The 115,343-nt window shown below is 63.7% G+C and carries 96 protein-coding genes and 1 tRNA gene (1 of these 97 cut by a window edge); 40 read left to right on the top strand and 57 right to left on the bottom strand.

The window, feature by feature from the left end; all coding sequences use genetic code 11:
• Nucleotides 1–272: 272 nt before the first annotated feature.
• The 4 genes from DW352_RS02310 to DW352_RS02295 all read right to left on the bottom strand — a co-directional run bounded on the left by DW352_RS02310 (nt 273) and on the right by DW352_RS02295 (nt 2,657).
• Complete coding sequence (locus DW352_RS02310) at nt 273–719, bottom strand: cupin domain-containing protein (RefSeq protein ID WP_115688156.1); 447 nt, start codon at nt 717–719, stop codon at nt 273–275.
• An 83-nt stretch (nt 720–802) separates the two neighbouring features.
• Nucleotides 803–1,318 carry a xanthine phosphoribosyltransferase gene (gpt, locus tag DW352_RS02305; RefSeq protein WP_115688154.1) on the bottom strand — a complete coding sequence of 172 codons (516 nt, stop codon included), beginning with the start codon at nt 1,316–1,318 and terminating at the stop codon, nt 803–805.
• Nucleotides 1,319–1,342: 24 nt separating this feature from the next.
• On the bottom strand, nt 1,343–2,098 hold the full coding sequence (locus tag DW352_RS02300; RefSeq protein WP_115688152.1) for a competence/damage-inducible protein A: 756 nt from the start codon (nt 2,096–2,098) through the stop codon (nt 1,343–1,345).
• A 124-nt stretch (nt 2,099–2,222) separates the two neighbouring features.
• Nucleotides 2,223–2,657, bottom strand: coding sequence for an avidin/streptavidin family protein (locus DW352_RS02295; RefSeq protein WP_245434443.1), 435 nt, complete (start codon nt 2,655–2,657; stop codon nt 2,223–2,225).
• 262 nt (nt 2,658–2,919) lie between these two features.
• Between DW352_RS02295 and DW352_RS02290 the strand changes: the two genes are divergently transcribed.
• The 5 genes from DW352_RS02290 (at nt 2,920) to DW352_RS02270 (ending at nt 9,665) form a co-directional block, all read left to right on the top strand.
• Nucleotides 2,920–4,338, top strand: coding sequence for a circularly permuted type 2 ATP-grasp protein (locus DW352_RS02290; RefSeq protein ID WP_115688148.1), 1,419 nt, complete (start codon nt 2,920–2,922; stop codon nt 4,336–4,338).
• A gap of 196 nt (nt 4,339–4,534) precedes the next feature.
• On the top strand, nt 4,535–5,476 hold the full coding sequence (locus DW352_RS02285) for an alpha-E domain-containing protein (RefSeq protein ID WP_115688146.1): 942 nt from the start codon (nt 4,535–4,537) through the stop codon (nt 5,474–5,476).
• Between the two features lie 61 nt (nt 5,477–5,537).
• Nucleotides 5,538–6,362: a transglutaminase family protein gene (locus tag DW352_RS02280; protein ID WP_115688144.1), complete on the top strand. Its 825-nt coding sequence runs from the start codon at nt 5,538–5,540 to the stop codon at nt 6,360–6,362.
• A 63-nt stretch (nt 6,363–6,425) separates the two neighbouring features.
• Nucleotides 6,426–7,172: a proteasome-type protease gene (locus DW352_RS02275; protein WP_115688142.1), complete on the top strand. Its 747-nt coding sequence runs from the start codon at nt 6,426–6,428 to the stop codon at nt 7,170–7,172.
• Nucleotides 7,173–7,400: 228 nt separating this feature from the next.
• Entirely contained in the window at nt 7,401–9,665 is a 2,265-nt protein-coding gene (locus DW352_RS02270; protein WP_115688140.1) for a putative bifunctional diguanylate cyclase/phosphodiesterase, read from the top strand.
• A gap of 6 nt (nt 9,666–9,671) precedes the next feature.
• Here the strand turns inward: DW352_RS02270 and DW352_RS02265 are convergent, their stop codons facing one another.
• Complete coding sequence (locus DW352_RS02265) at nt 9,672–10,127, bottom strand: hypothetical protein (protein ID WP_115688138.1); 456 nt, start codon at nt 10,125–10,127, stop codon at nt 9,672–9,674.
• A 131-nt stretch (nt 10,128–10,258) separates the two neighbouring features.
• Here DW352_RS02265 and DW352_RS02260 point away from each other — a divergent pair, with 131 nt between their 5' ends.
• Nucleotides 10,259–11,017, top strand: coding sequence for an SDR family oxidoreductase (locus DW352_RS02260; protein WP_115688136.1), 759 nt, complete (start codon nt 10,259–10,261; stop codon nt 11,015–11,017).
• Between the two features lie 9 nt (nt 11,018–11,026).
• Here DW352_RS02260 and DW352_RS02255 read toward each other — a convergent pair whose 3' ends face one another.
• The 5 genes from DW352_RS02255 to DW352_RS02235 all read right to left on the bottom strand — a co-directional run bounded on the left by DW352_RS02255 (nt 11,027) and on the right by DW352_RS02235 (nt 15,705).
• Complete coding sequence (locus tag DW352_RS02255; protein WP_115688134.1) at nt 11,027–11,779, bottom strand: ABC transporter ATP-binding protein; 753 nt, start codon at nt 11,777–11,779, stop codon at nt 11,027–11,029.
• Nucleotides 11,767–12,519 (bottom strand): ABC transporter permease, encoded by a 753-nt coding sequence (locus DW352_RS02250; RefSeq protein ID WP_115688132.1) that lies wholly within the window; start codon nt 12,517–12,519, stop codon nt 11,767–11,769. The genes DW352_RS02255 and DW352_RS02250 overlap by 13 nt, the downstream gene beginning before the upstream one ends.
• A 24-nt stretch (nt 12,520–12,543) precedes the next feature.
• On the bottom strand, nt 12,544–13,554 hold the full coding sequence (locus tag DW352_RS02245; protein WP_115688130.1) for an ABC transporter substrate-binding protein: 1,011 nt from the start codon (nt 13,552–13,554) through the stop codon (nt 12,544–12,546).
• A gap of 200 nt (nt 13,555–13,754) precedes the next feature.
• Nucleotides 13,755–15,377 (bottom strand): helicase HerA-like domain-containing protein, encoded by a 1,623-nt coding sequence (locus tag DW352_RS02240; RefSeq protein ID WP_115688128.1) that lies wholly within the window; start codon nt 15,375–15,377, stop codon nt 13,755–13,757.
• Nucleotides 15,378–15,468: 91 nt separating this feature from the next.
• Nucleotides 15,469–15,705, bottom strand: coding sequence for a hypothetical protein (locus tag DW352_RS02235; RefSeq protein ID WP_115688126.1), 237 nt, complete (start codon nt 15,703–15,705; stop codon nt 15,469–15,471).
• 294 nt (nt 15,706–15,999) lie between these two features.
• On the opposite strand from DW352_RS02235, the gene DW352_RS02230 reads away from it, so the two are divergent.
• From DW352_RS02230 to DW352_RS02215, 5 genes are all read left to right on the top strand, one after another.
• On the top strand, nt 16,000–17,250 hold the full coding sequence (locus tag DW352_RS02230) for a NupC/NupG family nucleoside CNT transporter (protein WP_115688124.1): 1,251 nt from the start codon (nt 16,000–16,002) through the stop codon (nt 17,248–17,250).
• A 75-nt stretch (nt 17,251–17,325) separates the two neighbouring features.
• Nucleotides 17,326–18,306, top strand: coding sequence for a Bug family tripartite tricarboxylate transporter substrate binding protein (locus tag DW352_RS02225; protein ID WP_162826728.1), 981 nt, complete (start codon nt 17,326–17,328; stop codon nt 18,304–18,306).
• A 93-nt stretch (nt 18,307–18,399) separates the two neighbouring features.
• The gene (locus tag DW352_RS26615) at nt 18,400–19,539 is read left to right on the top strand and encodes a WD40/YVTN/BNR-like repeat-containing protein (RefSeq protein WP_162826727.1); all 1,140 of its coding nucleotides are present in this window, start codon (nt 18,400–18,402) and stop codon (nt 19,537–19,539) included.
• A gap of 115 nt (nt 19,540–19,654) precedes the next feature.
• On the top strand, nt 19,655–20,863 hold the full coding sequence (locus DW352_RS02220) for an MFS transporter (RefSeq protein WP_162826726.1): 1,209 nt from the start codon (nt 19,655–19,657) through the stop codon (nt 20,861–20,863).
• Nucleotides 20,864–20,985: 122 nt separating this feature from the next.
• Nucleotides 20,986–21,059: transfer RNA gene (locus DW352_RS02215), tRNA-Gln, on the top strand.
• 382 nt (nt 21,060–21,441) lie between these two features.
• Here the strand turns inward: DW352_RS02215 and DW352_RS02210 are convergent.
• From DW352_RS02210 to DW352_RS02190, 5 genes are all read right to left on the bottom strand, one after another.
• The gene (locus DW352_RS02210) at nt 21,442–22,554 is read right to left on the bottom strand and encodes a M24 family metallopeptidase (RefSeq protein ID WP_210209916.1); all 1,113 of its coding nucleotides are present in this window, start codon (nt 22,552–22,554) and stop codon (nt 21,442–21,444) included.
• 126 nt (nt 22,555–22,680) lie between these two features.
• Nucleotides 22,681–23,622, bottom strand: coding sequence for an ABC transporter substrate-binding protein (locus tag DW352_RS02205; RefSeq protein ID WP_115688115.1), 942 nt, complete (start codon nt 23,620–23,622; stop codon nt 22,681–22,683).
• Nucleotides 23,623–23,630: 8 nt separating this feature from the next.
• The gene (locus DW352_RS02200; protein WP_115688113.1) at nt 23,631–24,845 is read right to left on the bottom strand and encodes an MFS transporter; all 1,215 of its coding nucleotides are present in this window, start codon (nt 24,843–24,845) and stop codon (nt 23,631–23,633) included.
• Between the two features lie 31 nt (nt 24,846–24,876).
• Complete coding sequence (locus DW352_RS02195; RefSeq protein WP_115688111.1) at nt 24,877–25,752, bottom strand: polysaccharide deacetylase family protein; 876 nt, start codon at nt 25,750–25,752, stop codon at nt 24,877–24,879.
• Complete coding sequence (locus tag DW352_RS02190; RefSeq protein ID WP_115688109.1) at nt 25,753–26,454, bottom strand: fumarylacetoacetate hydrolase family protein; 702 nt, start codon at nt 26,452–26,454, stop codon at nt 25,753–25,755.
• 161 nt (nt 26,455–26,615) lie between these two features.
• Here DW352_RS02190 and DW352_RS02185 point away from each other — a divergent pair, with 161 nt between their 5' ends.
• Nucleotides 26,616–27,305 (top strand): GntR family transcriptional regulator, encoded by a 690-nt coding sequence (locus DW352_RS02185; RefSeq protein WP_162826724.1) that lies wholly within the window; start codon nt 26,616–26,618, stop codon nt 27,303–27,305.
• Nucleotides 27,306–27,942: 637 nt separating this feature from the next.
• On the opposite strand, the gene DW352_RS02180 is transcribed toward DW352_RS02185, so the two are convergent.
• The 7 genes from DW352_RS02180 to cyoA are packed head-to-tail and all read right to left on the bottom strand — an operon-like array spanning nt 27,943 to nt 34,822.
• Nucleotides 27,943–28,476: a response regulator transcription factor gene (locus DW352_RS02180; protein ID WP_115688105.1), complete on the bottom strand. Its 534-nt coding sequence runs from the start codon at nt 28,474–28,476 to the stop codon at nt 27,943–27,945.
• Nucleotides 28,466–29,848 carry an ATP-binding protein gene (locus DW352_RS02175; RefSeq protein ID WP_115688103.1) on the bottom strand — a complete coding sequence of 461 codons (1,383 nt, stop codon included), beginning with the start codon at nt 29,846–29,848 and terminating at the stop codon, nt 28,466–28,468. The genes DW352_RS02180 and DW352_RS02175 overlap by 11 nt, the downstream gene beginning before the upstream one ends.
• The gene (locus DW352_RS02170) at nt 29,842–30,651 is read right to left on the bottom strand and encodes an SURF1 family protein (RefSeq protein ID WP_115688101.1); all 810 of its coding nucleotides are present in this window, start codon (nt 30,649–30,651) and stop codon (nt 29,842–29,844) included. Before DW352_RS02170 ends, DW352_RS02175 begins: the two co-directional genes overlap by 7 nt.
• Nucleotides 30,648–31,019 (bottom strand): cytochrome o ubiquinol oxidase subunit IV, encoded by a 372-nt coding sequence (gene cyoD / locus DW352_RS02165; protein ID WP_115688099.1) that lies wholly within the window; start codon nt 31,017–31,019, stop codon nt 30,648–30,650. Before cyoD ends, DW352_RS02170 begins: the two co-directional genes overlap by 4 nt.
• Entirely contained in the window at nt 31,016–31,645 is a 630-nt protein-coding gene (gene cyoC / locus DW352_RS02160; RefSeq protein ID WP_115688097.1) for a cytochrome o ubiquinol oxidase subunit III, read from the bottom strand. The genes cyoD and cyoC overlap by 4 nt, the downstream gene beginning before the upstream one ends.
• Nucleotides 31,646–31,650: 5 nt before the next feature.
• Complete coding sequence (gene cyoB / locus DW352_RS02155) at nt 31,651–33,654, bottom strand: cytochrome o ubiquinol oxidase subunit I (protein WP_115688095.1); 2,004 nt, start codon at nt 33,652–33,654, stop codon at nt 31,651–31,653.
• 7 nt (nt 33,655–33,661) lie between these two features.
• Nucleotides 33,662–34,822, bottom strand: a complete 1,161-nt coding sequence (cyoA, locus tag DW352_RS02150) for a ubiquinol oxidase subunit II (RefSeq protein ID WP_115688093.1) — start codon at nt 34,820–34,822, stop codon at nt 33,662–33,664.
• Between the two features lie 160 nt (nt 34,823–34,982).
• Between cyoA and DW352_RS02145 the strand changes: the two genes are divergently transcribed.
• Entirely contained in the window at nt 34,983–36,311 is a 1,329-nt protein-coding gene (locus DW352_RS02145; RefSeq protein ID WP_115688091.1) for an MFS transporter, read from the top strand.
• 194 nt (nt 36,312–36,505) lie between these two features.
• On the opposite strand, the gene DW352_RS02140 is transcribed toward DW352_RS02145, so the two are convergent.
• Entirely contained in the window at nt 36,506–37,024 is a 519-nt protein-coding gene (locus DW352_RS02140) for a helix-turn-helix domain-containing protein (RefSeq protein WP_245434295.1), read from the bottom strand.
• Between the two features lie 289 nt (nt 37,025–37,313).
• Complete coding sequence (locus tag DW352_RS02135) at nt 37,314–38,300, bottom strand: ABC transporter substrate-binding protein (RefSeq protein WP_162826723.1); 987 nt, start codon at nt 38,298–38,300, stop codon at nt 37,314–37,316.
• 324 nt (nt 38,301–38,624) lie between these two features.
• Between DW352_RS02135 and DW352_RS02130 the strand changes: the two genes are divergently transcribed.
• The 6 genes from DW352_RS02130 to DW352_RS02105 are packed head-to-tail and all read left to right on the top strand — an operon-like array spanning nt 38,625 to nt 43,872.
• A complete protein-coding gene (locus DW352_RS02130) occupies nt 38,625–39,545 on the top strand; it encodes a polysaccharide deacetylase family protein (RefSeq protein ID WP_210209915.1) in 921 nt (306 codons plus the stop codon).
• A gap of 19 nt (nt 39,546–39,564) precedes the next feature.
• A complete protein-coding gene (locus DW352_RS02125) occupies nt 39,565–40,548 on the top strand; it encodes an acetamidase/formamidase family protein (protein WP_115688085.1) in 984 nt (327 codons plus the stop codon).
• A gap of 14 nt (nt 40,549–40,562) precedes the next feature.
• A complete protein-coding gene (locus tag DW352_RS02120; RefSeq protein WP_115688083.1) occupies nt 40,563–41,354 on the top strand; it encodes an ABC transporter ATP-binding protein in 792 nt (263 codons plus the stop codon).
• The gene (locus tag DW352_RS02115; RefSeq protein ID WP_115688081.1) at nt 41,351–42,175 is read left to right on the top strand and encodes an ABC transporter permease; all 825 of its coding nucleotides are present in this window, start codon (nt 41,351–41,353) and stop codon (nt 42,173–42,175) included. The genes DW352_RS02120 and DW352_RS02115 overlap by 4 nt, the downstream gene beginning before the upstream one ends.
• A gap of 17 nt (nt 42,176–42,192) precedes the next feature.
• Nucleotides 42,193–42,603, top strand: coding sequence for a cupin domain-containing protein (locus DW352_RS02110; protein ID WP_162826722.1), 411 nt, complete (start codon nt 42,193–42,195; stop codon nt 42,601–42,603).
• 27 nt (nt 42,604–42,630) lie between these two features.
• Nucleotides 42,631–43,872: an alpha/beta hydrolase family protein gene (locus tag DW352_RS02105; protein ID WP_115688077.1), complete on the top strand. Its 1,242-nt coding sequence runs from the start codon at nt 42,631–42,633 to the stop codon at nt 43,870–43,872.
• Between the two features lie 67 nt (nt 43,873–43,939).
• On the opposite strand, the gene DW352_RS02100 is transcribed toward DW352_RS02105, so the two are convergent.
• The 4 genes from DW352_RS02100 to DW352_RS02085 are packed head-to-tail and all read right to left on the bottom strand — an operon-like array spanning nt 43,940 to nt 47,727.
• Nucleotides 43,940–44,740 (bottom strand): ABC transporter permease, encoded by an 801-nt coding sequence (locus tag DW352_RS02100; protein ID WP_115688075.1) that lies wholly within the window; start codon nt 44,738–44,740, stop codon nt 43,940–43,942.
• Complete coding sequence (locus DW352_RS02095) at nt 44,737–45,591, bottom strand: ABC transporter permease (RefSeq protein WP_115688073.1); 855 nt, start codon at nt 45,589–45,591, stop codon at nt 44,737–44,739. The genes DW352_RS02100 and DW352_RS02095 overlap by 4 nt, the downstream gene beginning before the upstream one ends.
• Before the next feature lies 1 nt (nt 45,592).
• Entirely contained in the window at nt 45,593–46,714 is a 1,122-nt protein-coding gene (locus DW352_RS02090) for an ABC transporter ATP-binding protein (protein ID WP_115688071.1), read from the bottom strand.
• Nucleotides 46,678–47,727 (bottom strand): extracellular solute-binding protein, encoded by a 1,050-nt coding sequence (locus DW352_RS02085; protein ID WP_162826721.1) that lies wholly within the window; start codon nt 47,725–47,727, stop codon nt 46,678–46,680. The genes DW352_RS02090 and DW352_RS02085 overlap by 37 nt, the downstream gene beginning before the upstream one ends.
• A gap of 439 nt (nt 47,728–48,166) precedes the next feature.
• On the opposite strand from DW352_RS02085, the gene DW352_RS02080 reads away from it, so the two are divergent.
• Nucleotides 48,167–49,117 carry an isopenicillin N synthase family dioxygenase gene (locus DW352_RS02080; RefSeq protein ID WP_115688067.1) on the top strand — a complete coding sequence of 317 codons (951 nt, stop codon included), beginning with the start codon at nt 48,167–48,169 and terminating at the stop codon, nt 49,115–49,117.
• A gap of 17 nt (nt 49,118–49,134) precedes the next feature.
• On the opposite strand, the gene DW352_RS02075 is transcribed toward DW352_RS02080, so the two are convergent.
• The gene (locus DW352_RS02075; protein ID WP_115688065.1) at nt 49,135–50,076 is read right to left on the bottom strand and encodes a LysR family transcriptional regulator; all 942 of its coding nucleotides are present in this window, start codon (nt 50,074–50,076) and stop codon (nt 49,135–49,137) included.
• Nucleotides 50,077–50,252: 176 nt separating this feature from the next.
• On the opposite strand from DW352_RS02075, the gene DW352_RS02070 reads away from it, so the two are divergent.
• The 3 genes from DW352_RS02070 to DW352_RS02060 are packed head-to-tail and all read left to right on the top strand — an operon-like array spanning nt 50,253 to nt 53,489.
• The gene (locus DW352_RS02070) at nt 50,253–51,395 is read left to right on the top strand and encodes an FAD-dependent oxidoreductase (RefSeq protein WP_115688063.1); all 1,143 of its coding nucleotides are present in this window, start codon (nt 50,253–50,255) and stop codon (nt 51,393–51,395) included.
• Nucleotides 51,392–52,315, top strand: a complete 924-nt coding sequence (locus DW352_RS02065; protein WP_245434294.1) for a polysaccharide deacetylase family protein — start codon at nt 51,392–51,394, stop codon at nt 52,313–52,315. Before DW352_RS02070 ends, DW352_RS02065 begins: the two co-directional genes overlap by 4 nt.
• Before the next feature lie 13 nt (nt 52,316–52,328).
• Nucleotides 52,329–53,489 (top strand): M20 aminoacylase family protein, encoded by a 1,161-nt coding sequence (locus DW352_RS02060; protein ID WP_115688061.1) that lies wholly within the window; start codon nt 52,329–52,331, stop codon nt 53,487–53,489.
• Between the two features lie 377 nt (nt 53,490–53,866).
• Here the strand turns inward: DW352_RS02060 and DW352_RS02050 are convergent, their stop codons facing one another.
• The 4 genes from DW352_RS02050 to DW352_RS02035 form a co-directional block, all read right to left on the bottom strand.
• Nucleotides 53,867–54,184 (bottom strand): hypothetical protein, encoded by a 318-nt coding sequence (locus tag DW352_RS02050; RefSeq protein WP_245434293.1) that lies wholly within the window; start codon nt 54,182–54,184, stop codon nt 53,867–53,869.
• Nucleotides 54,185–54,372: 188 nt separating this feature from the next.
• Nucleotides 54,373–55,062: a hypothetical protein gene (locus tag DW352_RS02045; protein WP_162826720.1), complete on the bottom strand. Its 690-nt coding sequence runs from the start codon at nt 55,060–55,062 to the stop codon at nt 54,373–54,375.
• Nucleotides 55,063–55,101: 39 nt separating this feature from the next.
• Nucleotides 55,102–56,772, bottom strand: a complete 1,671-nt coding sequence (locus tag DW352_RS02040) for a ShlB/FhaC/HecB family hemolysin secretion/activation protein (RefSeq protein WP_245434292.1) — start codon at nt 56,770–56,772, stop codon at nt 55,102–55,104.
• Nucleotides 56,773–56,795: 23 nt separating this feature from the next.
• Nucleotides 56,796–75,872, bottom strand: a complete 19,077-nt coding sequence (locus tag DW352_RS02035) for a leukotoxin LktA family filamentous adhesin (RefSeq protein ID WP_115688051.1) — start codon at nt 75,870–75,872, stop codon at nt 56,796–56,798.
• 188 nt (nt 75,873–76,060) lie between these two features.
• Here DW352_RS02035 and DW352_RS02030 point away from each other — a divergent pair, with 188 nt between their 5' ends.
• Nucleotides 76,061–77,752, top strand: a complete 1,692-nt coding sequence (locus tag DW352_RS02030) for a winged helix-turn-helix domain-containing tetratricopeptide repeat protein (protein ID WP_115688049.1) — start codon at nt 76,061–76,063, stop codon at nt 77,750–77,752.
• Between the two features lie 85 nt (nt 77,753–77,837).
• Here the strand turns inward: DW352_RS02030 and DW352_RS02025 are convergent, their stop codons facing one another.
• Both DW352_RS02025 and DW352_RS02020 read right to left on the bottom strand, forming a co-directional pair.
• Nucleotides 77,838–78,110: a hypothetical protein gene (locus DW352_RS02025; protein WP_115694199.1), complete on the bottom strand. Its 273-nt coding sequence runs from the start codon at nt 78,108–78,110 to the stop codon at nt 77,838–77,840.
• A gap of 307 nt (nt 78,111–78,417) precedes the next feature.
• Nucleotides 78,418–78,609 carry a hypothetical protein gene (locus tag DW352_RS02020; RefSeq protein ID WP_115688047.1) on the bottom strand — a complete coding sequence of 64 codons (192 nt, stop codon included), beginning with the start codon at nt 78,607–78,609 and terminating at the stop codon, nt 78,418–78,420.
• 60 nt (nt 78,610–78,669) lie between these two features.
• On the opposite strand from DW352_RS02020, the gene DW352_RS26610 reads away from it, so the two are divergent.
• Both DW352_RS26610 and DW352_RS02015 read left to right on the top strand, forming a co-directional pair.
• Nucleotides 78,670–78,861 carry a hypothetical protein gene (locus DW352_RS26610; protein ID WP_162826719.1) on the top strand — a complete coding sequence of 64 codons (192 nt, stop codon included), beginning with the start codon at nt 78,670–78,672 and terminating at the stop codon, nt 78,859–78,861.
• A 25-nt stretch (nt 78,862–78,886) separates the two neighbouring features.
• Nucleotides 78,887–79,801 (top strand): 3'-5' exonuclease, encoded by a 915-nt coding sequence (locus DW352_RS02015; protein WP_342634890.1) that lies wholly within the window; start codon nt 78,887–78,889, stop codon nt 79,799–79,801.
• Here the strand turns inward: DW352_RS02015 and DW352_RS02010 are convergent.
• The 9 genes from DW352_RS02010 to DW352_RS01970 all read right to left on the bottom strand — a co-directional run bounded on the left by DW352_RS02010 (nt 79,767) and on the right by DW352_RS01970 (nt 87,697).
• Nucleotides 79,767–80,450 (bottom strand): NAD(P)H-dependent oxidoreductase, encoded by a 684-nt coding sequence (locus DW352_RS02010; protein WP_115688043.1) that lies wholly within the window; start codon nt 80,448–80,450, stop codon nt 79,767–79,769. The genes DW352_RS02015 and DW352_RS02010 overlap by 35 nt on opposite strands.
• Before the next feature lie 9 nt (nt 80,451–80,459).
• Entirely contained in the window at nt 80,460–81,347 is an 888-nt protein-coding gene (locus tag DW352_RS02005; RefSeq protein WP_115688041.1) for a branched-chain amino acid ABC transporter permease, read from the bottom strand.
• The gene (locus DW352_RS02000) at nt 81,340–82,113 is read right to left on the bottom strand and encodes an ABC transporter ATP-binding protein (RefSeq protein ID WP_115688039.1); all 774 of its coding nucleotides are present in this window, start codon (nt 82,111–82,113) and stop codon (nt 81,340–81,342) included. The genes DW352_RS02005 and DW352_RS02000 overlap by 8 nt, the downstream gene beginning before the upstream one ends.
• A 3-nt stretch (nt 82,114–82,116) precedes the next feature.
• Nucleotides 82,117–83,049, bottom strand: coding sequence for a branched-chain amino acid ABC transporter permease (locus DW352_RS01995; RefSeq protein ID WP_162826718.1), 933 nt, complete (start codon nt 83,047–83,049; stop codon nt 82,117–82,119).
• 22 nt (nt 83,050–83,071) lie between these two features.
• Nucleotides 83,072–83,800: an ABC transporter ATP-binding protein gene (locus tag DW352_RS01990; protein WP_245434291.1), complete on the bottom strand. Its 729-nt coding sequence runs from the start codon at nt 83,798–83,800 to the stop codon at nt 83,072–83,074.
• Entirely contained in the window at nt 83,797–84,948 is a 1,152-nt protein-coding gene (locus DW352_RS01985; RefSeq protein ID WP_115688033.1) for an ABC transporter substrate-binding protein, read from the bottom strand. Before DW352_RS01985 ends, DW352_RS01990 begins: the two co-directional genes overlap by 4 nt.
• Nucleotides 84,949–84,999: 51 nt before the next feature.
• Nucleotides 85,000–85,770, bottom strand: coding sequence for an HpcH/HpaI aldolase family protein (locus tag DW352_RS01980; protein WP_115688031.1), 771 nt, complete (start codon nt 85,768–85,770; stop codon nt 85,000–85,002).
• An 18-nt stretch (nt 85,771–85,788) separates the two neighbouring features.
• Nucleotides 85,789–86,700: a cupin domain-containing protein gene (locus DW352_RS01975; protein WP_115688029.1), complete on the bottom strand. Its 912-nt coding sequence runs from the start codon at nt 86,698–86,700 to the stop codon at nt 85,789–85,791.
• A gap of 61 nt (nt 86,701–86,761) precedes the next feature.
• On the bottom strand, nt 86,762–87,697 hold the full coding sequence (locus DW352_RS01970; protein ID WP_115688027.1) for a DUF6282 family protein: 936 nt from the start codon (nt 87,695–87,697) through the stop codon (nt 86,762–86,764).
• Nucleotides 87,698–87,930: 233 nt separating this feature from the next.
• Here DW352_RS01970 and DW352_RS01965 point away from each other — a divergent pair, with 233 nt between their 5' ends.
• From DW352_RS01965 to DW352_RS01955, 3 genes are read left to right on the top strand one after another with little or no spacing between them, the layout of a single operon-like run.
• Nucleotides 87,931–88,743 (top strand): IclR family transcriptional regulator, encoded by an 813-nt coding sequence (locus DW352_RS01965; RefSeq protein ID WP_115688025.1) that lies wholly within the window; start codon nt 87,931–87,933, stop codon nt 88,741–88,743.
• A gap of 38 nt (nt 88,744–88,781) precedes the next feature.
• Entirely contained in the window at nt 88,782–89,822 is a 1,041-nt protein-coding gene (locus tag DW352_RS01960) for a beta/alpha barrel domain-containing protein (RefSeq protein ID WP_115688023.1), read from the top strand.
• A 39-nt stretch (nt 89,823–89,861) separates the two neighbouring features.
• Complete coding sequence (locus DW352_RS01955; protein ID WP_115688021.1) at nt 89,862–90,851, top strand: Bug family tripartite tricarboxylate transporter substrate binding protein; 990 nt, start codon at nt 89,862–89,864, stop codon at nt 90,849–90,851.
• 83 nt (nt 90,852–90,934) lie between these two features.
• Here DW352_RS01955 and DW352_RS01950 read toward each other — a convergent pair whose 3' ends face one another.
• From DW352_RS01950 to DW352_RS01925, 6 genes are all read right to left on the bottom strand, one after another.
• Complete coding sequence (locus tag DW352_RS01950; protein ID WP_245434290.1) at nt 90,935–91,456, bottom strand: ureidoglycolate lyase; 522 nt, start codon at nt 91,454–91,456, stop codon at nt 90,935–90,937.
• 20 nt (nt 91,457–91,476) lie between these two features.
• Nucleotides 91,477–92,919, bottom strand: coding sequence for a flavin-containing monooxygenase (locus tag DW352_RS01945; protein WP_115688019.1), 1,443 nt, complete (start codon nt 92,917–92,919; stop codon nt 91,477–91,479).
• Between the two features lie 57 nt (nt 92,920–92,976).
• Nucleotides 92,977–93,753 (bottom strand): transporter substrate-binding domain-containing protein, encoded by a 777-nt coding sequence (locus DW352_RS01940; protein WP_115688017.1) that lies wholly within the window; start codon nt 93,751–93,753, stop codon nt 92,977–92,979.
• Nucleotides 93,754–93,840: 87 nt separating this feature from the next.
• A complete protein-coding gene (locus tag DW352_RS01935; RefSeq protein WP_115688015.1) occupies nt 93,841–94,653 on the bottom strand; it encodes an amino acid ABC transporter ATP-binding protein in 813 nt (270 codons plus the stop codon).
• Nucleotides 94,650–95,996, bottom strand: coding sequence for an amidohydrolase family protein (locus DW352_RS01930; protein ID WP_115688013.1), 1,347 nt, complete (start codon nt 95,994–95,996; stop codon nt 94,650–94,652). Before DW352_RS01930 ends, DW352_RS01935 begins: the two co-directional genes overlap by 4 nt.
• Entirely contained in the window at nt 95,993–96,646 is a 654-nt protein-coding gene (locus tag DW352_RS01925) for an amino acid ABC transporter permease (RefSeq protein ID WP_115688011.1), read from the bottom strand. Before DW352_RS01925 ends, DW352_RS01930 begins: the two co-directional genes overlap by 4 nt.
• 265 nt (nt 96,647–96,911) lie before the next feature.
• Between DW352_RS01925 and DW352_RS01920 the strand changes: the two genes are divergently transcribed.
• The 5 genes from DW352_RS01920 to DW352_RS01900 all read left to right on the top strand — a co-directional run bounded on the left by DW352_RS01920 (nt 96,912) and on the right by DW352_RS01900 (nt 103,303).
• On the top strand, nt 96,912–98,417 hold the full coding sequence (locus DW352_RS01920; RefSeq protein ID WP_162826717.1) for an aminotransferase-like domain-containing protein: 1,506 nt from the start codon (nt 96,912–96,914) through the stop codon (nt 98,415–98,417).
• Between the two features lie 2 nt (nt 98,418–98,419).
• Nucleotides 98,420–99,889, top strand: a complete 1,470-nt coding sequence (locus tag DW352_RS01915; RefSeq protein ID WP_115688007.1) for an amidohydrolase family protein — start codon at nt 98,420–98,422, stop codon at nt 99,887–99,889.
• Complete coding sequence (locus DW352_RS01910) at nt 99,886–101,238, top strand: dihydroorotase (RefSeq protein WP_115688005.1); 1,353 nt, start codon at nt 99,886–99,888, stop codon at nt 101,236–101,238. The genes DW352_RS01915 and DW352_RS01910 overlap by 4 nt, the downstream gene beginning before the upstream one ends.
• An 88-nt stretch (nt 101,239–101,326) precedes the next feature.
• Nucleotides 101,327–102,340, top strand: coding sequence for an ABC transporter substrate-binding protein (locus DW352_RS01905; protein WP_115688003.1), 1,014 nt, complete (start codon nt 101,327–101,329; stop codon nt 102,338–102,340).
• A gap of 309 nt (nt 102,341–102,649) precedes the next feature.
• Nucleotides 102,650–103,303: a phosphoribosyltransferase gene (locus DW352_RS01900; protein ID WP_115688001.1), complete on the top strand. Its 654-nt coding sequence runs from the start codon at nt 102,650–102,652 to the stop codon at nt 103,301–103,303.
• A 12-nt stretch (nt 103,304–103,315) separates the two neighbouring features.
• Here the strand turns inward: DW352_RS01900 and polX are convergent, their stop codons facing one another.
• Complete coding sequence (polX, locus tag DW352_RS01895; protein ID WP_115687999.1) at nt 103,316–105,022, bottom strand: DNA polymerase/3'-5' exonuclease PolX; 1,707 nt, start codon at nt 105,020–105,022, stop codon at nt 103,316–103,318.
• Between the two features lie 160 nt (nt 105,023–105,182).
• On the opposite strand from polX, the gene DW352_RS01890 reads away from it, so the two are divergent.
• Together DW352_RS01890 and ppk2 are read left to right on the top strand one after the other, a co-directional pair.
• Nucleotides 105,183–105,575 (top strand): SET domain-containing protein, encoded by a 393-nt coding sequence (locus tag DW352_RS01890; protein ID WP_245434289.1) that lies wholly within the window; start codon nt 105,183–105,185, stop codon nt 105,573–105,575.
• Between the two features lie 96 nt (nt 105,576–105,671).
• Nucleotides 105,672–106,604 (top strand): polyphosphate kinase 2, encoded by a 933-nt coding sequence (gene ppk2 / locus DW352_RS01885; RefSeq protein WP_115687997.1) that lies wholly within the window; start codon nt 105,672–105,674, stop codon nt 106,602–106,604.
• Nucleotides 106,605–106,673: 69 nt separating this feature from the next.
• Here the strand turns inward: ppk2 and DW352_RS01880 are convergent, their stop codons facing one another.
• From DW352_RS01880 to DW352_RS01870, 3 genes are all read right to left on the bottom strand, one after another.
• Nucleotides 106,674–107,159 (bottom strand): DUF992 domain-containing protein, encoded by a 486-nt coding sequence (locus DW352_RS01880; RefSeq protein WP_115687995.1) that lies wholly within the window; start codon nt 107,157–107,159, stop codon nt 106,674–106,676.
• Nucleotides 107,160–107,297: 138 nt separating this feature from the next.
• Nucleotides 107,298–107,627, bottom strand: coding sequence for a hypothetical protein (locus DW352_RS26605; RefSeq protein WP_162826716.1), 330 nt, complete (start codon nt 107,625–107,627; stop codon nt 107,298–107,300).
• Nucleotides 107,628–107,741: 114 nt separating this feature from the next.
• Nucleotides 107,742–108,809, bottom strand: coding sequence for an HWE histidine kinase domain-containing protein (locus DW352_RS01870; protein ID WP_115687991.1), 1,068 nt, complete (start codon nt 108,807–108,809; stop codon nt 107,742–107,744).
• Between the two features lie 355 nt (nt 108,810–109,164).
• Between DW352_RS01870 and DW352_RS01865 the strand changes: the two genes are divergently transcribed.
• Together DW352_RS01865 and DW352_RS01860 are read left to right on the top strand one after the other, a co-directional pair.
• Nucleotides 109,165–109,515 (top strand): hypothetical protein, encoded by a 351-nt coding sequence (locus DW352_RS01865; protein WP_115687989.1) that lies wholly within the window; start codon nt 109,165–109,167, stop codon nt 109,513–109,515.
• A gap of 4 nt (nt 109,516–109,519) precedes the next feature.
• A complete protein-coding gene (locus DW352_RS01860) occupies nt 109,520–109,867 on the top strand; it encodes a hypothetical protein (protein WP_115687987.1) in 348 nt (115 codons plus the stop codon).
• Nucleotides 109,868–109,907: 40 nt separating this feature from the next.
• Here DW352_RS01860 and DW352_RS01855 read toward each other — a convergent pair whose 3' ends face one another.
• Entirely contained in the window at nt 109,908–110,711 is an 804-nt protein-coding gene (locus DW352_RS01855; protein ID WP_115687985.1) for a response regulator, read from the bottom strand.
• Between the two features lie 196 nt (nt 110,712–110,907).
• On the opposite strand from DW352_RS01855, the gene DW352_RS01850 reads away from it, so the two are divergent.
• Entirely contained in the window at nt 110,908–111,132 is a 225-nt protein-coding gene (locus DW352_RS01850; RefSeq protein WP_425374630.1) for a NepR family anti-sigma factor, read from the top strand.
• A 5-nt stretch (nt 111,133–111,137) separates the two neighbouring features.
• Nucleotides 111,138–111,680 carry a sigma-70 family RNA polymerase sigma factor gene (locus DW352_RS01845; protein WP_425374647.1) on the top strand — a complete coding sequence of 181 codons (543 nt, stop codon included), beginning with the start codon at nt 111,138–111,140 and terminating at the stop codon, nt 111,678–111,680.
• A gap of 259 nt (nt 111,681–111,939) precedes the next feature.
• On the opposite strand, the gene mdoH is transcribed toward DW352_RS01845, so the two are convergent.
• A complete protein-coding gene (gene mdoH / locus DW352_RS01840) occupies nt 111,940–114,099 on the bottom strand; it encodes a glucans biosynthesis glucosyltransferase MdoH (protein ID WP_115687983.1) in 2,160 nt (719 codons plus the stop codon).
• Nucleotides 114,087–115,343, bottom strand: partial view of an OpgD/OpgG family glucan biosynthesis protein gene (locus DW352_RS01835; RefSeq protein ID WP_342634889.1) — the 3' portion only. It continues 249 nt past the right edge of the window; the window shows 1,257 of its 1,506 coding nt (coding positions 250–1,506); its start codon lies off the right edge, out of view; it ends in the stop codon at nt 114,087–114,089. The genes mdoH and DW352_RS01835 overlap by 13 nt, the downstream gene beginning before the upstream one ends.

Genomic DNA, 115,343 nt, shown 5'->3' with positions numbered 1-115,343 from the left:
TCTGGACTATCCCTTCACCGTAGCCACCGGCCTTAGGTGCTGCCCGTCTAGTCTCTACACCTTCCCGTTTCCGGGCTTGGCTCGGGATTACCAGCGAAGGCTTCCCCGACTTTGAGCAGTTCTGCACCCCGCGTTTCCCCGGGGGCACTCAATCGCTTAAGTCCGTTGCGTCTACCATTTCGCCACGCCCGCGACGGCGCAATCTATAACCTCGGCGGACCTAACCGCCAAGCGACCATCTTCCCGCCCGCGCGGGGTAGAGCCGCGCCAATCTATTTCGATAACAGGTGCCCCCAGGTCGATTCCCAGTCCTTGCCGCTGGGATCGGTCACCTGGCCATCCTTACCGAAGAACTTGTTCGGCACCTGGAAGATCGCGATCATCGTGCCGCCGTTCGGGCACCAGGCCGAATGCCGGCTGCCGGCCGGACGCCAGACGAACTCGCCGGCCTTCACCTCGAGCCCGGCGTCGGGGCCGTCCTTATCGACGAGCGAACCCTCGAGCACGTAGGTCTGCTCGAGCAGCGCGTGCTCGTGGTCCGGCAAGGTTGCGCCCGGCTCCATCTTGAACAGCAAGGTCGCCAGCCCCGTCTTCGGATCGAAATAGAGCGGCTTGATCTCGCAACCGGGGAACTGAAGCTTCTGCCACGGCAGTTCGTCCGGCTTGACGTGATGCGAGAGAAGCTCCTCGGCGCGCTGGTCGCGTGCGGCGGCGGTCATTGTCGTTCTCCCTGGCGGTTCTTCTTGGCGGCTCTTTCAAGCTTACACGAACGGCGCCGTTCGAACACCAGGCCCGGACGCGATCAGTCGCCGCCGGCCTTGATCGGCGGCACGAAGGCGAGCCCAGTGTCCCAGGGGAAATAGATCCAGGTGTCCTGCGACACCTCTGTGATGAAGGTATCGACCATGGGCCGTCCCATCGGCTTGGCATAGACGGTGGCGAAATGGGCGGCCGGCAGGAGGTCGCGCACGACGCGTGCCGTCTTGCCCGTGTCGACGAGGTCATCGACGATCAGCACGCCCTTGCCCTGCCCGCGCATCGACGTGATCTCGGCCGCGACCCCTTTCATCACTTTCAATTCGCCCTGGTTCTTATAGTCGTGATAGCTGGCGATGCAGATGGTCTCGATGATGCGCACGTTGAGCTCGCGCGCGACCACCGCGGCCGGCACCAGGCCGCCGCGCGTGATGCAGACGATGGCGTCGAACGGGCCGGCCTCGTGCAGCCGCCAGGCGAGCGCACGCGCGTCACGGTGAAACTGATCCCAGGACACCGGAAATATCTTCTCCGGACGGGGAGCGTGCTCAGGCTGAGGCATGCGAGAATTCTCCGACTGCGGCGCTCAGGCCGCACCTAACTGCGCTCTGACTTTCACCAGCATCGCCTCGATCGCGGCCTTGGCGGCGGCGAGCTTCTCGGCGTCGCGCGAGCGCACCACGATGTTGGTGTTGGGCGCCATCGTCTCGTCGAGGAACGGATAGCTGCCGATGATCGTATCGGGATGCTCCTTGGCGACGACGCCGAGCTCGGTGCCGACATCGCCTTCCTTGGCGTCGGCGCGGATGCTCTCCGACATCAGCTTGGCGCCTGTTTTGAGCTTGGGCGCCACCTCGTCGAGCATCGCCTGCATCACGGCCGGAATGCCGGCCATGGTGATGACGTTGCCGATCCAGAAACCGGGCGCCCCGGATACCTTGTTCGCCACCAGCGCGGCGCCGCGCGGAATACGCGTCATGCGCATGCGCGCCTCATTGAGCTCGCCGCCGGACTTGGCGAGGCGCTCTTTCATGATGGCGATCGCCTCGGGGTGGAAATCGAGCGGCACGCCGAAGGCCTTGGCGACGCAATCGGCGGTGATGTCGTCGTGCGTCGGGCCGATGCCGCCGGTGGTGAAGACGTAGGTGTATTTGGCACGCAGCGCGTTGACGGCATCGACAATCGCCGCCTCGTCGTCCGATACGACACGCACTTCCTTCAAATCGACGCCGATCGCCGTGCAGTAGTCGGCGATGTAACCGATGTTCTTGTCTTTGGTGCGGCCTGAGAGAATCTCGTCGCCGATCACCAGCACGGCCGCGGTGACGATCTCGACGGTCATGAAGGCTCCTCTACGCCGCCGGCTTTTTCCGCCGTGGCGCCGAGTCCGTATAAAGCATGAACTCGCGACTACCGGAAGCGCCGTGCCGGGTGACGGGCAGAGCCGTGTGGACGACTCCGCCCCGTCATTTTTTTGATGGCTGCATCACGAATGTGTGCGCCCCGGCGACGATGCCGTTCCACGCCGGCGCCGAAGCGATCGCGAGATGCCAGAGCGCCCGGAAACTGCCCGTGGCGTTGCTGTACTGCGCGGACCATGTGGTCACCGAGTTGCAGCCCTCCCAGTTCACCGAAAAGGTCAGCGCACCGCCGGCGCCGGCGCCGAAATACCAACCCGTGAGCGCCTGGGGCTTCTTGGCGCCGCAGCCCGCTTGTGTCGTCACCGAACCCGTCAGGAGCCCATTCGGCGCCACGGCGGTGATGGTCAGTACGGTGCCATCCTCGTTCACCCAGGAAAGGCCGGCCGCAAATTTGGTTTCGGCCTGAGCCTGGCCTTGACCAAGCGCCGCGCCTGCCATGAAGACCCAGCAGAGAAATGCCCGCGCAATTTTTGCCGGCATGATCACCCTCCTCGTTTTCGATGCCTGAAGCCGAGCGTGCGAGAAGGTAGCAAGTCATCCGCCAATCCACAATCTATGGTAGTATTTAGGTAGAGACCGCCTACCTTCACTAGCAACGCGCCTTCCTGCTAATCATTTCGCTCAAAAGGTAGGCAACCCGGAACCGCGGAGGGAGTTGTTTGCCGGTTTAAAGGGTTGGCGCGAACTTTGCTCCATCAACGGGCAGGCTCGAGCGTCCGGGCCGAAGCTGGGGGAAGTTGGAATGGGGTTGGCCTTCGATGAGATGAAAGGCCATGGCGGGGACATCCGCCCCGCTTACAACGAATTGGCGCGCTGGCTCGCCGAAGTGCCACCCGACGTGCTGGACTACCGGCGGCGCGAAGCCGAACTGATCTTCCGCCGCATCGGCATCACTTTCGCCGTCTACGGCGAAGCCGACGCGCAAGAGCGGCTGATCCCCTTCGACGTCATTCCGCGCATCATGGCCGCGACCGAGTGGCAGTTGTTGGAGAAGGGCCTAACCCAGCGCGTGAAGGCGCTCAACGCCTTCATCGGTGACGTCTACAACGAACGCGAGATCCTGCGCGCCGGCCTGGTGCCCGAGGATCTCGTTTTCCGCAATCCAGCCTTCCGCCCGGAAATGAACGGCCAGCGCGTACCGCACGACATCTACGTGCAGATCGCCGGCATCGACATCGTGCGTGTCGACGCCGACACCTTCTACGTGCTCGAGGACAACGCCCGCACGCCCTCCGGCGTCTCCTACATGCTCGAGAACCGCGAGATCATGATGCGGCTCTTTCCCGAGCTGTTCTCGCGCCACCGCATCGCACCCGTGGAGAACTATCCGGACGAACTGCTGGCGACGCTCAAGTCGGTCGCGCCTGCGCGCACGACGCGCGAGCCCAATGTCGTTCTGCTCACGCCCGGCGTGTTCAATTCGGCCTATTACGAACACTCGTTTCTCGCCGACAAGCTCGGCGTCGAGTTGGTCGAAGGCCGCGACCTCTTCGTCAAGGACGAGGTCGTCTACATGCGCACGACGCAAGGCCCGCAGCGCGTCGACGTCATCTACCGGCGCATCGACGACGACTTCCTAGACCCCCTCACCTTCCGCCCCGACTCCGCACTCGGCGTGCCGGGACTGATGGCGGCCTATCAGGCCGGCAACGTCACGCTCGCCAATGCGGTCGGCACCGGCATCGCCGACGACAAGGCCGTTTATTCGTTCATGCCGGAGATCGTGAAGTTCTATCTCGGCGAGGAGCCGATCCTGAAGAACGTGCCGACATGGCGCTGCCGCGAGGAAGAGCACCTCGCTTACGTGCTCGACAATCTGCAGGATCTGGTGGTCAAGGAAGTGCACGGCTCCGGCGGTTACGGCATGCTCATCGGGCCGACCGCGAGCAAGGTCGCCATCGAGCAATTCCGCGCCAAGCTCAAGACGGCGCCGAAGAACTTCATCGCCCAGCCGACGCTCGCCCTTTCGACGTCCCCGACATGTGTCGAGCAAGGGGTGGCACCGCGCCATGTCGACCTCAGGCCCTTCGTGCTGTCGGGGCGCAACGGCGTGCGCATCGTGCCGGGCGGCCTGACGCGCGTCGCGCTCAAGGAAGGCTCGCTGGTGGTGAACTCCAGCCAAGGCGGCGGGACGAAAGACACGTGGGTGTTGGATCGATGAGCGTGGCCGGATCACATGTCGCCCCCGCAAGCAGACATCGGGCATACCCAATGTCTGCCGTTTATAATGTGCAAGTCGGCGATAGCCGACTTGCGCTGGCGGGGACCCATACGCCGAAACCTATCGATAAGCTGCGGAGTATGGGTCCCGGGTCTCCCTCGCTCCGCTCGGTCGCCCGGGACGACAGAGAATAAACATGCTCTCCCGTACCGCCGACAATCTTTACTGGCTCTCGCGCTATGTCGAGCGCGCCGAGTATCTCGCGCGCATCCTGGACGCGACGCAGCGCCTCTCGGCCCTGCCGCTCGCTTATGTCGGCACCAGCAATGAGTGGGAGTCCGCCGTTCTCACCGCCGGCTGCGCCACCGCTTTCTTCAAGCATTACGAAGAAGCGAATGAAGAGAACGTCACCCACTTCCTCGCTTTCTCGACCGACAACTCCTCCTCCATCCGCTCCTGCTTCGAGATGGCGCGGCACAACGCGCGCGCGGTGCGCACGGCGCTGACCATGGAGATGTGGGACGCGATCAACGGCACCTGGCTCGAGCTCAAGCGCTTCGGCAACGGCCCCGCTTCGCGCGAGGAATTCTCGCGCTTCCTCCGCTGGGTACAGGAATCCTCGCTGCGCTTCGACGGATCGGCCTACCGCACCATGCTGCGCAACGACGCCTACTGGTTCTCGCGCCTCGGCGTCTATCTCGAGCGCGCCGACAACACCGCCCGCATCCTCGACGTGAAGTATCACCTGCTGCTGCCGGAAAACGAGCGCGTCGGCGGCCCGCTCGATTACTTCCAGTGGGCGGCGATCCTGCGTTCGGTCTCGGCGTTGACCTCCTATCACTGGGTCTATCGCGAGAGCCTCAAGCCGTGGCTGATCGCCGATCTGTTGATCCTGCGCGATGAAATGCCGCGCTCCCTCGCCGCCTGCTACGAAGAGATCGTGCGCAACCTCGACTCCGTCGCCAACGCCTATGGCCGCCAGGGCCCGGCGCAGCGGCAAGCGCGCGGCATCCGCAACCGCTTGCAGAACAGCCGTATGGACGGCGTCTTCCAGCGGGGCCTGCACGAATTCATCGGCGAGTTCATCACCGAGAACAACCGCCTGGGATCGGCCATCACCGAGCAATTCCTGGTGTAAGGCCGGGGCGCGACAGCACGCCACGCTGTGCTACAAAGAGGCCCAACCCCGAGTTGCCCGCATGCGGATCCGTATCGTTCACGCGACGACCTACCAGTACACCGCGCCGCCGACCGGCGTGACGCAGATACTGCGGCTCACCCCGCGCGACCATGACGGCCAGCACGTCGTGAACTGGCACATCGATCTGTCGGAAGACTGCCTGCTGCACCAGCACGAGGACGCATTCGGCAACATCACCCACGCCTTCACAGCCGAGGGTCCATTCGACACCTTGACCGTGACCGTGGAAGGCGAGGTCGACACACAGGACACCCACGGCATCATCACCGGCACGGTCGAGCGTTTTCCACCGAGCCTGTATTTGCGCGAAACGTCGCTCACCGAGGCGGATAGCGCCATCGTCGATTTCGCGCGTGCGGCCAGCGGCAGCAGCGACGACACCTTGAGCGCGCTGCACGCCCTGCTCTCCGGGCTCCATTCCGAGATGACGTTCGACCCCGAACCGACGCAAACCGGCACGACCGCGGCCGAGGCGTTCAAGCTGCGGCGCGGCGTCTGCCAGGACATCACGCACGTTTTCATCGCCGCGGCGCGTCATCTCGGCATTCCGGCGCGCTATGTCGGCGGCCACTTTTGCCGCGCCGACGGCGTGGTTGCGCAGGACGCCGGCCATGCCTGGGCGGAGGCCCATGTCGATAAACTCGGCTGGGTCGGCTTCGACCCGACCAACGGCATATCCACCACCGACGCGCATGTGCGTGTCGCGGTCGGCCTTGATTATCTCGGCGCGGCGCCGGTGCGCGGTACGCGCTACGGCGGCGGCGGCGAAACCTTGAAAGTAGCCGTGCAGGTGCAACAGGCCCGGTCGCAAAGCCAGAGCTGAGTTGCCGGAGCCGCCAGGCTGCCGCTATAACGCGACCGCCCCTCTCGTCGAAGTTTGCCGATCATGACCTATTGCTGCGGAATTCTCGTACGTGACGGCTTGGTGATGATCGCGGACACGCGCACCAATGCCGGCGTCGACAACATCTCGACCTTTCGCAAGCTGCACCTCTACACGACCCCGGGCGAACGCATCATGGCGCTCGCCTCATCCGGGAATCTGTCGCTGAGCCAGTCGGTCCGCTCGACTTTGATCGAAGGCATGGAGAACCCGGAGACCGGCGAAGTCGAGACGCTGATGAACGCGCCGACCATGTTCAAGGCGGCGCAGCGCATCGGCCGCGCCATCCGCAACGTACAGAACGTCGAAGGCAAGGCACTCGAGGCCGCGTCGGTCGATCACGAGATCGCTTTCCTGTTCGGCGGCCAGATCAAGGGCGGCCCCTTGCGCCTGTTCATGATCTACTCGGCCGGCAATTTCATCGAATGCACGACCGACACGCCCTATCTGCAGATCGGCGAGCACAAATACGGCAAGCCCGTGCTCGACCGCGCCATCGGCTTCGACACCGATCTCTATGACGGGCTCAAGATCGGCCTGATCTCGATGGATTCGACGATGCGATCCAATCTCGGGGTTGGATTGCCGATCGATCTCCTGGTCGTGCGGCGCGACGCCTGCGAACCAGAATTGAGCTATCGGATCGAGCCGGGCGAACCCTATTTCCAGGACCTGCGCGAGCGCTGGTCTGCGGCCCTCCGGGCGGCGCACATGGATATCCCGCGACCGCCGTACCGGACGGAAATCTGAGCAAAACGCGCTTCGGAACGCCAAATCAGCGCGCTGCAGCGGCCGAACGGTCGAATGCGCTCTTGGCGCTTTACCTCCGATTAACGGAACCACGCGATTCACCATTTTTGCGTGTAGAGAGTTGCGCCGCGGCGGCCGTTTAGAGCGAATTGGCAAGCATTCCCCATTACCGTGGACCCGGAAAAGTTGAGTAGCTGGGACGCGTTGAGGGGACTGCACTTGCCGCCTATGGCTCGTTCGCACACCACTGCGGAGCGGCAGAGCACGAACTGGGACCGGGCGCGGTTGAGCGTCGTGGTGCCCATCGGCGTTATCGTTGCCGTGGCTATCGTGTGCATCGTTGTTGCCGTTCTGTCGTCCGCCCAGCGCGCCGATGAAATGGCCGTCGATCATGAACGGCAATTGCTGTCGCGCGCGATCGGCAGCTATGGCGAGCGCGTTCTGCGCGAAGTCGAGAGCGTCGCCACCTCGGACGCCGCGATTCAGAACCTTCGCCTCGGTTTCGATCCCAACTGGGCCAGGCAGCGCGTCGGCCTTTGGCTCGAGACCTTCTTCAACCACGATTACATCTTCGTCTTCGACGGCCAGGACAAGCCGATCTATTCCCTGAACGGTCGGCGCGGTTTCGAGCCCGAATGGTTCGAGGCCGCGCACAACGACCTTGCCGCGGTGCTCGAGTTCATGCGCGGCCGCGATCCGACGCTCGACGGCGCCATTCGCCTGAATGAGACCGGGGTGAGCGCCGGCGGAGCCCATCCGCAAGCCGCGGTGATCCGCCTCTTGCTCGGCCGCCCCGCCATCATCGCAGCCGTCGCCGTCGGCCCCATCGCCGATATTCCCCCGTCTTTCGACACGCTGGCGCCCATCGTGATGTCGGTGAAGTTCATCGACAGCGACGTACTTTCGAACATCGCCAGCCAGCTCCGGATGACCAATCTGCGCAAGGTCGATCCCGGTCCGGTCGCCAAGGACGACTTCGTCTACGAACTGGTCGGGCCGAACGGCACGCAGATCGCGCGCTTCGCCTGGACGCCGAAGCAGCCAGGCGCCGAGATCGTCAACAGCGTCGTGCCATTCATCGCCGTCGCGCTCGCCGGCTTCGCCCTGCTCGCCGCCTTCGTGCTGCGCTACATGCGACGCACCGCGGCGGCCATCGCCACTGGTGAAACGCGGTTGCGGCATCTGGCCATGCACGATCCGCTCTGCGGCCTGCCCAACCGCATCTTCTTTGGCGAACGGCTGGAAGCCGTGATCGAAGAGGTGCGCGGCGGCGGCGGCACGGCGGCGGCGCTCTACATCGACCTCGACCACTTCAAGGAAGTGAACGACACGCTCGGACACCACATCGGCGACGAGCTCATCCGCAACGTCACGCTACGCCTGTCGCACACGCTACGCGGCGGCGATCTGGTCGCGCGGCTCGGCGGCGACGAATTCGCCGTGATCTCGCATGTCGGCCCCGACCACTCCAAGATGATGGCTCTCGCGCAGCGCATCATCTCGGCCATCTGCGCCCCCTACTCCATCAGCGGCCAGAACATCGTGATCGGTGCATCGGTCGGCATCGCGGTGATCGACAGGAATTGCGGCACCGCGACCGACATCATGCGCTATGCCGATATGGCGCTTTATCGCGCCAAGAACGAAGGCCGCAATCGCGCGTGCATCTACGACGAGGCGATGGACGCCGACCTCTCCAACCGCAAGCTGTTGGAAAGCGATCTGCGCGACGCGCTCGACAACGACGCGCTCCGCGTCGTCTATCAGCCGATCGTCGACAAGAGCGGCGAGAAAGTGCTCGGCGTGGAAGCGCTGTGCCGCTGGACGCATCCGACGCGCGGCGAGATTCCGCCGAGCGAATTCATCCCGGTCGCCGAACACAGCGGCCTCATCATCCAACTCGGCAACTGGGTGCTGCGCCGCGCCTGCCTCGAGGGCCTGGCGTGGCCGGACCTGACGGTGGCGGTCAACGTCTCACCGCTGCAGTTCCGCCGCAGCGACTTCGTCGATGTCGTCGAACGGATCCTCGCCGAAACGCAGTTCGATCCGACGCGGCTCGAGCTCGAACTGACCGAAAGCGTGCTTCTCGGCAATGGCGACAGCACGGAAGCCGCCATGGTCCGTTTGAAGGCGTTGGGCGTGCGCCTCGCGCTCGACGATTTCGGCACCGGCTATTCGAGCCTGCTCTATCTGCGTCGTTATCCGTTCGACAAACTCAAGATCGACCGCAGCTTCGTGCGCTTCATCGAGAAGGCGGCGGATGCCGCCGCTATCGTGCATGCGGTGGTCAGCCTCGGCCGCGGTCTGGGCATGAAGGTCACCGCCGAAGGCGTGGAGACGGGCGATCAGCATCTCTTCCTGCGCGCCGCGGGCGTACACTCGATGCAAGGCTACCGTTTCGGCCGCCCCTGCTCGGCCGCGGAGATCACCGCTCGTCTGGAGGCTCCGGCGGCGTTCAAACCTGTTGACGTGCCGGAAGCTTTGGCAAGCTGACGCGCGTCAGCGGCGACCTTTCCGATAATCGAGGCAGTTGCGCACGATCGGTGCGCATACGGCATCGCGCCCGCCCCAAAGATCGGTCGCCCCGGCAAACGACACTTCGGTGACCTTGCCACCCACGAGCTTGAGCTGCGTGCGGCAATAACCGCCATCCGGCTGACCGATTTGGGCGCCGACCACCGGTATCACCGGCGTTATCGTCAAACCGCCCGACGATGCCGCGCCATGCTCGTACATCCAGATCACGCCGCCTGGCACTTTGTCTTCATTGGCCGGATGACCGGCGCACATGCGTAGATCGTTGTCGCTGAGCCCAATCAGCTCGGAGCGCGCACGCCCGGCGATTTCAGCATCGCGCGCCGCACACGCGCACACAAAAATACACAGCGCGGAAGTGAAAAAGAGGCGAGGCGTGGGATGCGAAATGGAAGAGAAATCCGGGATGCGGCGCGCCATGACGAATCCCAACTTACGGAACCGGCTTTCGGCCAACTCGACCGTTGCCGCATCGTTCCAGCCGGGATGCCGACGGCGGCACTTTGTGGTATGGCGGACACACATAAAGCTGCACGGGGAAGGACACGAACATGACGGCGAAGATTGCGTTGGTGACCGGCGCGGGGACGGGCGTCGGTCGCGCGGTGGCGATTGCCTTGGCGAAGGCGGGTTACAGTCTGGTGCTGGCGGGCCGCCGTCCCGAGCCGCTCGAACAGGTGGCCGGTGAGATCAACGCCATTGGCGCGCAAGCGCTCACCGTGCCGACCGACGTGTCGCAGCGCGAGTCGATCATCAAACTGTTCGGAGTCACCAAAGCGAGCTTCGGCCGCCTCGACGTCCTGTTCAACAATGCGGGCATTGGCGCGCCGCCGGTGCCGCTCGAAGACCTGCCGTTCGAAACCTGGCAACAGGTGGTCGCGACCAATCTGACCGGCATGTTCCTGTGCACGCAGGAAGCCATCAAGATCATGAAAGCGCAAAGCCCGCGCGGCGGCCGCATCATCAACAACGGTTCGATTTCCGCGCACGCGCCACGGCCGTTTTCGGTCGCTTATACCGCGACCAAGCATGCCGTGACGGGACTGACGAAATCGACCTCGCTCGATTGCCGTCAATACGACATCTGCTGCGGCCAGGTCGATATCGGCAACGCCGCGACGCCGTTGACCGACCGCATGGTGCAAGGCGACGGCGTGTTGCAACCCAACGGCACGAAGATGATCGAGCCGCGCATGAATGCCGACGACGTCGGCAATGCAGTCGTCTATATGGCCGGCCTGCCGCTCAACACCAATGTGCTGTTCATGACGGTGATGGCGAATACCATGCCGTTCGTGGGACGCGGCTGACGCCGGCCGTCAGAATACCGGCGTGCTGAACAGTTCGGCGCGGATGCGCGAGACGACATCGGGGAAATCGCCCAAGCCGCGTTGGCGCGGGCGCGCCAGCGGCACCGCAACATTTGCGACCAGACCCGCGGGCTTGCCGTCGAGAACGACGATGTCATCGGCGAGGTAAACCGCCTCGTCGATGGAATGCGTGACGAAGACGACGGTCTTGCCGGTCTCGACGTGAATGCGGGCGAGTTCGTCCTGCAACGACTCCCGGGTCATGGCGTCGAGCGCCGCGAACGGCTCATCCATCAGGAGGATGTCGGGGTCGACGGCGAGCGCACGGGCGAGCGCGACGCGCTGGCGCTGGCCGCCCGACAGCTCGTGCGGATAGCGCTCGCCAAAGCCGGCGAGCCCCACCAGTTCCAGTGCCGCCGCAATCTTCTCTCGGCGCACCGCGCGCGAGACCTGGCCGTGCTCGAGACCGAAGCCGGCATTGTCGGCAACGCTGCGCCACGGCAAAAGCCGCGCGTCCTGAAACACCATCGCCACCGGAAGCGGCCCGCCTTTGCGGCAGTTCAACGTCACGCGGCCGCTGCTCGGCGGCAGCAGGCCGGCGATGACGCGCAACAAGGTCGATTTGCCGACGCCCGAGGGACCGAGCACCGCGACGAAGTGGCCGGCCGGGATCGAGAGATCGAGGCCACGCAGCACTTCCGTGCTGCGCCCGTCCCGCTGGAACGCCAGGCCGATCTGCTCGAGTTTGATTATCGCTTCCATCGCAGCAACCAGGATTGGAGGGCGACGAAGCCCGCATCGATGAGGCCGTAGGCCGCCGCCATGGTGGCCATATAGACGACGACGATATCGCTCGCGAGCAGATTGGAAGCCTGCATCATGCGCTGGCCGAGACCTGGCACGCCGAAAATTTCGGCGGCGACCACCGCCATCCAGGCCTGACCGAGCGCCGTCCGCACGCCTGTCAGTATGCCCGGCGCTGCCGCCGGCAGGATGACCTTGACGAGCTTGCGATCGGCGCGCCGGAAGCCGAAGGCATCGGCGAGCTCGAGCAGTTCGCGATCGACCGAGCGAACCGCGCCGAGCGCGGCGAAATACGAGATCCAGAACACGCCGGTCGAGATGATGAAGATTGCCGCGGCCGGATCGATACCGAACCAGAGAATGGCGAACGGCACCCAGGCGAGGCCCGGGATGGGGCGCAGGGCGCGCACCACCCAGGCCAGGGTCGCCTCCATCGCCGGCCACAGGCCCGTGAGGATGCCGAGGCCGACGCCGAGCAGACAGCCGATCGCAAGACCGGCGACATAATTGCGGAGGCTGGTGAGCAGCGACGAAAACCAGATGCCGGACGTCAGCTCCCGCCAGAATGCCTCCGGCAGGGCGCTCGGCGGCGGCAGGATGGACGGCGGTACGAGGCCAAGCCACGGCACCAGCTCCCAGATGCCGAGGAAGGCCGCAAATCCGAAGGCGGAAAGCGCCGCTGTTCTTAACCGAGTCACCGGCGCTTCGCCCTATCGATCAGTTCACTTGCCCGAGGCTGCGCGGTCATAAACCGCAAGATCGAACAGACCGTCAAGCGACTCGGCCTTTTTCAACGCACCGAACTTCACCTGATAGTCCTGGAGCTTCGCCGTCGGCTCGATGATGCGGCGCGGATCCGACGTGAACTGCGTCTGCGGCGATTTCAGCGAGGCGAGCAGCGCGTCCTCCGGGATCAGACCTTTGCCGAAAGCGGCACCGACGTGCTTGACCGCCTGCTCGGGCTTGTCCTTGAGCAGCGCGGTCGCGCGGATGACGTTGCGCACGAGGCTCTCGACCGCCTTCGGATTCTTATCGGCGAAGGAGCCAAGCACGGCGACGACGACGCCCGGGAAATTCGGGAACATGTCCTTGCCGGTCGCGATCAGCTTCACTTTCGGATTCTGCTTCTGCACGATGGTCCAGGCCGGCTCGCGGATCGAACCGCCTTCGACGGCGCCGGTCGTGATCGCGCGCTGCGTGGCGTCGATGCCCATTTCGACGACCTCGGCATCATCCTTGCTGACCTTGGCGACGTCCCACAGCCAGACCTGGAGTGTGGTGTTCGGGCCCGAGCCGAGCGGCTGGGTCGCGAACTTGGCCTTGCGACCGGTCTTCTCATGGAAGGCCTTGATGGCCTCGGCGGCGGGGCGACCATCGAAATACGGCGCGAGCGTCGCGCTGGCGGCGAGGCCCATTTCCTCGACGACCGTCGCTGCGACCACGCGGACATCGACGCCCTTCGAGCGCGCGACGATGAGCGGCGCAAGGCCGCCGACATAGACGTCGAGCGTGCCGGAGCTGAGCGTCTGGATCATGTTCGGCCCGGACTCGAACGCAACCGGATTGACGGCAATGCCGGCCTGCTTGTTCCAGCCCTCACCTTCGGCGACGAAAATCTGCGCCGCACCCATCACCGGGATGAAGCCAACCCGTAATTGCTGGATTTGCTGGGCGGACGCCCCACCGGCCGCAAAGACGGCGGCGGCAATGACAAGAGACTTCAAGAGACGCATGATCGGGCCCCGGAGAATAATGTTTCTGTAAACAGCTAAATCGGCGGGAACGGGCCCTAAGTCCATTTCATATTCGAGTCGGAATCGACAAAAATATTCCACGCCTCCACGCATGGAGAAAATTATTCTACGTTAGACGGGGCGACGGCGGCGCCGATACGCCAATCGGCGCCGCAATGCCTGCTAAAGCGTCGGAGAACTTAGCGCCGGCCGCCGCCAAGGCCGCCAAGCACGCCGCGGACAATCGCCCGGCCGATTTGGCTGCCGACTTGGGAGGCGACCGATCTGGCCACCTGCTTCACGACGACCTCACTCGTCGTCATTCGGCCACGGCGCGTCCCGGAAGAGCCGCCGCCACCGAGGATGCCGCCCAGCACATCGGTCCAGCTGCTGCCGCTCGCCGGCGGCGCCTCCGGCGCGGGTGCCGGCCCGCGTCCCGTGCGCGGCACCGAGCCCCCACCCCATGGCCCAGCTTGCTTGTCCGGCACCGAGGCGCCTTCTTGCACCCGCCGCTGCAAAATCTCGTAGGCGGAGTCCGGATCGATGGTCTGGTCGTATTTGCCGCGGATCGGGCTCTTGGCGACGATCGCCTTGCGCTCGTCCACCGTCACCGGCCCGATGCGGGCGGACGGCGGCGCAATCAGCGTGCGCTCGACCATCGACGGCGTGCCGTTGCCTTCCAGGAACGAGACCAGCGCCTCGCCCTTGCCGAGCTCGGTGATGACCTGCGCCGTGTCGAGCTTTGGATTGGGCCGGAACGTTTCCGCCGCCGCCCGCACCGCCTTCTGATCGCGCGGCGTGAAGGCGCGCAGCGCGTGCTGCACGCGGTTGCCGAGCTGCGCCAGCACCTTGTCCGGCACGTCGAGCGGGTTCTGCGTGACGAAGTAAATGCCGACGCCCTTGGAGCGGATCAAGCGCACGACCTGCTCGATCTTGTCGAGCAGCGCCTTGGGCGCATCGTCGAACAGCAAATGCGCCTCGTCGAAGAAGAACACGAGCTTCGGCTTGTCGAGATCGCCGACCTCAGGCAACTGCTCGAACATCTCCGACATCAGCCAGAGCAGGAAGGTCGCGTAGAGCCGCGGATTCGCCATCAGCTTGTCGGCGGCGAGGATGTTGACGATGCCGCGGCCGTCGCGGTCGGTGCGCATCAGATCCGCGATGTTGAGCGCCGGCTCGCCGAAGAACTTGCCGCCGCCCTGATTCTCCAGCACCAGCAACTGCCGCTGCACCGCGCCGACCGTCGCCTGCGCGACGTTGCCGTATTTGGCGCCGATCTCCTTGCCGTTCTTCGATAGATACGACAGGAGTTCGCGCAGATCCTTCAGGTCGACCAGCCCCTTGGAGTCGGCCTGGCCGAGCTGCGGATCGTCGTCCGCGAAGCGGAAGGCGACGTTCATCACGCCTTCCTGCACGTCGTTGAGATCGAGCATACGCGACAGCAGCAGCGGCCCCATCTCGAACACGCTGGCGCGGATGGGATGTCCCTGCTCGCCGAACAGGTCCCAGAACACGACCGGGAATTCGTCGACCTGATACTTGATGCCGATATCGGTCGCGCGCTTGACCAGGAAGTCCCTCGCCTCGCCGACGGCGGCAATGCCGGACAGATCCCCTTTGATGTCGGCGGCGAAGACCGGCACGCCGGCGCGCGAGAACCCCTCCGCCAGCACCTGCAGCGTCACGGTCTTGCCGGTGCCCGTGGCGCCGGTCACGAGGCCGTGCCGGTTGCCGAACTTGAGCGTGAGATATTCGGGCTTGCCGCTCTTGCCGACGAAGATCTTGTCGTCCTGGTAAACGTCCGCCATCGCCTGCACCTTCATTTCAGCAAGTCGCAATTCTATCCGGTCGAGCCCAAAAAAGAAGAGCCCGGGACCGGGCTCTTCTTGACGTCGTGGAGCGGCAAAAAGGGCGTTACTGACCGACGGCGTCGCCGACGCACTTTTTCATATGGCTGGTCTTCGCGGCCCCGGCGAGCTTCTTGTTCGTCGAATCCAATTCGCAGGCCGCGGTGGCGTCCTTCTCGCACTTGGTCATGAAGCTCTTGAGCGCGGCGCCCGCGAGCTTCTTGGAGGCCGCATCGCCCTTGCACGACGCAAAAGCGCTGGTGGCCATCAATGAAAGGCTGATGGCAAGAACGATCGTCTTCATATTTCGCTCCCGGTTGAAAGGATGACCGAAACCCGGCCATCCCGCGCGCCAATCAAGGCATGATCATGAACATGCCAATCGCCCAACAAGTATATGTGACCGGAGGCCGGGCATGGTCGAACCGTCGCGGTAGCCTGACCGGGTTATGAACAATGTATTTTGATTTCGACGCAACCAGCCCGGGTGTCCTGACTTGATGGCGGCACGTCCGGCCTTCCGGCCGGTTGCCTTCCAGACGGCGATTGCGCATTTTCCACGGGCCGGCGCTCACACCCGTCGGGGGGCCTTTTCCAGATGCTGCAAATGCAGTCGGCGTTCGGCGCCGCAGTGCTGATCGCTTTCGCCTGGGCGATCAGCGAGAACCGCTATGCGGTCCGGGTCAAAAGCGCCGGCGCCGCGCTCATCGTAACCCTCGTCACGGCGGTGGTACTTCTCAAGGTGCCGCAAATCGCCTTCGCGTTTGAAGGCCTGGCACGCGGGGTCGACGCGGTGAGCGCGGCAACGCGCGCAGGCACCTCCTTTGTATTCGGCTATATCGGCGGCGGCGCCCCTCCCTTCGACGTCAAGTCGCCCGGGAGCGATTTCGTGCTCGCCTTCCAGGCGCTGCCGATCGTCCTGGTGATGAGCGTGCTCACCACCTTGTTCTTCCATTGGCGCATCCTGCCACCGATCGTGCGCGGCTTCTCATGGGCGCTGGAGCGCAGCATGGGCGTCAGCGGTGCCGTCGGCCTGTCGACCGCCGCCAATATCTTCCTCGGCATGGTGGAGGCGCCGCTTTTCATCAAGCCGTATCTGAACCGGCTGTCGCGCGGCGAACTGTTCATGGTGATGACCGGCGGCATGGCCGGGATCGCCGGCACGGTGTTCGTGCTCTACGCGACCATCTTGCGCGACGTCATTCCGGATGTCGCCGGCCACATGATGATTGCCGCCCTCGTTGGCGCGCCTGCGGCCCTGTTGATCAGTCAGTTGATGGTGCCGGTCAAACCGGAAGAGGCGACCGATCTCGGCAAAGTGGAGATCGGACGCGTAGCCGACAACACGATGGATGCCATCGTGCGCGGCACCGCGGCCGGCGTCGAACTCTTGATCAGCATCACCGCGATGCTGCTGGTCCTCGTTGCGCTCGTCCATCTCGCCAATGCGTGCTTGACCGTATTGCCCGATCTCTTCGGCGCGCCGGTCACCTTGCAGCGCATGCTGGGCTGGGTGATGGCGCCGGTATGTTGGCTGATGGGCATCCCCTGGAGCCAGGCGGTCACGGCCGGCTCGCTGATGGGCATCAAGACCGTGCTCAATGAATTCATCGCCTACATCGCATTCGCCAAACTCCCGGCCGACGCGCTCGATCCCCGCGCGCGATTGATCATGCTCTATGCCATGTGCGGCTTTGCCAATTTCGGCTCGCTCGGCATCATGATCGGCGGCTTGTCGGTGATGGCGCCGGAACGCCGCGCCGACATCATCTCGCTCGGTGCGAAGTCGATCCTGTCGGGCACGCTGACAACCTGCCTCATGGGCGCGATCGTCGGCGTGGTCAGCTAGGACTGTTTGACGCTATTGGCCGCGCATCCGGTTCGTGTAAAACACCGGACAACAATAATGTCCGAGGAAACACGAATGCTTCTAAATCACACGATAAGACGCGTTCTATTTGCCGCGCTATTCGCCGGCGCCGTCATCCCGTCGGGCGTGTCGGCGCAAGAATGGCCGACGCGTCCGGTCCGCATCGTGGTACCCAACGGTCCCGGCGGCGGCACCGACATCGTGGCGCGCATCCTCGCCGATTATTTGTCGAAGTCGCTCAACGGCACGTTCATCGTCGAAAACAAACCCGGTGCCGGCGCAACGCTCGGTGCCGAGGCGGTCGCGCGCGCGCCGGCCGATGGCTACGCGGCACTCATGATGAGCAACGCGCACGCCGTCTCCGGTGCCGGCCGTCCGAACCTGAAATACGACCCTGTGAAAGATTTTCGCATGGTGTCGCTGGTCGGGACCGTGCCGCTCGTGCTCGTCACGGCGCCGGACTTCCCGCCGAAGACCGTCAACGAATTGATCGCGGCTGCCAAAGCCGAGCCAGGCAAGCTCAACTTCGCCAGCGTCGGCGCCGGCACGAGCCAGCACTTCGCCGGCGAGCTTTTCCGCGTGCAGGCCGGCATCGATATCAAGCATGTGCCATATCGCACGACGCCGGCCGTCATCACCGGCATGCTGACCAACGACGTGCAGATGACGTTCGAACTGGTCCCTGCCGTGCAGGGTCAGATCGCGGGCGGCAAGCTGCGGGCGTTGGCGGTGACTTCACCCGAACGCTTCCCGTCGATGCCGGACGTGCCGACGATTGCGGAAAGCGGCCTCCCCTACAACGTGACGAGCTGGTATGGTCTCGCTTTCGCGGCCGGCACGCCGGACGCGATCGTGCAGAAGATGAACAAGGCGATGCTTGCCGCGCTTTCCGATCCGCACATCGTCGAACAGATCCAGAAGACCGGCATCACGCCGAAGGGCTCGACGCCGGACGAGCTGGAGAAGCATGTCACCTCGGAAATCGCGAAGTGGAAGAAGCTGATCGCCGACGCCGGTATCACCAAGCTCGAGTGATCGCTTGCGCCATGCGAACGGTTCTAGACTGATAAGGCGGCCCGGGCTTCGCGCGGGCCGCCGCCTTTTCATCCGACGTTTGGATATCGACCCATGATTTTGCTTTCGCCCGGTGGAGACACCGCTTACCGCGCCACGCAGCCCGAAACCACGCTCGCGGTCGCCACCGTCGATGGCGTGCATCTGCTCGCACGCGACGGCAACGGCGCTTGGCAGACGGTGCATCACGCGCTCGCCGGCTGCTTCGTGGCGGCGCTGACGCGCGCGCCGGGCGGCGCACTGTTCGCGGCAACGCGCGGCGTCGGCATGGCGCGCAGCGACGACGAGGGCCGCACGTGGCGGTGGGTCAATAACGGCATCACGCAATTCGATCTGTGGGCCGCGCGCGCCGGCACGCTTGGTGGGCGCGAGGTGGTGCTCGCCGGCAGCATGCCGGCACATCTGTTCATCAGCGACAACGGGGGCGAAAACTGGCGCGAACTGCCGGCCTTGCGGCAGGTCGACAGCGTGGGGCAATGGACGTTTCCACCGCCGCCACGCCTCGGCCATGTCAAAGAGATCGTCATCCACAATGACGAGCTTTATGTCGGCATCGAAATCGGCGCGCTGCTGCGCTCGCGCGATGGTGGCGCCACGTTCATCGATCTCAAGATCGATCCCGAGATCGGCGAATGCGATGTGCATCGCATCATGATCGACACGCGGCGTCCCAACCAGATCCTGATCGCCAACGGCCTCGTTGGCCTGATGCGCAGCGAAGACAAGGGCGCGACCTGGACGCGAGACGCAAAGCTGCCCGGCATGGATTACCCGGACGCCTGCGTGATGCATCCGGACGATCCGGATCTCCTGTTCGTCTCGGCTGCCGTCGGCTGGCCGCCGCATTGGTACAAGCTCGGCCGCGCCCGCGGGAAGATCGCGCGCAGCCGCGATGGCGGCAAGACATGGGAACGCCTACTCGGCGGTCTGCCCGACGGCCAGCGCGCGCTTTTCTCAGCGATGAGCATTGCCGCACACGGCAACGAGACCGCGATCTTCGCCGGCGACACCGATGGCCAAGTCTTTGAGAGCCGCGACGGTGGCGATCATTGGTCGATCATTGCCGACCTGCCGCCGCTGTCGAAAGGCGACTTCCACCGGGCCATGGCGAAGGGCCGCGCGCCGATCGCCAATCTCGACGACATGGCCTTCAACGCCAAGGCAGCCGCCCGCATCGCCACCACCAAGGTCTGATCGCCGACCGCAAAAGTTCCGCCGGTCTCCGCGCCGAGCGCATGGGGCCCCCTCGCCCTGGGGGCTTTATCGCGGCGGCGCGGCGGGCCATAGTCCCGACGCCGGGATTCATATTATGACAGAGACGACTGAGAGCTTGGGCTCCGCCCATGCGCCACACGTCCGCATCGTCGGTGCGGTCAGCGCGGCGCATTTCGTATCGCACTATTACATCATCCTCCTCGCGCCACTGATGCCGTTCGTGCGCGCTGAGTACGGCGTCACCTACACCGAGATCGGTTTCGCCTTCGCGGCGTTCAACGTCGTCTCGGCGGCGTTGCAAACGCCGGCCGGATTCATCGTCGACCGGGTTGGCGCGCGGCCACTGCTGATCGGCGGTTTGCTGCTCGGCGCCTTCGCCTTCATCGCGGCGGGATTGATCGACTCGTTCTGGGTGTTCGTGGCGATGTTCGCAGTCGCAGGCATCGGCAACACGGTCTATCACCCCGCCGATTACGCGATGCTGTCGCAGCATGTGCCCGCCAGGAGCATCGGCCAGGCGTTTTCGGTGCACACTTTCGCCGGCATGCTCGGCTCGGCCGTCGCACCGTTCAGCCTGCTGTTGATGCAGGACTTCTGGGGCTGGCGCGGCGCCTTCGTCGGAGCGGGCATACTCGGCATCGCGGTCGCGGCCCTGCTCGCCATGACCGGCGAAGGCCCGGTCACGCCGCATTCACGACAGGCGGCCGCGCCGGATCAAAGCGCCTGGAGTTTGCTGTTCTCGGCGCCGATCGTGCTCAATCTCGTGTTCTTCATGCTGATCGCCATTACCAACGCCGGCCTGTCGAACTATTCGGTGGTGGCGCTGGGGGTGCTGCATGGCACGCCGGTGGCGACCGCCAACACGGCGCTGACCGGCTTCCTGCTGCTGTCGGCGATCGGCGTGTTGATGGGCGGCCTGCTGGTCGCCCGCACCTCGCGCCACGGCCTGGTGACGGCGCTCGGCCTCGCGGCGACCGGCGTGTTCACCTTCATCGTCGGCGAGGTCGACTTCGGCGCCGTGATGCTGGTGGTCGCCATGTCGCTCGCCGGACTGGCCGCGGGCATCATCAGCCCCTCACGCGACATGATCGTGCGTGAAGTCACGCCGCCCGGCTCCTTCGGCAAGGTGTTCGGCTTCGTCACCACCGGCTTCAACATCGGTGGAATCATCGCGCCGCTGATCTTCGGCCCGTTGATGGACCACGGCTCGCCGCGGCTGGTGTTCCTGGTCGTGGCCGTCCTGTCGATGCTGACCATCCTGACCGTCCTGACCCGCCGCCGCCCGCTTACCCAAAACGAATAGGGACTGGACCGCAAACCCGGGGCGTCGTACAGAAGCCTCGATTTGAACGGGAATCGCCGCTTCGGCGCCCTCACGGGGCTTGCCAGCGACTTCAATATTTCCTAATTAAATCATGTGCTTACTGGGGAATGGTGTAACGGTAGCACAACAGACTCTGACTCTGTTTGTCTAGGTTCGAATCCTAGTTCCCCAGCCAAGGCTCACCCGATCCACCATGCACGACGACGGCACCAGCACACGGTGCATCGACGCAGCCGCCCAGATCCAGCGCCTCAAAAGACGTTTGGCCCAGTGCGGCAGCAACCGCTGCTACCTCGCTAGCCCTGTCCCAAGCTAGCAATGCCGGCCGTCTGCCAATAGCGCAGCACGAACGGGTTCGAAGCTTCGCCGACCGTCAGAGTACGGCCGCCGCCACAGCATCCCAAGGGGAAATAGACTTGGCCGTAAGCCCTGCCCCGCCAGGGTCCGCGCCGCAGCCTCGCCTAACCAGCCGATTGATCTCGATCACAAACGTCGGGCTGAAATAGAGGCGTCCGGCGATCGATCCGCGCAACTCCCGGCCGGCGCGGTCCACAATATCAAACGGCGATCGTTTCGAAGGCCCGCGGATAACGGTGCATTCTCTCGACGCCACTGTCCGTGATGACAACAAGCTCGCCCATCTGCACGCCCGCTTTGCGATCGCGGGTCACGACGTTCGGTTGAACAACCACCGTTTGCCCGGCGCGGAATGGTTCTGTTGGCACGGGCCCTGCCGGCCGGCTCTTGCTGCCCAAGATAGGCGCGAGGTATCCGCCGCCGTAGCCGTGCAGCAGGTCGTCAATAATCGTGAAGCCGGCCTCCTCGATCACACTGGCCGCCTCGATCACATCGGCCGGCATCGCCCCTGGCCGCAGCACCGCGCAGACGGCGTCAAAGGCGGCATCGGCTGCCCGATGCAGGTCGCGATAGAGCGCGTTCGGCTCCTTGCCGACCGTGAAACTGCGCAGCACCTGACCGGAATGATCCCAGAACGCGGCGCTGATCTCCGCGCTCACCGCGTCGCCAACGGCAATGCGCCGGTGCGATGGATATTGCCGCGGCACCGGCACCGTCGGCGCCTCCATCGGAGTGCTGCCGACGAAATGGATCGCGTGACCGCCGCCAAGAGACACGTAAGCCTGCTCGATCAGCGCGCAGAGTTCGATCTCGCTGATACCGGGACGCAGATGATTCCGCAGCGCAGCCATGCCGAGGTCGGCGAAATGCGCGCCGATCCGAAACCAGTCGAGCTCTTCATCGGATTTGACCTGCCGGAAGCGCGTATAGTCGGCGTTGAGATCGTGGATGCGCCCGAACTCGCTCGACAGCGCTTCATACTGCCGCGCCCCAAGCGGGCCAATGAATGCGACCCGTCCTGACCGCGCCTTGCGCTGCTTCAATACGCCGATCGCGGCCGCGACCGAGGTCGGATCGCCCCAGGCGACGTCCGTCTCCTTGGCGATGATGCTCGCGAGCTCCGCATGGTTGACGTATTGCACGAACATCGCGCTGCGCTCGCCAGGCGTGAACACACCCACCGCCTCGTTAGTGACCGGCCAGTGCGTCAGCCACTGCACGACCGAACCGGTGCGGTTTGCGCCGCAGAAAATCAGGTGGTCGCAGCCTTTGTCCCGGAGCAAGCCTTCGACCAGCACGCGCCGGCGCTGCATCTCCGCGTCCGACACGCGCGGGTAATCGGTCCGGGTCAATTGCTCGAGCTTGTCAGGCAGCGGTGGCACGACGATCATCTCAACACCCTTTTGAAACCTTCCCATCCGAATGTCGCGTGAGATGCGTCAGCCGGCTATCGCCTGCACGAAATAGCTAAGATCGCAATATTGCATCGGATCGGACAATTGCTTTTGCGGAGTTGCGTACCGGCTGCGTAGATCCAACACACAACGCAATCCAGCGAGGTCGATTCGGCAATCCCGGAAGAACCCATCTTCCGGCGCGAGCAGCTCCGGATAGCTCGCTTCCGCAAGGTCCTTCGACATACCGGGCACATGCCGGATCAATGTCGCGATCGCCTGCTCACGATTGGTCGGCTCGTAAAGCCACGCGATCGCCCGCCGGTAGGCACGAATAAACGCCACGACCTTGTCACGGTTGGCCTGCGCCCATGATCGCCGCGCGGCAGCGACATTGCCTTGATACGGACCGACGACGGAAACAGCGGAGACGAGTTGCGTCAGCCCGCGCGACCTAGCGACAAGATTGTAAGGCGCCGAGAGAAGCGTCGCCACTTCGTTTCCATCCAGCATGCTGTTGAGCCGCTGGATCATGCCGCCGACCCGTCTCAGCCGGTAATCGCCCGCAATCATGCCGTTACGCCGCAAAATTTCGTACAGCACAAAGGCGTAACCGGTCGTCAACGCGTCGACAGAGAGGAGCTTCCCGCGCAGGTTCTCGATGGACGCGATCTCCGACGCTGCGACAAGCCGAAGGAAGCCGCTGTCGCTGCCCATAAAGGCAAAGAACTCGGGCTGCGCACCGATGGGTGCCTCGCCCTGCCCTTCACGGTAAGCAACGATGTTATCGACCGCCGTCATGGCGATATCGAACTTGCCCTCCGACAATTCGGTCATCTGCGTGACGGAGTTGGGCGTCGGCAGGACCGCAATGTCGATCCCCTCCGCGGCGAACAGTCCCTGGTCGATCCCGACATAGAGGCCCCAGTTAAAGCCTCCCGGGAAGACGTTGACCTTGAGTTGGGGCAGGCTTGATGTTGCGGTCATTTCTTCCTCTACACCCGGCGCGTCATGAGTTCGGGGCGCACAAACAGCGACAGGATAGCAGCCAGGAGACACAGTGCCGCCAGTTGAACGTTGCCAGCCGTGCTCCAACCGAACAGCTTGACGAGCCAGCCGATGAGATAACCGGCGACCGTGGCGGAGGCATAGACAGACGTCACGAAAACACCGGAAGCGCGCCCCGCGAGATCGCCGCGCACCGCTTTGACATGATAGGCGGCCAGATTGACGAAGATGGTGCCGCTGAACGCCATGCCGAGACAGAACGATAACGCCGCCTGCGTGCCGACTGCCGTCGGGCCGTTGAACAGCCCTACAGAGATCACCGCCGCCGCAAGGAAGCTCACACTCAACACGAACCGAGGCGAGAACCGGTCGCCAAGCCAGCCCGCGAACGCCGACACGAGCACACCGAGGCCATAGGTACTCATCACGCGCCCGATGTCGGCCGGTGCAAAGTGCAATTGCTCGCGCAGGAAGGTCGGGTACATGCCGAGATAACCGTAGAGACCAAGGCCGAATACGACACTCAGCGCGGTCAGCACATAGGTGTTGGGATTTCGAAGATTCATAGCGCCACCGACGGCAGTATGGGCTTGACCTTCGCCAGTCACTTCACTGAGCCACGGCCTAACGAACAAGGCTACGAGCACCATCAGCGCGAAGCCCAGAACCCCGAAAACGATCATCGGTGCATGCCAGGTCGCATAGCTGACGAGAAGCTTCGTGCCGAGGGCGGGCGCGACAATCGCGCCGAAGGCATAGGCGTAGTTCAACGCACCGACGGCGACCGCGCGGTGCCGCGCGAAATAGCTGGAGAAGACGGCGAGCAGCGCAGTGAGCTGCATGGCTTCGCCGACGCCGGTGAGCGCTCGATAAACCAACATGTCGGAGAAACCGTACGACAGGACGGTAATAACCGTGCCGCCAGAGTAGATCAGCATGCCGACCTGGATTACCGTCTTGCGCGAGTAGCGCGACATCAGATAGCCGGTCGGCAGACCGGCGACCGCCATCCCGAGCGTGAAGATGGTCGATAGTAGCCCTGCCTCCGGCAGGCCGAGTCCGTATTCCTTCCGCACGTCCGTGAGCAGAAGCGGAAATAGCGTACGGTCCATTGCGTTCACGCAATAGGAAAGAATGAGGACTCCCGCACCGAGGAGCACATAGGCTGTGGCGGGCTTGGCGGCGGCGATCGGCTTATGCATGAGCGTTTTCTCTCCCTATTTTCTTATACGGTCAGGCCGCGGGATTGCCGGCAACGAACCAGTCGTGGATCTGCTCACCTGTTTGAAACAGGACGTCAGAGTGCTTCCTGATATGTTCAAGGGCCTCGCGGAAATAGCGAATGCGATGCGGCGCGCCCATGATGTAAGGATGTACGACCAGTGCCATCACGCGCGCCGAGCCGGCGGCATCCAGGTAGATCTGATTGAACTGATCGATGGCGCGATTGCGATATTCGGCTGCGACGTGATGCTGGATGAGCATCATTGCGACGTCGTTGCACTCTTGGGTGTAGGGAACGTTGAGGATCGGCTTGGTCCGCGTCTTTAGCCAGACCGGCTGATCGTCGAGAACCCAATCGCAGACATAATCGTACCCTTCCGCGACGAGCAGGTCCGGCGTCTCCCAGGTCTCGGTGAGGCCCGGCCCGAGCCAGCCGCGCGGTGGCTTTCCGGTGAAATCGATGATCGCCTGGCGAGTCTTGATGATGTCCTCGCGCTCGTTAGCCACCTTCTGCATGTTCTTTTGCGAGAAGCCGTGGCCCATGAACTCCCATTTCCGATCGAGCGCGGCGCGGGAAATCGGTTCGTAAGCGGTGATCGCAGAACCATTGATGGCAAGGGCGGCTGGGATGCCAAGCTGATCGAGCACCTCCAAGATGCGCCAGAAGCCGACGCGGTTGCCGTATTCATGCCAAGCCCAGTTCGGAATGTCCGGCGTCGGCGATCCCCCCGCCGGCGGCGTCAGCACCGTGCGGGGCATTGTCTCAAGCGGATTCCACTCTTCGACGTTCACGATGACCCAAACAACGCAACGGGCACCGTTAGGCAGCGTCAGCGGCTTGCGCTGCGCGATGGGCGAATACTTAAGCCGTTCATTCGGCAGCACTTACTTTTCCTCCGGGCCGATTGTTATTGCCAGTTGTCCGACGCCGTCGATTTCGCCCACCAGCCTGTCGCCCGGTACGACGGCGCCAACCCCGGCGGGCGTTCCCGTGTAAATGAGATCGCCGGGCTTGAGCTCGTATTGTTGCGAGAGCTTCGAAATGATCTCGGGCACACCCCAAATCAATTGCGAGAGATCGCCGCGCTGGCGCTCCTGTCCGTTGACCGACAGCGTGATCGCGCCGCTATGCGGATGACCGATCGAAGACACGGGAACGAGCGCGCTGCACGGTGCCGACTGGTCGAACGACTTGCCCATCTCCCAGGCAAGCGCGCGATCACGCGCCTCCCGCTGGCGATCCCGGCGCGTCATATCGAGACCGACGGCGTAGCCGAAAATCGTAGCCTTCGCCGCCTGAACAGGAATCCTGCGGCCGCCGCCGCCCAAGGCAACGACGAGTTCGATCTCGAACTGGAAGTCTTGCGTATCCATCGGATACGCCACCGTCGCCCCATTCTGCACCAGCGCGTCGGTCGGCTTCTGGAAGAAGAACGGAGGATCCCGCTCGTCCGCCTCCTTCATTTCCCGAATGTGGTCGATGTAGTTGCGCCCGACGCAGTAGATGCGGCGAACGGCGAAGAGTTCGGGGGCGCCTTCGACCGGCAAGGCGTGGACACTGGGAGGAACAACGAAACGATCCGACATGGCACCGATATTGTATACATTTATTACGACGATCCAGCCTAGTGTACACACTTTGCCTTCGTCAACTCGAGTCTGTATGCAATTTGTCTTTGCCGGCCGCCATTCACCGATTAAATTGCGGGCCCTGGTCACGACACGCGGCGCGAACTGACAACGAAGGATTGGCGACGGCTCTGATGCGAAACGGCGGCAGCAAGCGCCAGGGAGCATGGCTGGTCGAACATCTGCGTCAGGGGCTGCTCGACGGAAAGTTCAAGCTCGGCAGCCGCTTGAACGAAGTGCGCTTGAGCGAGGAACTTAAGGTCTCTCGCACCCCGGTGCGTGCGGCCCTGCAGATGCTCGCGGGCGAAGGGCTGCTGCGTCATACGCCAAACAAGGGCTTCACGGTCCGTGAATTCCCGGTTTCCGAAATCATCGACGCCTATGAAATGCGCTCGCTGGCCGAAGGGCTCGCGGCACGACTGGCAGCCGAACGCGGCTTAAGCGATGAGCTGCGGCAGAGGCTGGAGCGCACCTTGGCCGAGGGCGACGCTGTGCTCGCCAAGCGCTCTCCCGCCGAGACGCAGCGCGCCGCCTATGCGGCCGTCAACGAAGCATTTCACAATGCGATTTTCGAGGCCGCGGGCTCCGACCTCGTGCAGGAGGTCGTACGGCTCTGCCAGCGGATGCCACAAGCTTCGGCACACAACGTCATGGCCTTTGAACTCGAAGATGTGCGCAAGCGCCATGAATCACATCACCGGATCTACGAGGCTATTTTAGGCCGCGAACCACGCGAGGCCGAGAGCCAGATGCGACAGCATATCGTCGCCGTAAAGCTATCGATGATCCGCAGCATCCGCAAACGATAGCCGCTCACGCGCAAGAATTGCAGCGGCGACTTTGCCAACAGCATTTCTTGCGGGTCACGTGTTCGGACGATGCATTCCCTCTTTGCGCTTCGCAGTCAGAGATCGTTGTCCGCGGCGCTCGGAACCTAGGCATTTCCCAACCAGCACTTTCGTCTCGATAGATCCAAAAAAAGTGGCCCGGATTGGAACCGAGTCTCTGGGAATACGTTTCCTCTCACCTTAGCCGGAGGAGCAACATGAAGGGAATACTGATTGCCGCCGCCATGGCGCTGGGAGCAATTGCGCTCGCGGGTCCGAGCACAGCAAGCGCCCAAGACGTAAGGGTGCGCGTCGGACCTGGGTATCACCACGGGCATTACTACGGAGATCGCTACCGGCATCGGCATTGGCGCGGCCATCGCGCCGAACGTTGCCGCGTGGTCGTCCGGCACACGTGGCGTCACGGACGCCGGGTCACGGTCCGCACCCGCACCTGCCGGTAAAGCGATCGACGATAATCAAGAGGCTCGCCCCCGGGCGGGCCTCTTTTCGTGTCAACTTAGCTAAACGTCTTCATCGCCGTACTTGACGGCGATCACAGGAGCATTCGCGAATGCTGCGATAAACGGCTCTGAATATAGCCGATGCAATAAGACGACTACTTTACCTGCCGCTTCTCGAGTTTCCGCGCGAGGGTTCGCCGGTGCATGCCAAGCCGCCGCGCCGTCTCCGAGATGTTGAAATCGGTGTCGATGAGCGTCTGGTGGATGCGCTCCCATTCGAGCGTTTTGATGGACGTCGGCCTCTCCGCCACGGTGACGTCCGCGTCGCCTTCGGCCTTCTGGAAAGCGGCCTCGATATCGTCGGTGCTGGACGGCTTGGCAAGGTAGTGACAGGCACCAAGCTTGATCGCTTCCACGGCCGTTGCAATGCTGGCGAACCCGGTAAGCACGACGATCAGCATGTCCGGATCGTGCGCATGCAAAGCTTCTACGCAAGCAAGACCCGATACGCCACCGAGCTTGAGGTCCACCACGGCGTAGCCGGGCGATGACGTTTCCAGGGTCTTTCGTATCTCTTCGAGGCTCGCCGTCACAAGCACGGCATATCCGCGCCGTTCGAACGAACGCTTGAGCGTGCGCGCAAACCCCGCGTCGTCCTCCACGATCAGCAGGATACGCTCATCCGGCATCGCCGCCTCCGATCGCGAGCGTGGCCAGCGGCAACGTAAGGGTCACGCGCGCGCCGCCATCCGCCCGATTTTCCGCCGAGACCTTGCCCCCCAGCTTGCGGATGACATTGACAACAAGAAACAGCCCGAGGCCGCCGCCCGGGCGCCCCTTGCTGGAGTTGTAAGGCTTGCCGAGCTGCGCCAGCGTCTCCGACGAGAAGCCGGGACCGACATCGCTGATAGCGAGCACGAGCGCGTCGCCCGAGCGTCCGGCAGCAAGCTCGATCCATCCCGGAGACGCCTCCAGCGCATTGTCGAGGACATTAAAGACGACCTGCTTGAGCGCAGCATCGGACACGATCGCAAGATCGGCCCCGAATTCGTTCTTAATATGAAGCGTGTTCTTGGAGCGGGTGCTGGACCACTCTTCCGCGAGCCCGTTCACGAATTTATGAACCGTGGTCGCAGCCGACCCTTCACCCCGCGCCTCGCCCGCCGAGACGAGAATCCCAGTCACAATTGCCTTGCAGCGCTTCAGCGAGGACTCCATTTCGGCGATGTCCTCGATGAGATCCGGATGGGAGGCCAGCTCCGGCATACGCCGCCAGTCGCTCAGCAGCACCGAGATCGAGGAAAGTGGCGTTCCAAGTTCATGGGCGGCACCCGACGCAAGAAGACCCATACGGACAATATGGCTTTCTTCCGCCGCGCGCTGGCGCATGGCCGCGAGGCGCGCATCACGGTCTCGCAAGTTCCGATTGATCCGCGTGACGAACACGACAAGTAGCACGGCGTTGAGCAGGAAGCCGATACACATGCCCGTGATGTAGAGACTAAAATCGTCGCCAATGCCCTGCTGCGGTAACAGCAATGGTCGATGTGCGACAGTGAGCCCTACAAGCGAGGCCGTTGTTAGTACAACCAACGACCAGATCGACCGGGCATCGAGCAGGACCGCACCGAGCGTGATCTGCAGGAGATAAAGCGACGTGAAGGGATTCTTTGCTCCACCGCTGAGATAAAGCTGAGCGGTCAGCGCCGCGACATCAAGCATGAGAGCGAGGAGCAAATCATGGCTGGTGATCTCCTTGCGTCGGCGTGTCCAAATCATGCTCACGACGTTGAGCGTGACCAGAGCCGCAATCACCGCCGCCATTGCCGCGAGAGGCAACTTGATGCCCAGCCACAGCTGAACAAATCCGATCGTAACAATCTGGCCCATCACCGCGGTCCAGCGAAGCTGGATCAGGAGCGCCATATTCTTCCGATTGGTCACATCCCGGGGTTCGGGCGAGCCCCATGCCTGCTGGCTGTCCGCCGTGGTCCACAGGTACGGCGCATCTTCGGCTGATGCGTTTTGATTGCGATTTTGGGGCCATATCGACTCTAACATCGCGAGTGCCTCGAAGCAGCCGCCGGCCGCTTTCCGAACTGCCGCCTGATAAGGCCAGGCAACCGCGAGTTTACGCGCTCCTCCTCCCGTAACCAAACTCCGCGCAGGAGCCGCAGAGCCGCGCCCGCGGCCATCAGCGCCAGCGCAAACCACGTGAATGCATAAACGAGATGATTGTTATGAAAAGCGACAACCGTCAGCCCGCCGACCGGCCAGCCACCGGCATTGGGCGTTGCGTCGGCGTCGACAAAAAACGGCGCCGCATCCGGCAGATGCCGCGCACCGGCTATCGCCGCGACGTCCCGCGAGTACCATCGATCCGCATCCGGATCGTTGCTTCGCAGAAACCCGCCGCCCGGCTCGCTGATGCGCAGCAGCCCGGTTACCCGCACGTCGCCCTTTGAAAGACCTTCCGCGCGCGCGGAGCGGCTCCGCCGTTCAGGCGAGACGAAGCCGCGATTGACGAGAATCGTCTCTCCGTCTTTGGTTTGCAGCGGAGTCAAAACCCAGAAACCGGGCCCATTTTCCGTTACCGCCTGAACCAGCGTTTCGCGGTCGTGCAAAAAACGCCCATCCACATAGACGTGACGGTACGCATCGTCCGCTTGATTGATCGACGGCCACGACGTGCGCCCCGGGACAGGTTCCGCCACCCCGTGAATGCGGTTCTCGACGCTGTGTATCAGGTCCAGCTTCCAGACCCGCCGCTCGAGTTGCCAGACACCCAGCGCGGTAAAGCCGACAGCCGCCGCCACGGTCAGAAATAGAAATAGCCCCCGGGATACTCTCCCGTCAGAGCTCACGGCATGCTTCTCATATCGTGAACGGGCATCATGTTGGCGTTGAGGTGATACATCACCCAAAGCGAGCCGCTCAGGGCGATAACGACCATGACGATCGTGAAGATCAGCGCCAGCATGGTCCATCCCTGTTCGGCTCGGCTGTTCATATGCAGGAAATAGATCATGTGGACGACGACCTGGGCGGCGGCGAACACCATGATGACAACCGCGGCCGCCTGCTTGTTGCCCAGCACATTGTCCATCACCAGCCAGAAAGGGATAGCCGTGAGGATGACCGAAAGCGCGAACCCAGTCACATAACCGCGCAAGGTCGCGTGCCCCTCGGGCGCCTCATGACCCCCGTGATGCATTCCGGCGTTTGCGCTCATCGCAGCATTCCCATCAGATAGACAAACGTGAAAACCCCGATCCACACCACGTCGAGGAAATGCCAGAACATGCTCAGGCACATCAACCGCCTGCGGTTGGCCGGAATGAGCCCATGTACGGCAACCTGCGCCATGAGCGTGACCAGCCAGACCAGGCCGAACGTGACGTGCAGGCCGTGCGTACCGACCAGCGTGAAAAACGAGGATAGGAACGCGCTGCGCTGCGGCGTGGCGCCCTCCCCGATCATGTGCGCGAACTCGAAGAGCTCAATACCGAGAAAGCACAGCCCGAACACTCCGGTTACCGCGAGCCAGATTTGCGTCGATCCGACCTTGCCTTTCTCCATGGCCAGCATGGCGAAGCCGTAAGTGATGGACGAAAACAGAAGCATCGCGGTGTTGATCGCGACGAGATCGAGATCGAATAAATCCTTCGGCGCCGGACCGGCGGCATAATTGCCGCCGAGAACCCCGAACGTCGCGAACAGGATCGCGAAGATCAGGCAGTCGCTCATGAGGTAGATCCAGAAGCCGAGCATCGTGCTGGCGCCGTCGGCGTGCGCGTGCTCGTCCTCCAGGTGAAAGACCGGCTCTGTCGATTGCGGCTGAGTTGCGATGACCGTCATGACGCTTAGCCTCCCGTACCGAGAAGACGGGTGCGCGCACTCTCGATCCCCTCCACCGTATCGGACGAAATCTGGTAATCCCGATGGTAGTTGAAGGTATGATGGATCGCGACGGCGAGGAGCGCGATGAAGCTCGCGGCGGCAAGCCACCACATGTACCAGATCAGCCCGAACGCAAGCGCCGTGCTGAGGCCGGCGAGAATGATCCCCGTCCCGGTGTTGCCCGGCATGTGGATGGGCTTGAAGCCGCCCAGCGGCCGCTGATAGCCGCGCTGCTTCATGTCGTACCAGGCGTCGTTGTCGTAGACGACCGGCGTGAAGGCGAAGTTGTAGTTCGGCGGCGGCGACGATGTCGCCCATTCGAGCGTCCGCCCGTTCCAGGGGTCTCCGGTCGTGTCGCGGAGTTGCTCGCGACGAAGGATGCTGACCGCGATCTGGACAAGAAAGAAGATGATGCCGAGCAGGATCAGGAACGCGCCAAAGCCGGCAATGATGAACCAGATCTGCAGCGACGGGTCCTCGAACACGCGCAGCCGACGGGTGACGCCCATCAAGCCGAGAACGTAGAGCGGCATGAAGGCGAACCAGAATCCCGACACCCAGAACCAGAAGGACATCTTCCCCCAGAACGGATCGAGCCTGAAACCGAACGCTTTCGGCCACCAATAGGCGATACCGGCGAACAGTCCGAATAGCACGCCGCCGATAATGACATTGTGGAAGTGCGCCACCAGGAAGAGGCTGTTGTGCAGCACGAAATCGGCCGGCGGCACCGCAAGCAACACGCCGGTCATGCCCCCAACGACGAACGTCAGCATGAAGGCCAGCGTCCACATCATCGGCAGCTCGAAACGGATGCGCCCCCGATACATCGTGAACAGCCAGTTGAATATCTTGGCGCCCGTCGGGATCGATATGATCATCGTCGTGATACCGAAGAACGAGTTCACGCTCGCGCCGGACCCCATCGTGAAGAAGTGATGGAGCCACACGAGATAGGACAGGATCGTGATCACGACGGTCGCATAGACCATCGATGTGTAGCCGAACAGCCTCTTGCCGCAAAACGTCGACACGACTTCCGAGAAGATGCCAAACGCCGGCAGGATGAGGATGTAGACCTCCGGATGTCCCCATATCCAGATCAGGTTGACGTAAAACATCGGATTGCCGCCGAAGTCGTTCGTAAAGAAGTTCGTCCCCACGTAACGATCCAACGACAGCAGGGCGAGCACCGCCGTCAGCACGGGAAACGAGGCGACGATAAGGATGTTCGTGCACAATGCCGTCCAGGTGAACACGGGCATCTTCATCATCGTCATGCCGGGCGCGCGCATCTTGACGATGGTGCATATCAGATTGATGCCCGACAGCGTCGTGCCCACGCCCGCCACCTGCAGCGCCCAGATGTAGTAATCGACGCCGACATCGGGGCTGTAGCCGATATTGGAAAGCGGCGGATAGGCCAGCCAACCGGTGCGCGCGAATTCGCCGATGAACAGCGACATCATCACAAGGATCGCGCCGCCCGCGGTCATCCAGAAGCTGAAATTGTTGAGGAACGGAAACGACACGTCCCGCGCGCCGATCTGCAGCGGCATGACGAAGTTCATCAAGCCCGTCACCAACGGCATGGCGACAAAGAAGATCATGATCACGCCGTGCGCGGTGAAAATCTGATCGTAGTGATGGGCGTTGAGATAGCCTTCGGAGCCGTTGAAGGCGATGGCCTGTTGGATGCGCATCATGATTGCGTCAGAGAACCCGCGCAACAGCATCACAATCCCGAGGATCATATACATGATGCCGATGCGCTTGTGATCGACGGATGTAAACCACTCGCGCCACAGATAGCCCCAAAGGCGGAAATAAGTGATCGCGCTGAGCAGGGCCACGCCACCCAGCGCCACGACCACGAACGTGGCCACCACGATAGGCTCTTGCAGCGGCAGCGATTCCCACGACAAGCGGCCGAAGATCGATCTAATCAGATGAGAACTGTCAAACATGGGCTGCCTAGGATGAAGATCGCGTGTCCGCCAGGGTCGACCGTCGCGGCGGCCACGCCGGCAACAAGGCGGGTGCCTTAAGCCCGGCGCCAAAGACGGGCGTCATTTTACGCGGCGCGGCAAGCGCGCCCGGCATCCGGATATCCAGGTCTTCGATGTTGCAAATCCCCGCAACATAGGATGGAAGCGACGCAAAGGCGGCGGGATGGCGTCCGTATTTGTCATACATGAGGGGCAAGGTGTTGTTGACTCCAGCCAACCCCAAGCCGCCCTTGGCATCGATGGCCATCATTTCGCTCATGCACATCTTGCCCGGCTGAACGCACATATTGAGGATCGCCTTGTAAAGATCAGGGTCGACATTGGCGTAACGTTGGACCGGCTCTTTCTCGGAAGGGCGCTCGAGCTCGAGGTACCGCGCTCGGTTCAGAGTCCCGCCATGTGCCCTCGCCGAAGCGACCCACGCATCGAAATCGCCGGCGGTCATGCCATGAAACTCGAAACGCATGTGCGAGAAGCCTGCTCCGCTGTAGTTGGCGGAGAAGCCTTCATAAACACCCGGCTTGTTGATGACGGCGTGGAGCTTCGTTTCCATGCCGGCCATCGCGTAGACCTGGCCCGCCAGCGCCGGGATGTAGAAAGAGTTCATCACGGAAGCCGACGTGATGCGGAAGCTGATGGGACGGTCGACCGGCGCGGCCAATTCGTTGACGGTGGCAATTCCCTGCTCCGGCAGAATGAACAGCCACTTCCAGTCCAGCGCGACGACGTTTACGACGAGAGGCTTGGCGTTCGCCGGCACCGACCGGCCCGCATCGATCCGGCCTAGCGTGCGGTAGGGATCGAGGAGGTGCGTTCCCATCCAGGTCAGCGCGCCGAGACAAATGATGATCAGCAACGGCGCCGCCCAGATCACGAGTTCGAGCCGCGTCGAATGATGCCACTCGGGCTCGTAACGGGCCGACGTGTTCGTCTGCCGATAGCGCCATGCGAAGTACACAGTCATCGCCATGACCGGCACGATGATGAGGAGCATCAGCACGGTCGAAATCAGCACGAGATCGCGCTGCTGTCCGGCCACGTCGCCGGATGGATTGAGGACAACGAATTTGCAACCGCTGACCGCTACGCAAAGGCAGAGCAGCGCACAAATTTTAAGCAGTCTCACGGGCGGTCCACCGAAAATTCTCTCGATGGGCCAACCACTAGATGCAGTGCAGCAAGGGCGGTATTGGACAATTTGTCCAATGCCCCCTGTTCGCGAAACGGAGGCAAATTACAGTGGGCGCGCATTACAATAACGCCCGGTTTCCCAGCGCTGGAAGAACATGCCTCACGCCGCCGCCACGGCCGACCAAGACGTCGGCCAATTCCACAGCCGTCACGACCAAGCCAATCCGGCTGAAATCTCCATTGGCGTCGTCATCGGCCGTACGTCCGAGTTCTTCGATTTTTTCGTCTATGCCATCGCCTCGGTCATCGTGTTTCCTCGCCTCGTGTTCCCACACCACGACGCGCTTACTGCGACGCTTCTTTCATTTTCGATCTTTGCGCTCGCCTTCATCGCGCGGCCCTTTGGAACGGCGATTTTCACAGCCGTGGATCGCCGCCACGGCAAGGGTGTGAAGCTGATCATCGCGCTGTTCCTTCTTGGAACATCGACGGTCGCCATCGCATTCTTGCCGGGGTACGAAGATATCGGGGTTTTCTCCGCGGCCTTTCTCGCCGCCGCTCGCATTGGACAGGGCCTTGCCTGGGGCGGCGCATGGGATGGCCTCGCCTCCCTGCTGGCGATCAATTCGCCGCCTCACAAGCGCGGCTGGTATGCGATGATTCCGCAACTCGGCGCCCCGCTCGGCTTGATGGTTGCCGCCGGGCTTTTTGCTTTCTTCGCCGGCAACCTCTCCGCTGACGATTTTTTCAGTTGGGGCTGGCGCTATCCGTTCTTCGTCGCTTTCGCCATCAACGTGGTGGCGCTGTTTGCACGTCTGCGGATCGTGGTGACGCCGGATTACGCGAGATTGTTCGATACGCGCGACCTTCATCCCGCTCCGGTTATCAAATCTATCCGGCACGAAGGCAAAAACATCGCAATCGGCGCTTTTGCGCCGCTGGCCAGCTTTGCGCTCTTTCACATGGTCACGGTGTTTCCGCTATCGTGGGTGTTTCTCTACACGCAGGAGAACCCGGCGCGCTTCCTGATCATCGAAGCGGTCGGCGCGGTATTCGGCACGGCCGCGATCGTCGCATCAGGCCTGATCGCCGACCGCGTGGGGCGCCGCTCCCTTCTCCTGTCTTCCGCGATCGCGATCGCCGCTTACAGCGGGTTTGCGCCGCAGTTGCTCGATGCCGGCATTGTCGGCGAGAGCATCTACATGATCGTGGGATTCATTCTGCTCGGCCTTTCATTCGGGCAATCGTCCGGTGCCGTCGCCTCGCAGTTTTCCAAGAATTATCGCTACACCTCGTCCGCGTTGACTGCCGACCTTGCGTGGCTGTTCGGCGCCGGTTTTGCGCCGCTCGCCGCACTTCTTCTGGCCGCCAATTTCGGGCTGATCTCGGCCGGTGCTTATCTTCTGTCGGGTGCCGTCTGCACCATCCTCGCGATGATGTTCATCCGCAGCCGCAACAGAGACGCGCAGCAGGCCGGGCCTTGACGCGAGCGGCCACCAAGTGCAGCATCGTAGACCGAACAAGCGACAGAGCAGCAGCAACGGAAAATCGAGCCTTTTCGCTTGCCGGCAAAGTCCCCGCCACCCGCGTTTAGTTCGCAAACTAGACCGTGAGTCTCCGCGTGCGTGGAATACGCGCCGCCCGGCGCCGAGCGAGCACTCCTGTCAATGGAGCTGGCTCAAAACGTCGGCGGGGTGCTGACCCAGAGCACGCGCGCCGGTTTCGATCCGACGTTCTTGTACGAATGCGGCAGTTCGGAGCGGAAGTGGAACGAGTCGCCGGCTTTGGCGCGGTGGCGCCTGCCATCGATCACCAGTTCGATCTCGCCTTCGAGCACATAGCCGATCTCCTCGCCGGCGTGGACGATGGCCTCGCTGCCGCCGCCCGGCGCGATGCGATGGATATTGCCTTGCAGCAGGTGCTCGCGGCTGTAGGGGATCAGCCGCTCCATCTGGATGCCTTTGCCGGTGCGCAGGTTGTCCGTCATCAGCACCGGCCGCTCGCTCGCCTTCGATACGATCCGGTCGTCGGCGCTCGGCGCCGAGTAAAGCTCCGAGATATTGGTGCCGAGCACCTTGGCGACCCGATGCAGCGTGCCGAACGAGGGCATGGCCTTGTCGTTCTCGATCTTCGACAACATGCTTTCCGAGCACTTCGCGCGTTCGGCCAGTTCCTTGAGCGTGATGCCCAGGACCATGCGCGCGTGCTTGAGCTTGATGCCGAGCGCCGCGGGCTGGTCGGCGGCGCCGTTCGCTCTCTTCGTCGGCGCTTTGTCTCTTGCGCCAGTCCTGGCCGCTTTAGCAGCCGTCCTGGGACGGCCGGGGCGCACGCTTCGTTTGCTCATATATCCCGGTCAGGTGGTTCGTGATTGTTTGGGATAGACATGGCCATCGACAATAGCAAAGCGAAAGCCCGGGCGCGATCCACAATGGGCGGGGCGCAAACCGTCTTGCGCCCCGCCCTCACGCCCGTCGCACTGACGAGCCTCAGAGCTTGCGCTCGGCGATCGGCGGCAGGAACTTCTCGGTGTACACGGTCGCCGGCTCCGGCTTGCTCGGCAGCTTGTAAGCCTCGGTGATCGCATCGATGGTGAACTGAAGCTTCTTGGGATCGATGACGCTCAAGCCGTTCTTCTCGACATACTTGGTCTTGGTCAACTCCAACGCCAGACCGAGCCGCACCTTCTCGATGTCGAGCTTCATCATCGGATCACGATCCTTCATCACCGCCAGCGCCGCGTCCGGATTGGCGATGGTGTCCTTCGTGCCCTTGTTGAGCGCGGCGACCACACCCTTCACGGTCTCCGGATTCTCGTCGGCGAATTTCTTCGTGGTGACCAAGGCAAGGCCGTACATATCCGCGCCGAAGTCAGCGTACTTGATCACCGACAGTTCGTTCATCTTGAAGCCGATCTCGAGCGCCGCCGGCACATTCGAATTGGTAAAGCCACCGGTACCGACAACCTCGCCGCGCTTGAGCATGGGGCCGAAAAGCTGCGGCTGCACATTCACCCAGTCGACCTTCACGTTCTCCACCTTGGCAGCCTTCAGCAGAATCGAGATGGTGTCGTGCACTGCCGTGCCCGGACCGCCCGCGATCTTCTTGCCGTCGAGATCGGCCGGCTTCTTGATGCCGGCGTCGGCGCGCGTGACCACCGCCAGCGGCGTGTCGTCGAAGCTGATGTAGACGGCGATCAGCGGCGAGGATGGATTCATGGCGTTGAAGCGGATCATCGACGGCAGGTCGACCCAGCCGAACTGATAGGCGCCGCCGGCAACGCTCACGGCCACGTTGGTCGCGCCCTTGCCGGCGTCGATGGCGTCCACCGTCACCCCGGCGTCTTTGAAGTAGCCCTTTTTCTCGGCAATGAAGAACGGCGCATGCGTGCCCTGGATGATCCAGTCCATCATGATCTTGACGTTCTTGGTCTCGGCACGAGCCGCGGGCGCAAAGGCACCTGCCGCCAACAGCATAGCCGTGGCGATCCCGAAGCCGAGCCGGCGTCTGGAAATTCCGCGAAGGAACCCTTCTGCACCGGATTTTCCAGAGCTTACATTACATTGAACTGCATTCAAGTGACTTTCACGCATCGCGATTCTCCTCTGCAAATCCGGCCTTCGCGCAACTTTGCAAGAAGCATGCCCTGGCATGATGGTTGCAGGCATCCGCGCATCCGGCAGCGCAAGTCGCCGCATTGCGCATCATCGATCGGGGGACTGCCTCATCGATGATCACACTGCACCGGCGCTAGGCGCGCGTCACGAATGCGACACGATGTTCATCAGGAGAGCGTGCGAATGCTGAAGCTTCCGAGTCACGGGCGTTACGACCACGTCAACATCACCCAGCGTCCAGACTACACGTGGCCCGGCGGCAAGCGCCTCGCCTTCTATATCGCCATGAACATTGAGCATTTCGCGTTCGGCGCAGGGATCGGCATGGATCCCACCAATCGCGGCGGCCCGCAAACCAGCCGCAATTGGGCCTGGCGCGACTATGGCAATCGCGTCGGTAACTGGCGGCTGTTCGAAATCCTGGACGAGCTGAAGCTGCCTGCGACAATCCTGCTCAACAGTTCCGTGTGTTACCAATATCCCGACATCGTCGAGAAGATCCGGCAGCGCGGCGACGACGTCTGCGGCCATGGCCGCACCAATGCCGAGGTGCTGCAGTCCTTTTGGGAACACGACGAAGCTCGGGTCATCAAGGAGTGCACCGAGGTCATCGAGAAGTATGTCGGCGTGCGGCCCTATGGTTGGATGGGGCCCGGCGCCAATGAATCCAAGGTGACGCCCGACATCCTGAAAGAGGCCGGCTACACCTATCTGCTCGACTGGCCGGTCGACGATCAACCGATCTGGATGCGTACGCGCTCCGGCCCGCTGCTCTCGGTGCCCTACCCGCTCGAGCTCAACGACGCCGGCACGTTGGTCGCGCGCGATCACACCGGCCGCGAATTCGCCGACATGATCGTCGATCAGTTCGAAGAACTGCTCGAGGCCAGCGAGAAGCAACCGTTGGTGTTCTCGCTGTCGTTGCACGGCTTCATCGTCGGCCAGCCGTTCCGGCTGCGCGCGCTCCGCAAGGCCATCAAACACTGCGTCGAGCACAAGCATGCCGACCGCGTCTGGTTCACCCGTGCGGGCGACATCGCAAACTACTGCCTGGCGATGAAGCCCGGCCTCATTCCGGGCAGCGTCGCCGCGGTCGCAGCGTGAGCAGGGAGGAAGCGCCGCAATGAACAAACCTGTCACCCCTGTCGAAACCGTAGCGAAGACGCACTTTCTGCCGTCGACACCCGACACCGTGCATTGGGGTTTCTTCGACGGCTCGCTGCCGCCCGCGCTGACCATCGACTCCGGCGACCGCGTCGAGATCGAATGCGTCTCCGGCAACCCCGAGTGGATGCCGCCCGAAGGCTCACCCTTCAAGCCGCTCGACGACCTCAAGCTCATCCACGAGAAGGCCAAGCGCGGCAGCGGCAACCACATCCTCACCGGACCCATTTATGTGAAGGGCGCGGAAGTCGGCGACGTGCTCGAGGTGAACATTCTCGACATCGAGATGCGCCAGGACTGGGGTTTCAACCTGTTCCGCTCCTATGGCGGCACGCTGCCGGAGGAGTTCAACTACTACCGCATCATCCACGTCGGCCTCGACCGCGCCGCGATGCTCGGGACCATGCCGTCGGGTTTGAAGGTGCCGCTTTCACCCTTCTTCGGCCAACTCGCGGTGGCGCCGCCCAAGGCCTTCGGCAAGCAGAACAGCAAGGAGCCGAGGGAGTTCGGCGGCAACCTCGACTGCAAGGATCTCGTCGCCGGCGCCACCATTTATTTGCCGGTCTGGAACGACGGCGCTCTGTTCTCGACCGGTGACGGCCACGCCGCGCAAGGCCATGGCGAAGTCGACGGCACCGCCATCGAGACCTCGCTCAAGGGCACCTTTCAATTCAAGGTCCGCAAGGACCTCGGCTGGAAACTGCCGCGGGCCGAGACGCCGACCCATCTCATCGCCTTCGGCCTCGACACCGATCTCGACGATGCCGCCAAGATAGCGCTGAAGCAGATGATCGACTGGATCATGATGCTGACCGACATCTCCAAGGATGAAGCCTACGCACTGTGCAGCTTCGCCTGCGATCTGCACGTCACGCAGACCGTGAACAATGTCAAAGGCGTGCACGCCATGATCGCCAAGTCGATCCTGCGCAAGCCGGCCTAGCGAGACACCAAGGCATGAAGAACTTCGTCGACATGTATGAGGTCTCGCTACGCTATGGCGAGGATGGCGATGGCACGCTCGCCTTGCAGGACGCCACGATGCGGGTGGACAGCGGCGAGTTCGTCGCCGTGGTCGGACCGTCGGGCTGCGGCAAGTCGACCCTGATGAAGGTCATCACCGGCCTGTGGCCGCCGACAAAAGGCGGCGTCATCGTCGGTGGCAAGGAGGTCGACCGGCCGCTGTCCATCACCGGCATGGCGTTTCAGAACCCGACATTGCTGCCCTGGCGCACCACGCTCGACAACGTCATGCTGCCGCTGGAGATCGTGCAACCGCATGCGCCGAAATTCCGGCGCGAACGCGCCGCTTACGAGACCAAGGCGCGTGACCTGCTGGCGCTGGTCGGGCTCAAAGGTTTCGAAGACAAGTTCCCCTGGCAATTGTCCGGCGGCATGCAGCAGCGCGCCTCGATCTGCCGCGCGCTGATCCACGATCCGTCGCTCTTGATGCTCGACGAGCCGTTCGGCGCCCTCGACATGTTCACGCGCGAGGAATTGTGGCTCGCCATGCAGGATCTTTGGCTGGCCCGTCGCCCGACCGTGATCCTCGTCACTCACGATCTGCGCGAAGCCGTATTCCTCGCCGACCGCATCTTCGTGATGAGCGCGCGGCCTGGCCGTATGATCGCCGAGCGCACGGTCGAATTGCCACGCCCCCGCGCGCTGTCGATGACCTATGAGCCCTACTCCGTCGCCCTCGTGCAAGAACTCCGCGACCACATCAGCGCCGCCCGGGAGGCCGCATGAGCGAGATCGTCGTCCCCGCATCCACGCCCCGCGTCCGGCGCCGCAAGCTCTCGCGCAACAAGGTCTTCCGGCGCGTGCTGCCATGGCTGGTGGTCGCCGCCATCTTCTTCATCTGGGAAGCGCTGGTCGTCGGTCTGCGCATCGAACCCTTCGTCCTGCCTTCGCCGAGCGCGATCTTCGCCGCCGGCTGGCAATGGCACGCACCGATCTTCGAAAACGCCTGGCAGACCTTCATCACAACCGCCATCGGTTTTGCCTTCGCCATCGTCATCGGCCTTTTCTTCGGCGTCGCCATCGGCTCCTCGTCACTCATTTATGACGGCTTCTATCCGGCGCTGGTCGGTTTCAACACCATCCCGAAAGTGGCTGTGGTGCCCATCCTGATCATCTGGTTCGGCGTCGGCTCGATCCCGGCGATCATCACCGCCTTCCTGCTGTCGTTCTTCCCGATCCTGGTGAATGTCGCCACTGGCATCGCCACGGTCGAGCCGGAGCTTCAGGACGTGTTGCGCGCCCTCGGCGCGAGCAAATGGCAGACCATCCGCAAGGTCGGCCTGCCGCGCGCCATGCCCTACTTCTTCGCCTCGCTGAAAGTCGCCATCACCGTGGCCTTCGTCGGTTCCATCATCGCCGAGACGGTCGGTTCCAACAAAGGCATCGGCAATCTGATGCTGATTGCGTCCTCGCGCTTCGAAGTGCCGCTCGCCTTCGCTTGCCTCTTGGTGACGGGCGCCATGGGCATCGCCATGTACGCCATCGCCGGTGCCATCGAGTCGCGCGTGACCGGGTGGGCGACGCGCGGCAATGGCGGCGCACCCTGAACGCGGAGCAAATCGCGATGTTGGATGCCCGCGACTATGGTGGCCTCAAGCTCAAGCTCGACGGCATCCTCGGCGCCGGCGAGCAGCACAAGCGCGGGGTGTTGCTTGACACCATGTACGCCTTCCTCCCCAAGGAGCCGGAGGCGAAGGTGTTCATGTTCCACGCCGAGATCGCGCCGCTCGGCTACACCAACTGGCACCGGCACAACGGCGCGACCTTCTTCGTCTGTACACAGGGCCTGTTCGAAGCGCATTTCGAGGAAGGCACTTTGGTCAGCGCAAAGGCGGGCGACGTCTATTCCGAGCCCATCGGCAAATTCCATCGCGGCCACAACCCGCATCCGGAGCTTGCTTACACCTGCATCGGGCTCTGCCTCACCTCACCCCACCTGGAACACATCACCTCGGTCGCCGAGCGGCCGTGGTGACATCGACCGACAGTAAAGGTATCTCCCGTGGCCCTCGTTGAAGATTCCGCCGACGACACCATCGAGCAAATCACCGCCGACCGCTCGGCGCATTACGAGCCCTTCGGCTGGCATCACTGGCCGGAGCATCCCTGGCTCGCCTACCAGTTCCGCCGCGGCCTCGGCGAGACGCAAGAGGGCGGCGGCGCCGTCAGCGAGGTGTTCCAAGCCGCGAGCCGCATGATCCCCGGCGACTACGAAAGCTGGCACGTCGAATGGATGCGCATCGCCGACCGCAATTGGACGCGCGGAGTCGCCGAGGAAAAGGCCGGCCACATTCGCACCGCCATGAACTGCTTCCTGCGCGCGGCCGATTATTACCGGCAGGCTGAATTCCATCTCGAGCCCAAGGACCCGCGCCGTCTGCCGACCTTCGAGAAGATGGAAGCCTGCTCGAAGAAATTCATCGCCCGCCTCAACCCACCCGGCGAGGCCGTCGACATCCCCTATGAGCCCGGCAAGCCGATCTGCGGCTATTTCGTGCGCGCGCCGTTTCCGGGCGACAAATTGCCGGTGATGATCTGCATGGGCGGCCTCGACTCCATCAAGGACGAGATGTGGTTCATGCAGGCGCATGGTTGCCTGCAGCGCGGCATTTCGGTGCTGATGATCGACGGCCCCGGCCAGGGCGGCACCCTGCGCCGCCACGGCGTCGTCAGCCGGCCGGACACTGAGGTGCCGATCGGCAAATGCATCGACTGGCTGCTCACGCGCGACGACGTCGATCCCAAGCGCATCGCCGTCTGCGGCTCGAGCATGGGCGGCTATTATGCGGCGCGCGCGGGTTGCTACGAACACCGCCTTGCCGCGGTGATCTCGCACGGCGCGATCTGGTCGCTTAGCGACATGTGGGGCAACAAAGACGACAGTTTCGGGCTGGCCATGCACATCCGCTGGGTGCTCGGCGCCACGACGATGAAGGACGCGCACGCGATCATGAAGCCCTTCACGCTCGAGGGCCATCTGCAGCACATGAAGTGCCCCTATCTCATCGTGCACGGCGGCCACGACGTCTTGACCGTCTCGGCGGCGAAGAAGACCTATGAAAGCGCCAAGGCCGGCGGCGTCGACGTCACCCTGCGCATTCTCGATCCGGATGAGACCGGCGCCGAGCATTGCCAGCACGACAATCCGACCATCGGCCAGGAAGTGCTGTGCGACTGGCTGGCGGACAAGTTCGGCATCGACCAACAGGCGTTGCTCCAGCGTTCGTGGAACCCGTTGGTGTGACCCCGCCGGTCGGACGGGCCGCGGCAAGGCCCGCCCCCCCCGATAAGCCCGCCAATTGCCAGGCGCCCTAGCCGGGGCGCTTGCCCGCTTGCTGTCGCAGATAAGGCACGATGACGAGCAGCGCGCCGAGGGAGACGATCAGAAGCAAGGTCGACAGCGCCGCGACGCCCGGATCGGCGTAGGACTGCATCTGCTGCATCATGCGCAACGGCAGCGTGTCGTTGTTCGACAGGAAGATCGACAGCGAGATATTGTCGAAGGACAGCAGAAACGCGGCCAGCGCGCCGGCCAGAATGCCGCCCCGGACGAGCGGGAGCGTCACATAAAAGAATGTGCGCACCGGGCCGGCGCCGAGATTGAGCGAGGCGCGCTCCAGCGCCGGGTCGTAGTTGCTGAAGGCCGCCAGCACCATCGACAGAACATAAGGCAGCCCCAACAGCGCGTGGCCGAGCATCGTCGCCACGACGCCGCTGCGCAGCCCGAACCACGGCAGCACGAAGAGCAGCCCCAAGCCGAGCACGATCGCCGGCAGCGCCAACGGCGCCAATAGCACCGCCTGCACCACCCCTCGCCCCCGAAACCGATACCGGCTGATCGCAACGCCCGCGCCGATGCCGGCCACGGTCGCGATGACCGTGCTGCCGAACGCGATGACGAGGCTGAGCCGCAGTCCAGTCATAAACTGCGCATTGTCGAGCGCCGCCGCGAACCAGCGCAGGCTCAGTCCGTGAGGCGGAAATGTAAGGCTATCGCCGCTGGTAAAGGCCACCGCCACGGGCAGCGCCATCGGCAGCAAAATGAAGGCCGTCACCAGCAGCCCGTAGCCATTGAGCAGCAGACGCGGCAAGCGGGCGAGAAAATCGTTCATGCCTTGCCCGTCCACGGCGCCGCGCGCGCGATCAGGCTACCCGCCGCTATGTTGATCAACAGCACGAGGCCGAGCAGTACGATGCCCATGGCGCCGGCCTTGGCCCAACTCGCATTGGTGGACGCTTCGAGAAAAATCGTCGGCGCCGAGGTCGGGTAGCGTGTGCTGCCCATCAGCATCGGAATGACGTAGTCGCTCAGCACGCCCGCAAACACCAGCTGCGTCCCGGCGACCGCGCCGGGGATGCTGAGCGGCAGCACGATGCAACACCAGGTGCGCACGCGGCCCGCGCCGAGATTCACCGAGCCACGCAAAAGCGCCGGGTCGATTTTCTGCAGGCTCGATAGCAAAGGCAGCGCCATCAGCGGGAAGTACCTGTGCAGCATGCCGATCACCATGCCCTCGAACTCGAACAGGATGCGGACGGGCTTGGCGACGAGACCCGCCTTGAGCAGCAATTGATTGAGCAGACCGGTGTCGCCGATGATGATGATCCAACCGAACACGCGCATGATGATGCTGACGTAGAGCGGCAAACACAGCACCCAGAGCAGGATCAGACGCGTGCGCTCGCTCGCGACCGTGATCAATTGCGCGTATGGGTAAGCCATCACCAGCGCGATCAGCGCCACAAGCGCCGCCAGCGCGAGCGAATTGCCAAATACCTTGAGATAGTAGCCGTCGCTCAACACCGTGATATAGTTCGCGAAGGTGAAATCCGGAACGATGAAGCGTACCGGGTCGTCGCGCCAGAAGCTGTTCCGGATCATGAACAAGACCGGCAAGAAGAACAGCGGCACGACGATGCAGCCCGCCGGCAGGAGCCACAGCCAAGGTCGTAGCGCGCGCATGTTATGACGCGCCTTTGCCGTCGACGATGAAGGAGCCCGGCCGCAGGTCGATATAAACCGGCATGCCCGACTGCAGGCTGCTCCAATCGGAGATCGACGACGTCGGAATCTCGGCGACGATTTGCGCGCCGTCGAGATCGAGGATCACGCGCTGCTGCGCGCCAAGCGACGTCACGAGCACCACGCGCGCGGCCGAATGACGATGGGTCGCCGTCGGCGTCGCACTCACCGCTACATCCTCGGCGCGGACGTGAATGACAGAAGGCCCCTCGGCCGCCGCCGCCGTGGGAACAGCGAATCCTTCGGTGACGCGAATCGCGCTGCCACCATCATGGTCGATCGCGGTGCCGGGAATGGCATTGGCACGGCCAAGAAACCGCAGCACATAGCTGTCGGCCGGACTGTGATAGACGTCCTTCGGGGGACCGATCTGCACGATCCGCCCTTCCTTCATGATCGCGATCCGGTCCGCGAGCGCGAAAGCCTCGTGCTGATCGTGCGTGACGATGATGGTGGTGACGGCAAGGCGGCGCAGGAGCAGCGACAGCTCGAGTTGCATCCGATCGCGCAGATTACGATCGAGCGCGCTGAACGCCTCGTCCAGAAGCAAGATATCCGGATTGACGACGATTGCGCGCGCGACGGCGACGCGCTGGCGCTGCCCGCCCGACAGCTGTGCCGGATAGCGTTCGTCGAAGCCGGTGAGATTGAGCAACGCGATCGCCTCGGCGACGCGCGGGCGCCATTCGGCTTTCGGCACGCCGCGCGCTTTCAGACCGTAGGCAATGTTGCCGGCGACGGTCATGTGCGGAAACAAAGCGTAGTTCTGAAACACCATCGCCACGTTGCGCCGGTTGGGCGCGACCGTGTTGATGATTTTTCCGCGCAGCATGACGTCGCCGGTGTCCGGCGTCTCGAACCCCGCGATCAGATTGAGCAGCGTCGACTTTCCACAGCCGCTCGGGCCGAGAATGGCCACGATCTCGCCCTTGGCGAGGCTGATGCTGCAACGATCGACCGCCAGATATCCGTCGTAGGATTTTCGCACCTCCCGGAGCATCAGCTCCGCAGGCTCGGCGGTCGGCGTCAACTCTGGACCTCGCGCATATAGCGGTCGAGCCATTCCTTCTGCTTGGTCGCCATCAACTCTTCGTCGGCGAACCAGATCTTGCTGAATTCGGTGGTCACAAGCGCCTTGATGTCGGGAGCAATGTCCACGTCTTTGCGCACCGGCGTCGCGAGAAGGCTGCTCACGAGATTCGCCTGCACATCCTTGCGCATGGTGAAGTTGATGTAGGTGCGGGCGAGGTCCTGTTTGGTGGAATTGACCGTGATGCACAGGTCGTAGGGAATCGCCACGACCCCCTCCTTCGGCGTCACCTTGACGACATTCGGCACTTTCTTGCTCTGGTTCGCGATGCGGATGCCGAACTGAGGCGCGGTCGCGATTTCGCCGCGCTCGATCAGTTGCGTGGGCTGCAGCGCGTCCGAATAATAGCTGCGCACGGACTTCTTCAGCGCCTTGAGGCGCGCAAAGGCCTCATCGATCGCCTTCGGCGATTTGGCCTCGCCGGCGACAGCTTTCGCCACGCAAGCGATGAAGAAAACGGTCGCTGGATTTGACGCGGCCGGCAACATGATTTTGCCTTCGAACTCCGGCTTCCAGAGGTCGAGCCAGGATTCGACCGGCGTCTTGATCTGGTTCTTGTCGACCATAAGATCGAACGTGTCGAGGATCATCGCCGCGCCCCAGCCGGCCGCCGGCGTGGCGTCCGGCACGAGATGTTCGGCTTCCGAGAGGCTCGCTTTCTCGATCTTGCTCACCAAGCCCGCGTTCTGCGCGCGAATGGCGAACGACCGCGACAGCAACGCGACGTCGAACGACGGGCTGTCCTTCTGCGTCTGCATCTTGCCTATGGCGGCACCGGAGAACTCGACATTGTAGGTCACATCGCCGAGACCCGCTTGCTTGAAGGGCGTCGCGATAATGTCCTTCAGCACCTGATACGGGCCGCCGAAATGCGTCGCGACCAGGCTCTTGTCCTGCGCCATCGCCCACGAGCCGTCCAATGACGGGAGCGCGATGCCGCCCGCGGCGGCGGCGAGCGCGCCTTGGAGCGCTTTACGTCGGTTCAAGATCGGCATCGGTAGCACTCCTGCTCAATAACTCTGTGCGGTATCGGAGACTCTGCGCGACATCGGATTCTGATCCGGAGCGATCGACCGTGCTCACGGATGCTGCGCGACCTGAAGGTTAGCTAAGCAAATCCTATGCCATGGGGCCGTTACATCTTTCGCTGCGCGTGCGGCGACGCTTCCACAACGTGGCGATGCGACCCGCGACATCGCGATTAAGAGGCATTACGCGGCCGTCCCGCAGCACAATATTTCGAACAACGCGTTGCCGTTTCGGCAGCAGCGGTCACCTCGAACGCCGCGGGCCTACGTCCCGGCGGGTCGATGCCGCTTCGGCACCGTCCCGAGCTAAAAAATATTCTTCGTCGGCTCCGACGCCGCCTCTAGCTTCCTGCGCGAGGACACTCCGACAGCACGTCCTCGGGAGTTGGAGCCCACGATGAGTTTGCCTATCATCGATCTCACCCAGCCGATGTCATCGACGGCGCCCTTGTTGGGCGATACCTGCGAGAACACCGGTTTCTTCCTCGTGCGCGGCCACGGCGTGCCGTCATCGCTTATCGGCGACATGGCGGAGACGTCGCGGCGCTTTTTCGATCTTCCGGTCGAACAAAAGAAGGCTGTCGCTGCACAGCCGGGCTCCGACCGCGGCTATCGCGCACTCGGTGCCGGCAAGCTTGGCGAGACTGCGGGGCAAACGGTCGCACCCGACCTGCGAGAAAACTACTTCATTGGCCCGCCGGATCTGCCGGCGGGAAAGGCGGCCAGCGGCTTCTTCTCTGCCAATGTGTGGCCGGCGACCCTGCCGGAGATGGGCGAGGTTTGCACTGCCTATTACAAAGCGATGAAGGGCCTCGCCGACCATCTGCTCATGCTGTCGGCCGTCGCGCTGTCGCTGCCCGAGAACTATTTCGAACCGTACAACGACGCGCCGATATCGCAGCTGACGATGGTGAACTATCCGGAGCAGCAAGAAGCGCCGGGCGACTCGCAGTTCCGCGCCAGCGAGCATACCGACTTCGGGGCGCTAACCTTGCTGCTGGCCGAGGACAAGCCGGGGGGGCTGCAGGTGCAGCAACGCGACGGAACCTGGCTCAACGTCGCGCCGCCTGAACCCAATTGCTACATCGTCAACATCGGCGATCTGATGGCGCGCTGGACCAACGATCGTTGGAAATCGACTGTGCATCGCGTGATCAACCCACCGCGCGAAAAGGCGATGATCAGCCGGCGTCAGTCGATCGTCTTCTTCCACCATCCGAACGAGGACGCCAACATCGCATGCCTTCCGACGTGTGTGAATGGCGAGGCCCGCTACGCGCCGACAACGCCCGGGCAGCATCTGCGGGAGCGACTGACCGCCGTTTACGGAAAGAAAAGTCCGAACTAGTTCCGCACTTGCGCCTATCAAGACGCGACGTCCTTCCGCTCCTCGGCCTGCCGGCGCGTCATGATCTCCGCGAGATGCTGCGCGAAGGCGTCCGCCGCGACAGGCAAGGTCGAGGCCTTACGCGCGTATAGCCCGAGCTCGCTGTAAATGGGCTTGTCGCGGTGCACGAGCGGCACATGCCGGAGCCGACCGGACCGCAGCTCCGCGGCGAGCGAAACCCTGGTCAGGAACGCGACGCCGGCGCCCGCCAGCGCGAGTTGCTTCATCAATTCGATCGATCCGGACTCGACGAGGGGCCGCGCCGCGCGGTCCGTTTCCGAAAGCAAGGGTGCCAGTTGCGCACGGAGGGCGAAGTTGCCGGCCGGCACGATCAGATTTGCATTCGCCAATTGATATACCGATAGGCTTTGCGCCGAGGCAAACGGCGAGTCGGCGGCGACAACCGCGCCGATCAGAAAGCTGCCGACTGCGATTTGCCGCAGGCCGGCCCGACGCTCGACATGAAAACCGAGGCCGAGATGCGCATCGCCATTGAGCACGGCTTCGGGAATTTCCTCGGTCCGCAGAATCGACACCCGCGTCGTCACCCGCGGATGTTTGGCCCGCATCAATGCCAGCGCGTCCGGAATAATGTCGTTACAAAGACCCTCGATGGTCGCGATTTCGACGTGGCCGGCATGAATGCCTTTTAGAGCGTTCAATTCGGCGCGCATCCGTTCTGTATCGGTCAGCACAGTATTGACGTGCCGGGCGAAGACTTCGCCGGCCGCCGTCAATTTGAGCCCGGACGGCGCCCGCTCGAACAGTTGCGCGCCGAGCCCCGCCTCGAGGTTCAGAATCTGGCGGTTGACCGCGGAGGACGCGACATTAAGCAGCGCGGCTGCACCGCGGATCGAACGCGCGTGACGGACGGCATCGAAATAGTGAACGGCCGCGGCGTGAACACGATAATTGCTCATGGGCGTTCGAACTCACCCATCGATGCCGAAACGGCAGCGGGCCGTTTCAATTTCTGTTCCAGCATGGCCAACCATTCTCGTTGCGTGCCGCACCACCGGTGCCGATAGTCGATGACAGGTTTGCGCGCCGCATAGGAGGCGCACAGTCATCTTAATACGCAGTACGCGGTTTGTGGATGCTCAGGAAGACGCGGATCGCCGTCATCGGCGCGGGACTCGGCGGCATGACGGTAGCCGCCTTTTTACAGCGCGAGGGCTTCGAGGCCTGTATTTATGAGCAGGCCCCGGCATTCTCGCGCATCGGCGCCGGCATTATCCTCAGCCCGAATGTCGCCAAAGTGCTGCGGCGGCTCGGCCTCGAGGACATGCTCGTCGCCGCGGGCATCAAGGCCGACTGCTACATCAGCCGCGCTTGGGACACCGGCGAGACGCTGTATCGCATCGACTTCGACGCCGCGACGGAAGCTAAATATGGCGGCGCCTACCTCAACGTGCACCGCGGCGACCTGCACGCCATTCTCGACCGCGGGGTGAAGCCGGGCACAATCGCGTTCAACCACAAACTGGCGGCCATCGAGGAGACGGGCAGCGCGTTACGCCTGGTGTTCGAGAACGGGGTGAAAGTCGAAGCAGATATCGTCATCGGCGCCGACGGCCTGAACTCGAAGGTGCGGGAAAGCCTGTTCGGGGCCGAACCTTTGCGCTTCTTCAAGGCCGCCGCGCTGCGCACGATCTTCCCGGCCTCGGCGCTCAACGGCTTTGCCATTCCCGATTGCACGAAATGGTGGGCACCGGACCGGCATCTGCTTCCTTATTTCCTGACGTCTCGCCGGGACGAGGTCTACATCATCGGCGTCATTCCGTGGGAGCGTTGGGACAGCGACCTGTCGTTTCTCCCGAGTTCGCGCGCCTTCCTGCAGGAGGCCTTTGCCGGCTTTCACGACGATCTGCAGAAAGTCATCCAGGCGCCGACGGATGTGACGCTATGGCCGATCTTCGATCGGCCACGCAACGACACATGGGTCAAAGGCCGTATCGCTCTGCTCGGCGACGCCTGTCACCCGGTGCCGCCTTATATGGGCGCCGGCGGCGCCATGGCCATCGAGGACGGCGCGATCCTCAGTCGCTGTCTCGCGACCTACGACTCGGCCGAGGAGGCCTTCGCGGTCTATCAGCACGTCCGCCTCGACCGCGTCGGCCACGTGCAGCGGATCTCGTGGGAGAACAGCTGGATGCGGGGTCCGACGGACACCGACTGGTTTTACCAATACGACCCCTGCACCGCACCGCTCACGCCGCCGGAGGGCCCTGCCTCATGACGCAGCTCAAGCCGGATCCGATGCATTCGCGCGACCTGGTCGGCTATGGCGACAAGTTGCCCGATCCGAAATGGCCCGGCGGGGCGGTGATCGCGGTGAACTTCAATCTCAACGTCGAAGGCGGCGGCGAGTCGAGTCTGTACAACGGCGACGCCGTGTCCGAAGGCATGCTCAACGATATCGGCGTGCCGGCGTTCACTGGCCGGCGCGTACCGCTGGTGGAATCGGTGTTCGAATTCGGCAGCCGCCGCGGCTCGTGGCGCGTGCTCGAGATCATGCGCGAATTCGGCGTACCGATGAGCGTGCTGGGGGTCGCCCGCGGGTTGGAGCAGAACCCGGGGCTGGCGCGCGCCTTTGTCGAGAACGGCCACGAGATGGTCAGCCACGGCTACCGGTGGATCGATTACGGCGCGGTCGATGCCGAAACCGAGCGCGCACACGCGCAAAAAGCGCTCGACATCCTGACGGAACTATGCGGCGTCCGCCCGCGCGGCTGGATGACGGGCCGACCGGGGCCGAACACGCGCGGCATCATCGCCGCAGCGGGCTTCGAGTACGACCGTGACGCGCTTAATGACGAGTTGCCCTATTGGCTCGAGGTCAATGGCAAGCCGCACCTCGTCATCCCGTACTCCTACGAGACCAACGACAATCGCTTCAACGAGAATACCGGCTTTTCGACCGGCGACGATTTCTTCCATTACATGCGCGACGCATTCGACGTGCTCTATCGCGAGGGCGAGAACGGCTCGCCGAAGCTGCTTTCGATCGGTCTCCATGATCGCCTGATCGGTCGGCCCGGGCGCAGCATCGGCCTGACGCGGCTTCTCGACTACATGAAGCAGCGGCCGGGCGTCTGGTTCTGCCGCGGCATCGATATCGCCGAGCATTGGAAGACGCATTTCGCGCCGGGCGCTTGACGGGAGCAGGCGCATGGCGAACCTCGAAAAGATCAACAGCTACCGCGACGACCTCGTCCGCATCCGGCACGATCTCCACCAGCATCCCGAGCTCGGCTTTCAGGAAACGCGCACCTCCGACATCATTGCGCGCCAACTTGCGGCCTGGGGCATAGAGGTCCACCGCAACATCGGTGGAACGGGTGTCGTCGGCGTCCTCGCTGGACAAGGCGGCGCCGGACGACGGATCGGCCTGCGCGCCGAAATGGATGCGCTTCCCATCGAGGAGGCGACCAACCTGCCCTATCGCTCCAGAAACCCCGGCGTGTTTCACGGTTGCGGTCACGACGGCCACATGGCGATGCTGCTCGGCGCTGCGCGGTACCTGGCCGAGATGCGTGATTTCCCCGGCACAGCCGTCTTCATCTTTCAGCCGGCCGAAGAAGGACTCGGCGGCGCGCGCGCGATGATCGCAGACGGCCTGTTCGCGCGCTTTCCCTGCGATGAGATCTATGCCGCCCACAACGATCCGACCGGACCGTTCGGCACGATGACGTCGAGACCGGGCGCCGCCATGGCCGCGGCCGACTTCATCGATATTACGATCCGCGGCCGCGGGGCCCACGCGGCAGAGCCGCACCGCGCCGTCGATCCGGTCGCCGTCGGCGTCGCGCTCGTCCAAGCGCTTCAAACGATCGTCAGCCGCAACGTCGATCCGCTGCATTCCGCCGTCGTATCGATCACCAAGTTCCAGGCAGGCAACGCGCACAATGTCATTCCGCACACCGCCGAACTGGCCGGCACGGTGCGCACCTTTGAGGCCGAGACGCGGGCTTTGGTCGCCTCGCGGATGCGCGACATTTGCACCGGGCTGGCCACCAGCTTCAACGCGAACATCGACCTCGCGATCCGGCCGGTGTTCTCCGTGCTGGAAAACTCGGCGCCGCACACCGTGGCGGCAGCGACGATCGCAGCCGGCCTCTTCGGCGACGACAAAATCGATGCCAACGCACCGCTCCGCCTGACGAGCGAAGATTTCGCCGACATGCTCAAAGTGGTGCCCGGCGCCTACTTTCTGCTCGGTCAGACGGAGGGGCCGGCCCTCCATAACGCCCACTACATCTTCGACGACGCGCTTATTCCGCGCGGCTCGCTTATGCTGGCGACTTTGGTGGAGCAGCGCACGCGCCAATAGACGTCCGCCGGCGCTTCAGCCCGGCAACCGTGTGCCGCACCGTTCGCGTACCGGCAACATGCGACGCTGGTTGTCGCGCGCGGGCGCCTTCGCCACCTCGACGCAACATGCCGTGCAGCGGAATGTCACCGATCGGCCGTCGGTCGGCACGCGCTTCATCGCGTCGCCACACACGGGGCACTTATTGGTCAGCGTCGACATTCCAAGCATGGCATTTCCCAAAAAACGGCGGCCCCAACCCGATGGGCTGAGGCCGCCTCGGCTTCCCTCGCGAGAAGCTGCATTGCTGATTTGCGGTGACGCTGTATTGCGACAGATCAAGCGTGTCTAGTGCGGCACGTGAGTTCCATCGGGATAACTCATCGCTAGGCCGCGGCTCACTCCAGCGGCGTTCGATCGGGCGCGAAGCCCCTGAAGGCCCAAGCCGCCGCAAATCCGAATGCAAGCAATGCCAGCGGTGGCCCGATCAAGATGAGCGCAACGGCGAAGAGATCGCTGGAGTCATTCCAGCCATGACGGAAGGCGGAAATCCCCAGATAGATGCTCCAGCCGAGCAGCCAGGCGATCGATGCCAGAATCCACAGACGAAGAAAGCCGCGCCGCCAGTTCAACGGCGGCACGCTCTTCGTGGGGTCTCCACCCAAAGGCGCTCGACGGAATGTCATACCGGCGCTGATACAGCCGTGGTCCGTCACCACAATGCTCTGACCGTCCGCAGGTTCCCTGCCCCGCAGGGTCCTTGTAAGCCCGCCGATCACGTTCCCGCAGTGACGGGCCAGTGTCGTCCGGGCTCCGCCAACGAAAGAGGCGTACGCACGGGAATACCCGCGCGCACGCCTCACATGAGCAGGCATTACGCCGGTAGCCGGCGCGCCCCCTCATTTTAGAACGAGCCAGCCGGCAACCGGTACACATCCGGCGCCTTGGCATCGGCGATGTAGAACAGGAGCAGCGTCGTGGGCGTCAGCACCCGCTGATTGTTCTCCCCGGGCGCCAATGTACCCTGAAGGATCATCATCACCGTACGGTCCTTGGCATCGCTGCCGCGAAACATCAGGAGACCGCCGTTGATCGGCATATTGGTCGCAACGGTATCGGGCTTGAAGCCCTCGCCCATGAAGTGCGACCGCAACACGCTCGAGTTCGAGAACAGCTGCTCCGGGGTCATCTTGTCGTCTATCCCCTTCGACCAGGAAATCGAAACCTGAATGAGCTTCTTGCTCTGATAGCCGATCACGTAGGATGCCTCGGCCACGCCCCCGCCAGGCAACAGCTCCGGAACCTTGGCGATCAGCACCTTGGTGCGCTCACCGGGATTGGCCTGCTCGCGAATGGCGTCGGCCTTGAGGCCGAAATCCTTCATGATGGCCGACTTCACCTCGGCCTCGCTCATGCCGAAGCGCGCCGAGCGGAACCCGTCGACGTTGGCCTGCTGCGCGGCAACGACGTTCGACGCCCCAGCCGGCGCCGCAGGCGCTTCTCTCTTCTGGCTCAACGCCGGCGATTGCGCAGCGGCAACGATCGCCACAGCCATCGCGCCCGACATTGCCAGTCGGCGAAACATGTCACTCATCTTTACACTCCTGTCTCTCGTTCAGTTGGATCGGAAAGTTCAGTTCAGATTCAGCAGCGCCAGCGGTCTCAAGCTGATGCGGCCATAGACCTCGTAGCGATTCTGATTGGGCACCACAGTGTGCCAGGGAACGCCGACACTCGCCTCGATGGTAAGCGCCGGAAACGGCGTCCAAGACGCGCCGATGCCGGACGAGTCGAGTTGCACGCGCGACGGCGCCGTCGAGAACACCGCGCCGCTATCGAGGAACGCGAAAACGTCGAAACCCGGGATGAATTCCGACATGTCCCGATGCAGCTCGGCATTGAAGTAATAGCCGCTGTCGCCGGAGGCGGTGTTCGTCGGAAAGCCGCGCACGCTGGTCGGCCCGCCGACGGAGAACAATTGATCGCCGGGGATCAACTTCTCCGCGGTGTACTGACCGCTGCCGATCCCGAGCAGATAGAATTGCTCCGGCAACCGTACCGTGCCGTTGAGCGATGCGGTCAACGTGTTGAAGCTGCGCTCGCCGCCCAGAATCTTGTCGTGCCAGTTGATGTCGTTGTACAGCGGCGAGAACGTCACGCCGTAGCCCTCGCCGGCATAGTTGATCGACAGGCCGCCCGTCACCTTGCTGTATCGGTCGCCCGTCACGGTGACTTTCGCAAAGTCGCTCTCCGAATTGCCGTAGGCGTAGGCGCCGGTCGTTTGCACGAACCAGTTCGGATTGACAAAAACCGGCTGCGCGACGTTGACGCTCGCCTGATTGGAGCGTCCCGTAACATCGAGCGTTTCGAACGGCCCCTGGATGATCTTGATGCGGCCTTGCGTGTAGCTGCCGCCGATACGGCCGCCCCACGGATTGAACGGCACGTTGTAAGCGATATTGCCGTTCATGTTGCCTTGTGACTTGACGCCGTAGAACGTCAGACGATCGTCGATGCCGAGCATGCCGTGCAGCTTGTAGTACAAACCGAGCTGATTGCGGCCGGTCGTTTGCACACCCTGGTTGTCGCCGAATATCTGAAGGGTGTTGCGCGCCGGCTCCGTCACCGCCAACTGCAGATCGGTGAGACCGAAATCGGTTCCCGGCTGCAGTAATGCCCTGATCTGCACGTCGTTCGTGCGGTTGAACCGCGTGACGTCGTTCGTCAGCTTCGGCACGTCGAGCACTTCGCCCGCGGGCGGCTTTACCTGCCAGAGAATGTAATCGGCCGACGTCTGGCGGTTTCCTTCGACCGTGGTTTTCTGCAGTCGCCCCTCGGTCAGCTTGATCTTGATGACGCCGCTGGTCGCCGTCTGCGGCGGCAGCGTCGCGATGCCGGTGACGATTCCCCGCTGGGCGTAGATCTGATTGATCTCGGCGACCATCGCCAGCAGGTCGGCAACGCCGACTTGTTTGCCGACGTATTTCGAAGCAATGGCGGCAAGTTCATCGGCCGAGATGAATTTCGATGTGTCGAACTCGACGCGGCGCAAAAGAAAGCGCGGCCCGCCGCCGGGAATCACGATCGGTGGCGGACGTTGCGGCCCGACCACCGCCGGTCCTTGCTGGCGCGGCGGCTGCTGTTGCTGTTCGATACGCTCACGCTGTCGCTCGATGTCCCTTTCAATCACACCAGGGTTGATCGAAGGCAGCAACTGGGCGTGCGCCAGCGATGACGCCATCAGCGTCGTCACCATCGTCAGGCACGCGGTCAGCCGCCCTGTCAGACTAGTATTTTTTTTCACACAAGCCAGCCGCTATCGCATGTCTACCGAGAGCCGCTGGCGACACGAACGCCACTGCTCTTCCCCAGTTCTGTACTACGCGAGTTCGCGCGATTCCGCTTGGACGCCGGCCTTTTTCTTTCGAACATGCCGTCTAGGTTAACGGCCGGCCCATCGCCCAGCACTTCGACCGGCACCACGATGCGGTCTCGCAAGCCGAGCCCTTGCGGGCCCAGCAGATAGAGGGTCGCGAGACCGCTCTTTTCCGTATAGAGCGGATCGAAGGCGCCGTTGTTGCGCATGTCCTGCAGGGAGTCGCGCACGAAACTCGTGCCACCCGTTGTGTCGGTGACGTTGCGCGTGATGTGCGACGCGACCACCGTGTCGTACCAGACGACGTAGGTGTTGCTGTAATTCGCATTGCCGATCTGCTGCATCGAGAACACGCCGTCCGCCTGGTAGAGCTGGAGATTGACGCCGCCCGTCGGCGCCGGCGTTCGGTTATTGAGCAGGATATCGCCGGCCGGGGTCGTGAGCGCGAGCTGACCCGGCACGTAGCCGTCCAAGATCGTCAGGTTTGGCGAGTCGACGACGAGAACCGAGTCGACGACATGGTACTGGTCGACGATCACCTGCGGCGGATCGATGTTGAGGTTCGCGAAAGTTGCGACACCGCCGTTGAAACCCGAGACGGTCACATACAGCGGTACGGGCGGCAGTGACGGTAACTGCTTGGCGACGACATTCATCGTGTCCGCCTGCAAGGTGATCGAGCGATAGACATTCAGTTGCGCCACCGTGATGTCCTGGGGCGTACGCAGGGAGGCCGCGTTGCCTTGCACCGTGCCGAGCGCAACATGCGTGCTCGCGGCAATGTCAACATTGCCGTTAGCCAGGAGTTCGGCACCCCGCACCTGGCCATTGACGGCTTGGAGCGTGACGTCGCCGAGATCCGCCGCGGTACCGGCCGTCGTCAGCCGGTTGAAGACGATATCGGTCCACGCGCGCAGCGACTGGCTGCCGCCACTCGCCACTGTACCGAGCTGAATGGAGCTGCCGGCCGATTCCGCGACGACAGTCTTCGCCGCCCCGACCGTGTTCCATTGGAGAAGGCCGCCGGCGCGCAAGATGGCATCGCCGGTCGCCGCCGTCAGCGCATCGCCGATATTGTCTGTCGCGGCCGTCACGGTAGCGGAGCCGTGCGCCGTCAGGGTCGTGCCGTGGATTGCACCCGCGTCCGCTGTGACAAAGATGCTGCCGACATCGCCGGTGATGCCGTTGGCCGCGAGTTGACCGAATGTGACGTTCCGGGCAGCGCGGATGGTCTGCGTGCCGCCGCTGGTGGCGGTGCCGAGATTCACGGAGTCCGTGGCCGATCGGACATTGATCGCGGTGCCCGCATTCAGCGTGGCCCAGTCGATCAGGCCCGCGCCGGACAGGTTGATTGAGCCAGTGCTGGCCGTCAGCGTCCTACCTTTGTTCGTCGTCGCCGCGTTCAGCGTGGCGGAACCGTTCGCGGCAACGGTCGTGCCCTGGATGAAGCCGGCGTCGGCGGTGACCGACACGTCGCCGACGTCGCCCGTAATGCCGCTCGTCGTGATCTGATCGAAGGTGACATTGCGCGCCGCGCGGATGGTCTGCGTTCCGCCGCTCGTTGCGGTGCTGAAATTCACAGCATCGCCGCTCGAACGCACATCGATGCTGGTGCCGGCGCTCAGCGACGACCAGTCGATGAGACCACCGGCCACCAGGCTCACCGAACCATTGGTGGCGGTGATGTCCGTACCCTTGTTGGTCAGCGCCGCGATCACCGTCGCCGAGCCGTTCGCGGCTACAGTCGTCCCCTGAACGGCACCGAGGTTGGACGTCACGCTCACGTCGCCCACATCGTGGGGCAAGCCCGTGGTCGTCAGTTCATCGAATGTCACATCCCGCGCGGCGAGGATCGACAGTGTGCCGCCGCTCGTCGCCGTGCCGAGATGCACGGCGTCGTTCGACGACAGCACGTTGGTGGTGGTGCCCGCGCTCAAGGTCGTCCAGTCGACGAGCCCGCCCGCGGTCAGATTTATGAGCCCGCGCGTCGCGGTTATCGCCGTGCCGGTGCTGCTGGCCGCGGCCGCCAGCCGCGCCGAACCATTGGCCGCGACGGTCGTCCCGGCGATGGCGCCGGTGTCCGACGTGACGCCGATATCGCCGTCGTCGCCCGTGATGCCCGTTGTGGTGAGAGTCGTGAAGGTCACATCCTGCGCCGCGCGGATGGACTGCGTGCCGCCCGAAGTTGCCGTCCCGATGTTCACCGCGTCCGCCGTCGAGCGCAGGCCGATGGTGGTGCCGGCGCTGAGCGTCGTCCAGTCGATGAGACCACTGGTGTTCATGGCGATAGCGCCAGTTGCACCCGTGGCCGATACGCCGGTGATCGATACCGGCGCGGTGAGCGTCACGCCGCCGTTCGCGGCAATGGTGCCGCCGGTGATCCGCCCGGTATGCGACGTTACCTCGACGTCGCCGGCATCATTGGTGATGCCCGTGGTCGTAATCTCGGTGATCGCCATGTCCTGGGCGACATCGATCGTCATCTTGCCGCCGCTGGTCAGGCTCGGGATATCGATCGTCTCGCGGGTCGAGGTGATGGTCAGGCTGCCGCCCGTCGCTTCCACGGCGTTCCAGGTGATCATCTCCTCGGCGATCATTTCCATGGCGCCGGCGGTGGATGTGGCGGTGGTGCCCGAGATCGTCGTCTTGGCGGCCATGCGCGTGGCGCCGGCCAGACTGACCGTGCCGCCCACGATCGCACCCGTGTCCGACGTGATGTCGGCACCGCCGTCCGTGGCGGTCAGCTGCGTGAATGTGACATCGTTCTTGGCCCAAAGGGTCTGCGCCCCGCCGCTCGTGATCGTCGCGATGTCGACGGCGTTTGCGGACGAGCGCACGTCCACGGTCGTCCCGGCCGTGACGGCATTCCAGCGGATTTGACCGTTGGCGGCGGTCATCTCGACCGAGCCGCCCGCCCTGACTTCGGCGCCGGTGATGGTCGTTGCGGCATTCATCGTCACCGAGCCGCTGGCGTCCACGTTCACCAGGCCGGTTCCGAGCGCGATGATCGCTCCCTCATCCGACCGCAGAACGATGTCGCTGTTGGTGCCGGTCGTCTTCACCTGCCTAAAGGTGACGTCGTACTTGGCCCACAGCGTCAGGCTGCCGCCGCTTTCGACGACGTCGACGGTGACGGCGGCGCCGAGCGAGCGCACGAACATGCTGCCGCCGGCGCGGAGCACGGACCAGTTCAGCTCACCGCCGTCTCCGGCCGCGCCGGTCGCGGTGATCGAGCCTTCAGCGATCAGCGAGACGGAACCGTTGGAGGTGATCGATCCGCCGACGATCGAGCCGCTATAGGACGTCAGGGTCACGTCGCCCTGGCCGGGCGCGGCCGTGTTGGTCAGTTGATCGAAGGCGACGTCCTGCTTGCCCTGCATCGTGATCGTGCCAACCGTGGTCGCCGTGCCGACCCTTGCGCCGCCGTCAGTGGACGCCACGTCGATGGTGGTCGCGGCGTTGAGCGTTTCCCAATCGATGTCGCCACGCCCGTTGAGGGCGATCAGCGTCGACGACGTGATCGTCCCGGTGCCGGTGATCTTCGCGTTGCCGACAAGCGGCGAGTCAGCCGCCAGGGTCGCACCGGCCGTCAGGGTGACGCCGCCTGCGGCCGTGATCGAACCGCCCAGGATCGCGCCCGTAGCGGTCGTCACGATGACGTCGGCGGGATCGCCCGCGAGAGCAAGGCTGGTGAGGCTGCCGAAGCTGACGCTGTCCGCAGCCAGGAGCTGCAGCGTGCCGCGGCCGGTCGCGGTCCCGACGGTCAGCGTGCCTGGGCCGGTCGTTTGCGCGATGAAGTGGCCCGTCGCATCGGCATCGGTGCTAGCCAGAACGCTGTCTAGCGTATAGCTGCCCGCGCCGGTGAGATCGACGGTGCCCTTGACCGCCGACAACAACGTCGCGTGCATGCCCGGACTGGCGACGAGATAGATGCTGCCATTGGCCGCGGTCGCGGCAAGGGCCTGCGCGCTCACCGTCACGCGCTGCGACGCCGTGCCGATGCTGTTGCTACCCGTCAGCGATAGCCGGGCACCGGCACCCGTGGCGACAAAGTTCGCACGCCCGTCGCCGTTGCTGAAGATGTTGGCGTCGGTCACGCCGCCCGCCGTCACGACAATGGCGTCGCCGCCGGTGCCGACAAAGGCGAGCGACGAGGTCAGGCGGCCGACGATGGCGTCGCCCGTCGTGGTCACCGAGATCAGGCCCGCGGCGTTGATGTCGGTGTAGCTCCCCATCGACAGGGTCGCGGAGATGATGGTGACGCCGTTGGCACCGCTGCTCACCGTTGTCGGCGCGTCTGCCGTGCCGGCCGCGATGGTGATGCCGCCGTTGGCGATCAGCGTAAGCAGTCCGCCGGCGCCCACATTGCCGTTGATGGTGATATTGCCGACATCGGTGTCGAGCGTCAGGGCGCCCAGCGCGCTCAACACGCCGATCGTCATGCTGCTGGTCGGGCTGAGGAGGCTGATCTTGCCGCCCGCCGAGCCGGTGATGGCGCCGGAGATCTTCACCTGCAGCGGCTGGAAGGACGTGCCGTTGAAGCCGATGTCGCCGCCGGCGCGCACATCGAACGTCGTCGCGACGATGTGCACCGCGCTGCGGTCGGTGAACTGCGACTCCGCGTAGATATCGCCGGTCGCCGAAAGCTGCAGCACGCCGTCCGTGCCGCTGCCGGCGTTGATGTTGCCGAGGATCAGGTCGCCCGTGGTCTGGCGCAGATAGATGCCCTTGGCCGCGTCGGCCTGATCGACCATGCCGTTCGGGTTGCTGAGCGCCAGCCATAATGCGTTCGGATTGTTCGTCGGATCGCCGACCTGGCCGATGCTGCCGTGGTCGGCGATCAGCGTCAGGCGCGCGACGTTGCCGGAAATGGCGACCTGGCTGGCGACGCCGCCGAGGATGCTGCCAACCGCGTGCAACACCACCTCGCCCGGCTGGGCGGTGTACACGCCCGCCGAATAGGCCTGCGTCACCGGTCCGTAAGCGGACAGCGGAATGCCGCCGAGCTTCAGGTCCGACGCGCTGCCCAGATAGACCTGCGACTGCGCGTTGGCCGAAACCGGGCCGAGCGGATCGACCACGAGGAGGCTCTGCTGCGCGATGCTGACGGTGTATTGCTTCACTTGACCGTTGGTGCCGGGCACATCGGTCGTCGTCACCGTGAGCTGGCCGGGACCGGCGGATGCGAGCAGCGTCTTCTGCGCGTCCGTCAGGTTGGAAGCGTCGTCGCTGCGGAACGTGAAGGTCGCCGGCGTCGCCAGACTGCCGATGTTGCCGTTACGCGCGTAGAGCATGACCTGGCGGCCGCTGACATTGGGCTGCGACGCGTCGAGCGCCGGCGCCGGAATGCCGTTCTCCGGGTTGGCGCCGGGGCTCACCGTGTAGGTGAGTTGGTCGAGCGACCACTGCGAGCCGGTGGCGAGGCTGGCATAGAGCGCCGACGTCGTCGGCAGCGTGTACCTGAACGAGGAGTTGTAGCCCGTCGGCGTGAGCGCGTCGGTCAACTGCGTCGTCGCAACCGCCCACTGGAACTGGCTGGTCGTGCCCGAAGTGGTGCCGAACAGCTGGTCCAGCGTCATCCGCGTCCCGTCGGACGACAGCGGCAACGCCGCGGCCACCTGCGCCGCGGTGACCTGGCTGACGTCGATGTGGAGATTGGCGGCGACCTCTGCGGCGGTGATGCCGAGCAGATACTTGTCCTTCGCCAGACGCAACGTCACTTCAGCCTGGATCTGATCCGTGGTGATCTCCGCCACGGTCTTGTTCAGCTTGGCGGCGAGTTGCGTCGCGATCATCTGCGCGCCGAGCGCGCTGATGCTGCCGTCGGTATTGATGATGTTTTGGAGCTGCCAGTACTCGTTGTAGGCGGCATTGATCATCTGCTGGTAGGCGGTCACCGACGCCGGCACGCCGGAGCCATCGCCCTGCAGATTGAGGTTCTGCCACACGCTCTGCAGATAAGCGTTCTGCTCGGCGGTCATGCCGTCGCTCTTCGTGCCGTTGAGGATGCTGGCGGTGCGGCCGTCCGCGCCCCAGGCTGCGAGCAGCACCGCCCCGTGCGACGACACCTCGCCGATGCGCAGGTCGCCGGAGGACTGGATGATGTAAGTGCCGTTCTCGGAGAAGCTGTTCAGCAAACCTCCGTCATAGGTGCCGTTCGACAACAAAGTCGCCTGCGCCTGGATAACGATCGGATTGATGTCGGTCAGGATCGCATGGCCCTGGCTGTCAACACCGGACCGCGCGCCGATGGCGCCGCCCGAGCTATCGATCTCGATCGACTTGCCAACGATGATCGGGCTTGCCGGGTTATACGGAGACACCGACGTGATGTCGCCCGTCGCCGCTATGTAGACGTTCCCCTGCGAAGAGCCGCCGTTGCGCGGGTTGGCCTTGACCTGCACCACATTCAAGCCGCCGGTCGCCGTCACCGCGATATCGCGATCGATCGACGTCGCCGAGAACGTGCCGCCAAAGGTGGCGATCGGGATGGGATTGGTACTCGAGCCGACACCGCCCTCGCCGTTCAGCGCAACCGATGTACCCGAGACGAACGCCGACGCTCCGGCGACGATGGCCGAGTTGGCGCCCGTCGTGTTGATGGTGGTCGCGCCCTGCAGGTTGTTGATCGAGTCATTGATCACAACCGTCGCGTTCGAATTGATGCTGATGTTGCTCGTGCCACCGCCGGTAAAGCTGACGCCGATCGCGTAGTTCGCTTTGACGCTGTTCGTCATCGTCAGCGTCAGGTGCTCGAAGCGCTCCCGGTACCAGTCGCCGCGGAAGTCGGTGCCGCAGCACCGGTCGCCGGTACCGGTCACGTACTGCGTATAGGAGCCCGTCGCGCTGACCGTTTCCTGGAAGTTGGAGCTTTGCGTCCCGTAAACCACCTGCGGCGCCGAACGCACGTAGGGATAGACCGACGAGTTAGCCGAAGCTATGTTGTCGAAATTCCAACCGAACACGGTCATATCGCTGGTCGAGGCGCGCGACAGACTTGCGGTGTCGGTCCACTGATAGAGCTGATCGGCTGGCTGATACCAAAGATTGGCGTTCGCCGAGGTCGTGCCGGTCAGGTTGGCGTAGCTGGAGGCCGAGACGCTGTTCGTCGTGTACGTCGTCACCTGCTGGTTGGCCGGCGCGCCCGCGTTATAGACGTACCAGGTCGTCTGATTCTTCGCCCGGTCTACGATCTCCACCACGCTCGCGGCGCTGACGCCGGTGTTGATGACGTTGGTGACGAGCGCCGTGTCCGTGGTGTTGTTGACGGTCACGGTGCCGGCGCCGCCGTGGACGACGATATTGCCCTGCGACTGGCCGCTGGTCGACGTGCTCAGGATTTTGCCGTTCAGATAGACGTAACCGCCCGTGCCCTGCACCACCGGGCTGAGCACGATCTGGTCGGTCAGCGCATTGTACGATGCCGTCACCTTCACGTCGGAGCCGTTGACGGTCGTGACGTAGTCGGTCAGGTCGACGTACCGGCCCGCCGCGGCGTCTCTCTGCGCCGCCGCAAGCCGGTCCGCGTGATCCTTGATATCCTGGATCAGGGCCTTTGCCTGGTCGCCGATATTGACCGAGTAATTGCTGCTCTGGCCGACCTCGATGGTGCCATTGATGTTGATCGCCGCCGCCGACAGGATCAGCGCCTTGCCGGCGCGGATGGTCGACGTCGACGTGTTGTTCGCGGCATCGGCCTGAACGCCGTTGACCACCTGATTCTGGATCTGGATGACCTGGAAGAAGTTGCCGCCGGTCGCGTAGTTGAACGGTCCGCTGTCGCCCGAATAGGCTTGACCGTTGTACTGGTTGCGGACCCACGATGCGGCGGTACCGCCCGCGCTCGGCGTCACGCCCTCGCCGACCGGCAGGAAGATCCAGGAATAAAGCGACTGGCTATCGTAATAGGCCGCCAGCATGCGCGCGGTGAAGACGGTGCTCGGGTCGCAGCCGGTCCGTGCGCAATTTACGTAGACGTTCTCCTGAGTCGGATTATGGTCGCCGACGTTGTTGCCATACCAATAGTAGGGATGCTTGTCCCACTGACCGCCAATCGCGATAGCCCCGTCACCGGCACCATAGATGCCGAGATACGTCGCCGCCGCATAGACCGCGGTCAGCACGTCGGTCGGACGATACTCGACGCCGCTCCACTGTGAGGCGACGTCGAAATTCGAATTGTAGACGCTGTTGGCGCCGAGATTACCGCCAATGAGGCCTTCCGGCACATTCATCACCACCGTGCCGGCGCGGATATCACGCGTGATCAGCACGTTGCCGAGCGCGTTGGTGACGCTCAGTACGCCGTTGACGTTGGTGACAAGGCCACCGAGGTAGATGTCGGGCGTCGTAACCAGCACGTGGCCGGCGCGATCGACCGGCTGCCGGTTGTCGTTCATCGCGCTCCAACTCGAGGCGAGCGTGATGGTCGGCGACAGATTGGCCAGATCGCGCGTCAGGGTGACGCCGTGCGTCGCATCCGCCTGGATGTCACGGTCCTGGGCTGCGCCGAGGAAGTTGATACGCCCCCCGGTCACGCCGCTGATCGTCAGCGCCGAGGTAAACAGGAAGTTGGTGCCCTGATTGTCGATGCTGATCAACGCGGAGTCGCGCGCGACGACCGAGGGCGTGACGCCATTGACGATATTGCCGGTGATGCGGCTCGCCAGGATCGAGACGTTACCCGCCGAAGCGAGAATGTTGCTGAAGGCATACGCCGACCCGTTCTGATCGGTCATGTACGGCAGTTGCTGGATATACGTATCGATCTGCCGCTGTTTGGTGCCGTCCGCGTCGTCATTCTGCGCGGTAATGTTCTGATTGGCGGCAACCGCGGCGGAAACCTGCGCCGCCGTAAGACCGCTCAGGTTCGCGATCTGATTGATCACGTCCTGCTTTGGATTGAAGCCGGCCAGGACCGCGTATTGGATGGTCTGGTTGTTCCAGCTCATGATCGGATTGAACTGGTTGGTGCCGGAGACCTGAACCAGCGATATGTCGCAGTTCACCGTCGCCAGATCGCAAGGCGAGCCGCCCGACGAGTACGAGACGTTACCGTCGTAGTCGATCGTAATGATCTGCTGATTATGGATGCCCGCCGCGACGAGGCCGTTGAGGATCACGTCGCCGCTGGTGATCGGTGTCCGCCCGCGATTATCGCGGGCGACCGAGCTGAATATCTCGAGGAACGGGCTGTAGAGCGAGCCCTGGCCGTTAGCCGCGGTCTGACCCGACGTGGCGCCCAGGGAGACGTTGTTGGCGCCGAGTACTTGCGAGCCCGTCCCCAGCGTCAAGGTCGTATAGCTGTTCGCGGTCGCGGCGCCCCAATGCGGCACTGTATCGGAGATGATGGAAGAGACGGTGTTGTTGTAGACGGTCGTCGTGCCGTTCGCCTTGATGGCGGTCGTATAGCTGCCGTCGCCGCTCTGCCCGGCGTAGATGTTGATCAGACCCCAGCCCTCGATGACCGCTCGGCCGACCGTGACGGTCTGGTAGGCGTTCAGAACCGAGTCGGTGGTCACCGAACCGCCAGAGACCAGACCGTAGAAGCTGCCGTTGGCGTTGTTGCGCGCGGTCATGACCGCGGCCGTGCCGATAGCGATGTTGCCGGCGCTGAAGAGATGAGCGTTGTCGGCGATGTTGACGGCATTCGTCGCCGTCGCGTTCATGTTGGAATAGGCGCCGCCCCCGGCGAATATGGAGCCGACCGTCATGTTCACGGTGTCGGTCGTGTCGAGGAAGTTATAGGCCTCGATGTTGATCAGCGCGGTCGAGGTCGACGGATCGTCGTTGAGACTGAGGATCGTGTTGCTGCCGATATTGGACGTGACGTTCTGCGTCACCGTCGCTTGGCTCAAGGTCGCCGCGCCGGCCAGAATGCCGCCGGAGCCCGCACGCGAGCCGCCGCTCGTCTGATTGACCGAGTCGGCCGAGATCACGTTCATATTGCCGCCGGCCGAGTTGACCTCGAGGTTGGGGCCAACGTTCGCGGTCACGTTCGAAAGGACATCGTTGGTGGCACTGCCGCCACTCGCGCCCACCGCCGACGCCTGATAGGCGTCGCCATTGGCCGCATAGGTCGCGGAGTGCTGGGCGTTGATGCCGAGGCCGCCGAAGTAAAGCGTGTCGCGCGCCGTGGCGTTGGCGTCGCCGCGCAGTTCCGCGACGGTCGTGTTGTCGGCGCTGGTGCTCGCAATCGCCGCCGCACCGGCGACGAAACCGCCCGAACCGGCGGTGGCGTTGGCCGTGTTGCTGTCGCTACCGGTCGCGGTGATCGCCAGCACCCCATGATTGCTGGAGTCGGTCATGACCGCGCCGGTGTCGAGATAAGCGTTGGTGCGCGTGAAAGACGACGTCTCCGCGACGGTGGCGCCGGCGGCGTAATAGGCGGCCGAGACGCCGGTTGCCGCCGCGAGCTGGTTGGTGTCGTTCTCGGCGGCGATGGTGACGTTGGCCGTCGGCAGATGCAGGTTCTTCCCACCGTAGGCCGTCACGTAGGAGCTGTTGGCCGCCTGCGCATAGGACGCCTGCAGGCCGAGCATCATGCCGCCGCCGCTGCCGACCGCGAAGGCGTTGGCCGAATGGCCGGAGGTCGGCACCAAGGCCGCTGCGGCGATCGTGAGCGGACCGCCGGCAATGGTGGCGTTGTCATCGACACTCGCGGTGACGTGCGTGGTGACGGTCGACTCGGCGACCGAAGCGCCGATGCTGATATTGCCAACGGCAACACCGATGGCCGACGTCGAGACGTTCGGCGTTGCCGTCGCGCTGACCAAGACGCCGGCATCGTCGGCGGTGATCGAGGAACCGGCGCCGATCTTCGCGATCACGGTTTCGGCGTCATTCGCGGTCGAGGTCGCGCCGGCGCCGCTGATGCTGCCGCCCGCACCGGCGAGCGTGTAGGAGTTCAGCCCGCCCGCGGCATTGGCGATGACCATCACGCCGTCGAAATTGGTGACTGTTGTCGACGCGGCGATATCCGCGGTGATCGCGCTCGCTTTTTCGGTGAAGGCCAGCGACAGGCCGACAGCGGCGAGGCCGACGCCAAGGCCATAGCCGGAGGCGGCGAGCGTCGAGGTATCCGACGCGCTGACGGCGAGGCTGCCGGATGTCGAACCGGTCGCGCCGCCATCGGTGCGCGAGCCGAGTTCGGCGATAACGGTGTTGTCGACGCGCGATTTGCCGACCGCGGCGCCGACACCGAGATAATAGCCGCCGGCGCCCGAGGCGCCGATCGATTCCGCCGTATGGCCGCTGCCGTGGTCGCCGGCCGATGCTGTCACCGCGATGGTCGGCGCCGTCAGCGTCCCGCCATTGGTCTTGGCGGTGACCTGCTGGTCGACCTCGGTGATGGCAACAGCCGCGCCCTGGCCGGTCACGCCGGTGCCAAGGGCCGCCGCGCCCGAAATGTTGCGCACCGCTGTGCGCGCCGTCGCGCCGACGCCGATGGCACCCGCGGTCACATTGCTGCTGAGGATCTGCGCCGAAATGCCGTCGACACCGCCGGCCAACGTGCCGAGCAGATCGGTGCCGGTCGCCGCACCGGCATTGCCGAGGGTGCCGCTGTTCGCGTCGTTGTCATCGGCGCCGGAGTTCAGCACGCTCATCTGCTCAGTGCTCGCGCCCGAGCCGACGATGACGACGCCGACGGTGCCGGCAATGCCGACCGAGCCGGCAAGGCTCAGCACGACCGTGACCGGATTGACGTCGCGGGTCGAGAGCGCGCTGACGGTGACCGCCGCGCCTGTCGCGCTGATCGAACCACCGGCGACGAGCGCGGCGGTGCTGCTCTTGAGCATCACCAGGTTGACGGCGGCGCCGATGCCGACCGAGCCGCCACCCGACAAGGCGCCGACCACCGGCGCCAGCGAGTCGGTTTCGATCGCCGAGACCGTCACGCCGCCGTTCGTCGGCGTCGTGATGGTGGTCGACGTATTGTCGAGCTCGGCGTTGACATTGTTGGCGATGAACAGGCCGGAGAACTGCGTTGCGATGCCGGCGGAGCCGCCGACCGCGCCGGCGACGGTGTAGCTGTTGATGTCGGTGTCGTTCGAAGCGAGGACGTTGAGCGGCCCGCCCAGATTGAGCGTCGTCGCCGCGGTGCTGGCGTCGTGGTCGCCCACGCGGGCGGTCACGGTGTTTTCCATCATCGCCACCAGCACGGTCGCGCCGATGGCCGCGCTCGACGCCAGCGAACCGGCGCCGACTGCACCAAAGAAGCCGTTCGCGCCGTTGGCGATCACGTCCAGACGGCTGGCATAAACGGTGCCGTGGTCGAGCGTTGCCGTGGTTTCGGACTGAAACAGGTTGGTGAGCGCCGTGCCGGTGACAGCGGCGCTGCTGCCCGAGCCCGATGCGCCGACGACTTCGGCGGCGGAACCCTGGAATGCATTGGCGAGAACGCCGACGGCGCCGGCGGCAACGCTGCTCGAGCCGATATTGGTGGAGTCGATGTTGGCCGTGGTCGTCCGGTCCATCGTGTTGATGACCAGCGCCGCGGTGCCGGCCAGGCCCGACGCGGAATCCGACATGCCAAGGTCGAGAATATTGGCGAAGGATGCGCTCGAAGCCGTCACCTGCACAGCGGAGACCTGGCCAGCCGAGAGATTCGTATTGATGCTCGACGAGGTGATCTGCGCTTCCGTCGTGCCGCCCATCAGGTTGGTGACAGCGTTCGCCGAGATCGCAAGACCCGACGTGCTCGCGGCAAAGACCAGGGCGACCGTGGTCGCCTTCTGCTGCGAGGTGCCGATGACCGCGACGCCTTTCACGGTCGTCGTGCCGTTGGCGAGCGACGGCGACTGGCCCGGCGTCACCACGGCCGAGGGATCAATATCGTCCGCGAGCACGCCGCTGTCGATGGTCGCGGCCGTGCCGGATGCGCGCGCATCCACCGTCGCGTTGGCGATACCGGCGCTGGTGGTGCCGTTGATGGTGTTGACCACGACGGAGACGCCGACGCCCTTGCCGGAGTCGATCGCGATGCTTCCCGCACCGGCGTAGACGTCGATGCTGTCGGTGTTGGACGCGAGCACCAGCACATTATTGTTCGCGGTGACGCTTGCGCCGCGATTATTTCCGCCCTGGTCGATCGTGGAATAAACGGTGGTCGATTCCGTGCTCAACGCCAACGAGCCGGCGCCGGCTAGGCCGTTGGACGGCGTCGAGCTTGCCGCCGGCGGTTGCGGCGGCGTCGGTGGCGTGATGCCCCCACCCCCGAAGCCGGTCAGCGCGCTCGGCGTTGCCGGCCGCAGCGCCGAGACCAAGGACGACAGATTGGCTTGCGGCGAAGCTTGCGGCGCGGGATTGCCGACCGACATGGCGGCCCCGATCGACACCGTGGTGATGGTCGCCGTGGAGCTGCCGGACACCAGCACGGTGCCCGCTTGCAGATTGCCGCCAATCAACGTGCTGTTGCCGAGCGTATTATCGGCGGTCACGGTTGCGCCGACGATACCCGCGGAGACAAAGGTTCCGATCTGGTCGATTGCCGCCGACAGGCCGACGGCGTTGCCACCGCCGAAATTGAGAGAAATTGCGCCCGCCGCACCACGAATGGTCGCGCTGTCCTGAGCCTTCACCGACACGGCGGCCGCGTCGACGACGGCTGTCGCGGCGCCCTCGGCGTCGTCTTCGTCGATGCCATGGCCAATCTGCGCCACGACGGCGTTGTTGATCGCGTTGTAGGCGACCGAACCATTACCTGCGATGGAGCCCGTCGCCGCGCCGACGCCGATGGCGATGCCGATGATCTCCGCGTCGTCGACGGCCGAGACGCTCACGACGCCGCCGGTCGAAGTCACGGTTGCGCGGTCGATCAGCGCCAGATGGCGCGTGCCGATACGGTTGACGACGATCGACACACCGACATTGGACTTGCCGAGTTGAACATGGCCCGCAACCGCGATGATGGCGGCGCCGGTGGCGCTCGACGGCGATACCGCGCCGCCGGTGAAATCCACATTGGAGTCGCTCGCGACCGCCAGACCGCCGTTAGCGCTCAACGCCGCATTCGCAATAAGCGCGTCGAGCGCGGCGATGGAGCCGCCCGATGAATTGACGATGATGTCGCCGCTGACCGTGATGCCGCCCGTGACGGTGGCGCGGCTGCTGTCGGCCGCGATCGCGGTGATCTCGGCAAGAATGGTCGGGTTGATATCGTTGACAACAACGGAGCCCGCGAAGCCGCTCGAGTTGGCCCCGCCGCCGACGGTCGCCGCTCCCGAGGCGATGCGGCTCTGGTCAATCGCCTGAATGTTCAATGTGTTGGTGCGGTCGACCTTGGAGTTGGACAGCACTGCCGACACGGCGGCGCCGTTCGACGGATCGCCGATTTCGGCATAGGTCATCGCCACGCCGACGCCGGCATTCGTGCTGTTCGGGTCGGGCGTGGCGGTGAAGCCGCCGTAAAGCGAACCGGCGCCGATGCCGATATTGACCTTCCGGTCGGCATAGATGCCGATATTGCCGGCCGAATAGCCGACGGCGCTCATGATGGTCGAGCTATCGATGTTGGCCTGCACGCCGCTGGTGATCTGCGCGATCGACACCGACGCGGCCGTCTGCAGGCTGGAATTCGCTGTACCGCCCGTTACTGCCACCGCGAGACCGATCGTCGTGCTCTCGCCGCCGGCGAGCGCCTGCACCGTCGTCTCATAGGCCGAGATGTTCGACTGCCAGATTCTCGCGGTCGTCATGTCGTTGCTGACCGTGACCGCGACCGCGCCGGCGAGCGCGACGGCGTAGTTCGAGCCGGGCGCCGCCTTCGCCAGCGCCGCCGAGCCGCTCGCGGTGTCGATGATCGTGTTGTTCAGCGCCTGGACGGTGACGTGATTGTTGCCGCCCGGCGTGTAGCCGATGGTCGCGCCGGCGATCCATGCAGCGGTAGAGACCGACGTCAGGTCCACCGAGGCGCTGCCCGCGCCGGCGACGACGTTGCCGCCATTCACCGGACCGGACACGTCGTTGGTCAGATTGTTGTAGACGGTCGTGACTTTGAGCAGGAGGCCGATGCCGACGTCCGTGAAGAACGCTGCCGCTGCCGCCAGATAGCCGGGGCCATCCGGCGCGGTCTTCAAGAATGGCGGGGTCGCCGCCGGATCGGGAATATTGTTGGCGGACTGCGCCGCCACGGAAACCGTGGTCAACCGGCCGACGTTGAGCGCCGTCACCGAAAGATCGAAAGCACTGATACCGGCCGTCACGGTCGGCGTCGCATGAGAATCGTCGGCCGTCGCTCCGGTCGCGGCCAACTCATTCGAGTTGTCGCCGATGAACGCCTTGGTATCCAACGACGTCGAGACCAACGCGACGACGAGACCAACACCCGTTGCCGTCGACGAACCCACACCGCCGGCGACGTCGAACGAGGAAATGTGCTGCTCCGCATTCACCGCGACCGAATCCGCGGAAATGCGCGCCAGATTGCTGATCGACGCCGAAGTGGTGTTGTCGATCTCGAGCACCGAGGCGATGCCGTTGAGGCCGAGACCGGAGCCTTTGCCCGACGTCGGCGCCACGGCGTAGATGAGATCGCTGGTCGTCGCGGTCACGGCGAGCTTGCCGATCGTCGTCACGCTCGCGCCCGCCCCGATGCCGGCGACGGTACTGGTGTTGAAGATGTTGACGTTGGCTGAACCGCCGACCGCGCTGCCTTCGGTCGATGTCGAGTTTGTGCCGAACAGCTTCAGCCAGGAGAAGTTGCCGCCGACATTGATGCTCTCGGTCGTGGTCGCTGCCGCGACCTGGATATCGCTGGTCCAATTGATCGGCGACGGCGCGCCGTCGAGCGAAGCCGGCAATGTGGTGGTCCAGCACGTGCCCGAAACGCCGACGCAGGAGCTCGTTCCCGTTTGCGTCAGCGTCGCACCGCTGCCGACCCAGGCGGTCGTATTGATCGTTACCTCGAAATAGTTGACGGCGCCTGCTATGCCGGTCGTGGTCGAATCCGACGTGGCGTTGGCATAGCTGGTCAGGATGTTGCTGACGACGCCGAAGTTGCCGCTGATATGCGAGGTGAAGGCCGAGAAGGAATCGAAGTCGAGCCACGTGATGGTGATCGGCGTCGAGGCATCGGCGCTGACGCCGATGTGGCTGCCGCTGATCGACACGCCGGAGCCGATGAACGCATTCGAGGACTGTGTGACCTGGACGACGTTGACCGCCATCGACACGGCCGAACCCGTCTGCGGATTCGCGTTGGTGAGACCACCGGCGGTGATCGAGGTCTCGGCGTTGCCGCGCAGACCGGCATCGGTGAGCGAACTGATCACGGCAACGTCGCCCGACGCAACGACGGTCGGGGCCACGCCGGAGGCCACCATGTGGCCGCCCGCGTCAGGCGCGAGCGCGGCGATCGAGGCCGACGACGACAGGTCGGCGAAATTGAGCGCCAGCGTGATGCCGGCGCGCATCGTCGCGGTCGTGCCTTGCGTCGCCGTGGTGGTGAAGAGCTGGGTCTGATCGAACGGACCACCCGGCGCGAACAGCGATGCAACCGACGTGCTCAGGGTACCGAGTGCGGAAAAAACGCCGTCGACCAGAAAATTGGTGCCGACCGTGCTCGAGGCGCCGACCGAATTCGCCGTAGTGTTCGAGCCGGAATAGACGGTGACGTTGCCCGCCCCCGCCGCCGACGGAAGGCTGGCGCCGAGATTGGCGACGGCATTGTTCGTAACGTCGCTGATGGCGACTGCAACGGCCGCCCGGCCAACACCGGCCGAAAAGCTGGTCGCCGAGGTCGAGAAGCTGTTGGTGTTCTGCGCGGCGACCGTGACATTGCCGACCTTGTCGATGATGACGCCCGGGTCGATGGTGGCGCGCGTGTTCACCGTGCCGGTCGAATAGGCGAAGGTGCCGTCATAGGCCGTGGTCGAGGTGAAGATAAGCGACTTGACCGACAGATCGGCGTCGTTCGAGGCGAGCACGATCAGGTCGCCGCTCGATATGCGCGCGCCGGACTTGATCTGTGCCGCGATGTCGGCGTTGACGACACCGACGACAACCGACGCCGCGACGGCGTTCTGCAGCGCCGCCAGCGAGAAGTTGATCGCTGGGTCCTGCGCTGTCTCCGAACCGATGGCCTGCAGCGTGACAGCGCCTGTCGCGGTGATGTTGGCCGTGCCCTCCACCGTCACCTTGGCCGACGCCTCCGACTTGACGTAGCCGCCCGCCAGGCCGGTGAGAATGCCGCCGAAGGCACCGGCGACGAACTGGGCCATGCCGACACCTGAATTCAGGAAAACGGTGCTCGCCTCGGAATTCGCGATCGCCGTGACGGCTTTGCCGGTCAGCCTGCCGCCGATGGATATCGACGTCGTCGCGCTCGACGGCGCTTGCGCCTGGATGTCCCGGGCGGTGGCCGTCATCGTGATGTCGCCCGCCGTGTAGGACGTGGCGTTGGTCCCGGTGGCGTTATTGACGTCCGCCAGGATCTTGCCGGTGCTGCCGATGACGATCGTCGGCGCGTTCAGCGCGACCGACATCGAGTTCCCGGTCGACAGCCGACCGGCCGAAGACAGGAGATCGTCGACACGTGCGCCGGTATAAGACCGCGTATCGATGGTGCCGTAGATGTCGATTTCGTTCGCGGCGATGCTGACATTGACCACGCCGCCGGCCGTGCGGCGCGCGTCGATGACGCCTCCTGCCGCCAACGTGAAGGTGCCGTTGCAGTTGCCGCCACCGGAACCCGCGCACAGGATGAGCGTGCCGCCGGCGTCGACGGAATCAACCCAGCCCTGAACCTCGGTGCTCGTATAGCCGTTGGTGCCGCCGACGGCGTCGGCGACGATCGTCATTTCCATCGGGTCGATGAGCAGATAGCCCGCCTGGCCATTTGGCGCGCCGACCTTGACCTTGATGCCGGCCGGCAGATTGACGTGGCCCATGGCGCTCAGTTCGACCAGACCGCCATCACCCTGCGCGGAACTCGCGTCGAAGGTGGCGCCGGGCGTCACGTCCAGATTGCGTCCCGCGATCAGCCGGATCGTGCCGGCATTGCCGTTCGTGCTTTTGGCCGACAGCACGCCATAGCCGGCGACCTTGATGTCCCGGCCCGCATTGACGGCGATCGACCCTCCGTTGCCGTTCTTGCTGGCGACCGAAACGTTCGCCTTGTTGCCAAACGTCGCATCGCGGCCGGCGTTGACGCTGACGGAGCCCTTTCGGGCCGTCAGGCGCCCGTTGATGTGCGCATCGGTGCCGGCAACGATCTGAATCGAGCCGTTGCGCACCACGATCCGGCTGGCGCTTTGCAGTCCCTTGCTGTTGACGGTCGAGGCGAATTTCGCGGCATGGTCGCGGTTGATGGCGTCGCGCGTGCCGACAACGACGTTTTGTCCGGTAAGGCGGACGGCGTCGATCGCATTGACCCGGCCACGAATGCGGATATTGCCGTCGGGCGATAGCGGCACCGTTCCGGCGAGCAGATTGTCGACGGCCCCCTGGTTGATCTGGCCCGCATGGTTGATCACGCCATCGACAAATTCACGGGTGGGCGTGGTCACGTTCAGCGAACCGACGTTCACGGTGCCGGACGAGCCGACAACGAAGCCGCCGGGGGCCGCGAAGTAGATGTTCCCGCCGATCTGCCCGTTCTTGTAGCCGTTCAGGACGCCGTTGATGACCGCCGGATCGTTGCTGTTGAGCAGATTGATCAGGTTGTTGGTGCCGTTCGGCAAAATGAGATTGCCGGTCGCGCCCCGCCCGATCTGAAACTGAGAAAACGAATTGAAGGCGTTGGGGCCTGATATCGTATTGGTTGTGACGGTGCTGGTCGCGCCATTTGTGGTTACGGTTGTTGCCGTCCGGCCGTCGGGCACGATGTTGTTGACGCCGACCGGCACGCTCTGGGCAAAGGACAGGACGGGCGAAAGCGTCATCACCACGGCCATTGCAGCCGCAGAGACGCGCAGCGCGAAGGCGCCGATGAGCAGCCGCGGCGGTGTCGCGCACGTGCTCGATAGCAGCAGCAGCCGCGACGTCGCCCGCGATTGCAGACCCGTCGCTGCCCTCTTTACGACCTTCACCTGTTAAATCCCCCTGCCACCCTGGATAATTTCCCGGGGAGCCGGTTTTCCGGCTTAACCATTTGTTAACGGGGCGATAATCGCAGGAGGCACGGCCTCAAGTCCTGAAGGACCTGCGATGACTTTCTGAAAGTTTTCTGATATTCGCCGCCGCTAGGGGTAAACGGAGCTTATTTCGGGGGAACGCAGTGCTCCGGTTCGGCACTTTTGAGCTTGATCTCGACCGGGCCGAACTGCGTGAGGCCGGCGGCGCAGTGATAAAATTGCGCCCGAAGACCTTCGCTCTGCTGCAATTCTTTGCGGGAAATGCGAACCGCCTGCTCACCAAGCAGGAATTGATGTCCGCCGTCTGGCCGAACGTCCATGTCGGCGAAGACAGCCTCTTTCAGGCCATCCGCGAGATTCGCACCGCGCTCGGCGATAAAGACCGGCAAGTGGTTAAATCGGTTTCCGGCCGCGGTTACTTGTTTGAGGCTGAGATTGAGGCTACTGGCGCGCGCGCTCCGCGTTCGGCGCCGCCCGCAGCTCCCACCGCAACGCCTCCTGCCGAAGAAGCGTCCCCCGCCGCGAAGCCGTCCGGCGCCCGACACTGGTTATTGATGACGCGGCGCCCGGCGCTCGCGATATCAACGGTCTTATGTCTCGCGGTCGGGGTGGCCGTCGCGGCGCCGATACTGGTGCGGCGCCTTTACGTCCCTGAGATGCAAACGATCACTGTGGTCCCGTTCGAGGCGCGGACGGCAGATCCCGCAACCGCACCGATGGCGGCAAATATCACCGACCGGCTTACCGATGGCCTGTCCAAGATCGGGAATATCCGCGTTCTCGCGCCGCAAGATGAGCTGCGCACCGCCAGCGGAAGCACGGCGCCATCGACCAACACGGATTTCATCGTGCGGGGCGAACTGCAACGCAACCGTGACAAATGGGACGTGCAGGCACGGCTGATCGATGCCAACGGTCAGGTGCAGTGGTCGGGCGGCTATAGCGTGCCGGCCGAGGCTATGGACGAGCGACTGCAGCAATCGCGCCTCACTGCGGGCATCGGCAATCTGCTCGCCTTGCGCATCAACGCCCTGACGCACGCGCGCTTGTCCTCGCCGGAGTCCAAGATCGTCGTCGAACAGGCGACAGCTTTTCTAAACCAGACAAACAAAGAGCGCTTCGCCGTCGCGCAGGACCTGCTCGAAAAGGCGCACGCGGAAAAGCCCAACGATGTCGATATTGCCGCAGCGTTGTCCGCGCATCTTATGCGTGGGGTCGCGACGGTCTGGTATCCGGTCTCGGAAAACGACGCGATCGAGCAGCGTGCCAAAGGCCTGCTCGACAAGGCGGTGAAGCAGGAGCCCAATTACATCCCTGTGCTGCAGGCTTATTGCCGCCTGCTGCAAACGATCAACGAATTTGCCGAGACCCTGGTGGCCTGCCAGAACGCGTTGCGCTTCGACCCATGGGACGGCCTCGTCATGTTCCAGATCGGCATGGCCCAGTTCCGACTCGGCCGGTTCGAAGATGCGCTGGCGACCTTCGAGCGCGCCGACACAATCGATACACCGCAGGTGTCGCGCTGGACATGGCCGCTCGGTGCCGGGGCCGCGCTCGTCTTCATGGGACGCTATGAAGAGGCCTTGCCCTGGCTGCGGCAATCCATCGCCGTCACGCCGGGAACCGGCCGCACGCATCTGTTGATCGCGGCCGCGCTCGAGGCCCTGGGGCGCCATGACGAAGCGCGCGACTATGTAGCTCAGGCAATGAAGCTTCGGCCAGGCAGCAACGGCGAGAATATCGGCCTGCCGACCAAGAACCAAAGTCCACGCTATATGGCGAGCGCCGACAAGGTCAGAGATCTTCTCATCACCGCAGGCTTGCCGCCGAAATAGCTCAAGGGCGTGTGAAAAAAGCGACCGCCGGACGGCGGCCGCTCTATTCATTATAATGTAGGCGCCTTACCGCGCCACAGGCGTCTTACCGCCAACCCGCCTGCTTGTCGCAAGCCTTACGCTCTTCCGGGTGAGACTTCTCCCACTGGGTGATAGACTGGCTCTCATTGTTGTCCATTTTCTCGTTCATGCAGATGCAATAGGCGCGCGCGATCGCCGGCGTTGCGCCCGGCTCCCCCTGGTTGTCGCGAATGCACTGGTTGACCCATTTGAGGTCGTCGGCATTCATCGTCTGCGCCGAGGCAACGGCCGGCAGCAGACACAAACCGAGCAACAAAGCCCCTGGAATAAACTTCACCGATCTCTCCCACTGTTGACGCTCGACGTCGCGACCGCCGCATGCGGTTCGCAACGGGCATCGAGACCCAGCGCTCCTGCGGCGGATCTCGAACCTTCAGCTCGAAGAGGTTGCCAGCGAGACGAGAGAGATGTCCTGAACGACACCGCGCCGACTTCTGAAACTTTTCTGAAATCGCAGCACCGCCACAGGAGAGGTCCTGTCGCGAATCGCTGTTACAGGAGCGGCAGGTGCAGTGACACTTCCACACGCCATGAGGCGGATCGCTCCGCGCCCGTGCGCATTGTCCTGTGGAAATCGTTCGCCATCAGTCCGGGCGCTTTTGCCACGTGCGGAAGGGCGACAGCAGAGAGGGGAAGAGCGAGCCGCGCAGAACGTCGAAAAGCTTTGAGGCAACGCCGGCCGGCGTGAGCCGCAAGAGATTCTCGTGATGCTTCATGCCCTTACCACCCGGCACCAAGCCGAGCGAGCGGACGAGGCAATAGTCGCCGTTCGACATACGGACGAGCTTTGCGCCCTTGAAATGCGTCCGAATCCCCATGAACCGGAAGATGCATTGGTGACTGATTCGGTCAATTCGGCCGCCGCTGCCGGCCGAAGAACCGCTCTCGATTCCGTCGGGGAGGACACGGCCCGCGCGCAGTGGACGGACGGCAACCACAAGGTTATCCAGGATTCGCGATGGCTCCGACCTCGTGAAACCGGCATTCCGGTTGAGACCGCATCCATCGCGCATCTGCCCTACGCCTGACGCACTGCCGAAGCAATATAAGTCCGTGACATCGACAAGCCCGCTACAACCTCAACGCCCGCCTGACCTCGACGACATGGCGCGCGGCCTCGAAGCGACCGGCGACTACAAGGTGCTCCGGCGTCTGGTGCCGCGCGAGCCGAGCGCATCCGTCGGCCCATCAGAACGCGTCGGGCTCATCATCGATCTCGAGACGACCGGCCTCGATACCGCCAAGGACGAGGTCATCGAACTGGCGGCTATCAAGTTTCGCTACGACCAGAGCGATGCGATCACTGGCGTCACCGGCATCTTCCAGGCCTTCAACCAACCGTCCGGCTCAATACCGGCCGAGGTGACACGACTGACCGGCATCACCGACGAGATGGTCGCCGGCTGCAAGATCGACGCCGATGCCCTTGTCGATTTCGTCGCCGATGCGGGTGTGGTCATCGCGCATAATGCCGGCTTCGATCGGAAGTTTGCCGAACGCTTCTGGCCGACCTTCGAAACCAAGAACTGGGCGTGTTCGGCGAGCCAGGTCGATTGGAAGGCTCACGGTTTCGGCGGCGCGAAGCTGGCATATTTGCTTTCCGAGATCGGCCTCTTCCACAACGCCCATCGCGCCATCGACGACTGTCACGCCCTGTTGGAGGTCCTGGCCCACCCGCTGCCGACGAATTCCGCGTCGGCTTTAGCAGAGTTGCTCGACCGCGCGCGCCGCCGCGCATTCCGCATCTGGGCGGAAAACGCACCGTTCGACCTGAAGGAGGTTCTCAAAAAGCGCGGCTATCGCTGGAGTGACGGCTCCGACGGCTCGCCGCGCGCTTGGCACATCGAGGTCGACGAAAGCATCCGAGAGACCGAGCTCGACTATCTTCGCCGGGAAATCTATCAGCGCGATATCGATCTGCGCTGCCAGGCCGTCACGGCACGGGAACGGTTTTCGGCGCGTCGCTAGACGCGGACTCCGCAAGCACATCGAGAAGGCGCGCCCGCCACGCCGCCAGATAGGCTTCGCGGCCCGCTTGGTCGACACGCGGTGCGCCATAGGCGACGAACGGCTCGAGCGCCTTGAGGCCCATGTACTCGACCATGAGACGCTGCGTCGGCCACAATACCTGATCGATGGTGCCATAGACACCTGTGGCGGAGAAGCGCTGCTCAGTGCCGCCGGTGGTCAGACACAACATTCCAAGTTTGTCCCGAAAGAAGCCGCTGTCGTAGCGGCGGCCATCCGAGTAGGCGAAGCCATAAGCCATGACCCGGTCGAACCAGCCTTTCAGGATGGCCGGCACCCCGCCCCACCAGATCGGATAGAGCCAGATCACCAGGTCCGCCTTGGCGAAACGCGCCTGCTCGCGCGCAAGATCGGGCGCGAAGCCACCCTCCTTGTGCGCGTGTCCCTGCTCGTTCTGATAATGAAACCGCTGCGGATCATGCGTGGTCAGGAAGTCATGACGCCCGGCAACGGGATTGAAGCCCTCCGCGTAGAGATCGGAAATTTCAACACTGTGGCCGGCGCCACGGATCGTCTCTGAGGCGGTGTCCTTCAACGCCGCCGTGAACGACGTCGGCTCGGGATGGGCATAGACCAACAATGCGTGCACGGGCCGCTCCTAGACCTTTTTGCCGAGGCCGCCGAAAAGACCATGCGGGAAGAACAACAGCACGATCAGCAGCACCGTCAGCGCCACGACGTTCTTGAAGCCGGCGCCGAAGAAGACGATAGCGCCCGACTGCACGACGCCGAGCAGGATGCCGCCGACCAGCGCCGCCGGCGCGCTGCCGAAGCCGCCGATGATCGCCGCGATGAAACCGTTGATGCCGAACGGGCCGCCGACGCTGTAGGCGGTGTATTGCGTCGGCGTGATCAGGATGCCGGCCGCAGCCCCCAGCGCCGCGCTGAGCGCGAAGGACAGCATCAGCATGCCTTGCACGGGAATGCCGAGCAGCGCCGCGGATTCACGGTTCTGCGAACAGGCACGCAACGCGCGACCGACATTGGTCTTGGTGAAGAACAGCGACAGGGCGATGACCATCAGCAGGCCGCAGCCGAGAATCCAGAAAAGTTGGTAGCTGAAGGCGATCTCTCCGATCTTCAGCGGACCGCCGGAGGTAAATTCCGGATAAGTCCGCGGCTGATCGCCGAGGGTCAGGATGACCACCTGCTCGATCAGGATCTGCACCGCGAGCGTCGCCAGGATGATGGCAAACAGCGGCGCCTTGCGATTCCACATCGGGTTGATGACCAGGAACTGCACCAGCACGCCGACACCGGCGACCAGCACGATGCTGATCGCGGCAGAAACGGCCTCCGGCATACCGAGCCTCGTCAGCAATGAATGCGTGAACATTCCGCCTAACATGACGAAGACGCCTTGAGCGAAGTTCACGATGCCGCTGGCGTTGTAGATGACGGAAAAGCCGACCGCGATCAGCCCGTAGACGAGACCTATGCCGACGCCATTGACCAGGCTTTGAATGAGTTCGACATTGCTAGGCATCGGCGCCCTCCTCGGTTCCGAGATAAGCCGCGATCACTTCAGGATGCTGCTTGACCTCGTCCGGCGTGCCTTCCGTGATCTTGCGCCCGAAATCCAGCACCGCGATCCGATGTGCGATGCGGGTTACCAGACCGACGTCGTGTTCGATCAACAGGACAGTGATGCCTTGCGCGTTGACCTTCTGGATGATGACCGCAAGGGCATCCGTTTCCTGCGTATTGAGTCCCGCGGCCGGCTCGTCCAGCAGCAGCATGCGCGGCTTGGCCGCGAGCGCCCGCGCCACTTCCAATAAACGCTGCTGACCGTAGGGCAGCAATTCGGCATCGTGATCGGCCTGGCTGCCAAGCCCAACGAAGTCGAGCAGCTCGCGCGCGGTATCGCGCACGCTCGTCTCCTGCTTGCGATACCAGAACGGCCGCACCAACGCAGCCGCAACGCCCCCTTTTGTAGCCAAGTGACAGCCGAGCTCGACATTCTCGGCGACGGACATGCCCTTGAACAACTGCACAAGCTGGAACGTGCGGACGAGGCCCATCGCCGCGATCTTGTCCTGACGCTCGCGCGTAATATCGCGGCCGGCGAACTCGATCGAGCCGGCCGTCGACGGCAGGAAACCCGAGATCATGTTGAAGAAGGTGGTCTTGCCGGCGCCGTTCGGGCCGATGACCGCATAGAGGCTGCCGTCCGGCACTTCGAGACTGATGTCGTTGTTTGCGACAAGACCTTCGAACCTTTTGGTCAGGCCGCGCACTTTGAGGAGCGACATCGGCTAGCCCTCCCGGTTGGCCCGTCGCGACCGAACGAGGCCGGCGATCGCCGACAGCCCCTTAGGCACGAAGATCAGCATGAGCAACAGAACGGCGGCATAAGCGATGTCCTGGAAGCGGCCAGTGCTGCGAAAAACCTCCGGCAGCAGCGAGGCGACGATGGCGCCGATCACCGGGCCATAGACCGTGCCAACGCCGCCGACATAGAGCATCGTGAAGGTGACCACGACCATCTGCAGGCCGAACACTTCCGGGCTGATGAAGCCGACCACATGCGCGAACAGCGAACCCGCGGCGGACGCATAGACGGCGGCGATGACGAAGGCGGCAAGCTTATAGCGCGAGATGCGAATGCCGAGCGCAGCGGCGCCGTTTTCGCTGCCGGAGATCGCCCGCAAGGCGCGGCCGAAGCGGGAATCGCGCAAGCGCTGCGAGATCCACAAGCCAATCAACAGCAGCACGATCAGGCACACGAGCTTGAGACGCTCGTCCTCGACCGTAAACGGACCTATGCCGAGCGGTGGAATGCCGGCATAACCCATGTAACCCTGGGTCAAGCTCGTCCATTGCACCGAGATGTCGTAGGTGATGAGTCCGAGCGCGAACGTCGCCATCGCCAGATAGTGGCCGCGCAGACGTAACGTCGGATAGCCGACGATTAGCGCCGCAACACCCGCGACCGCCATCGAGACCAGCAAAGCAAGCGCGGGCTCCCATTGGTATTCGACGCACAGAATAGCCGTGCCATAGCCGCCGATCGCCGCGAAAGCGTTCTGGCCGAAGGAAGCCTGGCCGGTGTATCCCATGAAGAAGTTCAGCCCCAGGCAGAAGATGCCATAGATCATGGCGAGCTGGAGCACGGTGACGAGATAGCCACCGTAGAGGAACACGGCGCCGAACAGCAACACGACGGCGAGCACGGAGCCCACGGTCACGCTGTCGAGCTTGGGGCCCATCCTAGTGGAAGTAATAGCGTGCGAGGTCATGGTGCGATTTGATCTCGTGGGTCTGCAGTTCGGCCCGAACATAGCCCGAGGACAGAATGTAGACGCGCTGCGCCAGCTTCAGCGCCAACGGCGCCTTTTGCTCGACCAGTAGGATGCCGAGGCCGGCTTTGTTGAGGTTGCCGAGCGTCGAAAGGATTTCCGCCGCAACGCGCGGCGCGAGTCCCAATGACGGTTCGTCGAGGATCAGCAGCTTGGGATCGGCCATGAGCGCCCGCCCGACAGCCAACATTTGCTGTTCGCCGCCCGACATGGAGGCCGCGATCTGATCCGCACGCTCACGCAGGCGCGGGAAGAGTTCGAAAACCTTCGCGTACCGCCGCTCGACATCGGCGGACGAGCCGCCGAGGCTGTAGGCGCCGAGCGAGAGGTTCTCCTGCACGGTCATCTCGCCGAACAGGCCCCGCCCCTCCTGCACCATAATGATGCCGAGCTTGGCGAGATCGTGCGTGCGCAACCCCGTTACGTCACGGCCGTTGAAGGCGATACGGCCGCTGCTCGCGATCAAGCGGGTGATGGCGCGCAGCAGGGTCGTCTTGCCCGCGCCATTCGGGCCCAGGATGGTCACGAACTCACCGGGCGCCACGTACAGGCTCGTCGGCTTGAGCGCCGCGACGTGTCCGTAGTTTGCCGCGAGATCGCTGACCGCGATCAGCGGTGTATCGCCGGCCGCTGTCATCATTTCTTGAGCGCCAGCTTGCCGTCTTTCACCACGGCAATCACGTACGGATTATTGATGATGCCGACGTGCTGCTCTGGCGTGAAGTCGTAGGAGGCGCCGGCACCTTTGAATTGACCGAGCTTCTCGAAGGTATCGCGCACCGCCGTGCCGTCGACCGCATTCGCTTTTTTGATGGCTGCGGCCAGCATCATGATCGAGTCCCAGGCGCGCGCCGCCTGAGCCGAGTCGGCTGTGCCGGACTTCGCCTTCGCCGCCTTGACAAACGCCTCCGCGGCCGCGCGGGACGCCGGATCCGCGATGACGCTGAGGTCATCGGACGCGATCTGGATCAGTGCCGCCGGAAAGAGATACTGATCGCCGATGATCTTGCCGGTCGAGTGCAGAATGTCGGTCTCGTTGATGCTGCCGAGCAGCAACATCTTGTTGAGGCCAAGCGCCTTCATGTTATTGGCAACGGTAACGACCGCATTGCCCTGACCGAGCATGATGATCGCGCCGGCGCCGGCGGCGTTCATGCGGCCGATCTGCACGCTGAAATCGGAGTCGTCCTGCTGATAGGTTTCATTCGCGACAACCGTCAGGCCGAATTCGGCCGCACCCTTTTCGGCGATGCCGCGCATCAGCATGCTGTAGGGGCTCGGATCGGACAGAATGCCGACCTTACGGATATCGGTCTTTTCCTTGAGATAGGCGTAGCGTGCGTCGACCTCGAACTTCGGCGGCGGCAGGAAGCTGAAGGCCCATTTCTGCTCATCCGCCTGGCGCGGCAGAATGGAACAGAGGAACATCGGCAGCTTAGCCTTCGAGACGAAGCTCGCGGCGGCAAAGTTACCGGCTGAAATGCAGCCGCTGTCGAAGGCGATGACTTTGTCTTCCGACATCATCTTTCGGTAGCCGACGACGGCCTGCTGCGGCGTCGACTTGTTGTCCTCGTGGACGAGCTGCAGCTTGCGCCCGAGTACACCGCCCTGCGCATTCACCGCCTCGATCGCGAGCTCCAGACCGTCACGCCAGTGGCCGTCGGTGAGCGACCCGTAGCCGGTCAGGCCGAGCGATGAGCCGACCTTATAGGTCTCCTGCGCCGACGCCGTCAGGACCGGAAGCGCGAGAACGGTCGCGGCGACCGCGAGTGTTTTTCTCATATTCATTCGTTGATCCTCCCAGTTGATTCTTTGACCCGTGTTCGTCTCCGGCGGCTATCAGCCCCCCACGGCCTTTCGCACGCCGGTCAGTCCTCGCGCCGCGCCCTCGCGCAGGAACCCTTGGTCTGACGACAGAACGAACATGTTGGCGCCGAGCGACTTCAGCCAAGTCGCTTCCGCGTCGCCGCCGATATAGACGCTGATCGGCTTGCCGGCCTTCTTCGCCGCAACGCAGATCCGCTCCACTGCCTCGCGCACGCGCGGCGGGTCCTTCGATTCATCGCCGAACGCCGCCGTCAGATCGCCGCGACCGATGAAAAGCGCGTCGACGCCCTCGACCGCGGCAATGGCATCGATCTGGTCCAACGCCTCGGGATCCTCGATCTGCGCCACGACGACCGTGTTCGCGTCCGAGTCCTTGATGTGCTGCCACATCGGCACCGCCGTGTAGTGACCGGCACGCGTGCTGGTCGCGAAGCCTCGCCGGCCACCGCGATAGCGGCAGAGCGCCGCGATCTCGCGGGCATAGTCGGCCGTCGCCACATGCGGCACGAGGACGCCGGCGGCGCCGCAATCGAGCACCGAAAGAATGGCGTCCGCGCCGGGTACGCGCACCAGGGCCGGCATGTTGTGCGCCCGCGCCGCCAGCAGCGCGATATCGGTCGTCGTGCGATCGAACGGCGCGTGCTCTTGATCGATCACCACGAAATCGTAACCAACACCGGCGACGATCTCGGTCGCGTGGCTCGTCGGCGTCTTCAAGAACGTGCCGACCAGATTGTCGCCGGCTTTTAGTCGCTGGCGGAGAGAAGAAATCGTCTGTGTCATCAGTGCTGTCCCCCGGACCTAGCGCGGCATCGGATAATCGTCGGCGTTGAGCACCCAGCCCGGCTTCTCCGAGAAGTCGATGCGCGGCGGGCAGAAGATGTCGACGAGTTGATTGACGCCGCGGCCGGTGGCCTCGGTCGTGTGCACCGCCGGCGGCGGGATGACGGCGATCGACGGGCTACCGCAAAGTTCGTGATCGTCGTCGCGCCAGAAGTTCTTGTTGACCGTCCACGGCCAGCGCAGGTGGTGCATGAACTCGCCCTCGAGCGCGAGCGAGCACTGCTCGAAATCGTCGTGGAAGTGCGGCGATAGCTTCGTCGCGTCACGCGGACCGTTATAAAGGTCGAGGTAGTTCACCATGAAGGTTGTGCAGCGCCAGATGCGGCCGAAGCGGCCCGGCTCCGGCGGCACATCGAGATTGTAGACGCGCAGCTTGAACCCGCCCTTCGGCTCCGGCCAGGGCTCGACCGGCGCGACGTAAGGCTTCGCCGCCGCATAGGCGGCCTTGTTCGAGCATTTCGCGGCGAGGTCGTCCGAGCGCGTGGTGAACATGCGGACGACACGGCCAGGCTTGGTGACGCGGACGCTGGATTTGCCAGGCGGGACGAAAGCCAGAGAACCGCCCTTCACTTGCTCCGTGCCATCCTTGGTCGTGATCTCGACGGCGACGCTAGCGTCCGGCAGGAGAACGACGTACTCGTCGGGCTGCGCGTCGCGCGACAGCACGGCGCCCGCATTCGCCTCCGAATAAGCGATGATGAAGTTCTGACCGCGCGCATACCAGGTTTTGCCATCCGCCCCACTCTCCTGCGGCGGCTCCTGATAAAAGCGCGCGTATTCGGCGCCACCGAAAGGACCGGTCACCGGCGGCTTAACGGCAGCTGCCGGCGCGGCGGCGAGTTTCGAACGTGGATCGGAAGCGTCGTACATCCTTGGCTCTCCCAAATTTCAGGACTGCGCGTCGACGCGGGGGCGCCGGCGCAGCTTCTTGTCATTGCGCGGACGGCAAATCCGCTTCGATGCCGAGCATGCGCGCGGCATTCGTCGAAACCATCTTGCGGATCTGCGCGTCGTCGTAACCGAGATCCATGCAGAGCTTGATGCCGCGGCGGAATCCCTCGACCGGGCTGAACACACCAACCTGGCCGAGGTCCGAACACAACACCGTCTGCTCGACGCCGGCGGCCTCGATGTGCTTACCGAGTTCTGCGCCGTCGGCGATCTTGAACTTCGAGCCTTCAAGAAACATACACAGCGAATGCTCGACGAAGGCGCCCATCGCGGCGATGCCCTTCACGTCGTTCAGGCTGGCCTCGACGATCTCTTCCGGATGCGTCAGCACCATGCGCTTGACGCCGCGCTTCTTGGCCTCTTCGAACACCCGCCACGTCTCGCTGATGTGGATGTGGCCCGATGCAAGAACCATGTCGTTGCGAGCGACGATATCGATCACTTCCTTGACGTCGTCGCGGACGGACTTGTCGGCATTGAGCACCGGAATGCCGACGGCAGGCCGAATCTTCTCGGTCGACGCCGGATGGGTCCATTGCGCGTTTTCCTGCCAGCGCAGGTGGTTCTCGGCGGCGAGCGTCGGCAGCCAAACGACCTTGCCGCCCATCGCGGCGGTGTGCTCGACGGCGTACGGATTGAAGCCGCCGATGACGTTGTTGAGCACGATGCTCGAATAGATCTTCGTCTTCAGGTCAGGATAGTGACGCTTGATCAACGCCGCGGTCATCACGCCACTGTAATCGTGATCCTTTGTCACAACCGCCGCGAAGCCCGCAGCCGACGCCTGCTGCAGCAACTCCAGATGATCAATCGCGCGCGGCGCGATCGAAGGACCGCTGTGCACATGGGGATCGATCGCACCTATGAGCAGATTGTCGATCCGGCGTTCGATCGCCTGCTCGGATACTGACGCCATTCGCTTCCTCACTCCTCCGTCGCGCACCAATCTGTTCGCGACAACGAAACTGTGTTTCTTATTTTTTAACGGCTGAAGAAACCCTGTGTCAACGCCGATCCATTGTGCAGCGCAAAATGTCGATTTTTGTTGAGCTATTTGCGCACGTGCCGCACGTAGCACTTGCTTGTGTTTCCGTTTTGCATATGGTGTTTCGTATTCGCGAATTATAATTTGGCCGGTGGGCGGTAGAGATGGCTGACGAAAGCACCGCGGGGGTCCGTTCGGTCCAGTTCGCCATTGACGTACTGGAGGCCGTCGCCTTCTCCGAGGAAGAGCTTGGGGTAACGCAGATCGCCGACCGTCTTGGCCTGACCAAGGGATCGGTGCACCGGCATTTGCACACGCTGGTCGAACGCGGCTACCTCGCGCAGAACCCTGCCACGAGCCGTTACACGATCGGCCCGAAGAGCCGCCTGCTCGCGCGGCTCGCACCGGAAACCGATTTGGTGCAGCTTGCCGAAGGCCCGATGCGCGCCTTGCGCGATCAACTCGGCCACACCGTCGTTCTCTCCGAGATGACGCCGCGCGGCGCCCTCGTCGTGGCCAAGCACTCAGGCACGTCGCCAATCGAGATCGGGGTGCGCTCCGGCAGCGAATTGACGTTCCATGCCTCTGCGCAGGGCAAGATAATGCTCGCTTATGCGCCACACCCGTTCCAACGGCGCGTTCTTGCCCGTCCGATGCCTGTCTTCACCGACAAGACGGTGACATCGGTTACGCGTTTGGAGAAGGAGCTCGTCGAAAGCGCCAAGCGCGGCTACGCCTCTGCGCCCGAAGAGGCGATGCTCGGCATCAACGCTGTCGCCGCCCCGATCTTCGACAGCCACGACGCTTGCGTGGCGTCCCTGGCGATCGTCGGCTCCATCCAGTTCCTGCCGGCCAAACCCAAGCCTGGCGACCTCGCGGCGCTCATCGAGGCGAGCCAGCAAATCTCACGCAAGCTCGGCCACGGCACGCACCAGGACGGCATCGCCGCCTCGCGTCGCCGCGGTACGGCACGCTGATCCCAACAGCCAAGTACGAAGTTCAGCAAGGTTCAGTAATGAGTATTCTCTCCACGACCGTTGGTCGCGTTACGCTGAAGAACCCCTTGATCGCCGGCTCGGCGGAGCACTTGATCGAAGCTGATGGCGTGCGCCGTGCGCTGAAGGCCGGCGTCGGTGCTGTCGTCGTAAAATCCGTGAATGAATCGCAGGCCGCGCGCGACCAGCTTCAGCGTGCCGAGTACATGCTGCTCGACGACAAATGGAATCCGATCCCCTGGCGCGAGGACGCGCCGGCCTCCGCCTTCATCGCCTGCCGCTCCGGTCTGACGCCGCAATCGTTCGATGCCTGGCTCGAACAGACGGCGCAGCTCGACCGCGAGGCCAAGACCTATGATTCCCTTGCCGTCGCCAGCATCATCCTCGCCGATCTGGACGAGACCGTGCGCATGGCGCGGCACGTCGAGCAGGCCGGCCTCCGCGTTCTCGAGCTGAATATCGGAACGCCTTACGCGAGCCAGGCGCGCGGCGCCGTCTCGACCGAGCTAGATCCCGGCAACGTCGCGACCATCGTTTCCACGGTCCGCCAAGCCATCTCGCTACCGCTCTGGGTGAAGATCACCGGCCAGAGCGAGCGCGTTCCCGATCTCGCCGCAGCCGCCTTCGAGGCAGGCGGCGATGCCGTCGTCATGGCCGGACGCTCGCTTGGCCTCATCCCCGATGTCGAAACGCTCGAGCCGATGCTCGGCACGACGCTCGGCGTCGGCGGCTACTGGAATCTGCCCCTCACCTGCCAATGGCTGGCCTTGTCGCGCGCGAAAGTCGGCGCCGACAAGTCGCTCATCGCCACCAACGGCGCCCAGACCGGGCTCGATATCGCCCGGATGATGCTGGCCGGCGCTTCCGCCGTGGAAATGTCGTCGCCGGTCATGATCCGCGGCTTCGGCGTGCTGTCGCAGGCGCTGGCGGACTTCGAGGCTTATCTCAGCCGCAAGCAGTTGAGCGCGGCGCAGTTGATCGGCATTGCCGCGGACAAGCGCAAGCCATTTCCCGCCATGCCGCTGCGAACCGACAACTGGAAGAACCACGTTCCCCGATAACGCGTATCTCAGCCCGTGCCGGGCAAGAGAATAAGGAGGATGAGTACTGTGAGATCGATTTTGCACGCCGGAATGCTCGTTGCGGCCGCGACTACGGCTATCGTGGCCCAGCCCGACAAGAGCGCCGCGCAGGCCTGGCCGACCCGGCCGGTCACCATGGTGGTGCCGTTCACCGCCGGCACTACGTCCGACATCATCGCGCGGGGCCTCGCGCAACATCTCAGCGAGAAGCTGGGCCAGACGGTGGTCATCGACAACCGCGGCGGCGCCGGCGGCAATATCGGCGGCGCCGTCGTCGCCCGCGCACAAAATGACGGGTACACCATCCTGTTCGCAACGACAGGACCGGCGGCGACGAACAAGCTGATGTACCAGAACATGCCCTACGATCCGGAGAAAGACCTCGCGCCGATCGGGCTCGTGGGCAAGTCGCCGATCATCATCACGGCCCGCGCCAATGCGCCGTTCTCGACGCTCAAGGAGTACATCGACTACGCAAAAGCCAATCCGGACAAGACCAACGGTGGCTTTCCCGGCAATGGCACGCTCGGCCACATCACCGGCGTTCTGCTGCAGAGCACGGCCGGGATCAAATTCGGCTTCGTCCAGTATCGCGGCAGCGCGCCGATCATCACCGACCTGATTGGCAAGAACATCGACATCGCCATGGATTCGATGGCGGCTTATGTCCCCGCCGTCGAGGGCGGCCAGATCAAGGCCTTGGCGATCGCCGGACCGCAGCGCTGGTCCAAACTGCCCAACGTCCCGACGGCATCCGAGTCCGGCCTGCCGGGCTTCGAAGCGGCGGTTTGGTATGCGCTGTATGCACCTGCGGGCACGCCCGCCGACGTGATTTCGAAGGTCAACGCCGCAACCAACGACTATCTCAAGACGGACAAGGCCAAGACGTTCTTCGACAACCTCGGGGTCCAAAGTGCGGGCGGCTCGCCGCAGGAACTCAAGACGTTCACTGCTGCCGAAATCGCGAAATGGGGACCCGCGATCAAAGCGGCCGACATCAAATTCTGATCGCCTCGTCCATACGGGCACAGTACAAGAAGGGGTCCGCCATGGCGGACCCCTTCGTCATTGAGCGATACTTCTCGCTCAGCTCACTCTTTAAACTCGAACACCGTGCCGTATTTCTTATCCAGATAGCAGTTCTGGTGGTCGACTTCGTTCGTATTCGACAGCTCGAGATTGAAGAAGCTGACCTCGTCGGCATCGAAGAAGGGGCCGGCGTGCCACGAACCGCGATGCAGCTTGATCGCCACGTCGCCGGGGATAAGAAACGCCTTGATATCTTCGAGCGCCGGCTCGGCCTGCGGATCCTCGACATTTAAGGGCGGTGCAACGGCGATCAGCCACGGTTTGCCGCCAACCGAAGCGAGGCATTGCGTCACCTGCCGGTGCCGCGTGATCTGCTTGACGCGCATCGGCCGGCGCGGCAGGCGCATGATGTAAAGCCGCGGCGTACCGCGAGTCAGCTCGAGTTCGGCGTCCTCGGCGCCGAAGGGTGTACCGTCTTCCTTCGGCTCGATCACCGTCCCGTACGGCGCGAAAGATTCCGGCGACAGATGATTGATCTGTATGGGACGTACGGTCGCTGCGATATCGGCGTTAGATGTCTGCACGGTTTTGTTCCTCCTCTGCTTTATTCGGCCGCGGCAAGCGCCTGCGGTAAATTCAGATCGCTCTCGTTATAGGCCATGAGGTCGGGCACGAGCGCGCCCTCCTGCTCGAGCATGATCGATCGCGTGAGACCGGTCAGCACGCGCGGCACCGAATATTTATGGCCGCTGACGGACGTCGAATGCGGCCCCATCGACACAATGCCCGAGAAGTTGAACGCATAAATCCGGCTCAACGTCTCTGCGTCGCCGCCCGGGCGCGATCTGAAATCGTAATATGGCCCGAGATACGGGAACAGACCGAGTGTCGGATGCGCTTCCTCCGGCGTCGGCGTGAAGACGTCGCGCCATGGCAGGATCTCGTCGCGGAACAGCCCCAGCTCCGGCCGCATGCCGAAGTCGAGCGCCGAACCGGTGGCGCAGATGAGATAATCGAACGTCATCTTGCCCTTCGGCGTCTCGACCTCGATCGCACCGTCCGCCTGCTGCTCAAGCTTCAACCACGGGCAGCCGGGGTGCATCGCAAAGCGCTCATAGGAGTGCGCTTCGGCAAAACCCCAGCGGGCCGGCGGCTGGTCGATCTTCTTGAAGTAGACATTGACTTGCCAGCGGGTCCGGTCGCTGAGATCGGGGAAATGCTTGAGGAAGCCGACGAACTCGATCCAGCGATGCGGATTGATCAGCGGCAGCTTCTTGCGACGGAAGCAGAGATCGACGCTCTGCGCCCCGTGCTCTAGCGCCCGGGCGCCGTTGTCGAACGCCGAGGCGCCGTGACCGAGCACGCCGACGCGCTTGCCGCGCATGCGCTCGAAATCGACGGGACCGTTCGAGTGAAACACCCGCGCCGGATCGACCGCCGACGCAATCTCGTTCGGGATGCGCCACTCGCCGCAACCATCATAGCCGGTCGCCAGCACGACCCTACGTGCATAAAAGCGCGCCGGCTTGCCTGCTACTTCGGCTTCCACCGGGATGATACCATCCTGCGCCCGCCCGATGGACAACACGGTCGTATCGTTCTGCACCGGCAAATTCAGAACCTGACGGTACCAACGCAGGTAGTCCATCCAATGCGTACGCGGCACGCGATCGATGGCGTCCCACACTTCCTGGCCGAAGCGGGCGACGTAATAACTCTGGATCGACAGCGAGGGATAGCCGAGCTCCGTGCCGACGAGGAACTTCGGCGTGCGCAGCGTGCCCATGCGGGCGAAGGTTTCCCACGGCCCCTCATACCCGGCCGGACTGCGGTCGAGGCACAGGATATTGGTAACGCCCTCGCGCATGAGACCGTTGGCGATGGTGAGACCCGACTGGCCGCCACCCACGATCAGGACGTCATAGACATGCGCGCCGCTCGCATGCATCCGCGGCTTGACCCAGGGCGTCGCCGGATAAGCGAGCATGTCGAGCTCGTGGCGGACGCGCGCACCCAGTGCCGCCAAGCCGTCGGTGGTATCGGACATCAAGGTAACTCCAGTTCGGAAGGGGATGGCCGGCGCCGCGCGCCGGCCGAGTTTGGCTCAGTGCGAGCCGAACCACTTCTTGTCGATCGAGGCGAGAAAGCCATCCGCCTTCATCGCGGCGAGATGCTTGTTGATCTCCGCCATCAGTTCGGTGTCCTCGAGCCGCGTGTTGATACCCACGTCGCTCTGGCTCCACGTCTCGGTGATGGCGATATCCGCGTGCGACTTGGTGTTGTAGCGCAGCGTCGGTAGCGGATTGATCACCGCATCGACGCGCTTGTTCTTGAGGTCGTTCACCGCCAGAACGAAATCGTCGTAGAGCTTGATGTTGCTGACGTAGTCCTTCAGCTCGGTCTTGGTATAGCGTTCGCCACTCGAGCCGATCTGCAAGCCGACCGTCTTACCCTTCAAGTCTTCAGGCTTGTTGATGCCACTGTTCTTGAGTACGGCCGCGCCGATGCCGGCGTTGTAGTACGGCTCGGAGAACGCCACTTGTTTGGCACGATCCGGCGTGCGCGTGATCGCCGAGATCAATATGTCGGTGCGCTTGGCGACGAGCCCGGCGATGATCCCCTTGAAATCGATCACCGTCCACTCGATCTTGACGCCCATGCGACGGCCGAGTTCGTTGGCGAGGTCGACGTCGAAGCCGGTGAGCTGGCCATCCGCCATGAACTCGAACGGCGGATAGGAGCCGCTGTTGCCGACGGTCATCACACCCTTCTGTTTGATGGTGGCCAAGGTGTCGGCGGCCGCACACAGACTCGGCGCCGCGAACGCCGTCAGGGCCAAGAGCCCCGCCAACGCATGCCGGCGCGTAAACATCGTCATCATGTGATCACTCTCCTCGATGAGCAGGGATAGTCGGCCGCCGACATTCGTCGCGTCACACGGCCAGCGGGGTATCGATGTGCTTTCTCCCTAAGCGGCATCTTTTGTGTCCTCCCCGTTCGACAGCAGCCGCTTGAGAAAGGCCTTGCTGCGTTCGTGCTGCGGGTTGGAGAAGAACTCTTTCGGATCGCCCGCTTCGACGATCATGCCGCCGTCCATGAAGATGACGCGGTCGGCGACGTCGCGGGCGAACGCCATTTCGTGCGTGACGACAATCATCGTCATCCCCTCCTCGGCCAGCTTGCGCATGGTGGCGAGCACTTCGCCGACGAGTTCGGGATCGAGAGCCGAGGTCACCTCATCGAACAGCATCACCTTGGGCTGCATCGCAAGCGCCCGCGCGATGGCGACACGCTGCTGCTGGCCACCGGACAGCTCGCCCGGATAGGCATTTTCCTTGCCCGTCAGGCCCACCTTCTTGAGCTGCTCGCGCGCGCGCAGAATAGCCTCGGCGCGCGGCAGGCCGAGCACATGGACCGGCGCCTCGATGACATTGGCGAGTACGGTAAGGTGCGGAAACAGGTTGTATTGCTGGAACACGATGCCAATCTCGCGGCGTAGCGCGTTCAGTTCCTTCTCCGGCATGCGCGTGCGCGTGCCGCCCGGCGTCTGGATGAGACCGATCGGCCGCCCGTCGATCAACACCTCACCGTCGTCGAACGGCTCCATGAAGTTGATACATTGAAGCAGCGTGCTTTTGCCGGAGCCGCTCGGGCCGATGATGGCAACCACCTCGCCGCGCTCTACCGAGAGCGAGATGCCTTTGAGTACCTCATTGTTGCCGTAGCTCTTCCATAGGCGCCGGATCACCACCGGCTTGTCCGCGGACTTGGTGTCGGTCATGCCAGCAGCTCCCGTGCAAGATGCCGCGCCTGGCGCACGGTCTCCGCTTCGTCGATGTGAACAAAGGCGCCGCTCTCGAGAACGAGCACGCCGCCGATGACGACGTGCGACGGACGGCGCGGCCCGGACAGCACCAAGGCCGGGGCAAAGCTGGCGTCGTTCGTGAGCGGCGCCTCGGCGACCGGATAGAGACAGAAGTCGGCCGGCGCGCCGACTTCGAACGGCACACCGCGACTGCCGAGGGCGGCGCCCCCGCTGACCGTCACCATATCGAGCAACGTTGCGCTGTCGGGAGCCTGCGCCGACTCGCCTTGGCGGCGAGGCAACAGCGCCGCGTACTTCAGCGCCTCCCAGACGTCGACGCCGTCGTTGCTGGCGGCGCCGTCGGTGCCGACGGCGACACCGATGCCGGCGGCCAGCAGGGCCGGGACGTCGGCGACGCCGGACTTGAGGCGCAGATTCGAAACCGGATTGTGCACAACCACCGCACTGGTGGCGGCAAGGATCTCTCGATCGTGGGGCTTGAGCCAGACGCAATGCGCGCACGCGGTCCGCTCGCTCAGCACGCCGAAGTGCTCCATCCGCGCAAACGCGGTCATGCCGAATGCGCGCTGCTCGTCGTCAACCTCGTCGAGCGACTCGGCCGCATGGATGTGAATGGGCAGACCGCCGGCGCGCGACAGGTCGGCGGCGCCGGTCAGCATCTCATCCGTGCAGCGGATCGAGGCCGACGGCCCGATGCCGATGGCAACGCGATCGGACGCCAATCGCTGCGCGGCCGCCGCGATGCGCTCCAACTGCTTGTGCGCCGGCTCCAGCGCACCGAGATGCGCCGCGCCGACCGCGCGATTATTGGCGCCGACACGATCGCGCACCATGACGGCCAGCAGAGTCCGCATGCCGACTTGATCGTAGGCCGCCGCCGCCGCTTCCAATACTTCGTCCGACATCGGATTGCGGCGGCAATGATCGACCATCGATGTGATACCGCAGCGGATCGACAACAGCGCGCCGAAGCGCACGGCAACCGCCATCTGCTCGGGCGTCAGCGCGTCGAGGCGCGGCCAGACGGCGGCAAGCCAGGCGCTCAGGTCCAAGCCATCGGCCATACCGCGCGCGAGTATCTCGCTGCCATGCGTGTGCGCATTGCGCAGGCCCGGCAGCACCAGACCGCCCTCGCCGTCGATCACTTTGTTAGCGCGCGGCACGTCTTCGGCGGCCGGGCCGATTGCGGCGATCTTGCCGCCGGCGCAGGCGAGCCAGCCGATTACAGGCGCCCAGCCGGTCGACGGCGCCGCAATCGTCACGTCTTTGATGACAAGATCGAGCGGTATCGGCTTCATCGCATCCGATACCTCTTCTCGAGGAAGCTGTTGAGCCACACGAGCGGCAAGGTCAACAGCAGATAGATGAGTGCGACACCGGCGAAGGGGCTGAAGGTGTTGGCCTTCCAAGTCATCACCTCGAGGCCGGCGCGCAGCAGATCGGAGATCGTGATGGTCGACACCAGCGCGGTGTTCTTCACCAAGGTCAGGGACTCGTTGGTGATCGGCGGCAGCACGCGCCGGATCGCCTGCGGCAGAATGATGCGCCGCATGGCCTGGCCATAGGACATACCGAGAGAACGCGCCGCGCGCATCTGGCCGGGATCGATCGACTGAATGCCGGCGCGCACGATTTCGGTCACATAGGCGCCGTTGACGGCCGCCAATGCGATGATCGCCACCGTGAACGGCTCGAGCAGGATGTGCGCCGACGGCAGCCCGTAATAGAGAAACATCAACGTCACCAGCAGCGGCACGCCGCGCATGACGGTGACGTAGGCGAGCGATCCGTAACGCAGGAACGGATTGCTCGAGATCCGGCAGACGCCGCCAACGATGCCGATCAGCGCGCCGAGACAGATCGACACCAGCGCCAGCATCACGGTCACTTGCGCGCCGCGCAGCAGCGACGGCAACGCCGCAATGAAGATGTCGAACTGAAAGTCCATTGTATTACTACAAACTGCGTCCTGTTGCTTCTGCGAACTTGTATCAAGTTTCGTGCCAAGCGCTGGATCTGCCAGACCGCCGTGAGATGGCGTCATCCGCGCTCGCCGCTTTTTACCGCGATCAATGGTAAAGCCGAGAATGATCAAACATTCGGCAGCACACCGCCGCCAATATGTGCAGTCGGCGACGTCAAAACGTCTTCTCGGCGGCGGGAGATTGTATTACGCCTATCGTAATACAAGGACGCATGACGACCCCCCGGGCATGACAAAGCGTCAACGAAACGAGCGAGCGAACGGCACGGCGAAGGATGGAGCGCCGGACGAAGGTCCGCTCTATGCGCGCATCCGCGATGAGCTCGCCGCTAAAATCGCCTCCGGTAAATTGAAGGATGGCACCAAGTTGCCGACCGTGCGCGAACTGGCGCGCGAGCGTGCGATCAATCCGATGACTGTGGCGCGCGCCTATCGCGAGCTCGCCGAGCGCGGCTTCATCATCGCGCGTCCCGGCAGCGGATCTTATGTCAGCCGGCCCGGCCGCCCGCCAGCGGGCAACGGACGCACGGCTGTCGCGGTCGATCCTTCGATCGATCCTGGCGGCATCAGCAGCCGCTTATTTGAACTGGCGCGCGCGCCGGGCGTCATTGCCTTCACCGGCAATTATCCGTCGGTCGACATGTCGGATGCGGCGTCGTTCGCCCATTGCCTGCAAGAGGCACTCGCACGCGGCGCCATCGAGTACTTCCGCTACGATCCGCCCGCCGGCCGCGAAGAACTGCGCGAAGCGCTGTTGCCGTTCCTCGCTACGCAAGGCATCGACGCGCGCCCCGGCAACCTCATCGTCACGTCCGGCGGCCAGCAAGGCATGGACATCGTTGCGCGCAGCCTGCTCCGGCGTGGCGATCGCGTCATTCTCGAAGAGCCCGCTTATTTCGGCGCCATCAATGTCGTGCGCGCCGCCGGTGCCGTGCCAGTGCCGCTGCGCTTCGGACCGAAGGGTTTCGACCTTGACGAAGTCGAGGACGCGATCAGGCGTCATCACCCGCGCTTGATCATCATCAATCCGACATTCCAGAATCCGACCGGTCACAGCGTGCCGCTCGACCAGCGCCGCGGCTTGGTGCGGCTCGCGCTCGAACACGGCGTGCCGATCCTGGAAGACGATCATAGCCCCGAACTGCGCTTCCGTGGCGATGCCCTGCCGCCGCTGCGCGCGCTGCCGGACGCCGAGCAGGTCGTTTACTACACGCGCGGCTTCGGCAAGACCTTCATCCCCGGCGTGCGCCTCGGTTTCTTGTTGCCCGCCCGCGGCGGTCTCAACGGCTGCCTGGAGATCAAGGCCACGACCGACCTGCAATCGCCCGCCCTTCTGCAAGGCGCCTTGGCGAACTACTTCAAGCAGACCGATTGGCGTGATTACGTGACGCGCGCCTGCGCGGCCTATCGCGCGCGGCAAGAGCAGCTGTTCGATATTCTCATCGACAAAGTCGGCGACTACGGCCGGCTGTTGCTGCCCGAGGGCGGCTTGAGCCTGTGGCTGGAACTGGCCGGCGAGATCAACGCACGCGAGGTCTATTTCAACGCCGTCCGGCGCGGCGTCGCCTTCGCGGTCGCCGACAGCTTCAGCTTCCGCCCCGACCAGCCGAGCGCGCTGCGCATCTCCTTCGGCCTCACCGATCCCAAGGACTATGAGGAAGGCGCCAGCCGCCTCGCCCACGTGCTGCGCAATGTGGTGACACCGCAGCGCAAGTTGTCGTCGGCTTTCGTGTAGCCATGACTGGCCGCATCGCGCTTCGCCACATCACCCGGCTTTATCCGGGGCCAGCGCAGGAGGCCTCCATCGGCGACGCCGTGCTGCTCATTGCCGGCAGCCACATCGTCCATATCGGCCGCGAAGGCGACGGCCTGCCGTCGGATTGGTCGGCCGATGCGTCGCCCCTTGAGGAGATCGACTGCAGCGGCTGCGTCGTCACCCCAGGCCTTATCAACACGCACCACCACTTCTTCCAGCATCTGACCCGCGCCGTGCCGGCGGCAATGTCGGCGCCGCCACTCGAATGGCTGTTCGTCAGTTATCCTTTGTGGGCCGAGCTCGACCCGGCAATGCTCTATGCCGCCGCGCGCGCCGCATCGGCCGAGCTGCTGCTGTGCGGCTGCACGACCGCGGCCGATTGCGCCTACCTGTTGCCGCAAGACGACGGCGAGCTGGCCGCCGCTTTGGTCCAAGGCGTTGCCGAGACCGGCATCCGCTTTCATTTCCACCGCGGCTGCATGCCGACCTTGGAAGGCGATCTCGAAGAGCGCCTTGCCAAAGTGATGGGCACGCGCGTCGCGACGCTCATGGACCACGACGAAGCGGTGCTGAGCCGTCGCCTTGAGGATGTGATCGGCCGCTATCATGATGACGATCCGCTCTCGATGCGCCGCGTCGCGCTCGGCCCGACCGGCGTCACCTACACGCGGCCGGCGCTGATGACACGGCTCGCCGATATGGCGCAGGCCTGCGGCTGCGGCTTGCACACGCATTTTCACCCGCGCCCCGACGAGGACGCGAAAGCCGCGCCCGACGCACCGATCCGCTTTCTCGAGCGTAGCGGCTGGCTACGGCCCGGCACATGGCTCGCCCACGGCACACGGCTGCAGCCATCGGACATCGCAACCTTGGTCCGCACCGGTACCGGCGTCGCGCATTGCCCGCGCACCATTGTGCGGCTCGGCTTCGGCGTCGCGCCGATCGGCTCGTTCCGCAAAGCCGGTCTCAAGCTCGGCATCGGCGTCGACGGCGCCGCCAGCAACGACCAGGGCAATCTGCTCAGCGACCTGCGACTGGCCGCCCTGCTCCACCGCGTCGCCGAACCGCCCGAGCTCTGGCTGACGCCGGAAGCTGCGCTCGAGATGGCCACTGCCGGCGGGGCCGCAGCCCTCGACCGGCCGGAGATCGGCCGCCTTAAGCCAGGCCTCGCTGCCGACGTTTCCGCCTTCCGTGTCGATGGCCTCGATTGCGCCGGCGCCGTGGCCGATCCGCTCGGCGCGCTCTTGTTCGCCGGCACCGAGAACCGCGCCTGGCTGACCATCGTCAACGGCAAGGTCCGCGTCATGGCCCGGCAGCTGGTCGACCTCGACGAAACGCGTGTAGCGGCCGATCTCAATGCCGCGGCGGCGCGCATGCTGGCGCAGGCCGGGCACGCGACCGGCATCGATTTCATGCGCAAGACATCCGTCCAGGAATTGGTGTCACAATGACCGAACACGATCTCGTCGTTCGCAACGGCACGCTCGTCATTCCCGGCATTGGCCGCGTCGCCGCCGACGTCGGCATCCTCGGCGATCGTATCGTAACGCTCGGCACGAGCCTGTCAGGCAAGGAAGTCTATGACGCGACCGGCAAGGTCGTGCTGCCCGGTATCTTCGATCCACACGTCCATATCGGCAACGAGCTGTCGTTCGAGGAGGAAGCCGAGAGCGAGACGCGCGCGGCCATCCTCGGCGGCGTCACCACCATCGGCATCTTCATCCGCAGCCTGGAGGATTCCTATTTCCAGCATCTGCCGGCCTTCCGCGCGGCAATGGACGAGCGCGCCTACGTCGACTCGATCTTCCATCCGCAGATATTCACCGACCAGCAGATCGATGAGATGCCGGCCTATACGCGGGACTACGGCATCCGTTCGTACAAATTCTACATGTCCGGCATGCCGGGCATCGTCAAATCGGTGGGCGACGATGTTTTGCTGCGCGGCTTCCGGCAGGTGGCTTCCATCGGCGCGGACGTGATCGCTTGCGTCCACTGCGAGACCGGCGCGCTCGTCGCGCGCGCGCGCGAGGAACTGCAGAAGAACAGGCCGCAGGGTACCCTCGCCGACTGGGAGGACGCGCATCCCGCTGACGCCGAGGCGCTGGCGATCCGCACTGCCGCCTATCTCGCCAAGATCGCCGGCGTGCATCTCTACGTGGTTCACGTCTCGAGCAAACAAGGTATTGCAGCCGTCAAGCTGGCTCGCGCCGACGGCACCGCATTGACCGCGGAAACGATCACGCCGTTCCTCGGCATCTCCAGCGACGACGCGAACGGCTTCCTCGCCAAGATGGTGCCGCCGGTGCGAACGCCTGAGCATCGCGCCGCGCTGTGGGCGGCCGTGCGCGACGGCACGCTCGATACCGTCGGCACTGACAACACCTCACGCCGCCGCGCCTCGAAGAATCCGCAAGGCGGCCTGCATGGCGCGCGCCCCGGCCATCCCTCGCTCGGCACGCATCTGCCGGTGCTGCTGCATCATGGACGCTTGCACGATATTCCGCTGGAGAGGCTCGTCGACATGGCGACACGCAAGCCGGCGCAAACCTACGGCCTCTACCCGCGCAAAGGCACCATCGCGCCGGGTTCGGACGCCGATCTCGTCATCGTCGATCTCGACCTGGAAAAGGTCGTCGAGCCGTCGGCACTGCGCGGCATGTCGGACTTTTCACCCTTCGAAGGCAGGCTGCTGCGCGGCTGGCCTGTTGCCACCATCAAAGGAGGACGCATCGTCGCACGCGATGGCGACATCGTCGCGCCGCCGTCGGGCCGCTATCTGACACGCACGGCACCCTGACACGCCGCAAACGGCACGCCGTTTGCATGCAAGTTAAGTCGATTGAGCGCTGATACGGCGCTCGCGTCTTACGCAGGGAGCGCGTTCCATGAAATCCTTTAAACATATTCTCGGCGCGATGGTCGCGCTTTCCATCGGCACGGTTGCGCATGCGCAAACACCGGTAAAGTTTTCGCTCGACTGGAAATACGAAGGCACGCAGGCGCCGTTCCTGCTGGCGCTCGACAAGGGCTATTTCAAAGCCGAAGGGCTCGACGTCACGGTCGACACGTCGGGCGGCTCGGTCGAGCCGATCAACCGCATCGCCTCCGGCACCTACGACATGGCCTTCGCGGACATCAATTCGATGATCAAATTCCGCGATCAGAATCCGCAGATCGCGCTGAAGGCTGTGTACATGGTCTACAACAGCCCGCCCTTCGCCATCGTCGGCCGCAAGAGCAAGGGCATCAGCGATCCGAAGAGCCTCGAAGGCAAGAAGCTCGGCGCGCCAGCGCCCGACGGCGCTTACGCGCAATGGCCGATCTTCGTCGCCGCCAACAAGATCGACGCATCGAAGGTCACCATCATGAACATCGGCTTTCCGGTGCGCGAACCCATGCTCGTCGCCGGCGACGTCGACGCCATCACCGGGTTTTCGTTTTCGAGCTACATCAACGTCAAATACAGCGGCATCCCGCAGGACGACATCGTGACGCTCTTGATGTCGAACTATGGCCTCAAGCTCTACGGCAACGCCGTCATGGTGAACCCGAAGTTCGCCGCCGAGAAGCCCGAGGCGGTGAAGGCCTTCCTGCGTGCGTTCAACAAGGCGCTCAAGGACACGGCCAAGGATCCGGCCGAGGCGATCGCGTCGGTGCTCAAGCGTAACGAAGTCGCCAAGAAGGACGTCGAACTCGACCGGTTGCAGATCGCGTTGCGCGACAACATCATCACGCCGGAAGTGAAGACCAACGGCCTCGGCGGCGTTGACATGGACCGCATGAGCGCAGCCATCGATCAGATCGCGGTGACCTACAAATTCAAGGGTGACAAGCCTAAGCCGGCCGACGTGTTCGACGCCTCGTTCCTGCCGACACCGGCCGAGCGCAAGGTGCAATAGCCACGACGCGATTTTCCAGCGTCATGCATTCAAGGCGAGCGGGGCATGCCTCGCTCGCCTTTGACTTTGGTGGAACCCATAGTAAACGCGGCTCCGTTCGGCTATTCTTTGTTCATCTGCTCCGCTCACGCGGTGTCCTGCGTCGAGCGTTGAATGACGCAGCCAACGCGGCCGTCCCGCGCTTCATCGCGGTTGACCTAAGTCAAGGCCGCGGCCAGGCGCGCGCTCATTACTCCGTCATGCACCCGTGTATCCGTCGCGCATGGCACTTTGCCTACCAGCCGCTATATTCGGTCGGCGGAGGCGGTCATGCCCTTTAGCGACCGTGCCGACGCCGGCCGAAGGCTCGCCAAGGCGTTGGCAAACTATAAAGCCGAGCAGCCGGTCATCCTGGCGCTGCCGCGCGGCGGCGTGCCCGTCGCGGCGGAAATCGCAACTGCGCTCGAAGCGCCGCTCGATCTCGTGCTGGTGCGCAAGATCGGCGTTCCCTTCCAATCCGAACTCGCGATGGGTGCGGTGGTCGACGGCAAAATGCCTATCGTCGTCCGCAATGACGACGTGATCGCCTCGTGCGGCGTCAGCGAACAGGATTTCAGTGCTGCGCGCGACGCGCAACTCGTCGAGATCGAACGTCGTCGCAAGCTCTATCTTGGTGAGCGTGAACACCCGGAGTTGAAGGAACGCACGGTCATCGTCGTGGATGACGGCATGGCCACCGGCGCCACGGCGCGTGCAGCGCTGCGCGCGCTGCGTCTGCATCACCCGCGCAAGCTGGTGCTGGCCGTTCCCGTCGCACCGACGGAAAGTCTCGTGTCACTCAAGGGCGCCGCAGACGCGATCGTTTGCCTGGAGGAGTATGAGGACTTCGGCGCAATCGGTCTATTCTATGCCGACTTCCATCAGGTTTCCGACGACGAAGTCATCAGGCTTTTGGCGCAGCATCCGCCCACAAACCGGCCCTGATACAGCAACGCGTCAGCGTTTCAGCATCCTGCGTAGTTGCGGCAATGTGCGCGTGTTGACGACATCGTCCGCTGTCAGCCAGCCACGGCGCGCCTGATCGATTCCATAGCGCATATACTGAAAGGCATTCACCGCGTGAGCGTCGGTGGAGATCGCGATTTTTACGCCTTTGCTCTTGGCCATGTGCGCGTGCAGGTCGTTCAGGTCGAGGCGGTCCGGCTCGGCATTGATCTCGAGGCAGCAGTTGAGATCGCGTGCGGCCGACGTAATCTGGTCCATATCGATGTCGTAGGGCTCGCGCGTGCCGATCAGCCGGCCCGTTGGATGCCCGATGATATGAACGTGCGGATTTCCCATGGCGCGAACGATACGCGCGGTCTGCGCTTCGCGCGGCAAATCGAAATAAGTGTGCACCGACGCGACAACAACATCCAACTGCGCCAGCGTCGTATCAGGCAGGTCGAGATCACCGTCCTTGAGAATGTCGACTTCGATGCCCGTGAGAACGGTGAAGCCCTTGAGCTTGTCGTTGAGTTTGTCGATCTCGCGGCCCTGGCGCACGACCTTCGCCGGATCGAGGCCGTGCGACATCGCCTGCCGGCGCGAATGGTCGGTGAGGGCCATATAAGCATAGCCCCGCGCCCGCGCGGCCGCGACCATTTCGGCGATTGACGCCGTGCCGTCGGTCCAGTTCGAATGGACGTGCAGATCGCCGCGAATGTCGCCCACCTCAATCAGCCGCGGCAGCGGTCCCTTCGCCGCGAGCGCCACCTCGCCGCGATCCTCCCGCATCTCGGGCGGGACGTAAGATAGACCGAGCCTTTGGTAGACCTCCTCCTCGGTCGCACCGGCGACGCGCCGCGTACCGGAAATAAGCCCGTACTCGTTCAGCTTCCATTTGCGCTTGGTGGCACGGCCGCGCAGCGCGATGTTGTGTGCCTTGGAGCCGGTAAAATAGAGAAGCGCCGCGCCATAACTCTCTTCCGGGATGGCGCGCACATCGACCTGGATGCCCGAGCGTAGCACGACTGTCGTGCGCGTCGGCCCATGTGCCAGCACCTCCGTCACATTGTCGTAGCCGACGAGCTTGTCGCCGACCGCGGCGCCCTGCTTCGCGGTCACCAGGATATCCAGATCGCCGACTGTATCGCGCCGGCGCCGATAACTGCCCGCAACTACCACCTTGCCGGTATCGCGCAGGTAGGCAACCAACGCCTCCGCCTCGGCTTCCGCCACCGACAAACGAAACCGCTGCACGGCCGCCGGCTTCTCCAACGCCGCGACAAGCTTCTTCTCCGTCAGGGGACCGAAGCCGTGCAGGCCGTGCAATTTGCCGGACTTGAGCGCGCGCTTGAGGTCGTCGAGCGTGCGCACCTTCGCCTTGTCGTAAAGGAGCTTCAGGCGCTTGGGACCGAGGCCGGGCAGACCGGCCATGGCGCCAAGATCGCCGGGCAACTTCTTCTTGAGCTGCTCGAGCAGACCAAACCTGCCCTTCGCGACAATGTCCGCGATCTTGCTGGCAAGATCCTTGCCGATCCCCGGCAGTTCGGCGAGGTCCTCCTCGGCGGCCAGCATGACGCTGACGCTCCGCGGCAGCCCTTCGACGGTACGCGCCGCCTTGCGATAAGCGCGCACGCGAAACTGGTTCTCGCCCTTGATCTCCAGGAGATCGGCGCACTGGTCGAACATGGCCGCGATTTCAGCGTTCTGCACCGGCATCGAACGGGGCGCCTCCGGACGCTGGCGTCACCCATAGCGCGCCAAAAGCGGCTGCCCTTGATCCAGATCATCAGCCGGACGGCGGCTATTCACAGCCTGGGACGCTCCGCGCGTTGAGAATCGGCCCCGCCGCGATTAGCACTGTGCCTAGGCTGGCGCCTTGCACGTTCTCACCATGCTGATGGTCAAAACCTATCTCGACAGAAGCCCGATCCACGGGCTCGGCGTCTTCGCGGCCGAGTTCATTCCCAAAGGCACCAAGATCTGGCGCTACGTCGAGGGCTACGACCGCTGCTACACGCCCAAGCAGTTCGCAAAGCTGCCCAAGCAAGCGCGCGAGTACCTGAAGGACTATGCCTATCGGGTCGACGGGGAGATCATATTCACCGTCGACAACGACCACTATATCAACCACTCCGACAAGCCGAACACCTACCTGCACAACGGGTACGCGATCGCCGCCCGCAATATCCGCAAGGGCCAGGAAATCACCAACGATTACCGCGAGTTCGATCCCGAGTTGTGCGCGGCCTTCCTCAAAACGAAGAAGTAGAACTCCGCAGCGCGCCGGCTGGCTTGGCCCCTGTCAATCTGCTGTCATCGTCTCCGGGGTATCGGGAACTGTCACCTTCTCTACCGGAGCCGCAGCATGACCGCGCCGAACGGAAACGGAAAAACGACGTCGAAAGACACGTCTTGGATCGACGCCGAGCTCGCCGACAGCTTCGACGAGGAGCTCGAGATGGAGATCGACGACGGCCGCATGCCGGAAGAGCTGCGAAAGCTCAAGGACGTGACACACGAGTCGACGCTCGAGCGGCAGACCTATTTCCACGAGCTGTTCCGTCTGCAGGCCGAACTGGTCAAACTGCAGGACTGGGTACAGCACACCAAGCAGAAGGTCGTCGTGCTGTTCGAAGGCCGCGATGCGGCCGGCAAAGGCGGTGTCATCAAGCGCATCACCCAGCGGCTCAACCCGCGCATCTGCCGTGTCGTCGCGCTGCCCGCCCCGACCGAGCGCGAGAAGTCGCAATGGTATTTCCAACGCTACGTGTCGCATCTTCCGGCCGGCGGCGAGATCGTTCTGTTTGATCGCTCCTGGTACAACCGTGCCGGCGTCGAGCGCGTCATGGGTTTCGCCACGCCCGATCAGGTTGAAGAGTTCTTCCATGACGTGCCGGAGTTCGAACGCATGCTGGCGCGCTCGGGCATCAAGCTGGTGAAGTACTGGTTCTCGATCACCGATCAGGAGCAGCAGTACCGCTTCCTCGTGCGTATCCACGATCCGATCAAGCAGTGGAAGCTCAGCCCGATGGATTTGCAGTCGCGGGCGCGCTGGGAGCAGTACACCAAGGTCAAGGAAGAGATGTTCGAGCGCACGAACATCGCCGAAGCGCCTTGGTTCATCGTCGAAGGTAACGACAAGAAGCGCGCGCGGCTCAACTGCATCCATCACCTGTTGCAGCAGTTCCCGTACACTGAAGTGCCGCACGAGCCGATCACATTGCCCGAGCGTGTGTTCAATCCAAACTATGAGCGCAAGGTGCTCCCGACCAATCTCTACGTGCCTGAGATCTACTGAGCGCGGCGCGCGTCGAAAAAAAGCGGCCGCCTGAAAAGGCGGCCGCTCGCATTTTAGACGAATTGACGCTTAGCGGGCCGGACGCAGGTCGAGGCTGGCAACGCCGACCGCGAGGTTCAGACCGGCTTGGCCCTGCACCGACACCGGCTGCAGCGCAACGGTACGGTTCGAACCGCCGACGAGAACGTTCGCGCCGAGACCCGCACCGACGGTGGCTTCGCCGGAGGCGCCGCTATAGGTGCCCGCTAGCGCGCCGAAACGGCGGCTCGACGGCGCATACACCGCCCAGACCATCTCGCCGCCCGCGGTAGCGCCGACGTCGAGACCGAATTTACTGATCGAGCCGACGTAGACTTCACGCGGGCCTTCGGCCGACGGCGTGAACATACAGGTCAGTTCTTTTTTGGAGGTGATGATCAGGCCGATGCCCGCCGATATATCGCACGTCAAAGTGCCCGCTTTGGTCCGCTCGGCTTGCGCCATCGTGGGGGTCGTCGGAAGGGCGGCCGCCGCGGCGACCGCCAACATAGCAAGAGCGCTCACAGGCCTCAGCATGTCGAACTCCTTTTCATCGTTTCGGATAAAGCGTCGGATCGAGTGTCTAGGGATGCTTCAGATAGTGCCGCTGGAACAACGCCACTGCGCCGCGCCGGTTCCGCTCGCGCAGATGAGATGACCGATTAAGATCTGCCCTTAAGAGAGACAGCGACCGGGGAGATTGGCTTGCGCCGAACTCGAGAGCGGGCTGAACACAGGATCGCAGCCTTCAAGAATTTTCGCCGGCTTCACCTGCGGCTGTTCTTTGCTCACCGTCGTCGTGGCCGGCTGCTTCTTGGCAACGACGGTCACCGGTATGTCGAGCCGATCGGCTTTGTGCGTGCGATTGACTTGTTGCACCGACATGCCGCGTTCGACAACGGGTCGCGCACCAACCGATAGATCGTACCAAGATGCGGGAACGACCAATCCTCCGACGGCCACGACGAAAAGACTAGCCAGCGAATACGAGACAATCCTGCGCATCGACGTACTCCATCGACAATGCCCGCCACGGCGCGGCCGTGGGTATCCATGCAACAGTCAACGGAAAAACGGATTTGCGTGATGTTAGTTCGATCACGTTCTCGCGCGCGAACGTCACCGCGCCGTGAGCAACTGGCCTGGGGGTATTACGATGTGGCAGCGCAGACCGTCCACGTCGAAATCCATAATCACTTCAGCATCTAAAGCCCGGGCCAGGTTTCGCTCGATGACCATGCTACCGAAGCCTCGCTTGCGACGCGGCTTCACTTTGGGACCGAGCTGTTCATGCCAGTCGAGCGTGACCCCGCCGTGGCCATCCAGCCGGTCCCAGCGGATGGTGATGCGGCCCGTCGGCGTCGTAAGGGCACCGAACTTCGCGGCATTTACCGCCAGCTCGTGCAGCGCTAGCCCGAGATTTTGCGCGGCTTCCGGCTTCAGCGCGACATTCGGCCCCTCGATCTCGACTTGGCCGTCCTCTGTGTCGACGTAAGCGGCAAGTTGTGAGCGGACCAGCTCGTTCAGCGACGCGCCATACCAGCTCTCGCGCACGAGCAGATCATGCGAGGCGGCAAGCGCCTGCAGCCGCGCGCCAAACTGATCGAGAAACGCCTCGATCGAGCCGGCATGCCGTGCGGTCTGACGGGCCATGGCCTGGATCACCGCCAATAAATTCTTCGAGCGGTGCGTCAGCTCACGCAACAGCAGGCGCAAATGCGCTTCGCCTTCCTTGCGCTCGGTGACATCCACCGCGGCGCAGGTAAGCCCCATGATCTCGCCCTGCTCGTTGTGCAGAGGCTCGATATGCAAGTCGCACCAACGAGCGCCCGGCTCGTCTTCGACGATGACTTCGACGCGCCTCGGCTGTCCGGTTGTCAGCGCCTCGCGCTTGGCCGCGGTAATAATTGCGCGGCTGTCCGGCGGAAGAATTTCGTCGTCGGTCCGGCCGAGGATATCGTCAACCGGCCGACCGAGCATCGTGTTGCTGATCGAAGTGTATCGCAGGTCCCGATCCTGCGTGTAGACGGTCACTTGCGAGCCGCGCAACGCCGCCTCGTAACGAGCAAAGCGCGCGCGCAGCAAATTCAATTCCTGGGATTGCGCATCGAGCTGGTTGTGGAGGCGCTCGTTTTCCTGCCTCAGTCTGGCAAGTTCGTCGTCGCTAGCAGGCATATCGCGCATCATTACAGTCCCACCAGCGCGTCAGGGGCTCGCACTCCATGCCGCACCCCCGACTCTTGAATCCCTTTTCCGGTATGAACACGCTCACCGGTCAACCTGTCAACGAATGGGACGATGCATTCCGGCCCCGCGCACCAGCCTTCCCGGACACGATTCCGATGGCTAGAGAACGGCTTAACGCAGGCCCGGCGAGTTTGTTGCATCAAGGGTGCGCCGCTATCCGGTCACAAAACGGTGCACGGCGAATAGATCGCCTCGGCGCCTGCAGCCCGGCGCCCCTTGGGGCATGCCGGAACCTTTTGACCAAGCCTCACGTTTGGAAAACCGAAGATCCATCCATCAACGATCGAGGTATGAAATGTCCATGCGCGGTGCAGCAAAATCCGTGGCCGCCGATGAAGTCGCGGCGATCGAAGATCTCATGGCCGATTTGGAAAAGCGCCTGCGCCGCCTGTCTTCAGGCGCGCAGAAGGAAGCGTCGGGGGCGTCCAGTGATGTCGGCGATTTTGTCAGTGACACACTCGACCGCATCATGCAGCGCGTGCGCGCGAGCACCTCGGGCATTACCGAATCCGTCGCCGACGAGGCGACGCGGCTCGGTGGCGACGCGCTAAAGAAGATCAGTGACGAGGTCGAACACCGTCCGCTCATGATGCTCGGTATCGCAGCAGGCATCGGGTTCTTGGCCGGCCTCGCCAACCGCCGTTAGCCCTATGCGGGTCGACCAGATCGCCGCAACGGCCGTGAGTCACGTCCTCGGGCGTCTCGTCCGGCGCGCGGTGGCCGCGGCGATCATGGGCGTCTTTGTGCTGGTCGCGGTGTATCAAATCACCGTGGCCGGCACGATCGCGCTTGAGATACAGCAGGGAGCCGTGAACGCTCACCTGATCGTTGCCGGCGTATATTTAGCCTTAGCTTTGGCGGCCTTCGCAGTCTTTTGGATGATGCGGGCCAAGCCCGCCGCGGACGGCGTGCCGGCCCTCGGCCAGCCGCGGGAGATGCAGCTCGTCATGCTCGTCGAGGCGGTGATGCTCGGCTACGCCCTGGCGCGCAAAAAATAACCGGGCGCGCCGGCGCCCGGTTATCGGAATTTCACCCCAGTCAGCTTGCCTTACGCTCGCGCCGCCGCGCATTGCGCTCGAAGAACAGCGCCTGGCTGAGCACGGCCGACACGGTGGCCGGCTGGAACGGCTTGGCGATGAGGAACGCTGGCTCCGGCCGTTCGCCGGTCAAGAAGCGCTCCGGATAGGCGGTGATGAAGATCACCGGCACCTCGAACGTCTTGAGCATCTCGTTCACGGCATCGAGGCCGGACGAGCCGTCCGCGAGCTGAATGTCAGCAAGGATGATGCCCGGACGTTTGTTCTTGGCCAGCGCCACCGCCTCGCTATGCGTGCGGGCGACGCCGAGCACTTTGTGACCGAGGCTTTCCACCAAGCCCTCGAGATCGAGCGCGATAAACGTCTCGTCTTCGATGATGAGCACGTCGGTGGCGATTTCAGCGGCGAGCTCGCGGCCGGATTCCTCCACCAAATCACGCAGCGTCGGCACGTCGACGTCCAGCACCTTGGCGGCGTCGTCTTCCGACAGCCCCTCGAGAGCGATCAACAGGAAGGCCTGGCGCGGCTTCGGTGGGATTTGGGCCAGATGGCGCTCGACCGGCTGGTCGATATTGCCGCCAGGCCCCTTGCCGCCATTCAGACCGACCGAATTCCAGATTTTTGTGAAGAGTTTATAGAGCGCGATCCGGGTGGAAGCGCCCGATTCCAGCACTTTCGGGTCCTCGATCACCGCTTCGAGGGTGGCCGCCACATAGGCATCGCCAGAGGCCTGGCTGCCTGACAGGGCCCGGGCATAACGGCGCAGATACGGCAAGTGCTGTGCAACTGCTTGAGATGTCGACAAAAATCCCTCCCGAACGAATGCGGGTCCAAACCTGTGAACCCCGAGCCCCATGGAATTGCCCAGTAGATGTCCCCGCCAACGTGCGGGCCAGAAAAAAGTTCCGCCTTTCGGGGAACCATATGGCACGTCATGGGTTCTGACTGAACACAAGGGGGTGCCTGTGCCGTATCTCCGGCAAGGCGACTGGGGTCGAACGATGAACGACGAGCGCAAGCCCGTGGGACAGCAAAAACCGATGGAAGCCGCGGCGACCCGAAAGAAAGTCAACGCCAAGCCAGCCAAGCTCGGGCGAGACGTGCAGGCCCGTCTAGGGCAGCAACTGCGCGCCATGTACGACGAGGTGGTGGGTCAGGGCGTACCTGATCGGTTCACGGATCTCCTGAACCGCATCGACGGGAATAAACCAAAGGAAGGGCAATGATCCCTATGGACGAGTCGGTCCGTAAAGCCGTTCTCAGCGCCATACCAAGCCTTCGCGCGTTCGCGATTTCGCTATGCGGAAACGTTGATCGTGCCGACGACTTGGTCCAGGAGACGCTTCTCCGCGCGCTCGCGAACATCGACTCGTTCCAGCCCGGCACCAATATGTCCGCCTGGCTGTTCACGATCTTGCGTAACCATTTCCGGTCCGAGTACCGGAAGCGGCGTCGCGAGGTGGAGGATGGCGACGGGCACTATGCCGAGACGCTGAAATCGCAGCCGGAACAGTACGGCCAAGTCGAATTCAAGGAATTCAAGGACGCGCTCAACCAATTGCCGCAAGATCAGCGCGAGGCGCTGATCTTGGTGGGGGCCTCGGGCTTCTCCTACGAGGAGGCAGCCAACATCTGCGGATGCGCGGTTGGCACCATCAAATCGCGCGTCAATCGCGCCCGTACCCGTCTAGCGGAGCTCATGCACGTCAATAGTGCCGAAGACTTCGGGCCGGATGAGACCGTACGGGCGGTGCTGGCCGGCGGCGGCGAGTAACCGCGCCAGTCCCCGACTTCACTCTGTCGGAATTTGCTGGGTAATCACTTCGCGGCACTCGCGGCACTCGAAGCTGCGAAGCTCCGGATGAACGGAGACGCGTGGGACCACCCGCTTCAGCTGCATCGGGGCGCCGCAGCGCGGGCAAGGCGGTTCGTGGGATGAATCGGCCATCCGTCCCGGCTACCGGGCGGCTTTCCGTCCAGCAACTCAGGGATTCTGCGTAGGTCTGCCCCGGCCGGGCGATCTCGCATGCATTTCAGGCCTCCACCTTCCCTCCCGGCGATTTGTGGAGCACCCGGGCCAGCGCGTCCGCATTAGCCAGCACGGCAAAGACTTCTTTCTGGTCGAGGAGGCCAATGACCTCATCCAGGTCATCGGCATCCTCGATCTTGGCCCGGGCGACCGCGAGCTGGACGTCGACGTCACCTTTGCGCCGCCTGGGCGGGGAGCCGAGCATCGCGAAGTGGACCGCGCGCAAGGACGCGTCGCGTGCCAGCAGCGTGAGCGGATCGCCATTGCCGACGGCCGGCCCCTCGCTGGCCAGGGCATTGGCGCGGACGAGGACCGCTGGTGCGCTGCGCTCCTCCGGCGTCAACAAAAGACCGAGCCGGCGCAGACCGCGGCCTATACGCGCCCCGGACGTCATCGCCGCCACTGGAATGGCAAGGATCAAACCGGCGACGACCGGCGACATCCATAGCAGCAATGGCGTCGACACGGCGTAAGCACCCGCCGCCAAGAGCAGCCCCAGCACAGTCGGAAACGCGTACTGTCGCATCAATTCGGCGGTCGTCAGCGAGCCGTCGTCGCGGCGTTGCGCGGACCAGCCGGAATCGCGCCCCATAAAGATCTCAGTGACGGCGCGCACCTGCATCAGCATCATCACGGGCGCAATCAACGCCGAGATGACGATCTCGGCAATCACGCTCAAGGCGCCGCGGATCACACCGCCAATGCCACGCCGCCCCGGCCCACGCGGCAGCATTGCGAGATAGCCAAGCGCTTTCGGCAGCACCAGCATCGCCATGGTCCCGGCGAACACGTAGGCCGCCCGGATCGGATCCTGTGCGGGCCACTGCGGAAAGAGGCTGGCTCCCGCCGGGAAGTACTCGGGCCGGATGAATTGGGCCTGCAAAGAGATCAAGATGCCGATCAGGAGGAAGAGCAGCCACAGCGGCGCGGTGATATAGGAGCCGATGCCGACGAGCAGATGCAGGCGCGAGACCCAGTTCAACCCGCGCGCCGGCAACACTTTCAAATGTTGCAAGTTGCCCTGGCACCAACGGCGATCGCGCATGGCGTAATCGGTGAGCGTCGGCGGGCATTCTTCGAAGGAGCCGCCGAGCTGCGGCGCCATGTGGATGCCCCACCCAGCCCGCCGCATGAGCGCCGCCTCGACGAAATCGTGGCTGAGGATGTGGCCGCCGAACGGCTTGCCACCTTTGAGCAACGGCAAGCCGGCTTGGCTCGCGAAGGCCGCGACGCGGATGATGGCGTTGTGACCCCAGTAGTTGCTCTCGGCGCCATGCCACCAGGCAATGCCGCGGGCGATCAAGGGACCATAGACACGCCCCGCGAATTGCTGAACCCGTGCGAACAGCGTGTTGCCGTTGAGCAGGACCGGCAGCGTCTGGATCAATCCGACCCGCGGATGCTGCTCGAGGCCGGCGGCAAGACGCACGATGGTGTCGCCATCCATCAGGCTGTCTGCATCGAGCACCAACATATGATCGTAAGCGCCGCCGAACCGCGTCACCCACTCCGATATGTTGCCGGCCTTGCGCGCGGTGTTCTTGGAGCGATGCCGGTAATAGACCCGTTCGCCGCCGAAGGCTTCGCGCAGTTTGAGGTAGGCCGCTTCTTCGGCGACCCAGATCGCCGGATCGGTCGTGTCGCTCAGAATGAAACAGTCGAAATGGGCGATGCGGCCGGTGTCGCGCACGGATTCGTAGATCGCCTGCATGCGCGCCATCACGCGATGCGGGTCCTCGTTATACGTCGGCAACAAGAGCGCGGTTCGCGTCGACAGCACCGGTAACGGCGCGCGCGGATCGATGCCGAGAGGCCGGTCGCCGCCGACCAAACTCAAGCCGAAGCCCACCAACATGCTGACGAAGGAGAGCGCTATCCAAGCGAACAACAACACGAACAGCACGAGGATCGCCGCTTCGAGCGGCGTCAGGCCGCCGACCTGCAGCACCTCGTACATCTCGTAGGCCGCGCCGCAAGTGAGCGCGATGGCGCCGCCGAACACAAACAGACGACGCAACACCACACCACGTGGCGCGGTATCAGGTCGTGGCGGTCGATCGCGCTGCTCCCAGAGCGACTGCTCCGGCATTTCAAGCGGACATTCTGGCGGCAACGGCGCGAAACCGCTCTCAAACGCCGTGGGCCTTTGTCTCAAGGCGTCCATCGATAGAGCCACACTTCGGATACCGGCTTGTCCTGTTGCATCACTTGCGCGCGCATTTCGACAACCGGCTCCTTCTTCGCATCGAGCTCGAAGCTGACGCGCATGCCGCCGGTCTGCGAATTAGGCTGCAGAACGAGATTCTTGATCTCACCTTTGTCCGAGGAGACCGTCGCCTTGGGATCGCTCCCCAGCATCCCGCCCACCAATTCGAGCACGAAGCGGCGCGTGCCATCCGGTCCAGCGCCGGTGCGCGTCTGGACGAATTGCGCAAGATTCTGCGGATTGGGATGACCCGCCCCCCAATGCAGACGATAGGTGTAGATGTACTCGCCCTTCGCCTTGAGGGGCTCCTTCGGGCGCCAGAAGGCGACGATGTTGTCGTGAATCTCTTCCTTGGTCGGTATTTCGACGAGGTTGACGGCCCCCTCTCCCCAATCGCCGATCGGCTCGACCCACAGGCTCGGGCGCTTCTCGAAGTGCGATTCCAGATCGTCATAGGCAAAGAAATCGCGCTCGCGCTGCATCAGCCCGAATCCACGCGGATTGACGTCGCCGAAATAGCTCACTTGCAGGTCGCGCGGATTGGTCAGCGGCCGCCAAAGCTCCTCGCCGCGTCCGTTACGCACCGCCAGTCCGTCCGAATCGTGAACTGCCGGACGGAAATCGTCGATCCCGTCGCGGTCGTTGGCGCCGAAGAAGAACATGCTCGTCGCCGAGCCAATGCCGACCTCGCCGATATCGTTGCGCGGATAGAGGGCCATCTCCGTGTCGTAGATGGTCGTCTCGCCGGGCCGGATGGTGAACCGATAGGCTGCGGCGGCGCTGACGCTGTCGAGCAGCGCATGCACGACAATGGAGCCGGTATGCTGCGCCGGCTTTTCGATCCAGTAGGTCTTGAAGGCGGGAAATTCCTCGCCCTTGGGATCCGCGGTGCGGATCGACAGGCCGCGTGCCGACAGCCCGTAAACAAGTCCCTTAGACACCGCGCGGAAGTAACTCGCGCCCAGAAAGGCGCCGACTTCATCGTAATAGTCCGGCCGGTTCATGGGCGCATGCAGCCTGAAGCCGGCAAAGCCCATGTTGCTGCCTTCCGGTGGCGGCTTGATGTCGCCGTAGTCGAATAGACTCGGTGAAAAGACGATCGGCCGCGCGCGGCCCCCGCTCACCTCGAAGATGTCGACACGATCCTTGAAGATAAAGCCGCGATGGAAAAACTGCACCTGAAACGGCAGCTTCTCGTCGCG

It is taken from the genome of Pseudolabrys taiwanensis (genome assembly GCF_003367395.1).
Lineage (GTDB): Bacteria > Pseudomonadota > Alphaproteobacteria > Rhizobiales > Xanthobacteraceae > Pseudolabrys > Pseudolabrys taiwanensis.
Note: the sequence above shows the minus strand (reverse complement) of the source record. Positions and strands in the feature narration are given on the sequence as shown.

Excerpts from the sequence above, each read along its gene's own strand:
- DW352_RS02245 (WP_115688130.1), bottom strand. The coding sequence starts at position 13,554 with ATGCGTCTCTTGAAGTCTCTTGTCATTGCCGCCGCCGTCTTTGCGGCC.
- DW352_RS02080 (WP_115688067.1), top strand. The coding sequence starts at position 48,167 with ATGAGTTTGCCTATCATCGATCTCACCCAGCCGATGTCATCGACGGCG.
- DW352_RS02280 (WP_115688144.1), top strand. The coding sequence starts at position 5,538 with ATGCGGATCCGTATCGTTCACGCGACGACCTACCAGTACACCGCGCCG.
- DW352_RS02210 (WP_210209916.1), bottom strand. The coding sequence starts at position 22,554 with ATGCAGCGCCGGCGCGTGCTGGTCGAAGGCTTGCTCCGGGACAAAGGC.
- DW352_RS02235 (WP_115688126.1), bottom strand. The coding sequence starts at position 15,705 with ATGAAGACGATCGTTCTTGCCATCAGCCTTTCATTGATGGCCACCAGC.
- DW352_RS02270 (WP_115688140.1), top strand. The coding sequence starts at position 7,401 with ATGGCTCGTTCGCACACCACTGCGGAGCGGCAGAGCACGAACTGGGAC.
- DW352_RS02060 (WP_115688061.1), top strand. The coding sequence starts at position 52,329 with ATGGCGAACCTCGAAAAGATCAACAGCTACCGCGACGACCTCGTCCGC.
- DW352_RS01915 (WP_115688007.1), top strand. The coding sequence starts at position 98,420 with ATGACTGGCCGCATCGCGCTTCGCCACATCACCCGGCTTTATCCGGGG.
- DW352_RS02145 (WP_115688091.1), top strand. The coding sequence starts at position 34,983 with ATGCCTCACGCCGCCGCCACGGCCGACCAAGACGTCGGCCAATTCCAC.
- DW352_RS02115 (WP_115688081.1), top strand. The coding sequence starts at position 41,351 with ATGAGCGAGATCGTCGTCCCCGCATCCACGCCCCGCGTCCGGCGCCGC.
- DW352_RS01900 (WP_115688001.1), top strand. The coding sequence starts at position 102,650 with ATGCCCTTTAGCGACCGTGCCGACGCCGGCCGAAGGCTCGCCAAGGCG.
- DW352_RS02300 (WP_115688152.1), bottom strand. The coding sequence starts at position 2,098 with ATGACCGTCGAGATCGTCACCGCGGCCGTGCTGGTGATCGGCGACGAG.
- DW352_RS01985 (WP_115688033.1), bottom strand. The coding sequence starts at position 84,948 with ATGAATATGAGAAAAACACTCGCGGTCGCCGCGACCGTTCTCGCGCTT.
- DW352_RS01850 (WP_425374630.1), top strand. The coding sequence starts at position 110,908 with ATGAACGACGAGCGCAAGCCCGTGGGACAGCAAAAACCGATGGAAGCC.
- DW352_RS02190 (WP_115688109.1), bottom strand. The coding sequence starts at position 26,454 with ATGTCGGATCGTTTCGTTGTTCCTCCCAGTGTCCACGCCTTGCCGGTC.
- DW352_RS02200 (WP_115688113.1), bottom strand. The coding sequence starts at position 24,845 with ATGCATAAGCCGATCGCCGCCGCCAAGCCCGCCACAGCCTATGTGCTC.
- DW352_RS01965 (WP_115688025.1), top strand. The coding sequence starts at position 87,931 with ATGGCTGACGAAAGCACCGCGGGGGTCCGTTCGGTCCAGTTCGCCATT.
- DW352_RS02135 (WP_162826723.1), bottom strand. The coding sequence starts at position 38,300 with ATGCTGTTGGCGGCAGGTGCCTTTGCGCCCGCGGCTCGTGCCGAGACC.
- DW352_RS01960 (WP_115688023.1), top strand. The coding sequence starts at position 88,782 with ATGAGTATTCTCTCCACGACCGTTGGTCGCGTTACGCTGAAGAACCCC.
- DW352_RS01860 (WP_115687987.1), top strand. The coding sequence starts at position 109,520 with ATGCGGGTCGACCAGATCGCCGCAACGGCCGTGAGTCACGTCCTCGGG.
- DW352_RS02095 (WP_115688073.1), bottom strand. The coding sequence starts at position 45,591 with ATGCGCGCGCTACGACCTTGGCTGTGGCTCCTGCCGGCGGGCTGCATC.
- DW352_RS01930 (WP_115688013.1), bottom strand. The coding sequence starts at position 95,996 with ATGAAGCCGATACCGCTCGATCTTGTCATCAAAGACGTGACGATTGCG.
- DW352_RS01940 (WP_115688017.1), bottom strand. The coding sequence starts at position 93,753 with ATGATGACGATGTTTACGCGCCGGCATGCGTTGGCGGGGCTCTTGGCC.
- DW352_RS02180 (WP_115688105.1), bottom strand. The coding sequence starts at position 28,476 with ATGCCGGATGAGCGTATCCTGCTGATCGTGGAGGACGACGCGGGGTTT.
- DW352_RS02130 (WP_210209915.1), top strand. The coding sequence starts at position 38,625 with ATGCTGAAGCTTCCGAGTCACGGGCGTTACGACCACGTCAACATCACC.
- DW352_RS02070 (WP_115688063.1), top strand. The coding sequence starts at position 50,253 with ATGCTCAGGAAGACGCGGATCGCCGTCATCGGCGCGGGACTCGGCGGC.
- DW352_RS02205 (WP_115688115.1), bottom strand. The coding sequence starts at position 23,622 with ATGACCGCAACATCAAGCCTGCCCCAACTCAAGGTCAACGTCTTCCCG.
- DW352_RS01935 (WP_115688015.1), bottom strand. The coding sequence starts at position 94,653 with ATGACCGACACCAAGTCCGCGGACAAGCCGGTGGTGATCCGGCGCCTA.
- DW352_RS02310 (WP_115688156.1), bottom strand. The coding sequence starts at position 719 with ATGACCGCCGCCGCACGCGACCAGCGCGCCGAGGAGCTTCTCTCGCAT.
- DW352_RS01865 (WP_115687989.1), top strand. The coding sequence starts at position 109,165 with ATGTCCATGCGCGGTGCAGCAAAATCCGTGGCCGCCGATGAAGTCGCG.
- DW352_RS01975 (WP_115688029.1), bottom strand. The coding sequence starts at position 86,700 with ATGTACGACGCTTCCGATCCACGTTCGAAACTCGCCGCCGCGCCGGCA.
- DW352_RS26605 (WP_162826716.1), bottom strand. The coding sequence starts at position 107,627 with ATGCGCAGGATTGTCTCGTATTCGCTGGCTAGTCTTTTCGTCGTGGCC.
- DW352_RS02290 (WP_115688148.1), top strand. The coding sequence starts at position 2,920 with ATGGGGTTGGCCTTCGATGAGATGAAAGGCCATGGCGGGGACATCCGC.
- DW352_RS26615 (WP_162826727.1), top strand. The coding sequence starts at position 18,400 with ATGATTTTGCTTTCGCCCGGTGGAGACACCGCTTACCGCGCCACGCAG.
- polX (WP_115687999.1), bottom strand. The coding sequence starts at position 105,022 with ATGCCGGTGCAGAACGCTGAAATCGCGGCCATGTTCGACCAGTGCGCC.
- DW352_RS02120 (WP_115688083.1), top strand. The coding sequence starts at position 40,563 with ATGAAGAACTTCGTCGACATGTATGAGGTCTCGCTACGCTATGGCGAG.
- DW352_RS01980 (WP_115688031.1), bottom strand. The coding sequence starts at position 85,770 with ATGACACAGACGATTTCTTCTCTCCGCCAGCGACTAAAAGCCGGCGAC.
- DW352_RS01920 (WP_162826717.1), top strand. The coding sequence starts at position 96,912 with ATGACAAAGCGTCAACGAAACGAGCGAGCGAACGGCACGGCGAAGGAT.
- DW352_RS02045 (WP_162826720.1), bottom strand. The coding sequence starts at position 55,062 with ATGAGTGACATGTTTCGCCGACTGGCAATGTCGGGCGCGATGGCTGTG.
- DW352_RS01990 (WP_245434291.1), bottom strand. The coding sequence starts at position 83,800 with ATGATGACAGCGGCCGGCGATACACCGCTGATCGCGGTCAGCGATCTC.
- DW352_RS02000 (WP_115688039.1), bottom strand. The coding sequence starts at position 82,113 with ATGTCGCTCCTCAAAGTGCGCGGCCTGACCAAAAGGTTCGAAGGTCTT.
- cyoD (WP_115688099.1), bottom strand. The coding sequence starts at position 31,019 with ATGAGCGCAAACGCCGGAATGCATCACGGGGGTCATGAGGCGCCCGAG.
- DW352_RS02255 (WP_115688134.1), bottom strand. The coding sequence starts at position 11,779 with ATGGAAGCGATAATCAAACTCGAGCAGATCGGCCTGGCGTTCCAGCGG.
- DW352_RS02005 (WP_115688041.1), bottom strand. The coding sequence starts at position 81,347 with ATGCCTAGCAATGTCGAACTCATTCAAAGCCTGGTCAATGGCGTCGGC.
- DW352_RS02240 (WP_115688128.1), bottom strand. The coding sequence starts at position 15,377 with ATGAAGGTGCAGGCGATGGCGGACGTTTACCAGGACGACAAGATCTTC.
- DW352_RS02260 (WP_115688136.1), top strand. The coding sequence starts at position 10,259 with ATGACGGCGAAGATTGCGTTGGTGACCGGCGCGGGGACGGGCGTCGGT.
- DW352_RS02075 (WP_115688065.1), bottom strand. The coding sequence starts at position 50,076 with ATGAGCAATTATCGTGTTCACGCCGCGGCCGTTCACTATTTCGATGCC.
- DW352_RS01910 (WP_115688005.1), top strand. The coding sequence starts at position 99,886 with ATGACCGAACACGATCTCGTCGTTCGCAACGGCACGCTCGTCATTCCC.
- DW352_RS01870 (WP_115687991.1), bottom strand. The coding sequence starts at position 108,809 with ATGATGCGCGATATGCCTGCTAGCGACGACGAACTTGCCAGACTGAGG.
- mdoH (WP_115687983.1), bottom strand. The coding sequence starts at position 114,099 with ATGGACGCCTTGAGACAAAGGCCCACGGCGTTTGAGAGCGGTTTCGCG.
- DW352_RS02295 (WP_245434443.1), bottom strand. The coding sequence starts at position 2,657 with ATGCCGGCAAAAATTGCGCGGGCATTTCTCTGCTGGGTCTTCATGGCA.
- DW352_RS02285 (WP_115688146.1), top strand. The coding sequence starts at position 4,535 with ATGCTCTCCCGTACCGCCGACAATCTTTACTGGCTCTCGCGCTATGTC.
- DW352_RS02110 (WP_162826722.1), top strand. The coding sequence starts at position 42,193 with ATGTTGGATGCCCGCGACTATGGTGGCCTCAAGCTCAAGCTCGACGGC.
- DW352_RS01945 (WP_115688019.1), bottom strand. The coding sequence starts at position 92,919 with ATGTCCGATACCACCGACGGCTTGGCGGCACTGGGTGCGCGCGTCCGC.
- DW352_RS02230 (WP_115688124.1), top strand. The coding sequence starts at position 16,000 with ATGCTGCAAATGCAGTCGGCGTTCGGCGCCGCAGTGCTGATCGCTTTC.
- DW352_RS02220 (WP_162826726.1), top strand. The coding sequence starts at position 19,655 with ATGACAGAGACGACTGAGAGCTTGGGCTCCGCCCATGCGCCACACGTC.
- DW352_RS02125 (WP_115688085.1), top strand. The coding sequence starts at position 39,565 with ATGAACAAACCTGTCACCCCTGTCGAAACCGTAGCGAAGACGCACTTT.
- ppk2 (WP_115687997.1), top strand. The coding sequence starts at position 105,672 with ATGACCGCGCCGAACGGAAACGGAAAAACGACGTCGAAAGACACGTCT.
- DW352_RS02065 (WP_245434294.1), top strand. The coding sequence starts at position 51,392 with ATGACGCAGCTCAAGCCGGATCCGATGCATTCGCGCGACCTGGTCGGC.
- cyoB (WP_115688095.1), bottom strand. The coding sequence starts at position 33,654 with ATGTTTGACAGTTCTCATCTGATTAGATCGATCTTCGGCCGCTTGTCG.
- DW352_RS02100 (WP_115688075.1), bottom strand. The coding sequence starts at position 44,740 with ATGAACGATTTTCTCGCCCGCTTGCCGCGTCTGCTGCTCAATGGCTAC.
- DW352_RS01880 (WP_115687995.1), bottom strand. The coding sequence starts at position 107,159 with ATGCTGAGGCCTGTGAGCGCTCTTGCTATGTTGGCGGTCGCCGCGGCG.
- DW352_RS01845 (WP_425374647.1), top strand. The coding sequence starts at position 111,138 with ATGGACGAGTCGGTCCGTAAAGCCGTTCTCAGCGCCATACCAAGCCTT.
- DW352_RS01970 (WP_115688027.1), bottom strand. The coding sequence starts at position 87,697 with ATGGCGTCAGTATCCGAGCAGGCGATCGAACGCCGGATCGACAATCTG.
- DW352_RS02265 (WP_115688138.1), bottom strand. The coding sequence starts at position 10,127 with ATGGCGCGCCGCATCCCGGATTTCTCTTCCATTTCGCATCCCACGCCT.
- DW352_RS02090 (WP_115688071.1), bottom strand. The coding sequence starts at position 46,714 with ATGGCTCGACCGCTATATGCGCGAGGTCCAGAGTTGACGCCGACCGCC.
- DW352_RS02140 (WP_245434295.1), bottom strand. The coding sequence starts at position 37,024 with ATGGTCCTGGGCATCACGCTCAAGGAACTGGCCGAACGCGCGAAGTGC.
- DW352_RS02275 (WP_115688142.1), top strand. The coding sequence starts at position 6,426 with ATGACCTATTGCTGCGGAATTCTCGTACGTGACGGCTTGGTGATGATC.
- DW352_RS01955 (WP_115688021.1), top strand. The coding sequence starts at position 89,862 with ATGAGTACTGTGAGATCGATTTTGCACGCCGGAATGCTCGTTGCGGCC.
- DW352_RS01905 (WP_115688003.1), top strand. The coding sequence starts at position 101,327 with ATGAAATCCTTTAAACATATTCTCGGCGCGATGGTCGCGCTTTCCATC.
- gpt (WP_115688154.1), bottom strand. The coding sequence starts at position 1,318 with ATGCCTCAGCCTGAGCACGCTCCCCGTCCGGAGAAGATATTTCCGGTG.
- DW352_RS02020 (WP_115688047.1), bottom strand. The coding sequence starts at position 78,609 with ATGTCGAACGGCGACTATTGCCTCGTCCGCTCGCTCGGCTTGGTGCCG.
- DW352_RS02175 (WP_115688103.1), bottom strand. The coding sequence starts at position 29,848 with ATGTTAGAGTCGATATGGCCCCAAAATCGCAATCAAAACGCATCAGCC.
- DW352_RS02225 (WP_162826728.1), top strand. The coding sequence starts at position 17,326 with ATGCTTCTAAATCACACGATAAGACGCGTTCTATTTGCCGCGCTATTC.
- cyoC (WP_115688097.1), bottom strand. The coding sequence starts at position 31,645 with ATGACGGTCATCGCAACTCAGCCGCAATCGACAGAGCCGGTCTTTCAC.
- DW352_RS01925 (WP_115688011.1), bottom strand. The coding sequence starts at position 96,646 with ATGGACTTTCAGTTCGACATCTTCATTGCGGCGTTGCCGTCGCTGCTG.